Origin of the sequence: Acinetobacter sp. YH12145 (genome assembly GCF_013418335.1) — a bacterium.
In the GTDB taxonomy this organism is placed as follows: domain Bacteria; phylum Pseudomonadota; class Gammaproteobacteria; order Pseudomonadales; family Moraxellaceae; genus Acinetobacter; species Acinetobacter amyesii.
Genome location: NZ_VPCE01000007.1, coordinates 115,343 through 227,424, shown reverse-complemented (window position 1 = coordinate 227,424; position 112,082 = coordinate 115,343). Strand labels below are relative to the sequence as shown.

Annotated in this window: 136 protein-coding genes, 1 tRNA gene and 2 pseudogenes (2 of these 139 running past the window's edge); 45 read left to right on the top strand and 94 right to left on the bottom strand. The window is 40.2% G+C overall.

From position 1 onward, the window contains the following. Both kdsA and FTU80_RS09865 read right to left on the bottom strand, forming a co-directional pair. Window positions 1-792, bottom strand: partial view of a 3-deoxy-8-phosphooctulonate synthase gene (gene kdsA, locus FTU80_RS09870; RefSeq protein WP_078188522.1) — the 5' portion only. It extends 66 nt beyond the left edge of the window; only the first 792 of its 858 coding nucleotides appear in the window; the start codon lies at window positions 790-792; the stop codon falls past the left edge of the window. 31 nt (window positions 793-823) lie between these two features. Next, on the bottom strand, window positions 824-2,464 hold the full coding sequence (locus FTU80_RS09865) for a CTP synthase (protein ID WP_078188523.1): 1,641 nt from the start codon (window positions 2,462-2,464) through the stop codon (window positions 824-826). Window positions 2,465-2,694: 230 nt separating this feature from the next. On the opposite strand from FTU80_RS09865, the gene FTU80_RS09860 reads away from it, so the two are divergent. Then, on the top strand, window positions 2,695-3,108 hold the full coding sequence (locus FTU80_RS09860) for an internalin (protein WP_180084917.1): 414 nt from the start codon (window positions 2,695-2,697) through the stop codon (window positions 3,106-3,108). A 112-nt stretch (window positions 3,109-3,220) separates the two neighbouring features. Here FTU80_RS09860 and FTU80_RS09855 read toward each other — a convergent pair whose 3' ends face one another. Continuing rightward, window positions 3,221-4,105: a LysR family transcriptional regulator gene (locus FTU80_RS09855; RefSeq protein WP_180077060.1), complete on the bottom strand. Its 885-nt coding sequence runs from the start codon at window positions 4,103-4,105 to the stop codon at window positions 3,221-3,223. Window positions 4,106-4,213: 108 nt separating this feature from the next. Between FTU80_RS09855 and dkgB the strand changes: the two are divergent. Both dkgB and FTU80_RS09845 read left to right on the top strand, forming a co-directional pair. After that, a pseudogene (gene dkgB / locus FTU80_RS09850) lies at window positions 4,214-5,020 on the top strand (2,5-didehydrogluconate reductase DkgB). Window position 5,021: 1 nt separating this feature from the next. Continuing rightward, the gene (locus FTU80_RS09845; protein ID WP_180084916.1) at window positions 5,022-6,197 is read left to right on the top strand and encodes an MFS transporter; all 1,176 of its coding nucleotides are present in this window, start codon (window positions 5,022-5,024) and stop codon (window positions 6,195-6,197) included. A gap of 38 nt (window positions 6,198-6,235) precedes the next feature. Here FTU80_RS09845 and FTU80_RS09840 read toward each other — a convergent pair whose 3' ends face one another. From FTU80_RS09840 to FTU80_RS09830, 3 genes are all read right to left on the bottom strand, one after another. Further along, window positions 6,236-7,327: a YheT family hydrolase gene (locus tag FTU80_RS09840; protein ID WP_180084915.1), complete on the bottom strand. Its 1,092-nt coding sequence runs from the start codon at window positions 7,325-7,327 to the stop codon at window positions 6,236-6,238. A 203-nt stretch (window positions 7,328-7,530) separates the two neighbouring features. Further along, window positions 7,531-7,935: a nuclear transport factor 2 family protein gene (locus tag FTU80_RS09835; protein ID WP_078193923.1), complete on the bottom strand. Its 405-nt coding sequence runs from the start codon at window positions 7,933-7,935 to the stop codon at window positions 7,531-7,533. A 123-nt stretch (window positions 7,936-8,058) separates the two neighbouring features. Beyond that, a complete protein-coding gene (locus FTU80_RS09830) occupies window positions 8,059-10,083 on the bottom strand; it encodes an NADPH-dependent 2,4-dienoyl-CoA reductase (RefSeq protein ID WP_180084914.1) in 2,025 nt (674 codons plus the stop codon). 180 nt (window positions 10,084-10,263) lie between these two features. Here FTU80_RS09830 and FTU80_RS09825 point away from each other — a divergent pair, with 180 nt between their 5' ends. Further along, complete coding sequence (locus FTU80_RS09825) at window positions 10,264-10,803, top strand: PadR family transcriptional regulator (protein WP_180022122.1); 540 nt, start codon at window positions 10,264-10,266, stop codon at window positions 10,801-10,803. 25 nt (window positions 10,804-10,828) lie between these two features. Beyond that, window positions 10,829-11,740, top strand: coding sequence for an alpha/beta fold hydrolase (locus tag FTU80_RS09820; RefSeq protein ID WP_180084913.1), 912 nt, complete (start codon window positions 10,829-10,831; stop codon window positions 11,738-11,740). A gap of 128 nt (window positions 11,741-11,868) precedes the next feature. Here FTU80_RS09820 and FTU80_RS09815 read toward each other — a convergent pair whose 3' ends face one another. Next, a complete protein-coding gene (locus tag FTU80_RS09815) occupies window positions 11,869-12,780 on the bottom strand; it encodes a LysR family transcriptional regulator (RefSeq protein WP_078188530.1) in 912 nt (303 codons plus the stop codon). A 279-nt stretch (window positions 12,781-13,059) separates the two neighbouring features. On the opposite strand from FTU80_RS09815, the gene FTU80_RS09810 reads away from it, so the two are divergent. Next, complete coding sequence (locus FTU80_RS09810) at window positions 13,060-13,974, top strand: LysR substrate-binding domain-containing protein (RefSeq protein ID WP_180084912.1); 915 nt, start codon at window positions 13,060-13,062, stop codon at window positions 13,972-13,974. Window positions 13,975-14,296: 322 nt separating this feature from the next. On the opposite strand, the gene map is transcribed toward FTU80_RS09810, so the two are convergent. After that, the gene (gene map, locus FTU80_RS09805; protein ID WP_078193926.1) at window positions 14,297-15,091 is read right to left on the bottom strand and encodes a type I methionyl aminopeptidase; all 795 of its coding nucleotides are present in this window, start codon (window positions 15,089-15,091) and stop codon (window positions 14,297-14,299) included. A gap of 349 nt (window positions 15,092-15,440) precedes the next feature. Here map and brnQ point away from each other — a divergent pair, with 349 nt between their 5' ends. Both brnQ and FTU80_RS09795 read left to right on the top strand, forming a co-directional pair. Continuing rightward, complete coding sequence (brnQ, locus tag FTU80_RS09800) at window positions 15,441-16,733, top strand: branched-chain amino acid transport system II carrier protein (protein WP_180084911.1); 1,293 nt, start codon at window positions 15,441-15,443, stop codon at window positions 16,731-16,733. Window positions 16,734-17,291: 558 nt separating this feature from the next. Further along, the gene (locus FTU80_RS09795; RefSeq protein ID WP_078188534.1) at window positions 17,292-17,528 is read left to right on the top strand and encodes a hypothetical protein; all 237 of its coding nucleotides are present in this window, start codon (window positions 17,292-17,294) and stop codon (window positions 17,526-17,528) included. 274 nt (window positions 17,529-17,802) lie between these two features. On the opposite strand, the gene FTU80_RS09790 is transcribed toward FTU80_RS09795, so the two are convergent. Next, window positions 17,803-18,264 (bottom strand): hypothetical protein, encoded by a 462-nt coding sequence (locus tag FTU80_RS09790; protein ID WP_180084910.1) that lies wholly within the window; start codon window positions 18,262-18,264, stop codon window positions 17,803-17,805. 174 nt (window positions 18,265-18,438) lie between these two features. Here FTU80_RS09790 and FTU80_RS09785 point away from each other — a divergent pair, with 174 nt between their 5' ends. Then, complete coding sequence (locus tag FTU80_RS09785) at window positions 18,439-19,299, top strand: alpha/beta fold hydrolase (protein ID WP_180063817.1); 861 nt, start codon at window positions 18,439-18,441, stop codon at window positions 19,297-19,299. Window positions 19,300-19,515: 216 nt separating this feature from the next. Next, window positions 19,516-20,001 (top strand): Lrp/AsnC family transcriptional regulator, encoded by a 486-nt coding sequence (locus FTU80_RS09780; RefSeq protein ID WP_078188537.1) that lies wholly within the window; start codon window positions 19,516-19,518, stop codon window positions 19,999-20,001. An 84-nt stretch (window positions 20,002-20,085) separates the two neighbouring features. On the opposite strand, the gene FTU80_RS09775 is transcribed toward FTU80_RS09780, so the two are convergent. From FTU80_RS09775 to FTU80_RS09730, 10 genes are all read right to left on the bottom strand, one after another. Beyond that, a complete protein-coding gene (locus FTU80_RS09775) occupies window positions 20,086-20,298 on the bottom strand; it encodes a hypothetical protein (protein ID WP_180004964.1) in 213 nt (70 codons plus the stop codon). Further along, window positions 20,295-20,507, bottom strand: coding sequence for a DUF4177 domain-containing protein (locus tag FTU80_RS09770; RefSeq protein WP_078193931.1), 213 nt, complete (start codon window positions 20,505-20,507; stop codon window positions 20,295-20,297). Before FTU80_RS09770 ends, FTU80_RS09775 begins: the two co-directional genes overlap by 4 nt. Before the next feature lie 203 nt (window positions 20,508-20,710). Beyond that, window positions 20,711-21,460 carry a tetratricopeptide repeat protein gene (locus FTU80_RS09765; RefSeq protein WP_180084909.1) on the bottom strand — a complete coding sequence of 250 codons (750 nt, stop codon included), beginning with the start codon at window positions 21,458-21,460 and terminating at the stop codon, window positions 20,711-20,713. A gap of 95 nt (window positions 21,461-21,555) precedes the next feature. After that, window positions 21,556-22,779 carry a sodium/glutamate symporter gene (gene gltS, locus FTU80_RS09760; protein ID WP_180084908.1) on the bottom strand — a complete coding sequence of 408 codons (1,224 nt, stop codon included), beginning with the start codon at window positions 22,777-22,779 and terminating at the stop codon, window positions 21,556-21,558. A gap of 203 nt (window positions 22,780-22,982) precedes the next feature. After that, window positions 22,983-23,198 (bottom strand): hypothetical protein, encoded by a 216-nt coding sequence (locus FTU80_RS09755; RefSeq protein ID WP_180084907.1) that lies wholly within the window; start codon window positions 23,196-23,198, stop codon window positions 22,983-22,985. Window positions 23,199-23,337: 139 nt separating this feature from the next. After that, on the bottom strand, window positions 23,338-24,174 hold the full coding sequence (locus FTU80_RS09750; RefSeq protein WP_180035787.1) for a tetratricopeptide repeat protein: 837 nt from the start codon (window positions 24,172-24,174) through the stop codon (window positions 23,338-23,340). Between the two features lie 200 nt (window positions 24,175-24,374). Further along, window positions 24,375-27,014: a bifunctional aconitate hydratase 2/2-methylisocitrate dehydratase gene (locus FTU80_RS09745; protein WP_180084906.1), complete on the bottom strand. Its 2,640-nt coding sequence runs from the start codon at window positions 27,012-27,014 to the stop codon at window positions 24,375-24,377. 296 nt (window positions 27,015-27,310) lie between these two features. Then, window positions 27,311-27,580 carry a hypothetical protein gene (locus FTU80_RS09740; RefSeq protein ID WP_078193937.1) on the bottom strand — a complete coding sequence of 90 codons (270 nt, stop codon included), beginning with the start codon at window positions 27,578-27,580 and terminating at the stop codon, window positions 27,311-27,313. A 296-nt stretch (window positions 27,581-27,876) separates the two neighbouring features. After that, complete coding sequence (locus FTU80_RS09735) at window positions 27,877-28,236, bottom strand: hypothetical protein (RefSeq protein ID WP_078193938.1); 360 nt, start codon at window positions 28,234-28,236, stop codon at window positions 27,877-27,879. A gap of 112 nt (window positions 28,237-28,348) precedes the next feature. Continuing rightward, window positions 28,349-28,783, bottom strand: coding sequence for an I78 family peptidase inhibitor (locus FTU80_RS09730; protein ID WP_180084905.1), 435 nt, complete (start codon window positions 28,781-28,783; stop codon window positions 28,349-28,351). A 298-nt stretch (window positions 28,784-29,081) separates the two neighbouring features. Between FTU80_RS09730 and FTU80_RS09725 the strand changes: the two genes are divergently transcribed. From FTU80_RS09725 to FTU80_RS09705, 5 genes are all read left to right on the top strand, one after another. Continuing rightward, on the top strand, window positions 29,082-29,729 hold the full coding sequence (locus FTU80_RS09725) for a LexA family transcriptional regulator (protein ID WP_078193940.1): 648 nt from the start codon (window positions 29,082-29,084) through the stop codon (window positions 29,727-29,729). Window positions 29,730-29,744: 15 nt separating this feature from the next. Next, window positions 29,745-31,040: a Y-family DNA polymerase gene (locus FTU80_RS09720; protein WP_180084904.1), complete on the top strand. Its 1,296-nt coding sequence runs from the start codon at window positions 29,745-29,747 to the stop codon at window positions 31,038-31,040. 136 nt (window positions 31,041-31,176) lie between these two features. Next, on the top strand, window positions 31,177-32,457 hold the full coding sequence (xseA, locus tag FTU80_RS09715; RefSeq protein WP_180084903.1) for an exodeoxyribonuclease VII large subunit: 1,281 nt from the start codon (window positions 31,177-31,179) through the stop codon (window positions 32,455-32,457). Beyond that, window positions 32,447-32,641, top strand: coding sequence for an exodeoxyribonuclease VII small subunit (gene xseB / locus FTU80_RS09710; protein ID WP_078188551.1), 195 nt, complete (start codon window positions 32,447-32,449; stop codon window positions 32,639-32,641). Before xseA ends, xseB begins: the two co-directional genes overlap by 11 nt. Before the next feature lie 417 nt (window positions 32,642-33,058). Beyond that, a complete protein-coding gene (locus FTU80_RS09705; protein ID WP_180084902.1) occupies window positions 33,059-33,505 on the top strand; it encodes a right-handed parallel beta-helix repeat-containing protein in 447 nt (148 codons plus the stop codon). A gap of 85 nt (window positions 33,506-33,590) precedes the next feature. Here the strand turns inward: FTU80_RS09705 and FTU80_RS09700 are convergent, their stop codons facing one another. The 16 genes from FTU80_RS09700 to FTU80_RS09625 form a co-directional block, all read right to left on the bottom strand. After that, window positions 33,591-34,367, bottom strand: coding sequence for an N-acetylmuramoyl-L-alanine amidase (locus FTU80_RS09700; protein ID WP_180084901.1), 777 nt, complete (start codon window positions 34,365-34,367; stop codon window positions 33,591-33,593). Further along, entirely contained in the window at window positions 34,364-34,921 is a 558-nt protein-coding gene (locus FTU80_RS09695) for a hypothetical protein (protein WP_180084900.1), read from the bottom strand. The genes FTU80_RS09700 and FTU80_RS09695 overlap by 4 nt, the downstream gene beginning before the upstream one ends. Window positions 34,922-34,965: 44 nt before the next feature. Further along, complete coding sequence (locus tag FTU80_RS09690) at window positions 34,966-35,781, bottom strand: leucine-rich repeat protein (protein WP_180084899.1); 816 nt, start codon at window positions 35,779-35,781, stop codon at window positions 34,966-34,968. 2 nt (window positions 35,782-35,783) lie between these two features. Then, the gene (locus FTU80_RS09685; protein WP_180084898.1) at window positions 35,784-38,672 is read right to left on the bottom strand and encodes a phage tail protein; all 2,889 of its coding nucleotides are present in this window, start codon (window positions 38,670-38,672) and stop codon (window positions 35,784-35,786) included. Next, complete coding sequence (locus FTU80_RS09680) at window positions 38,656-38,844, bottom strand: hypothetical protein (RefSeq protein ID WP_180084897.1); 189 nt, start codon at window positions 38,842-38,844, stop codon at window positions 38,656-38,658. Before FTU80_RS09680 ends, FTU80_RS09685 begins: the two co-directional genes overlap by 17 nt. Beyond that, on the bottom strand, window positions 38,841-39,149 hold the full coding sequence (locus tag FTU80_RS09675) for a hypothetical protein (protein WP_228144728.1): 309 nt from the start codon (window positions 39,147-39,149) through the stop codon (window positions 38,841-38,843). Before FTU80_RS09675 ends, FTU80_RS09680 begins: the two co-directional genes overlap by 4 nt. An 8-nt stretch (window positions 39,150-39,157) precedes the next feature. After that, window positions 39,158-40,075: a phage BR0599 family protein gene (locus FTU80_RS09670; protein ID WP_180084896.1), complete on the bottom strand. Its 918-nt coding sequence runs from the start codon at window positions 40,073-40,075 to the stop codon at window positions 39,158-39,160. Next, entirely contained in the window at window positions 40,072-41,283 is a 1,212-nt protein-coding gene (locus FTU80_RS09665; RefSeq protein WP_180084895.1) for a hypothetical protein, read from the bottom strand. Before FTU80_RS09665 ends, FTU80_RS09670 begins: the two co-directional genes overlap by 4 nt. A gap of 80 nt (window positions 41,284-41,363) precedes the next feature. After that, entirely contained in the window at window positions 41,364-41,756 is a 393-nt protein-coding gene (locus FTU80_RS09660; protein ID WP_180084894.1) for a hypothetical protein, read from the bottom strand. 3 nt (window positions 41,757-41,759) lie between these two features. Further along, the gene (locus tag FTU80_RS09655; protein ID WP_180084893.1) at window positions 41,760-42,611 is read right to left on the bottom strand and encodes a M48 family metallopeptidase; all 852 of its coding nucleotides are present in this window, start codon (window positions 42,609-42,611) and stop codon (window positions 41,760-41,762) included. Window positions 42,612-42,708: 97 nt separating this feature from the next. Further along, the gene (locus FTU80_RS09650; protein WP_180084892.1) at window positions 42,709-42,894 is read right to left on the bottom strand and encodes a hypothetical protein; all 186 of its coding nucleotides are present in this window, start codon (window positions 42,892-42,894) and stop codon (window positions 42,709-42,711) included. Window positions 42,895-42,939: 45 nt separating this feature from the next. Further along, on the bottom strand, window positions 42,940-45,630 hold the full coding sequence (locus FTU80_RS09645; protein WP_180084891.1) for a phage tail tape measure protein: 2,691 nt from the start codon (window positions 45,628-45,630) through the stop codon (window positions 42,940-42,942). Window positions 45,631-45,697: 67 nt separating this feature from the next. Next, a complete protein-coding gene (locus FTU80_RS09640; protein ID WP_180084890.1) occupies window positions 45,698-46,186 on the bottom strand; it encodes a zinc ribbon domain-containing protein in 489 nt (162 codons plus the stop codon). Between the two features lie 81 nt (window positions 46,187-46,267). Then, a complete protein-coding gene (locus FTU80_RS09635; RefSeq protein WP_180084889.1) occupies window positions 46,268-46,933 on the bottom strand; it encodes a hypothetical protein in 666 nt (221 codons plus the stop codon). Between the two features lie 101 nt (window positions 46,934-47,034). Beyond that, the gene (locus FTU80_RS09630; protein WP_180084888.1) at window positions 47,035-47,958 is read right to left on the bottom strand and encodes a phage antirepressor N-terminal domain-containing protein; all 924 of its coding nucleotides are present in this window, start codon (window positions 47,956-47,958) and stop codon (window positions 47,035-47,037) included. A 78-nt stretch (window positions 47,959-48,036) separates the two neighbouring features. Further along, window positions 48,037-48,201 (bottom strand): Arc family DNA-binding protein, encoded by a 165-nt coding sequence (locus FTU80_RS09625; RefSeq protein WP_180035597.1) that lies wholly within the window; start codon window positions 48,199-48,201, stop codon window positions 48,037-48,039. Window positions 48,202-48,314: 113 nt separating this feature from the next. Here FTU80_RS09625 and FTU80_RS09620 point away from each other — a divergent pair, with 113 nt between their 5' ends. Both FTU80_RS09620 and FTU80_RS09615 read left to right on the top strand, forming a co-directional pair. After that, the gene (locus FTU80_RS09620) at window positions 48,315-48,650 is read left to right on the top strand and encodes an Arc family DNA-binding protein (protein ID WP_180035596.1); all 336 of its coding nucleotides are present in this window, start codon (window positions 48,315-48,317) and stop codon (window positions 48,648-48,650) included. A 107-nt stretch (window positions 48,651-48,757) separates the two neighbouring features. Continuing rightward, window positions 48,758-49,624, top strand: coding sequence for a hypothetical protein (locus FTU80_RS09615; protein ID WP_180084887.1), 867 nt, complete (start codon window positions 48,758-48,760; stop codon window positions 49,622-49,624). A 9-nt stretch (window positions 49,625-49,633) separates the two neighbouring features. Here FTU80_RS09615 and FTU80_RS16520 read toward each other — a convergent pair whose 3' ends face one another. From FTU80_RS16520 to FTU80_RS09395, 44 genes are all read right to left on the bottom strand, one after another. Beyond that, entirely contained in the window at window positions 49,634-49,759 is a 126-nt protein-coding gene (locus FTU80_RS16520; protein WP_180084886.1) for a YHYH domain-containing protein, read from the bottom strand. An 88-nt stretch (window positions 49,760-49,847) separates the two neighbouring features. Continuing rightward, a complete protein-coding gene (locus FTU80_RS09605) occupies window positions 49,848-50,294 on the bottom strand; it encodes a hypothetical protein (RefSeq protein WP_180084885.1) in 447 nt (148 codons plus the stop codon). Continuing rightward, the gene (locus tag FTU80_RS09600; protein ID WP_180084884.1) at window positions 50,261-50,440 is read right to left on the bottom strand and encodes a hypothetical protein; all 180 of its coding nucleotides are present in this window, start codon (window positions 50,438-50,440) and stop codon (window positions 50,261-50,263) included. The genes FTU80_RS09605 and FTU80_RS09600 overlap by 34 nt, the downstream gene beginning before the upstream one ends. Window positions 50,441-50,640: 200 nt before the next feature. Next, window positions 50,641-50,883 carry a hypothetical protein gene (locus FTU80_RS09595; RefSeq protein WP_180084883.1) on the bottom strand — a complete coding sequence of 81 codons (243 nt, stop codon included), beginning with the start codon at window positions 50,881-50,883 and terminating at the stop codon, window positions 50,641-50,643. A gap of 2 nt (window positions 50,884-50,885) precedes the next feature. Beyond that, on the bottom strand, window positions 50,886-51,389 hold the full coding sequence (locus tag FTU80_RS09590; protein ID WP_180084882.1) for a hypothetical protein: 504 nt from the start codon (window positions 51,387-51,389) through the stop codon (window positions 50,886-50,888). A 40-nt stretch (window positions 51,390-51,429) separates the two neighbouring features. Beyond that, window positions 51,430-52,371, bottom strand: coding sequence for a phage tail tube protein (locus FTU80_RS09585; RefSeq protein WP_180084881.1), 942 nt, complete (start codon window positions 52,369-52,371; stop codon window positions 51,430-51,432). 73 nt (window positions 52,372-52,444) lie between these two features. Continuing rightward, window positions 52,445-52,972 (bottom strand): Rha family transcriptional regulator, encoded by a 528-nt coding sequence (locus FTU80_RS09580; protein WP_180084880.1) that lies wholly within the window; start codon window positions 52,970-52,972, stop codon window positions 52,445-52,447. Window positions 52,973-53,129: 157 nt separating this feature from the next. Then, window positions 53,130-53,540 carry a hypothetical protein gene (locus FTU80_RS09575; protein WP_180084879.1) on the bottom strand — a complete coding sequence of 137 codons (411 nt, stop codon included), beginning with the start codon at window positions 53,538-53,540 and terminating at the stop codon, window positions 53,130-53,132. Then, complete coding sequence (locus FTU80_RS09570) at window positions 53,537-53,911, bottom strand: hypothetical protein (protein WP_180084878.1); 375 nt, start codon at window positions 53,909-53,911, stop codon at window positions 53,537-53,539. The genes FTU80_RS09575 and FTU80_RS09570 overlap by 4 nt, the downstream gene beginning before the upstream one ends. A 51-nt stretch (window positions 53,912-53,962) precedes the next feature. Continuing rightward, entirely contained in the window at window positions 53,963-54,412 is a 450-nt protein-coding gene (locus tag FTU80_RS09565) for a hypothetical protein (RefSeq protein ID WP_180084877.1), read from the bottom strand. Then, window positions 54,412-54,831 carry a hypothetical protein gene (locus FTU80_RS09560; protein ID WP_180084876.1) on the bottom strand — a complete coding sequence of 140 codons (420 nt, stop codon included), beginning with the start codon at window positions 54,829-54,831 and terminating at the stop codon, window positions 54,412-54,414. The genes FTU80_RS09565 and FTU80_RS09560 overlap by 1 nt, the downstream gene beginning before the upstream one ends. Window positions 54,832-54,897: 66 nt before the next feature. Continuing rightward, window positions 54,898-55,266, bottom strand: coding sequence for a glutamate 5-kinase (locus FTU80_RS09555; protein ID WP_218949026.1), 369 nt, complete (start codon window positions 55,264-55,266; stop codon window positions 54,898-54,900). Further along, window positions 55,241-55,639, bottom strand: a complete 399-nt coding sequence (locus tag FTU80_RS09550; protein WP_180084875.1) for a hypothetical protein — start codon at window positions 55,637-55,639, stop codon at window positions 55,241-55,243. The genes FTU80_RS09555 and FTU80_RS09550 overlap by 26 nt, the downstream gene beginning before the upstream one ends. Beyond that, the gene (locus FTU80_RS09545; RefSeq protein ID WP_180084874.1) at window positions 55,636-56,010 is read right to left on the bottom strand and encodes a hypothetical protein; all 375 of its coding nucleotides are present in this window, start codon (window positions 56,008-56,010) and stop codon (window positions 55,636-55,638) included. Before FTU80_RS09545 ends, FTU80_RS09550 begins: the two co-directional genes overlap by 4 nt. A gap of 3 nt (window positions 56,011-56,013) precedes the next feature. Beyond that, on the bottom strand, window positions 56,014-56,529 hold the full coding sequence (locus FTU80_RS09540) for a hypothetical protein (RefSeq protein WP_180084873.1): 516 nt from the start codon (window positions 56,527-56,529) through the stop codon (window positions 56,014-56,016). A gap of 50 nt (window positions 56,530-56,579) precedes the next feature. Next, a complete protein-coding gene (locus FTU80_RS09535) occupies window positions 56,580-57,536 on the bottom strand; it encodes a major capsid protein (protein WP_180020902.1) in 957 nt (318 codons plus the stop codon). Window positions 57,537-57,561: 25 nt separating this feature from the next. After that, window positions 57,562-58,314 (bottom strand): DUF6651 domain-containing protein, encoded by a 753-nt coding sequence (locus tag FTU80_RS09530; RefSeq protein WP_180084872.1) that lies wholly within the window; start codon window positions 58,312-58,314, stop codon window positions 57,562-57,564. Window positions 58,315-58,429: 115 nt separating this feature from the next. After that, window positions 58,430-59,011, bottom strand: coding sequence for a hypothetical protein (locus FTU80_RS09525; RefSeq protein WP_180084871.1), 582 nt, complete (start codon window positions 59,009-59,011; stop codon window positions 58,430-58,432). Window positions 59,012-59,080: 69 nt separating this feature from the next. After that, window positions 59,081-60,205: a minor capsid protein gene (locus FTU80_RS09520; protein WP_180084870.1), complete on the bottom strand. Its 1,125-nt coding sequence runs from the start codon at window positions 60,203-60,205 to the stop codon at window positions 59,081-59,083. Between the two features lie 2 nt (window positions 60,206-60,207). Beyond that, window positions 60,208-61,641 (bottom strand): DUF4055 domain-containing protein, encoded by a 1,434-nt coding sequence (locus tag FTU80_RS09515; RefSeq protein WP_180084869.1) that lies wholly within the window; start codon window positions 61,639-61,641, stop codon window positions 60,208-60,210. A gap of 1 nt (window position 61,642) precedes the next feature. Further along, complete coding sequence (locus FTU80_RS09510; RefSeq protein ID WP_180084868.1) at window positions 61,643-62,929, bottom strand: terminase large subunit domain-containing protein; 1,287 nt, start codon at window positions 62,927-62,929, stop codon at window positions 61,643-61,645. Continuing rightward, the gene (locus FTU80_RS09505; protein WP_180084867.1) at window positions 62,868-63,410 is read right to left on the bottom strand and encodes a DUF2280 domain-containing protein; all 543 of its coding nucleotides are present in this window, start codon (window positions 63,408-63,410) and stop codon (window positions 62,868-62,870) included. Before FTU80_RS09505 ends, FTU80_RS09510 begins: the two co-directional genes overlap by 62 nt. Before the next feature lie 46 nt (window positions 63,411-63,456). Beyond that, the gene (locus tag FTU80_RS09500; RefSeq protein WP_180084866.1) at window positions 63,457-64,080 is read right to left on the bottom strand and encodes a putative metallopeptidase; all 624 of its coding nucleotides are present in this window, start codon (window positions 64,078-64,080) and stop codon (window positions 63,457-63,459) included. A gap of 42 nt (window positions 64,081-64,122) precedes the next feature. Beyond that, on the bottom strand, window positions 64,123-64,389 hold the full coding sequence (locus FTU80_RS09495) for a hypothetical protein (protein ID WP_180084865.1): 267 nt from the start codon (window positions 64,387-64,389) through the stop codon (window positions 64,123-64,125). After that, window positions 64,379-64,606 (bottom strand): YodC family protein, encoded by a 228-nt coding sequence (locus FTU80_RS09490; RefSeq protein WP_180084864.1) that lies wholly within the window; start codon window positions 64,604-64,606, stop codon window positions 64,379-64,381. Before FTU80_RS09490 ends, FTU80_RS09495 begins: the two co-directional genes overlap by 11 nt. 61 nt (window positions 64,607-64,667) lie before the next feature. Then, window positions 64,668-65,156, bottom strand: coding sequence for a hypothetical protein (locus FTU80_RS09485; RefSeq protein WP_180084863.1), 489 nt, complete (start codon window positions 65,154-65,156; stop codon window positions 64,668-64,670). A gap of 13 nt (window positions 65,157-65,169) precedes the next feature. After that, window positions 65,170-65,397 (bottom strand): hypothetical protein, encoded by a 228-nt coding sequence (locus FTU80_RS09480; protein WP_180084862.1) that lies wholly within the window; start codon window positions 65,395-65,397, stop codon window positions 65,170-65,172. Then, entirely contained in the window at window positions 65,397-65,672 is a 276-nt protein-coding gene (locus FTU80_RS09475; RefSeq protein ID WP_180084861.1) for a DUF968 domain-containing protein, read from the bottom strand. Before FTU80_RS09475 ends, FTU80_RS09480 begins: the two co-directional genes overlap by 1 nt. Next, the gene (locus FTU80_RS09470; protein WP_180084860.1) at window positions 65,647-65,838 is read right to left on the bottom strand and encodes a hypothetical protein; all 192 of its coding nucleotides are present in this window, start codon (window positions 65,836-65,838) and stop codon (window positions 65,647-65,649) included. Before FTU80_RS09470 ends, FTU80_RS09475 begins: the two co-directional genes overlap by 26 nt. A gap of 574 nt (window positions 65,839-66,412) precedes the next feature. Next, a tRNA-Arg gene (locus tag FTU80_RS09465) sits at window positions 66,413-66,488 on the bottom strand. A gap of 499 nt (window positions 66,489-66,987) precedes the next feature. Further along, the gene (locus FTU80_RS09460; RefSeq protein ID WP_180084859.1) at window positions 66,988-67,542 is read right to left on the bottom strand and encodes a hypothetical protein; all 555 of its coding nucleotides are present in this window, start codon (window positions 67,540-67,542) and stop codon (window positions 66,988-66,990) included. An 11-nt stretch (window positions 67,543-67,553) separates the two neighbouring features. Continuing rightward, window positions 67,554-68,225 (bottom strand): metallophosphoesterase, encoded by a 672-nt coding sequence (locus FTU80_RS09455; protein WP_180084858.1) that lies wholly within the window; start codon window positions 68,223-68,225, stop codon window positions 67,554-67,556. A gap of 1 nt (window position 68,226) precedes the next feature. Continuing rightward, the gene (locus FTU80_RS09450) at window positions 68,227-68,652 is read right to left on the bottom strand and encodes a hypothetical protein (RefSeq protein ID WP_180084857.1); all 426 of its coding nucleotides are present in this window, start codon (window positions 68,650-68,652) and stop codon (window positions 68,227-68,229) included. Continuing rightward, complete coding sequence (locus tag FTU80_RS09445) at window positions 68,645-68,947, bottom strand: hypothetical protein (protein WP_180084856.1); 303 nt, start codon at window positions 68,945-68,947, stop codon at window positions 68,645-68,647. Before FTU80_RS09445 ends, FTU80_RS09450 begins: the two co-directional genes overlap by 8 nt. Then, window positions 68,940-69,338: an HNH endonuclease gene (locus FTU80_RS09440; protein WP_180084855.1), complete on the bottom strand. Its 399-nt coding sequence runs from the start codon at window positions 69,336-69,338 to the stop codon at window positions 68,940-68,942. Before FTU80_RS09440 ends, FTU80_RS09445 begins: the two co-directional genes overlap by 8 nt. Next, window positions 69,335-69,559, bottom strand: a complete 225-nt coding sequence (locus tag FTU80_RS09435; RefSeq protein WP_180084854.1) for a hypothetical protein — start codon at window positions 69,557-69,559, stop codon at window positions 69,335-69,337. The genes FTU80_RS09440 and FTU80_RS09435 overlap by 4 nt, the downstream gene beginning before the upstream one ends. Further along, window positions 69,556-70,041, bottom strand: a complete 486-nt coding sequence (locus FTU80_RS09430) for a hypothetical protein (protein WP_257221482.1) — start codon at window positions 70,039-70,041, stop codon at window positions 69,556-69,558. Before FTU80_RS09430 ends, FTU80_RS09435 begins: the two co-directional genes overlap by 4 nt. After that, window positions 70,038-70,211, bottom strand: a complete 174-nt coding sequence (locus FTU80_RS09425; RefSeq protein WP_180084853.1) for a hypothetical protein — start codon at window positions 70,209-70,211, stop codon at window positions 70,038-70,040. Before FTU80_RS09425 ends, FTU80_RS09430 begins: the two co-directional genes overlap by 4 nt. Beyond that, the gene (locus tag FTU80_RS09420) at window positions 70,212-70,547 is read right to left on the bottom strand and encodes a hypothetical protein (RefSeq protein ID WP_180084852.1); all 336 of its coding nucleotides are present in this window, start codon (window positions 70,545-70,547) and stop codon (window positions 70,212-70,214) included. Beyond that, a complete protein-coding gene (locus FTU80_RS09415) occupies window positions 70,544-71,287 on the bottom strand; it encodes an ATP-binding protein (protein ID WP_180084851.1) in 744 nt (247 codons plus the stop codon). The genes FTU80_RS09420 and FTU80_RS09415 overlap by 4 nt, the downstream gene beginning before the upstream one ends. Further along, window positions 71,284-72,120, bottom strand: a complete 837-nt coding sequence (locus FTU80_RS09410; RefSeq protein WP_180084850.1) for a YdaU family protein — start codon at window positions 72,118-72,120, stop codon at window positions 71,284-71,286. Before FTU80_RS09410 ends, FTU80_RS09415 begins: the two co-directional genes overlap by 4 nt. Next, on the bottom strand, window positions 72,120-72,764 hold the full coding sequence (locus tag FTU80_RS09405) for a hypothetical protein (RefSeq protein WP_180084849.1): 645 nt from the start codon (window positions 72,762-72,764) through the stop codon (window positions 72,120-72,122). Before FTU80_RS09405 ends, FTU80_RS09410 begins: the two co-directional genes overlap by 1 nt. Further along, the gene (locus FTU80_RS09400; RefSeq protein WP_180084848.1) at window positions 72,761-72,916 is read right to left on the bottom strand and encodes a hypothetical protein; all 156 of its coding nucleotides are present in this window, start codon (window positions 72,914-72,916) and stop codon (window positions 72,761-72,763) included. The genes FTU80_RS09405 and FTU80_RS09400 overlap by 4 nt, the downstream gene beginning before the upstream one ends. A 49-nt stretch (window positions 72,917-72,965) precedes the next feature. Then, window positions 72,966-73,457: a phage regulatory CII family protein gene (locus tag FTU80_RS09395; RefSeq protein ID WP_180084847.1), complete on the bottom strand. Its 492-nt coding sequence runs from the start codon at window positions 73,455-73,457 to the stop codon at window positions 72,966-72,968. 351 nt (window positions 73,458-73,808) lie between these two features. Here FTU80_RS09395 and FTU80_RS09390 point away from each other — a divergent pair, with 351 nt between their 5' ends. From FTU80_RS09390 to FTU80_RS09315, 16 genes are all read left to right on the top strand, one after another. Continuing rightward, window positions 73,809-74,462, top strand: coding sequence for a LexA family transcriptional regulator (locus FTU80_RS09390; protein ID WP_180084846.1), 654 nt, complete (start codon window positions 73,809-73,811; stop codon window positions 74,460-74,462). Between the two features lie 2 nt (window positions 74,463-74,464). After that, complete coding sequence (locus FTU80_RS09385; RefSeq protein WP_180084845.1) at window positions 74,465-74,845, top strand: hypothetical protein; 381 nt, start codon at window positions 74,465-74,467, stop codon at window positions 74,843-74,845. A gap of 202 nt (window positions 74,846-75,047) precedes the next feature. After that, window positions 75,048-75,296, top strand: coding sequence for a hypothetical protein (locus FTU80_RS09380; protein ID WP_180084844.1), 249 nt, complete (start codon window positions 75,048-75,050; stop codon window positions 75,294-75,296). Continuing rightward, a complete protein-coding gene (locus FTU80_RS09375) occupies window positions 75,296-75,568 on the top strand; it encodes a hypothetical protein (protein ID WP_180084843.1) in 273 nt (90 codons plus the stop codon). Before FTU80_RS09380 ends, FTU80_RS09375 begins: the two co-directional genes overlap by 1 nt. Continuing rightward, on the top strand, window positions 75,565-75,999 hold the full coding sequence (locus tag FTU80_RS09370) for a hypothetical protein (protein WP_180084842.1): 435 nt from the start codon (window positions 75,565-75,567) through the stop codon (window positions 75,997-75,999). Before FTU80_RS09375 ends, FTU80_RS09370 begins: the two co-directional genes overlap by 4 nt. After that, entirely contained in the window at window positions 75,996-77,012 is a 1,017-nt protein-coding gene (locus FTU80_RS09365) for a hypothetical protein (protein ID WP_180084841.1), read from the top strand. The genes FTU80_RS09370 and FTU80_RS09365 overlap by 4 nt, the downstream gene beginning before the upstream one ends. A gap of 11 nt (window positions 77,013-77,023) precedes the next feature. Further along, window positions 77,024-77,863 carry a RecT family recombinase gene (locus tag FTU80_RS09360; protein WP_180084840.1) on the top strand — a complete coding sequence of 280 codons (840 nt, stop codon included), beginning with the start codon at window positions 77,024-77,026 and terminating at the stop codon, window positions 77,861-77,863. After that, window positions 77,844-78,464 (top strand): lambda exonuclease family protein, encoded by a 621-nt coding sequence (locus FTU80_RS09355; RefSeq protein ID WP_180084839.1) that lies wholly within the window; start codon window positions 77,844-77,846, stop codon window positions 78,462-78,464. Before FTU80_RS09360 ends, FTU80_RS09355 begins: the two co-directional genes overlap by 20 nt. Next, complete coding sequence (locus FTU80_RS09350) at window positions 78,461-78,745, top strand: hypothetical protein (protein ID WP_257221479.1); 285 nt, start codon at window positions 78,461-78,463, stop codon at window positions 78,743-78,745. Before FTU80_RS09355 ends, FTU80_RS09350 begins: the two co-directional genes overlap by 4 nt. Then, entirely contained in the window at window positions 78,745-79,455 is a 711-nt protein-coding gene (locus FTU80_RS09345; protein WP_180084838.1) for a hypothetical protein, read from the top strand. Before FTU80_RS09350 ends, FTU80_RS09345 begins: the two co-directional genes overlap by 1 nt. Next, the gene (locus tag FTU80_RS16415; RefSeq protein WP_257221478.1) at window positions 79,455-79,898 is read left to right on the top strand and encodes a hypothetical protein; all 444 of its coding nucleotides are present in this window, start codon (window positions 79,455-79,457) and stop codon (window positions 79,896-79,898) included. Before FTU80_RS09345 ends, FTU80_RS16415 begins: the two co-directional genes overlap by 1 nt. Next, the gene (locus FTU80_RS09335; protein WP_180084837.1) at window positions 79,891-80,079 is read left to right on the top strand and encodes a hypothetical protein; all 189 of its coding nucleotides are present in this window, start codon (window positions 79,891-79,893) and stop codon (window positions 80,077-80,079) included. Before FTU80_RS16415 ends, FTU80_RS09335 begins: the two co-directional genes overlap by 8 nt. Then, window positions 80,072-80,272, top strand: a complete 201-nt coding sequence (locus FTU80_RS09330; protein ID WP_218949025.1) for a hypothetical protein — start codon at window positions 80,072-80,074, stop codon at window positions 80,270-80,272. Before FTU80_RS09335 ends, FTU80_RS09330 begins: the two co-directional genes overlap by 8 nt. After that, complete coding sequence (locus FTU80_RS09325; protein WP_180084836.1) at window positions 80,265-80,579, top strand: hypothetical protein; 315 nt, start codon at window positions 80,265-80,267, stop codon at window positions 80,577-80,579. Before FTU80_RS09330 ends, FTU80_RS09325 begins: the two co-directional genes overlap by 8 nt. Continuing rightward, the gene (locus tag FTU80_RS09320) at window positions 80,576-81,166 is read left to right on the top strand and encodes a DUF262 domain-containing protein (protein WP_180084835.1); all 591 of its coding nucleotides are present in this window, start codon (window positions 80,576-80,578) and stop codon (window positions 81,164-81,166) included. Before FTU80_RS09325 ends, FTU80_RS09320 begins: the two co-directional genes overlap by 4 nt. Further along, the gene (locus tag FTU80_RS09315; protein ID WP_233945241.1) at window positions 81,156-81,422 is read left to right on the top strand and encodes a helix-turn-helix domain-containing protein; all 267 of its coding nucleotides are present in this window, start codon (window positions 81,156-81,158) and stop codon (window positions 81,420-81,422) included. The genes FTU80_RS09320 and FTU80_RS09315 overlap by 11 nt, the downstream gene beginning before the upstream one ends. Here the strand turns inward: FTU80_RS09315 and FTU80_RS09310 are convergent. The 3 genes from FTU80_RS09310 to FTU80_RS09300 all read right to left on the bottom strand — a co-directional run bounded on the left by FTU80_RS09310 (window position 81,419) and on the right by FTU80_RS09300 (window position 90,061). Further along, window positions 81,419-82,624, bottom strand: a complete 1,206-nt coding sequence (locus tag FTU80_RS09310; RefSeq protein ID WP_180084834.1) for an integrase family protein — start codon at window positions 82,622-82,624, stop codon at window positions 81,419-81,421. The genes FTU80_RS09315 and FTU80_RS09310 overlap by 4 nt on opposite strands. Before the next feature lie 153 nt (window positions 82,625-82,777). Beyond that, complete coding sequence (locus FTU80_RS09305; protein WP_180084833.1) at window positions 82,778-87,298, bottom strand: translocation/assembly module TamB domain-containing protein; 4,521 nt, start codon at window positions 87,296-87,298, stop codon at window positions 82,778-82,780. 21 nt (window positions 87,299-87,319) lie between these two features. Continuing rightward, window positions 87,320-90,061, bottom strand: coding sequence for an autotransporter assembly complex family protein (locus FTU80_RS09300; protein WP_180084832.1), 2,742 nt, complete (start codon window positions 90,059-90,061; stop codon window positions 87,320-87,322). 177 nt (window positions 90,062-90,238) lie between these two features. Between FTU80_RS09300 and FTU80_RS09295 the strand changes: the two genes are divergently transcribed. Both FTU80_RS09295 and coq7 read left to right on the top strand, forming a co-directional pair. Then, window positions 90,239-91,558 carry an MFS transporter gene (locus FTU80_RS09295; protein WP_180084831.1) on the top strand — a complete coding sequence of 440 codons (1,320 nt, stop codon included), beginning with the start codon at window positions 90,239-90,241 and terminating at the stop codon, window positions 91,556-91,558. Window positions 91,559-91,561: 3 nt separating this feature from the next. Then, window positions 91,562-92,197, top strand: a complete 636-nt coding sequence (gene coq7, locus FTU80_RS09290; RefSeq protein ID WP_180004953.1) for a 2-polyprenyl-3-methyl-6-methoxy-1,4-benzoquinone monooxygenase — start codon at window positions 91,562-91,564, stop codon at window positions 92,195-92,197. A 69-nt stretch (window positions 92,198-92,266) separates the two neighbouring features. Here the strand turns inward: coq7 and FTU80_RS09285 are convergent, their stop codons facing one another. The 6 genes from FTU80_RS09285 to FTU80_RS09260 all read right to left on the bottom strand — a co-directional run bounded on the left by FTU80_RS09285 (window position 92,267) and on the right by FTU80_RS09260 (window position 96,730). Then, window positions 92,267-92,956, bottom strand: coding sequence for a hypothetical protein (locus FTU80_RS09285; RefSeq protein WP_180084830.1), 690 nt, complete (start codon window positions 92,954-92,956; stop codon window positions 92,267-92,269). A gap of 77 nt (window positions 92,957-93,033) precedes the next feature. Then, window positions 93,034-93,531 (bottom strand): DedA family protein, encoded by a 498-nt coding sequence (locus FTU80_RS09280; RefSeq protein WP_180084936.1) that lies wholly within the window; start codon window positions 93,529-93,531, stop codon window positions 93,034-93,036. 243 nt (window positions 93,532-93,774) lie between these two features. Further along, window positions 93,775-94,224, bottom strand: coding sequence for a 2-amino-4-hydroxy-6-hydroxymethyldihydropteridine diphosphokinase (locus FTU80_RS09275; protein WP_180084829.1), 450 nt, complete (start codon window positions 94,222-94,224; stop codon window positions 93,775-93,777). Further along, entirely contained in the window at window positions 94,181-94,561 is a 381-nt protein-coding gene (gene folB / locus FTU80_RS09270; protein ID WP_180004951.1) for a dihydroneopterin aldolase, read from the bottom strand. The genes FTU80_RS09275 and folB overlap by 44 nt, the downstream gene beginning before the upstream one ends. Window positions 94,562-94,644: 83 nt before the next feature. Beyond that, window positions 94,645-95,943, bottom strand: a complete 1,299-nt coding sequence (locus FTU80_RS09265; protein ID WP_078193949.1) for an AarF/ABC1/UbiB kinase family protein — start codon at window positions 95,941-95,943, stop codon at window positions 94,645-94,647. Between the two features lie 58 nt (window positions 95,944-96,001). Continuing rightward, a complete protein-coding gene (locus tag FTU80_RS09260) occupies window positions 96,002-96,730 on the bottom strand; it encodes a HesA/MoeB/ThiF family protein (RefSeq protein WP_180084935.1) in 729 nt (242 codons plus the stop codon). Window positions 96,731-97,392: 662 nt separating this feature from the next. Here FTU80_RS09260 and FTU80_RS09255 point away from each other — a divergent pair. Next, window positions 97,393-97,908: pseudogene (locus FTU80_RS09255) on the top strand (pyridoxamine 5'-phosphate oxidase family protein). A gap of 162 nt (window positions 97,909-98,070) precedes the next feature. On the opposite strand, the gene FTU80_RS09250 reads toward FTU80_RS09255, so the two are convergent. From FTU80_RS09250 to FTU80_RS09235, 4 genes are all read right to left on the bottom strand, one after another. Then, window positions 98,071-99,714 carry an AMP-binding protein gene (locus tag FTU80_RS09250; RefSeq protein ID WP_180023515.1) on the bottom strand — a complete coding sequence of 548 codons (1,644 nt, stop codon included), beginning with the start codon at window positions 99,712-99,714 and terminating at the stop codon, window positions 98,071-98,073. A 310-nt stretch (window positions 99,715-100,024) separates the two neighbouring features. Beyond that, window positions 100,025-101,161, bottom strand: a complete 1,137-nt coding sequence (locus FTU80_RS09245; RefSeq protein WP_168377726.1) for an acyl-CoA dehydrogenase family protein — start codon at window positions 101,159-101,161, stop codon at window positions 100,025-100,027. Window positions 101,162-101,200: 39 nt separating this feature from the next. Continuing rightward, complete coding sequence (locus tag FTU80_RS09240; protein WP_180004948.1) at window positions 101,201-101,422, bottom strand: hypothetical protein; 222 nt, start codon at window positions 101,420-101,422, stop codon at window positions 101,201-101,203. A 57-nt stretch (window positions 101,423-101,479) separates the two neighbouring features. Continuing rightward, window positions 101,480-102,250, bottom strand: a complete 771-nt coding sequence (locus tag FTU80_RS09235; RefSeq protein ID WP_078188564.1) for a 3-hydroxyacyl-CoA dehydrogenase — start codon at window positions 102,248-102,250, stop codon at window positions 101,480-101,482. 141 nt (window positions 102,251-102,391) lie between these two features. Here FTU80_RS09235 and FTU80_RS09230 point away from each other — a divergent pair, with 141 nt between their 5' ends. From FTU80_RS09230 to FTU80_RS09215, 4 genes are all read left to right on the top strand, one after another. After that, window positions 102,392-103,426 (top strand): AraC family transcriptional regulator, encoded by a 1,035-nt coding sequence (locus tag FTU80_RS09230; RefSeq protein ID WP_180084828.1) that lies wholly within the window; start codon window positions 102,392-102,394, stop codon window positions 103,424-103,426. 200 nt (window positions 103,427-103,626) lie between these two features. After that, window positions 103,627-103,980 carry a hypothetical protein gene (locus FTU80_RS09225; RefSeq protein WP_111884287.1) on the top strand — a complete coding sequence of 118 codons (354 nt, stop codon included), beginning with the start codon at window positions 103,627-103,629 and terminating at the stop codon, window positions 103,978-103,980. Between the two features lie 314 nt (window positions 103,981-104,294). After that, the gene (locus tag FTU80_RS09220; RefSeq protein WP_180084827.1) at window positions 104,295-105,263 is read left to right on the top strand and encodes an aliphatic sulfonate ABC transporter substrate-binding protein; all 969 of its coding nucleotides are present in this window, start codon (window positions 104,295-104,297) and stop codon (window positions 105,261-105,263) included. A 70-nt stretch (window positions 105,264-105,333) separates the two neighbouring features. Beyond that, window positions 105,334-106,095 (top strand): ABC transporter permease, encoded by a 762-nt coding sequence (locus tag FTU80_RS09215; RefSeq protein WP_373685204.1) that lies wholly within the window; start codon window positions 105,334-105,336, stop codon window positions 106,093-106,095. A 116-nt stretch (window positions 106,096-106,211) separates the two neighbouring features. Here the strand turns inward: FTU80_RS09215 and prmC are convergent, their stop codons facing one another. Both prmC and prfA read right to left on the bottom strand, forming a co-directional pair. Next, a complete protein-coding gene (gene prmC, locus FTU80_RS09210) occupies window positions 106,212-107,030 on the bottom strand; it encodes a peptide chain release factor N(5)-glutamine methyltransferase (RefSeq protein WP_180084825.1) in 819 nt (272 codons plus the stop codon). Further along, complete coding sequence (gene prfA / locus FTU80_RS09205; RefSeq protein ID WP_078188570.1) at window positions 107,030-108,118, bottom strand: peptide chain release factor 1; 1,089 nt, start codon at window positions 108,116-108,118, stop codon at window positions 107,030-107,032. The genes prmC and prfA overlap by 1 nt, the downstream gene beginning before the upstream one ends. 367 nt (window positions 108,119-108,485) lie before the next feature. Between prfA and FTU80_RS09200 the strand changes: the two genes are divergently transcribed. From FTU80_RS09200 to FTU80_RS09180, 5 genes are all read left to right on the top strand, one after another. Further along, window positions 108,486-108,914 (top strand): glycine zipper domain-containing protein, encoded by a 429-nt coding sequence (locus tag FTU80_RS09200; protein WP_078188571.1) that lies wholly within the window; start codon window positions 108,486-108,488, stop codon window positions 108,912-108,914. A 286-nt stretch (window positions 108,915-109,200) separates the two neighbouring features. Beyond that, window positions 109,201-109,728: a hypothetical protein gene (locus tag FTU80_RS09195; protein ID WP_168377731.1), complete on the top strand. Its 528-nt coding sequence runs from the start codon at window positions 109,201-109,203 to the stop codon at window positions 109,726-109,728. A 178-nt stretch (window positions 109,729-109,906) separates the two neighbouring features. Beyond that, on the top strand, window positions 109,907-110,914 hold the full coding sequence (locus FTU80_RS09190) for an LLM class flavin-dependent oxidoreductase (RefSeq protein WP_180084824.1): 1,008 nt from the start codon (window positions 109,907-109,909) through the stop codon (window positions 110,912-110,914). Between the two features lie 233 nt (window positions 110,915-111,147). Then, window positions 111,148-111,624, top strand: coding sequence for an inner membrane protein YiaA (yiaA, locus tag FTU80_RS09185; protein ID WP_180007913.1), 477 nt, complete (start codon window positions 111,148-111,150; stop codon window positions 111,622-111,624). Window positions 111,625-111,887: 263 nt separating this feature from the next. After that, window positions 111,888-112,082: the 5' end (the start) of a flavoprotein gene (locus FTU80_RS09180; RefSeq protein ID WP_180084823.1), read on the top strand. It continues 378 nt past the right edge of the window; only the first 195 of its 573 coding nucleotides appear in the window; it begins with the start codon at window positions 111,888-111,890; its stop codon lies beyond the right edge, outside the window.

Here is a 112,082-nt window from a genome sequence, read left to right as displayed (position 1 = left end):
AGGTTCCAACTGTGACATGCGTAGCGCACATGGACCGTCACATTTGGCATTTTCTGGATCTGGATGAGCTTCTAAGAACAAACCTGCTAAACCAGTCGCCATACCTGCACGTGCCAATGTCGTGATTTGTGCACGACGACCACCTGCAGAATCCGCACGACCACCCGGCGTTTGAAGCGCATGCGTAACATCAAAGAACACAGGGACATTCATTTCTTTCATGATGTCAAAGCCCAACATGTCTACAACTAAATTATTGTAACCAAATGCTGAACCACGTTCACAAAGAATCAGTTTGTCATTTCCTGCTTCCAAACACTTATGCAGAATATGACGCATTTCGTGTGGTGCGAGGAACTGTGCTTTTTTGATGTTAATGATGGCATCAGTTTTCGCCATCGCTTCAACAAGGTCAGTCTGACGGCTTAAAAATGCAGGAAGCTGGATAATATCCGCAACTTCAGCAACAGGCGCAGCTTGGTATGGTTCATGTACGTCGGTAATAATCGGCACATTAAAGTGTTTTTTAATGTCAGCTAACCACTCGATTCCTTTTTCCAGGCCTGGGCCACGGAAAGAGTTCAAGCTTGAACGATTGGCTTTATCAAAACTTGCTTTAAACACATATGGAATATCCAAGCGTTTGCAGATATCCACATAGGTTTCAGCAATTTCAAAAGCAAGGTCTTTTGACTCAAGTACGTTCATGCCGCCGAATAGTACAAATGGCAAATGATTTGCCATTTGTATATCGCCTAAACGTACAATTTCCTGTGGTTTTAATTGTGACATTTAAACTCTTCCTGGTTTAGTCAAAAACACATTATTTCGCTTTTTGGTACTGCTTTTTAGCAGCATCAATAAAGCCTGCGAATAATGGGTGTCCATCACGTGGTGAACTTGTAAATTCCGGATGGAATTGTACAGCAATAAACCAAGGATGTTCAGGAATTTCAACAGTTTCAACAAGACGCTGTACTGGAGAATAACCTGAAATCTTCATGCCTTTTTCTTCAAGCACTGGGATATAACGGTTGTTCATTTCATAACGGTGACGATGACGTTCAACGATCTCTTCAGAACCGTAAACTTGTGCAGTTTTTGTTCCTGCAACCAATTCAGATTTTTGAGCACCCAGACGCATTGTGCCGCCTAAGTCAGAATCTGCATTACGTTGTTGAACTTCGCCGCGCTCATCTAACCATTCAGTGATTAGACCAATCAATGGTGATTTTGTAGAACGGTTAAATTCAGTTGAAGTTGCATCGCTAATACCCGCAACGTTGCGCGCATATTCGATCACAGCCAACTGCATACCTAAACAGATGCCAAGGAATGGCACACCGTTTTCACGTGCAAAACGAATCGCTTTCATTTTGCCTTCTGTACCACGTTCACCGAAGCCACCCGGCACTAAGATTGCATCCGCGTCTTTTAATACGTCGTTTACGTCTTGGCTTTCTAACTCTTCAGCGTTTACGTAATCAATTTGAACTTTGACACGGTTTTGAATACCCGCATGTAAAAGTGCTTCGTTTACAGATTTGTAAGCATCTGGAAGTTCAACGTATTTACCAACCATTGCGACACGTACTGTGTATTCAGGGTTAAGTAATGCATCTACAACATTATCCCAATCTGTTAAATCAGCTTCAGGAAGATCGTTATAGCCAAAACGTTCACAGATTAAATCATCAACGTTTTGTTCATAGAAAGTACGTGGAATTTGGTAAATTGAACGCGCATCTTTACATACCACAACTGCACGTGCTTCAACGTTCGTAAATAACGCAATTTTACGTGTAGTGTCAGCATCAACATCATGCTCTGTACGGCAGATCAGGATGTCTGGTTGAATACCAATCGACAAAAGCTCTTTTACAGAGTGTTGAGTTGGTTTAGTTTTTAATTCCGCAGCTGACTTAATGTATGGGAGTAATGTTAAGTGCATTAACATTGTGCGCTTATGACCTAGTTCGACCATAAGTTGACGTACAGATTCCATGAATGGGAGAGATTCAATGTCACCTACTGTACCGCCGATCTCAACGATCGCAACGTCATAGCCTTCACCTGCGCGAAGAACACGTTCTTTAATATTGTCAGTAATATGTGGAATAACTTGAACTGTACCACCGAGGTAGTCACCACGACGTTCTTTATTCAAGACATCTTGGTACACTCGTCCTGAAGTAAAGTTGTTCAGTTTGGTCATTTTCGCACGACGCAAGAAACGTTCGTAATAACCCAAGTCTAAGTCAGTTTCAGCACCATCCTCTGTGACAAAAACTTCACCGTGTTGGAATGGACTCATAGTCCCTGGATCGACATTAATGTATGGATCCATTTTTACCATGGTTACTTTTAAACCACGGGCTTCTAAAAGCGCAGCCACTGATGCAGCTGAAATACCTTTACCTAGTGATGATACAACACCACCAGTAACGAAAATAAAATGGGTCATTAAGTTTCTCGTACAATGGAGCCTAAATTGGCCTACAATGTTGTGCGATTTTACTTTACTCTGTACCAAGAAAGCAAAGTCATTACGCATCAATTCATAGAACAATTAACAATTGGCTATTGTAACAGCAATTATCATAAAAATTTAGAGTAAGTTCTTATCATTTCTATATTCTTATTTGCTGTTATAATGCATTTATCCAATCCACACTTTTTTTGTTTTGTGTAATTATGAATAAGAAACTTTTAATCTGCGGTGCAATCGCAACAGGTCTACTTCTTACAGCATGTGTAAAAAAAGAAGCACCAAAAGAAGAAGAACAGGAACAGGTTGAAGTTGCAACATCTGAACCAACAGCATCTGTACCTACACAATTAGAACCAGTTGAAGAACAACCAGTTGTTGAAGAACCGACTCAACAGCAAGTTGAAGTGATTCGTGAAGAGACACCAAATACAACAACTGAAATTCGTCGTGAACCTACTCCTCCTGCAGAAGCTCCTGCTCCAAAAGCAGAAGCACCTAAAGCAGCAGAAAAACCTGCGCAAGCTACTCAACCTAAACAAAACTCTGGTTCTGCACAGTCAGAAGATGACGCCGTTGCCGCTGCCATTGCTGCTGCAACACCAGCTTTAGAGAACTAAGATCGAAGTTTTATCAAACCAATGATCAAAAAACCCGGCAATTGTCGGGTTTTTTTATTGTTTCTATGTAAATAAAAATCTGCATCCAACAATGCAATATTTTTTCTCACAACTATTCTTGTAATTTTTCAGCTAAATATTCAATAAATAAACGAACACGTTTCGGTAAATGCTCTTGTTGATAATAGACAGCATGAATAAGCTGTTCATGTGGCTCAATTTGATCGTCTAAAAGTTGTACCAATCGCCCTTCTGCAATATCTTTTTCTAACATAAAAATCGATAGACAAGCGATGCCCATCCCATGAATCGCAAGCTCACGAATGGTTTCACCATTTGATGCCTTAATATTTGGTCGGATCGTCAAAGGTTTCCCTGCGACTTGGATCGGCCAAGTATTCATATGGGTAATTTGACTAAATCCAAGTAAAGCATGTGCAGTTAGCTCATCAGCATTTTGCGGACGTCCATGCTGCTGAAGATATTCAGGACTCGCCACCAAACACAGTCGACTCTTATAGATAAGTTTTGCGTGCAAACTGGAGTCGTTTAATTTTCCAAAGCGAATTGCAACATCCGCTTTATGCTCTAATAAGTCAATCACTTGATCATGATTTACTAATTCAATCTGTATATGCGGATAACGCGCATTAAATTCTGGAATCAAGGGAACGATCATATGCAGAATAAAAGAAATTGCTGAATCGACTCGCACTAATCCCGAAGTATCTGCATCTAATTTCAGCAGAGAATCTTCCGCTTCGCTCAAATCATTCAATATCCGCCGTGTTTTTGCTAAAAACAATTGCCCCTCTTGCGTGAGCTTAATTTTGCGGGTAGTTCGTTCCAACAAGGTTACATTTAATTTAGATTCCAGACGCTGTAATGCGCGGCTTACACCAGATGCTGTTTGATCCAGTCTTTCTGCTGCTTTGATAATAGAGCCGCTATCTACAATAACAGTAAAAGCCTGCAGCTCCTCAATGGTCGATTTCATTGCTTATTCGATTCGTGATTTTTAATCAATAATATATTCCAAATTCATGCATTTTTCTTCATTAAAATTAGCAGCACAATAGTATCAATTCAAAAAAGAGAATTCCTGATGATTGTTCCCCAATTTGTTGTCGGTACCTTCCGTTTGACAGGTGATACTGTCATTCACTCAATTAAAACAGCCTTAGAGCTTGGATATCGTGCTGTAGACACCGCACAAATTTACGGTAATGAAGCATAAGTAGGCCAAGCAATCCACGAAAGTCAGGTCAATCGAGCTGATATTTTCTTAACCACGAAAATTTGGACTGAAAATTATGCTGCCGACAAACTGATACCCAGCCTAAAGGACAGCTTAATTAAATTAAGGACGGATGCAGTTAACCTCACACTTATTCATTGGCCTGCACCTGCACTTGGAGTCAATATTCCAGAATTAATGGGACATTTACTTGAGGCAAAAAAACAAGGTTTGACTGAACATATTGGTGTATCTAATTTTAATATTGAGCTCACTCAACAAGCCATTGATCACATCGGGCTGGAAAATATTGCAACCAATCAAATTGAACTGAGTCCTTATCTTCAAAATGAACGACTTGCGACTTACTTAAAACAGCAAAATATTGATGTCACCTCTTATATGACCTTGGCTTATGGCAAAGTGCTAAATGACCCAATACTTTCTGATATTGCAGCACAACACCAAGCTTCAGTTGCACAAGTGACACTCGCTTGGGCGCTGCAAAAGGGTTATGCCGTAATTCCATCTTCAACCCAACGTGAACATTTAATCAGTAATTTAAAAGCTCAAGAGATTCATTTAACACCACAACAGATGCAGGCCATTGCCACACTAGACAGAAATGCGCGTGAAGTGAACCCACCTGAACTTGCTCCAGTGTGGGATATTTAATATGAAATTCAATTTTCCATTAATTGCATTAGCCGTAGGTGCTTTTGCAATTGGCACAACAGAATTTTCACCGATGGGTTTTTTGCCTGAAATCGCAGCAGATTTATCGGTTTCTATTCCTCAAGCGGGCTTACTGATTAGTGCCTATGCCGTTGGCGTCATGATTGGTGCCCCATTAATGACCTTATGGTTAGCACGTTTTCCTAAACGTACTGCCCTTATTTTACTGATGGCAATCTTTACCATCGGTAATATTTTGGCAACGATTGCCCCCAATTATCTTGGTTTAATGGCTGCACGTTTGGTGACTAGTTTAAATCATGGTGCATTTTTTAGCTTAGGTTCTGTCGTTGCAGCGAGTGTTGTGCCGAAAGATAAACAAGCCAGTGCCGTTGCTATGATGTTTATGGGCTTGACCATTGCCAATATTGGCGGTGTTCCCCTCGCAACGTGGGTGGGTCAAAATATCGGTTGGCGTATGTCTTTTGCCGCCATTACCTTATTGGGCGTCATCACCATGTTGGCATTATGGAAAGCACTACCCCATCAGCAACAGACCGAAAAACCTGATGTACGAGCAGAGTTAAAAGTATTAACACGCATGCCTGTTGTTTTAGCACTGCTCACCACGGTCATGAGTGCTGGAGCTATGTTCGCGCCCTATACCTATATCGCACCATGCTTAAAAGTCTTTACTCTTGCAAGCCCCGAACTTATCACTTTCATGTTGGTTTTAATCGGGATCGGATTTTCAATTGGTAACCATTTCGGTGGTAAGTTTGCCGATCAATCCTTAGATAAGACCTTGATTGGCTTTTTAGTCTTACTGATGCTGATGATGCTATTATTTCCAATTTTAGCAACAACCACCATTGGCGCGGCGATTGCATTAATCATCTGGGGAGCAGCAGCCTTTGCCGTCGTACCACCTTTACAAATGCGTGTTATGACAGTAGCTCACGATGCACCAGGCCTCGCTTCTTCAGTGAATATTGGTGCATTTAATCTTGGAAATGCTTTGGGTGCTGTTGCAGGTGCCGCAGTGCTAAATCTCAACCTAAGCTATGCTGCAGTATCTTATACAGGAGCGACCTTGAGCGCTATAGCGTTGATTTTAGTATTGATACAGATGAAGCTTAAACCTCAAACAACCGCATGTTGCGAACAAGCTGAATAACACATACTTAAAATAGCCTACCCAAAGTAGGCTATTTTTTAGTTCACATATAACTTTAAAAAATCTGCCATTAATTTGGTTGCCCATGAATGGGTTTCCACTAAACCTTCATAATAACCACAGTGACTGCCTTTTTTAGTGGTCACCACCACTACATTCGGCAAAGAACGGATTAATTCTTTATAGGGTTCAAAGTTTTGAATGTGGCAAATAGGATCGTCTTCGGCATTTAAAATCATCAAAGGAATTTTAAGATTTTCAAATACATAAATTGGGTTGGTGGATTTGGCATAACTTTCATAATCAGTAAAACCCGCCATTTGAAAATATGTACGTTCAAACTGCGCCAGATCTTTACTTTTTAGGACTTCAATTATAGATGGAGTCGTTGACCATGTTGCCGAATAGGGTTCTACAAACTTCTGAAAGAGCTTCTTGGTCATCATTTTACTGTAAAAAGGATGAACATTTTTAAAGCCAAGCTCAGTGTCATAGCCCGGACATAAAGCAAAAGCCGCTTTAAGTGGTGTTTCCTCACCTTGCTCGCCTAAATAGCGGACCAATAGCCCCGTTCCGGCAGATGAACCGACGCCATACAAACTCGATGCGGGAAATTTCTGCTGAATAAAGGCAATCTGTTCACGTAAGTCATCGGTTGAACCAAATAAATTTATTTTGGCAACTGGCATAGGCAAATTGGCATGACCACGTCTTAAACACAGTGCAATGCGCCAACCTGTATATAGATGAAGATCCCGAACCACTTCCCGCATACTTTCAGGCGTTCCCGTAATTGTATGCATGAGCACCACAGTTGGCACATCTGCAGGTAAATCCAAACCCAACCATGCAATGGCTGTGATCCCTCCATCAACCATGGTCAGTTGCTCTATGGCATCATATTTAAGCTTCACTTGACGCTTTTTAATGACATCAAAATACAGTAAATGTGCATGAGTATTCGACAGCCAAGGCGTAGGACGATATTTTTCATGTAGTTGCTTTAACTTCGGCAGCACATGTTTCATTTGCCCTTCAGGATGATAATAAAGCTGTGGTAATTCTGCACCGATTGCATGATCTACAAAGTTTAAAAGAGCCTGACGCCCTTTATGCATCACATTATTCATTGACCTTACCTTCACCTCGCTTCGCATCACAGCAAATCATTTCAATCTTTTCACCTTGACTAACAATGCCCATTAAAAAAATGTATCTACAAAACCATATCTCGCTAGCAATATTTGTTTGCTTAAGCCTCAAAAGCAAAAAGCATGACAATATCCATCATGCTTTTTATCATTCTGTGATGAGCATTTAAAAATCAGCAGAGTTAAGGCTGATATTGCATAATGCGCTCACCCATTTTCGCCGCCAATGCTTCCAAGCCACTTTTTGGACGAAGCATGACTTCAAAATCAATCATCTGACCTTGTTCATTAAACTGAATCATGTCGATCCCTTTTAACTTTTTCTCGCCAACATTGGCAGAAAACTCAAGCACCACGTTTAAACCATCTTCTGAGTAAAACTCACGGTGATAGGTAAAATTTTCAAAAATTTGAATCACATTGGTCAAAATAAAAGTTACTACAGGCTTACCTGGATATGGGTTAAACGCGACAGGTGAACGAAACACCACATCCTCTGCCAAGAGTTCATTTAAAATATTCATATCCCGTGTGTTAAGCATTTCGTGCCAACGTGCAACAGATTTTTTTGTTGTTTCAATAGTCATGTTTATGTCCTTTTTTTTTGATGAATCATTTCCCTTTCCTCAAACTCCTCTCCCAAATGGAGAGGAAGCACGACAACTGCATATTAAATTGAATGAAGTTGTCGTGGTTTAGTATGAGGCTGATTAAATCACTGCAGCCAAATCTGCACCTTGACGAATCGCACGTTTAGCATCTAACTCACCAGCTTCTTTCGCACCACCAATCAAATGCACATTTTTCCCATCTGCTTGTAGCTGTTCATACATCGCGGTATAGGATTCCTGACCTGCACAAATCACCACATGATCAACATCTAAAATACGTGGTTGACCATCAACGGTAATATGCAAACCTTGATCATCAATTTTGTCGTAGCTTGCACCCGCAATCATTTTCACATCGCGGTGTTTCAAACCTGTACGGTGAATCCAACCCGTGGTTTTACCTAAGCCAGCACCAACCGATTTAGCCTTACGTTGCAATAAATACACTTCACGCGGCGACTCTTCGACGTCTGGATGTTTCAAGCCACCGACTTGTGTATACGTGGTATCAATTCCCCATTCATCATAAAATTTCTCAGGATTGAGGCTACCGCTTTCACCTTCATGCGTTAAATATTCAGCCGTATCGAAACCAATACCGCCTGCACCAATGATTGCTACACGTTTGCCAACAGGTTGACGTTCACGTAAAACTTGTAAATAACTCAATACTTTTGGATGATCAATACCATCTATATCTAACTGACGCGGTGTTACACCCGTCGCCACCACGATGTCATCAAAATCAGACTGAGCTAATTCTTCATACGTTGCTGTATGGTTCAATACCAATTTAATCTGAGGCAATAGTTCTATTTTACGTTTGAAATAACGCAACGTTTCATAAAACTCTTCTTTACCAGGAATCGTTTTCGCAATATTAAACTGTCCACCAATTTGGCTCGATGCTTCAAAAATAGTTATGTTATGACCACGCTCTGCAGCATAAGTTGCAAAGCTTAAACCTGCAGGTCCCGCACCAATCACAGCAATATTTTTCACCTGTGCAGATTCTTTAAAAATCAGTTCAGTTTCATAGCAAGCTTGAGGGTTAACCAAACATGTTGCAATTTTCATTGAGAAAATATGATCTAGGCAGGCTTGGTTACAACCAATACAGGTATTAATTTCATCACTACGACCTTGTTCTGCTTTTTCTACAAAACATGGGTCAGCCAGCATTGGACGTGCCATGGACACCATATCTGCATCACCTGATGCAAGAACATGTTCAGCCATTTCAGGAGTGTTAATACGGTTTGAGGTGATTAAAGGAACATTCACAAGACCTTTTAATTTCTTGGTCACCCATGTAAATGCAGCACGCGGCACTTTGGTTGCAATGGTCGGAATACGCGCTTCATGCCAACCAATACCGGTATTGATAATAGTTGCACCGGCTTTTTCAATGGCTTTTGCAAGTTGCACAACTTCTTCGAAAGTCGAACCACCTTCAACCAGATCCAGCATAGAAAGACGGTAAATAATAATAAAATTTTCACCAACTATTTCACGCGTACGACGCACGATCTCAATTGGAAAACGAATCCGGTTTTCATAACTGCCACCCCATTCATCATCACGGTGGTTGGTACGTGCAGCAATAAACTCATTAATTAAATAACCTTCTGACCCCATGACTTCTACACCGTCATAACCCGCTGTCTGTGCTAACTGAGCACATTTGGCAAAATCATTGATCGTGCGTTCGACGTCTGCTGTGCTTAAAGCTTGCGGTTTTACTGGGTTAATTGGCGCTTGAATTGATGAAGGTGCAACATTATTGGCTTGATACGAGTAGCGACCTGTATGCAAAATCTGCATCGCAATTTTACCGCCAGCATCATGTACCGCCTGCGTAATCACTTTATGTTTTTCTGCTTCTTCTAAAGAATCTAATTTTGAGCCACCAGCAAATGTCACACCATCATCATTGGGAGAAATACCACCAGTTACAATCAGACCTACACCACCTTTCGCACGCTCAGCGTAAAAAGCTGCCATGCGTTCATAGCCACCCGGTGCTTCTTCAAGGCCGATATGCATAGAACCCATCAATACACGGTTCTTTAGCGTTGTAAAACCTAAATCTAGTGGTGCCAATAAATTTGGATAATTTGACATTTTTTCTCCTTAGCGTGCTGAAAAGCTGGCTATTTTTATCTTTGCTTGTATACGAGCTTTCTATTTCCATCTACGCACACAAGCTTTTGCAACTTGTTGCACTAATTTATATGCGAGATTTGATTTTTATGCAACATGTTGCATAATAAAAAGTACAAAACTATTTTGACTGAGCCATATATGTCTTTAGCCCATGTTTTACTCACGAGCTTACTTGAAAAACCGAGCACAGGAATTGACCTTGCACGCCGTTTTGACCGCTCTATGGGCTTTTTTTGGAATGCAACACATCAGCAAATCTACCGTGAACTCAGTGGTATGCAGCAAAAAGGCTGGATCAGTACCATTGAAGATGAGCACAGCACAACCCGTAAAAAAACCTACCAAGTTGAACAGCTTGGACGTGTTGAATTAGCCAATTGGATGGTTGAGCAAAGCCCTCCTGCTCAATTACGTGAAGAGTTAATGGTCCGTTTACGTGCAGAAGCTCAGCTGGGTACAAATGGCGTATTACCCGAATTAGAGCGCCATCTTGAAATTCACAAAGAAAAACTAAAAGTGTACCAGTCTATTTTTGCAAAAGACTTTGCACATGCGCATGATGAAGACCGTACTTTGTACATTCATAAAATGATTTTACAGCTTGGGATAGATTTGGAAATCGGTTGGATCAAATGGCTCGAAACCATCATTCCACAGTTGCATAAATTTAATCGCTAAAACAAAAAAATAAATAGGAAGCCGCATGCCGCACTATACAATGCCAGATCAACAACAACTATATGTTCGTGAATATGGTCAAGGAGAACCCATCCTGGTTTTATCTGGGCTCGGCATGCAAAGTTGGCAATGGCACCCTTTTCTATATCAACACCGAAAGCATTTTAAATTTATCATTCCAGACTGGCGTGGATTTGGCGGCTCTAAACATTGTCAAATTCCTAATATGGATACCATTTCAAGCCATTGGCGAGATATTGACAGCTTAGTTTCCCAACTTGGTTACGATAAAATCACGGTCATTGCCTACTCCATGGGGGCAACGACCACCATGCACGGTTTAAAATACGGTCAGTTTGCTGAAAAAATTAAACGTTATTTGCACATCGATCAAACGCCTAAAATTCGAGTAGATGAAGATTGGCAATATGGTTTATATGGCAAACGCTACACTGAGTTTTTGAGTATTTTAGAAGACATATCGAAGGTACTTGCAACCAACCTCTCCGTGCCATTTGCACAGCAGATGAATAAACATGACCGTCAAGGTCTGGTCGACGCTTGGTTAAGGTTTATAGACTTACAAAATAGCAATCCTTATGCTTTATCCGCTTTCCGTTTTGCATACCAACAACCAACTTTACAGAAGCTGATGTTACCTTCACAAAGTGTGGCCTATTTATATTGGTATATTCAAAATTATTTAAACCATACTGAAGATTATCGTGAAGCCATTGCCGCACTCACCGCACCGACGACTTTTTTCACCGGTGCAAAATCGATCCTCTATCCTGCCCAAGGTCAAAAAATTATTGCTGACAGCCTAGTCAATGCTGAGCAGATTATTTTTAAAAAATCGGGACACACTCCATTAATCAGTGAACCGGTCAAATTTAGCCGTGAAATCACCAAGTTCTTAAAACAAGTAACCCTATAAGACTGAAAAAAATAGGCTCAAAACTTTCAAGATTGAGCCTGCTTTTTATATGCAGGATGATGTAAATTAACTGTTTGCTTCTAAATTGAATTTCGAAATTAACATCAATATTAATTTTAAAACAAATGTTAGAAAACTCGACGATCATATTCAATTGCTTCTAAGTCATACACTTGGTAAACACAGTCAAATAAAGGACGCGCCAATTCCCCTTCATCATCATTTCGCACAATCAAATAAATTTGGCTAATGGCCGCACTATCCGATAATTTCACATAATTCACATGCCTAAACTGCATAATTTGTACAGATTCAGGAACAATACAAATGCCTTCGCCCGCAGCGACCATACCCAGTGATTGCTGCAAATCTGCTTGAGTGTTAAAGCGTTTCGGCTCCATACCATATTCTAAAAACAACGACTTGATCAGCGTTGCATAACTTTGACCATCCGTTGCTGGATAGATAAAAATCTGCTCATCTTTGAGATTATTTAATGCAATCTGCTGCTGTGAAGATAAAGGATGACTCGAATGCACCGCAACAATTAGTGGCTCTTCACGCAATAGCACACGTTTAACCGCCTGATCCGACACCCGAACTCGGCTAAAGCATGCATCAACCCGACCTTCTTTTAATGCCTGAATCTGATCAACTGCACTCAGTTCAATTAAATTTACATTTAAGTGTGGATATTGCTGACGGAACAAATAAACAATTCGAGGTAATAAACCACAGAGTAGCGAACCGCCATAACCGATATTAATCGTGCGTTCAGTAGCACTGGCCCGCTGCGTAATGAGCTTAATTTCTTCTGCATTGGAAAGTAATTTCACGGCTTGCTGATAAAAGAAACGGCCAATGGTGGTGGTTCTCAAAGGACGACTGCCACGCTCAAAAAGCTGTGCACCCAACTCTTCTTCTAAATTTTGAATTTGACGACTTAAAGGAGGTTGAGCAATAAATAGCTTTTCAGCAGCCTTCGTAAAACTCTGTTCTTCTACAACGGCGACAAAGTAACGTAAATGTCTTAATTCCATGACATTGTCCTTTAATGTCGAATTTCTTTCATAATGGTCTTTTATTTGAATATATCAGGACGACACTCAAATCACATCCTTCAAATTCGGTTATTTAAAAGATGTATACACCACATTTATTGTTTGGTCATGCTAATGTGAAACGATTATAAGGTTAACCCGACTTTAGTCTTGGCAATTTTGCTCAACCTTCTCACATGAAAAACTACAAAACGTGATTGACTTCATGAAACAATTCAAGTTAATTAGCAAAATCGTTGCAAATATGGAATAAGAACAGTGCTGAGTGATCTAGATGATTTTTATTGTTTTGCCCAAGTGGTCGAACATGGTGGTTTTAGTGCAGCCGAACGTGCAACAGATATTCCAAAATCAAAACTGAGTCGTCGAGTCTATAACTTAGAAGAACGTTTAGGTGTCCGCCTGATTCAACGTAGCTCACGACATTTTGCTGTTACAGATATTGGTATGAATATCTATCGCCATGCACAAGTTATGATGAATGCCGCTCAAGCCGCACATGATTTGGTTGATCATCTCAGTACGCAGCCGCGCGGCTTAATTAAAGTCAGCTTACCTGTTTCCATCGCGCAAAATGAAATGACCAAAATATTGCCTGAATTTTTAAAGCAATATCCAGAAATCAAAGTGCAAATGATGGTGACCAATCGACGCGTAGATATCATTAATGAAGGCTTCGATCTTGCGCTACGTGTACGTTCAAATCTAGACGACGACCCCAATTTAGTCATTCGTAAATTTGAAACGATTGAGCAGCACTTATTTGCCAGTCAGGCGTATCTGAATAAATTTGGCGAACTCAAACAACCTGAAGATTTATCTCAGCATCAAATATTAAGTATGGCGGATGAGCATCTCGATCAACATATTATTGTGACCGATGCACAGCATCATCAGAAAAAAATCAAAGTTAACCCAACCGTGATGGGCTCTGACCTGTCTATGTTAGCTGCACTGGCCTGCCAAGATTGTGGCGTGGCGTTATTACCCGACAGTATTGTGTCCGATCACGTGAAATCAGGTGCTTTGGTTCGTGTACTACCTGAATGGAAAGCTGCACATGGTATTTTCCATGCAGTTTATCCATCTCGTCGTGGCTTACTACCTGCTGTACGTGTATTCATTGATTACTTAGTTGAAAAACTCAGCCAACATGAACACGCTAAATTTTAAGCAAAAAAAAAAGCTCACCCATGTGATGGGTAAGCGAAAACTTAAAAACTAAGTAAAATCAGAAACTACAGCAGAATCTGTAGGGCTATTGTATAAATAAAATACATCTTTATTAAATCGTTAATAGCTCTAACTGATTTTTTGAGCTATAGGCAAAGCCTTACAAATTAAGACTTAGAGAAATGTAGTTAGTCTTAAAAACGATAACGCCCATAACCACCACGAAATCCTAGACTAAAGTCAAAAAATATACAACTGTATAATTTTATTTAACTTCAATCATTTGGACACAGCAGATATGGCATTAACAACACTACAGAGCTTAGATCGCGGGATATTCGCCTGTACCCTCTGGCCATGGAGATAACAACTCAAAACCAGTATCGGTTACAACAACCATATGTTCCCACTGTGCCGATAAAGAACGGTCTGCAGTAATTACTGTCCAGCCGTCTTTTAACTCTTTAGTACGCGCTTTACCGCTATTAATCATCGGTTCAATGGTAAAGACCATGCCTTTTTTCAGAATGACACCTTGACCCGGTTGACCATAGTGTAAAACGCTTGGTTGCTCATGATAAACTTTACCAATCCCGTGACCACAGTATTCACGTACAATGCTGTAGCCTTCACGATGAGCAACTTGTTGAATGGCATAGCCTACATCCCCCAAAGTTGCTCCCGGTTTAACTGCATGAATCCCTGCAACCATGGCTTCGTAGGTAGTTTCCACTAACTTTTTAGCCGCAGGCGAAACCTCACCCACATAGTACATACGACTGGTATCACCAAAATAACCATCTTTAATGATGGCAACATCAATATTGATAATGTCACCATCTTTCAATACAGTTTCTTTCGAAGGAATACCATGACAAACCACTTCATTCGGTGAAATACAGGTGGTTTTGGTATAGCCATAGTAGCCAACGTTGGCAGGAATCACTTTAAGTGTGTTGACGATAAAATCATTACAGATATCGTCTAGATATTCAGTGGTCACGCCCGGCTTGACATACTCCCCGATCATCTCTAAAACCTGAGCAGCTAAACGACCTGAAATGCGTAATTTTTCAATATCTTGCTCGGTTTTAATCGTGATTTTGGAAGCTTTCATCTGAATATCCTCAAATTTGAATACACCGAATTATAGACCTTTTAGATTTTTTTTGTTTTATTCAGCCAATATTTCTGCATTTATTCGGCTTATAGCATCCTATTTAGTGCTGAAAATTAGAACAATTGATTTATATCTGATAAATCTTAATCGCTAAACATATTCCTATAAAAAATTTATATACAATAAATTTCTTTTATTTATCATAAACATAAATAAAACATTATTTTATCTGTCAATATATTCATAATTCGTATTATAAAAACTATCTATACGATTTATAAATTTTGCTCCAAAAACGAGCTTAATTGCACTAAAATTGCCTTTTTTCACAGTTCATCTCCCCTTTATGACAAGTCTTCGTACACGGGATATTGTTGCCTTAGGTTTTATGACCTTCGCACTGTTTATTGGTGCAGGTAACATTATTTTCCCACCAATTGTCGCACAGCAAGCGGGTGAACATGTTTGGTTAGCTGCATTTGGTTTCTTAATCACCGCAGTTGGTCTACCTGTCATCACGATTATTGCTTTGTCGCGTGTTGAAGGTTCTATTCAAGTTTTAAGTTCGCCTTTGGGTAAAGTAGCCAGCATTATCCTTACTGTCGCGTGTTACTTAGCTGTTGGACCTTTATTTGCAACACCTCGTACAGCTACCGTTTCATATGAAATTGGTTTCTCTTCTTATTTTGGTAACAGCGCAAACAGTCTGCTGATTTATAGCGTGATTTATTTTGCATTGGTGACGATTGTTTCACTTTACCCAAATAAAATTTTAGATACCGTAGGTTATTTCCTTTCACCACTCAAGATTTTAGGCCTCGTTATACTGGGTATCTCTGCGTTCTTTATCCCTGCCGGTGTGATTCCACCTGCAATTGATAACTACGTAACTGCACCAGTTTCTGAAGGTGTAGTAAATGGTTATTTAACCATGGATACCTTAGGCGCTTTAGTTTTTGGTATTGTGATCGTCAAAGCCATTACTTCACGCGGCGTAACGAATAGTAAGCTCGTCACCAAGTATGCTGTTATTGCCAGTATTATTTCAGGTATTGGTCTTACCCTGGTTTATATCAGTTTATTCAAACTCGGTATGGGCAGCCATGATATTGCTCCAAACGCAACAAATGGTGCAGTGATCCTGCATGCATATGTACAACATGCTTTTGGTGATATGGGCGCTTATTTCCTATCTGCAATGATCTTTGTTGCATGTATGGTGACCGCGATTGGCTTAACCTGCGCATGTGCTGAATATTTCTCAGAATTGACTAAAATTCCATACAAAGTTTTTGTGTTCATTTTAGTTGGTTTCTCACTACTGATTTCAAACTTAGGTTTAACCAAACTCATTGCAGTTTCAGTGCCTGTTTTAAGTGCGATTTATCCACCTGCGATTGCCGTTATCCTACTGAGCTTCTGCTCTAAATGGTTTATTTCACCATCAAGAGTTATTGCGCCTGTTACCGCATGTGCGTTTATTTTCGGTATTTTTGATGGTTTAAAAGTGGCTGGTTTCGAAGATGCACTTCCAAGCTTTATTGCCAATCTACCGCTTGCTCAACAAAATTTAGCATGGCTGATCCCTTCTGTGATTGTGCTGATTATTGCTGCTGTAATTGACAAAGTTAAAAAATAACCTTTTTTGACCTGTCTAAAATCGGAGTTTTACCCGAATGACGATTTTACCTGTGACCAATAATTGTCGAGTTTTACCCAAACTGACATTTATTTGTCCTACTACAGCGCAATAATCCTAAGTCATTGAACTTTTAAATAAAGTTTTATTTTCATGATGAGAAAAAAAGCCAGCCCTTTGGCTACAAAATATAATAATAGTTAAAATACAAATACTTTCTGCAAAATACACCGTACACAAAATCCATGATTAAGCCCGATTCAGACTGTAAGCTAGGCGGTTTCTTGTCATAAAGCCGATATACCCGTGTTGGTATATATATTGCTTATTCATACATAGATATTATGCATCGACCATTTTACTCACCAGTCAACACCTTTAGATTCATAATATTTAGTATATGAATAAAATGATTATTCTTATATGATGATCTAACATAGTTTTATGACAAAATAATGACATTTACTATTGAAATACTTCTAGTTTCGAAGTACAACAGTAGTTCAAACCTGACCAAAATCATGGGTTTTGGCTAAACAACAACACGGAGGGGTGGAGATGTTATCAGTACATTTCAAAAAGCAATTCTTCATTAACGCTCTGAAGGCAAATAAGAACATGGTGACCTATACAAGCACCACTATTGCTCTCATGCTGACACTACTTATTCAAGGCTTAATACAAGGAAATTTAAGACCTGAATATTTTGCTTATGCGCTTATTGTCTCTGTAGCCTTTTATTTATGGGCAGTCATTGACCACAAATATCGAAAGCAAAAATCAACAGAATTTTAAGTTAGAAGATGGATGAGGCATCATCCATCTTGAAAAAAGAAAAGATGCCAATCCCTACCTTCTCGATCATTTAATCCTTTTTAAATAACAATACAAATAATCCCTAAAATAACCAGAAAATCATCAGCCTTTTCTCATAAATTTTCAATTCTGCAGAACTTCAAATTTTGTTTTATAAATTCTTCTACATAGCCATCGTCTGCACTTTAAAAGCTTTTATCTCCTGATTAGCTTCCAATCTAATTGGTACTATTTATGATTGATACTACTTTGCTTAAAACCAAAATTTAACGATGACTCCAAAGAGCAATCCGAGTGTTGCAATTAACTCACCAATCACCAATCCAAGCATTGCCATACTCATCATCCATTTAGGTAAATGCCATTTGCCTAAGACGTGCGGGACTTTAAATTGATTGGTGGTATCGGCTAAATAGCCATGCAGTATATAGCTTAAAATCGAAAAGCTAAAAAAGAACAGATTGATGATTACAAAGAGTAAATTGAGCGCGTGAGGAAGTGCTGAAAAATAGGCCAATACCGCTAAAATAAGCGTCGCTGGGGCGTATAACAAACTGCTCCGATGTGCAATATCGACATAATAATGCGCACGTGCCAGTTCAGACTGTCTTATTTGTGCATATTTCCACACACCCGTGAGCATACCTACCCATAAATAAATCCCACTAAAGACTATCGCAATTTTTACTGCACCCGAAAGTTGAAGCATGTCCATTTTTAATTTACATCCATTGTTCAATTACACGCATTATTTTTATCTGTATTTATACTGCAATAGTAATTGCTTCAAACCTGTTATGACATGACTTTAGAGTCATACTCTTTTCAGGTTTCTTTTTGGAACTTGTGTAGATTAGAGTCATCGGAACACACCCATGAAGTTTGAATCATGTCATCATCTGAAAAACTCACGATTCATTGCCAAGACGGCTATTCACTGAGTGCGCGCTATTATCCACACCAGACAGAGCTCAAACAGGTTTTACCTGTGTTGATTTGTCCAGCCACAGGCATTACCAAGCAATTTTATAATAGTTATGCAACATGGTTGAGCCAACAAGGCTATGACGTTTTAGTTTTTGATTTTCGTGGTATTGGTGAGTCGCTACACAGCCCTCTAAAAGAATCGACAGCAAGTATTGTTCAATGGGGGCAGCTTGATATCCCGGCGGCAATCGACGCTTTAATCAGTAAAACGCAAGCGCCTAAAGTCATATTACTCGGTCATAGCGCAGGCGGACAATTATTAGGTATCGTGCCAAATTTTGACAAAGTTGCCAAAGTGGTTGCTGTTTCTGGCTCTACAGGTCATGTAAAAAAACTTAAAGGTCGTACCAAACTTTTAGCTCCAGTGATGTTTAATGTGATCTTCCCGATTGCACGCTATACCATTGGCTATGGCCCGACCAATGCAATTGGCATGGGTGAAAATTTGCCAAAAGATGTTGCTCGTGAATGGGCTGAATTTTGTAGCAAACCCGGTTATGTCATCAATGCCTTAGGCAAAACTGTTCAGCATGATTTTCATCAACAAGTGAGCTGCCCGATCACTGCCGTATGGAGCTCTGATGACGAAATCGCCACGGAAGCCAATGTCAAAGACTTGCTGCGCTTATACCCGAATGCTTCGACTCAAATGATTGAGTTAAAACCGAAAGAAACAGGTCATAAAGCCATCGGACATATGTTGATGTTTAAATCGTCACATCAAAACCTATGGCCGATCATTGAACAACAGTTACACGCTTAAGTTTTTGCCACTCAGTCAGTAATCCGGCTGAGTGGTCTTTTTATGGACTGCACAATATTTTCTATTTTTAGCTTCAATCACCCTGCCTAACACCTTACATATTTTATTTTTCTATCTTTAAAATCTGCACTGAACGTCCAAGTGTACTTATTTTCATCAGCCGACTATTGCAAAAAATGATATAACTATTTTTTCTCAATTATATTCTATTTTGGCATGAGTGAAGCACGACATAACCTCGACAGAATTGATCGCTTAATATTATCCGCATTAAGAGAAGATGGACGACTCACCATAGCCCAGCTGTCTGAACGTGTTGGTCTCTCCTCTTCGCCGTGTTGGACACGCTTAAAGCGTTTAGAAAATTTAAAAATTATAGACGGCTATACAGCCAACATTAATCCAAAATCGATTGGGATCAATGAATTATTCTTTATTGAAATCACATTAGAACGTCACGATGATGAAATTTTAGATCAATTTAGTGAAACTTTAGCCAATATGCCAGAAGTGGTAGAGGCCCATTTAGTCACTGGCGATTATGATTATTTGGTGAAAGTTGCAGTTAAAAATGCTGAACACTATGAGCGTTTTTTGCGTAAAAACTTATATTCTATGAAAGGTATACGCCACACCCGCTCCATTTTTGCGCTACGACAATTAAAATCTGCCAGCAGTGCTGACCTCATGATGATTGAGTAATGAGCCAATATAGATCTAATCTATAAGATGACTTTAAATTTTAAGGCAATTGAGTTCAGCACACAATTGCCCTATTTATGTGTTCTAATCTATATAGCCATCTTTTTTCAATTTTTTATCTGTCAAATACTCACGTATGACCAATGTTGCAATAATAATGATGGCTTCTAAGATCGCTACTGTGACGGTTAGTTTGGTAAATACTTCGACACTGAGCAACTCAAACCATAATTGAGCGATGGCTAATAAACCCCATAAAACTGAAATAATAAGTGCACTAAAGACACCGTATTTCATTTTTCTCTCTCCAAAACAACTACATAAGCTTCGCGCTTCCAAAAAAGCAGCATACGACGGATATCCTTTTCCATCGTAATCACCGCCCAACCTTGCTGTGCATTTTGATTTAAAAAATTGGTGAATTTAACAGGATCAACTTTTGAAGAGCCAAGCAGCAAAGATCCCAGCATACCTTCTTGATAGATAACAACTTTATATTCTTTCATCAATATAGTTCTTTATGGTTATAGTGAAATGAACAAATGTTCAGAGCAAAGTATAACGATCGGTTTTTCCTAAAACAACAAAGTTTTAACTGTCAATTTACTCAGCATTTTTTTCAATTTTATGCTTTAATATACACAGTATGAGATGAGCCTTATATGAGTATCACGCGAGTGATACGACTAGCCCCTAACCATGGGGCTTTTTATTGTTTTCTACTCAGCTCACATTGTTGTGTTTCATTGTTCAATTCTGACAAAACGAGACTGTGAATTTCACATGTTTTCACAGGGTCTTGCTCATAAGCCGAATTAAACCATGCAGCAGCTTTTTTATAATTTGGCTTTCCATCTGTACCTCTATAATAAATCATGCCTAACCGGTGCTGATACTTTGCCAATCCTTTTTCTGCTAAAAGTACTGTAGGTTTTTCTGCAAGTAGTAGATCATTCTTCGTATAGTAATAATAGTCGGCTAATTGTTCGATATCTTCCTGCTTACCTTTATTAGCAAATTCAATTAAAAGGCTTTCAAATTTTTTATCATTCCTTGGAATGAGTTCATATTTATTCATGATCAAAAGCATACGCTTTGAATCATCTAAGTTTCTTTCAGCACCGATCTCAAACCATTTTGCGGCTTCTGCATAATCTACTTTTACTCCTACACCTTTGTAATACATCAATCCCAAATTTTGATTTGCTGAGCGATGCCCTAAGGCAGAAGCACGCTTATACAGCGCTATGGCTTCAGGCAGATTAATCTCCACACCTTCTAGCCCTATATGTTTCAGTACAGCCAAATCATACAGCGCCTGTTTATCGTTATTTTTTGCTTGAACGATGGTCTTTCGGACATCAATTTCGGCTGAAAAGGTTATAGAAAATGGAAATGCTGTTAATACAAATAGCATGAACAATTTGATGTAAGGCAAATGATATTTTAAAACTTTCATTGTTTATTATTCTTGATCAATAAGATGGTGAAAAATGAAATGCTAAAGCACCCTCTCTAGATGCTTTAGCATTTTTTAAAGCTGTATATATAGTATTAACCAAAGAAGCCTATCGTTGCCTGAATGACCACAGCATTGACAATATCTACAAAGAATGCCCCTGTCAAAGGAATAATCAAAAAGGCTTTATGTGATGGCCCATAGGTATTGGTCACTGCCTGAATATTGGCAATCGCTGTAGGCGTCGCACCGAGGTTTACGCCGCACTGCCCTGCACAAAGTACTGCTGCATCATAGCTTTTTCCCATGATCCTAAAAGTTACAAAGTACAGATACAGTGCTAAAACGAGGGTTTGTACCATTAAAATAATCACCAGTGGGCCTGCAAGATCTGCCAATAACCAGAGCTGCAATGACATCAGCGCCATCGATAAAAACAGCGCCAATGATGCATTACCAAAGACATCGATACAGCGATCAAACATTTCAATTTTAAAGCCAAGTTCAAGGGTGTTTCTTAAAAATACACCACACGCTAAAGCCCAAACGAATGTAGGCAACTCAAACCACTGTCCACGAGCAAACTCTGTCATGAAATAAGCAAAGCTGATACAGATGGCAAACATCCCCATCGTTTTGACGGCATCATCTGCGGTAATTAAACGGGTTTTTTCAGGATATTCGAAAGGCGCCGTTTCAGATGCAGGCGGTGCTTCATTACGTCCTGTTGTCGGTACAAGTTCTTCTGCCAACTGAAAACGGCGGATGAGGAATTTCGCCACTGGCCCGCCCATCATGCCGCCAATGACTAAGCCGAAGGTTGCACTTGCCATACCGAGTACGACTGCGCCTTGTATACCATGATCTTGTTCAAACACTGTACCCCATGCGCCTGCTGTACCGTGACCACCTGTAAGTGTTACGGAGCCTGTAATTAAGCCGATAAGCGGGTCCAGTCCCAAAACTTTGGCCAAGCTGATACCGACGATGTTTTGCAGCATGACAAATACAATGACACAGCCTAAAAACAGCACCAGCGCCTTTCCGCCTTCTTTGAGTTTACCAAAACTTGCGCTCAAGCCTACAGAGGTAAAGAACATCAGCATGAATATTTGCTGAATTTTGGCATCAAAATTTACGGTGATATTAAAGTTTTTAAATAATATAAAAGTAATTACAGCTGCAACTAGACCACCTGCTACAGGTTCAGGAATGTTGTATTTTTTCAGGATGGAAATTTTGTGTACGAAGAAATAACCGATAAATAAAACCAAAACCGCCACGACAATTGTCAAAAAAGCATCTAGCTCATAATTCATAATTTAATCTTAAGTGCTCAATTTTATTTATCCTTTTACATAATTATTGGAGTTTTTCAGCTAGAAAAATGTAAATACGCTATTCACACCCTCATTTGTAGCACTTTTTTGAACTCTAATAATTGAAATAAATAAAAATGCTCAGCGCATGTGATGATCTGAGCATTGGCTATTTATGACTATAAAGAAAGATTTTTGAGATATTATTTGATGTCGAATACCCAGTTATGCGCTTCTTTATCACTGGTGGTTTCACAGACATAGTAATCTTGATCCCACGCATCTTGGTTAAAGATTTCTTTTTTGAAGTAATTCACCTGTTTGCCATTTTCGACACAGACAAAGCTGTCACCTTGGTCTTTGACTTGAGTTCCGTTAAGGAAACCACCTATGCAGAGAAAGCGGGATTGTTTGGGCATTTTCACATCATCACTTAAATCACTAATATTTTACCGAAATCTACACCCAATAGTAAATTCTTGATTGAAACTAGTATGAGCTAAATCATCTAGATTTTTAAATAAATTTTCACCCTATCGCTTCTAAAAAAATTTAAAGTCAAATATCACAATCATGGGTTTTTTTACATACTTTATCCCAGTATTCATAATCTTTTGAATTACTTAGTTTTTTATAATAAAGTCTTAAGTTATAAATAGCATCTGGATGGCCATCTATTGCTAATGGCTTTATTATATTAATAGCTGTATTAATATTAGCTTCCACACCATATCCTTTAAAATATAATGTTGCTAATTGGATTTTCGCTAGAGAATAATTTTGATTTGCTGACAAAGTATACCATTTGAAAGCCTCCTTAAAATCCTCATTACCGCCATTTCCTTTAAAATACATTTGGCCAATATTAAACTGCGCATCTGGATTACCTAGCAAAGCAGCCTTCTTATAATATTTCAGCGCATTTTCCAAATCTACATCATAATTATAGCCATAATTATACATCACACCTATTAAATTAAGAGCTGGTGCGAAATTATCATTTTCAATCGTCTTAAAAATTGATGCTGCTTCTGCATAATATCCTTGTTCTAATCGAACTCTTCCTACATTATAAATAGCTGGAATATAATTTTTATTACTAGCTTCAACGTAATATTTTAATGCTAATTCTAAATTTTTATCGACATAAATTCCATTCTCATAAAAATTGCCAATCTCATTTTTAGCATAGCTACTGATATTATTTACATTTTCTAAAATTAATAATTTTTTATATGCTTCTTCATACTTTTTCTTTTCCAGCATATCTTTATATTCATTCAAAGTATTTTTCTCTTGCTGTTCGGATAAAATTAATGGTTCAGATGAGCTTGAGGTACAAGAGTTTAAAAAAATTATAATAACTAAAGGTAAAAAATACATTCTAAAGTTCATAACTAATCCGTGAATTTAATATCATTTATTTCTTAATATTTTCTAAAAGTAATTTAAACCTAGTGACAGAAGTCAACTTACAATATTCTAATTAACTAAATTTAAACACGTATAAAGTTCGGAATATACTTTTAATAATAAAATAAGGGCTGATTACTCAGCCCTCATTTTTAACTCAATTTAATTTATTTTTCAACAAATTAGCTTAATTGAGCCGCAGCAATTTTCTTAGTATCAACATCTTTAGAAGCGTCAGTATAGTCGCTCATTTTGTCGAAGCTTAAGTATTGGTAGATGTCAGCAGACATGCTATCAATTTGAGCTGCGTATTCTTGGTACTCAGCTGGAGTTGGTAATTTACCAAGTACAGCAGCAACAGAAGCAAGCTCAGCAGAAGCTAAGTAAACGTTCGCACCTTGACCTAGACGGTTCGGGAAGTTACGAGTAGAAGTCGATACACAAGTAGTGTTCGGAGCTACACGTGCTTGGTTACCCATACATAATGAACAACCTGGCATTTCTGTACGAGCGCCAGCTTTACCATAGATGTTGTAGAAACCTTCTTCCATCAATTGACGTTCGTCCATACGAGTTGGAGGAGCCAACCATAGACGAGTAGATAAAGAACCACCAGGAACTTTGTCTAGAAGTTTACCAGCTGCACGGAAATGACCGATGTTAGTCATACATGAACCAACGAATACTTCGTCAATTTTTGTACCAGCAACGTCAGAAAGCAATTTAGCGTCATCTGGGTCGTTCGGGCAGCAAAGAACTGGTTCAGTGATTGTAGAAAGGTCAATTTCATACACTTTAGTGTATTCAGCATCTGGATCTGCTTTGATTAGGCTTGGGTTCGCTAACCATTTCTCCATGTTTTCTACACGGCGCGCCATAGTACGAGCATCGCCATAACCTTCAGAAATCATCCATTTCAACATAGTAATGTTTGATTTAAGGTATTCAGCAACTTTCTCTTCAGAAAGCGTGATAGAACAACCAGCAGCTGAACGTTCAGCAGATGCGTCAGAAAGTTCGAATGCTTGCTCAACAGTAAGGTCAGTTTCCATTTCTGTAAGGTCGATCTCAAGGATACGGCCAGAGAAGATGTTTTTCTTACCTTTTTTCTCTACAGTTAAGTCACCTTGTTGGATCGCAACGTAAGGAATCGCATGTACTAGGTCACGTAGAGTGATACCAGGTTGCATTTTACCTTTGAACTTAACAAGAACAGACTCAGGCATGTCTAGTGGCATAACGCCAGTTGCAGCAGCAAACGCTACAAGACCAGAACCCGCTGGGAAAGAAATACCAATTGGGAAACGAGTATGCGAGTCACCACCAGTACCAACTGTATCTGGAAGAAGCATACGGTTTAACCAAGAGTGGATAATACCGTCGCCTGGACGTAGAGAAACACCACCACGGTTCATAATGAAATCAGGAAGCGTGTGCTGCATTTGAACGTCAACTGGTTTTGGATACGCAGCTGTGTGACAGAAAGATTGCATAACGAGGTCAGCAGAGAAGCCTAGGCAAGCAAGATCTTTAAGTTCGTCACGAGTCATTGGACCTGTTGTATCTTGAGAACCAACAGTAGTCATCTTAGGTTCACAGTAAGTACCTGGAAGTACACCTTGACCTTCAGGAAGACCACAAGCGCGACCAACCATTTTTTGAGCTTGAGTGAAGCCTTTACCAGTAGCTGCAGGTTGAACTGGAGTACGGAATAAAGTTGAAGGTGCAAGACCAAGAGCTTCACGAGCTTTAGTTGTTAAACCACGACCAACGATAAGGTTGATACGGCCACCAGCACGTACTTCATCTAAAAGAACTGGAGTTTTAAGTTCAGATTCAGCGATTTGAACGCCGTCTTTGAACGCAGTTACTTTAGCAGCAGCGTGGTCGATTTTAAGCGTGATTTCGTCGCCCATGTTCATGTTTTGAACATCGATTTCTACTGGCAATGCACCAGCATCTTCCATAGTGTTGAAGAAAATCGGAGCGATTTTAGAACCTAAGCAATAACCACCGTCTTTTTTGTTCGGAATGTGAGCAATTTCGTCACCAAAGAACCAAAGTACAGAGTTAGTTGCTGACTTACGAGAAGAACCAGTACCAACAACGTCACCTACGTAAGCAACTTGGTTGCCTTTCGCGATAAGCTCTTTGATTTGGCTAAGTGGACCAACTTCGCCAGGAACTTCTGGATTGATACCGTCACGTACGTTTTTAAGCATTGCGTTAGCATGTAACGGAATGTCTGGACGGCTCCACGCGTCTTGTGCAGGTGACAAGTCGTCTGTGTTCGTTTCACCAGTTACTTTGAAAACTGTAAGTTTGATTTCTTCAGGAACGTCTTTACGGCTAGTGAACCATTCAGCATCTGCCCAAGATTGCATAACTGCTTGTGCATTCGCATTACCCGCTTTTGCTTTATCAGCAACGTCGTGGAAGGCATCAAATACAAGAAGAGTTTTCTTAAGTGCGTCAGCAGCTAATTCACCAAGCTCTGCATCATCAAGAAGTGCAACTAAAGGAGCAACGTTATAACCACCAAGCATAGTACCTAGTAGGTAAACCGCACGTTCTTTAGTTACTAGTGGAGAAGTCGCTTCACCTTTTGCCAAAGCAGCTAAGAAAGCAGCTTTAACGTATGCAGCTTGGTCAACACCCGCTGGAACACGGTTTTCTAGTAAATCAACTAAAAATGCTTCTTCGCCAGCTGGTGGGTTTTTTAATAATTCAACTAATGCAGCTGTTTGAGCATCGTCAAGTGGCTTCGGTGGGACTCCGAGTGCGGCACGTTCTTCAACGTGTTGGCGGTAAGCTTCTAGCACGGTGTTATTCCTCTTTTTTAAAAAATTATTTACGTATTCCTGCTTTAAATAAAGCTACGCAAATAATATGGACTGCTAAATTTTACTAAAATTCCAGTTAAAAGTTAATGCACTACAAGTGTTTCTTCGTGATGCCCGTTATTTTATAAATAAATGATCCTCATATCGTTTATACATTAAGCAAAATCAATACTTAGAACACGCTTTTCTTGCGCATATTAACTTTTGACTAAAATTAACCATCAAAAAAAGGCAACTAAATGTTGCCTGTTTTTATCAGTATTGGATATTCCACCTTAGTGTACAGTGGTTGCAGTGATATATTGCTGAAGTTCTGCTCGATCGCCTGTAAATCTGAGGCACCATTCGTCCTGACATGTGGTTTGATGTTGATTACTTGCAAAGCTGATATCGACCAAATAACGCTGAGAAAATTCATCTATTTTTTGGCGTAATGTGACTTTATCTCCAATGCTGAGCACGTAGTTCCCACCACCGATAATTGCTACGCCTTGTTCATCTTCTAGGAGTAGATCTGAGTGATGCATATAACCTATAACGTCCATATTCTGCTCCTCTACTGTTTTTTATTCTCCATTTCATTATTCATTAAAAAGATTTGCTTTTCTATATTTATGATTTAGCAAGTTGTCACAATTTGTGTTTCTCTCTGCTTAGGCTATTTAAAAATCTTTAAGCATCTCATATTCAAAGTAACCCGAAGATAAATATGCATTCGCAAAATAAGCATGAACTCCATCATATGGCTAAACAACGGATAGTTGCCCCGTTGTAACTACTCACTGCTGAATAGAGCCTTTAGGTTTTGCTTTACGCGCTTTCTCGCATAAAAAACCGTTCCTTAGAACGGTTTATAATCTGGCATTTCGGTATGCGGTGTTGCGATACATTTTTCAGTAAACTCAGCACGAATTTTTTCACGTGCTTTTTCAACATCAGTATTAATCTCAGCTTGCGGCAAGGCATAAACTTCATCAATGATGTTCAGGATAAATCCTTTGGTGGTTTCATCCTCAATTTTGTTGGCATGCTCAACTGCTTTGTCTTTTTCAATTGCATTTTGACGATCTAACATAATCGTACGTGCAGCATTACCTACACTGCGGCAGTAACCCTGCCACTGCTCTTCAGGGGTTAATGGTTTTTTTTCAGCACAGCCGACCAAAGCCACCATAACGGATAAAGCAAATAACTTTTTCATGAACTTCTCCTTACGAGGGGCAATATAAAAGATCGTAATGGATTTGTCATTTAAATTAGTCGCAACCGAACAAACAAAAAAAGCCCTTTCGGGCCTTTTTTATGCGTTTAAATTAACCACAAGTTGCTTGAATAATCTTTTGATTGATTGGATTTACAGTGACGGTGACGCGCTCTACACGATAATCCATTGTTACTGGCTGCCCAGGTTTTACTAAACGGACAATTTGAGCTTGGCTAATCGCCTTGATCTGATCTTCAGTCAATTTTGCTTGGCCAATCAGCGTCTTAGCCTTATCAGCTACACATTCAGTTTGGCTACTACGGAATAATGCCCACTCTTCAACCACTTGTCCGTTTGGCAGATGGCAATACCCGACCTGAGCATTTGCTTCATCACGAATTTCAAGTTTACCTTTTTGTTCTACACAATACTGGCTGGCTGGATTTGCCATACCAATTTTTTCTGATGTCGTTTCAGTTTGCTGTGTTGTGCTACAACCCGCCATAAATGCTGTCAGTGCAGCTAAAATCCATATATTTTTCATCAAGTCTATTTCTGAATAGAAAAATTTAACTTACCAAGTTTGTGCCAAATAAACGAGTTGTTTATTGAAATTTTTAGTTGTCATTCCACTTTCTGTAATTAGGCAGCAATGTGCCCTATGTTCAAAATACAGAACGTCATTTTCTTTGAACTGATGATGATTTTTACAATATTTAAAACGACTAAACTTGTCGCAGCTTTGATTTTAAAGGTTTTATAAATTTGAAAAATGACCTGCTCAACGCGTATGCTAAAAAAGTACTTTTCTTCAAACACGCCACGTTGCGTAGGAGCAAAATATGTCAAAAAAACTGCCGATTTATTTTTCGGACGAAGCTTGGTCGTCTTTGCAACAGCTCATGGGCGCAGATGGCAAACCCAGTCCCACCATCAATGCCCTGCTTGAAAGGCAATCTCAAGAACTATCTATGGATCCATTTTTGGATTCTTCGCTCAATGTTCAGCCTGTTCAGAAAAATACCCGTATTGAACTTCCCGTTGCCTTGGAACGTATTCCTGCTGGCCCAGCTTTCGCCAATAAAGATGTTTTTGAAAAAGTCTTAGACCTAAATGATTATTTGGTAATTAACCCGCTCGCTACATTTATTGCGCATGTCGATAGCGAGTCTTTACTCAATGCCGGTTTTGAAATTAATGATACTTTTTTAGTCGATCGTAGCTTAGAAGCCAAACATGGCGATATCGTGGTTGCACTGATTGATAATCGTGAAATCACCTTAAAGCGATTGATGATCACCGCAAAAATGTCAAAAGAAGAAATTGCCGACATTTTTGGTGACCCCAATAAAGTCTTACCCAAAATTTGGCTAAAAGCAGAAAATCCAGCCTATGCGCATATTATCCCTTCAGATAGCGAATCTATCGTTGTTCAGGGTGTTGTGACCTTTAATTTAAAGCAATTTTATAAGCGCTCATCACACACCTAAACACAAGAATTCACCATGAAAGCTGCAAATAAAATATTTGCGTTAGTTGACCTTAACAACTGCTACGTCAGTTGTGAGCGTGTCTTTAACCCAAAGCTCAATAATGTCCCTGTCGTCGTGCTGTCCAATAACGATGGCTGTGTTGTATCTCGAAGTCAGGAAGCCAAAGATCTCGGGATTAAAATGGCTGTGCCGGTCTATCAAATTCAGGATTTAATCCAACAGCATCATGTTCAGGTGTTGTCGAGTAACTATGCTCTCTACACCGAAATGTCGAATCGATTTATGAATATTTTAGGCCTGTATGTCGGCCCCGAAGACCGTGAAGTTTACTCGATCGATGAGTGTTTTTTAGATTTCACTGCCTATCAAGAACTGTTTGATTTGAGCCTATATGCCAAAGAAATACGAGATACGATCCTAAAATGGCTAGGTTTAACCTGCTGTGTCGGGATTGGTCGCTCTAAAACGGAAGCCAAAATGGCCAACCATTTTGCCAAAAAAAATGCTTATTTGAACGGTGTGTGCAATTTAGTTGAAATGGACCCTTGTTCCTCAGAACAACTCCTTGCGCAGACACCAGTCAATGAAGTTTGGGGCGTCGGTCGCAATCATACAAAAGCCCTGAATCAGCTTGGCATTCATTATGTTTTAGATCTGATCAATGCACAGCCTAAAGATATTCGAAAAAAATTTAGTGTGGTGATGGAAAAAACCGTCTTGGAACTGCAAGGTCTATCTTGTCTGTCTATTGAAGAAGAAGCACCGAGCAAACAGCAAATTATCAGTAGTCGTTCCTATGGTCAGCCAGTCTACGAACTGGAAGATATTAAGGCCTCTATTCGTGTATATATCGCGCGAGCCGTCACACGTTTAAGAGCAGATCATTCTCTATGTCGTATGGTGGGAGTTTTTATTCAAACGAGTCGCTTTAATTCTGCTGAAAAATACGCACCTTATCTGGCCATTACACTGAATGAGCATACCGATGACTTAATTAGTATCACCCAAGCAGCAACGCGTGCCGCCGAAAAAATCTTTAGAGCGGGATTTAAATATAAAAAAGCCGGTGTAGTGTTATTAGAAATCATTCCAAAACAAAATTTTACCCCAGATTTGTTTTGCGATATGGCGTTAAGACAAAGCCGTTTGAAACTGTCCGACACCATCGACGATATTCAAAAAAAATTTGGGCATCATTTTGTCTCGATCGGCTTAGCGCAGGACGATGCTGCAACATGGCGGATGAAGAAAAATCTGTGTTCCCCCGCTTATCTGAGTAATTGGAACGAACTGCTCCGTGTGAAATAAAACGTTTGATTGAAACGCTACGCTGTAGTGGCGCTGTTAATGTCTGCTGTGTTAACCGAAATGATCATTTGCAATTGCTGAATATTTATTTAGTATTTAAATGAATATTCATTTGTATATTCTCCTATTTTAAATTATGTCTGATGTTCAATTAACGCTGAGCGAATACCTATCTGCGGTCAAAGAAGTCATTCAATTGGCTTTTGATGATGCCGTGTGGGTCAAAGCCGAGATTCGAAATTTAAACATCAAAGGTGGACATTACTATCTAGAATTAGCTGAAAAAGAACAAGAAAGTGATAGAGTCATTGCCAGTTGTAAGGCCACAATTTGGAAATTTACTGCAAATAAAGTTGTCGGAAAATTTGAACGTGAAAGCGGCATTGAGCTCAGTCGTGACTTAAATGTCTTGGTTAAAGTGCGTGCCAAATTTGACCCGCAGTACGGCTTTTCAGTCAATATCGAAGAAATTGATTCGAGTTTTACTTTGGGTGATCTGGCTCGACGCTATCAACAAATTTTAGAAAAACTCACCAGCGAAGGTCTGATTCATAAAAATCGAAACTTGCCTGCGCCATTTGATATTCAGCATGTCTTGGTTATTGCGCCTGAAAATGCGGCTGGCTTAGGTGACTTTAAAAAAGATGCAGATGCACTACAACATGCTGGCGTGTGTGAATTTGTCTATCATGCTGCAACCTTTCAAGGAAATACCGCAGCACAAAGTATCCGAGATGCTTTAGCACTGGGTTTAAGACAATGGGCCAATGACTTTCAAACTGCGCCAGATTTGATCGTGATTATTCGTGGTGGCGGTGCTGTTAACGATCTTGCTTATCTGAATGATTATGATTTGGCTGCCCTTCTATCTAAGCGTAGCGTGCCGATTTGGGTCGGTATCGGCCATGAAAAAGACCGTACAATCTTAGATGAAATTGCACATCGCTCTTTCGATACCCCGAGTAAAGTGATTGGGGGAATTCGTAATCATATTGTTGAGCGAACTCAGGACGTTTTAGAGGCATTACAAAGCATTCAACTACACTCACAACATCAAATTGCTCTGTATCAAAGTCAAAATGATCAGTTGCTACAAGTCATAAAGACCTTGGCTCAGAGTCAAATCAATGACTCAACTCGGCTATTACAACAATACCAAGATAACACTGCTTATTTTGCTCAGTTACAACTTAAAACAGCTGCACAGAATATTGAAATACTCATGCGTGAGACTTTGCTGCAAAACCCTGCACATGTGCTCTCCAAAGGTTATGCCATCGTCCGGCAGCAAGGTCACGCCATTCGCGCAACGAAAAATCTTCAGCCTTCAACGCATTCACCGATTGAAATTGAAATGCAAGACGGCATCATCACGGCTGACATTCAACATATACAGGTAAAAAATCATGACGACTGATACTCTAAGTTTTAAAGAAGGCTATGAAGTTTTAAAACGTAATGCTGAATTACTCGAATCTCAGCAAGAACCCGATATTGATAATCTTATGAAAATCGTTGAAGAGTCGATGCAAGCCTATAAAGCCTGCAAGACCCGTGTTGAAGCAGTACAACAAGCTTTGAATGATACGTTTAAAGATTGATTTCTCAATTCATTATTTGCATAAAAAAACGCAGCCTAAGCTGCATTTTTTTATATTCAAATTTTGACTTCTCTTAGAAGCGCCAGTTCTGATAACATTGTTTTGCGTTTAATCTGATTGGTTGTAAATAACAGTAGATCATTGTTTTTAAATATATTGTATATATGCAACACTTAGCACTAACAACCACTAGTAGTCTACAAATATAATTCAACAGTCTACAAATCAGTCTACATTTTTTTAATGACTATATACAGGTATAATTTAGATGGGAAAAATAACTACAAGAGATGGATATGAAAACATGGACCTACTTTTATATAGAGCACACGATTAAGAATGGAGAGGTTTTTAGGATGGAGTCTGGGTGGGGTTTAAATAAAGAGTAAAATATGTTTTTAATAAAAGGAAAATCAGATGAGTAAGGGTCCTAGAATCTTTGGAAATACTATATCAAGTTGTGGAACAGGTATAAAAACTTCTGGCATATCGGATGCTCAAATATCTGAAAACACCATCGACAGAGTTAAAGTTGGGGTGGATGTTGATGAGGTTTTTGAGGGTGAAATCTCTCACAATCAAATAACTCAGGCAGAACTAGAAGCTATTCGGATAAAGGGGCAAAGTCCGTATGATTACTTTGGAATACCAAAAGGGATTGATTTAAGCGAGCTGCGTGATTTGTTTCAAAAGTTAGATGCCAATCCTGCTGAAAAACAGATAGAAATAATAAAGGAAAGTTCTTTAGCTAGAATTGATCAATTTACATCTATTGTTGAAAGAGTTATTCGTTTTTCAAAAGAATACGGACCTGTTTTAATGGCTACTTTCGGGCCGCATTTTAGCAGCATGGGTTTATCTTAAGTCACCATTCACACATATTCCTAAATTCACATTTGTTGTAATGGTGTGAGCTGTGCAACCTGACAGGAGGCACAGCAATAAAACCTTAATTGCGCTTTTCATATTCAATCAGAACTTTGGCTACAGCTTTTGCAGCCGACCAATAGCGCGCATTGAATTGGAATAATTCTTCTTCATTGGAAATAAAACCAAGCTCTACAATTAGGCCGCCATTGCTGATAAATCCGAGCCTCCCTCGTGCTGACTGAGATTGATCAATCCAACCATTATCACCACGTAATCGACTACCAAAAGCATATGCTACGGCTTTGGATAATTCCTGAGCCAGTTTCTTGTCTTTCGGCAATGCAATAGTTTCAACACCATTGGCTTGTTTTGAAGCTGCTGCATTCATATGGAATTCAACAGCAACACTTGAGCCTTTAATGAGTTTGATTGCTGCATTTAAGTTCTGGTTGGTTGCGCCTACACCATCGGTTTTATATTGAATGCCTGCTTCGCGTAAATAAAAAGCTACTGCATTACGGAAGTTGGCCACCAGATCAGCTTCTTTATATTTGCCATTTACTGCGCCAGGATCAGTATTGCTATGCCCTGCAGTGACTGTAACAAAGGGTTGAATATCAGTGTGCAATTCAGGTTGCTTTTTAAGTCGAGCAAGCACCATTGCTACACCGACAAATATGCCCACCCATTCAGCAACGTTTTCAGGGATCTTGTTTTTCAACTCTTGTGGAATCACCTCCCAGACACTTAAAAACTGTTCTGAGAATAAAATCAGGGCATAAAAAAAGGCGCTTAATGCGCCTACTTGTACCGACTTGAGTTTCCAAGCTTGTTGCCAATTTTCAATTAATTTCATTTTTCCTCTCTCATATTTCGTTCGTAAAGTTTGTTTCGGATTTCCTCAACCGTTCTTAAGAGTTGATCAGATTGTTTTTCAAGAACTTGGATGGACTGGCTATTTGCCATTGTCTGAGTGTTTACCGTGTCTGTCTTGCTCGTTTGAGTATTCCAAGCGACGACGAATAGACCGGCCAAGAAAATGCCACCAAAGCGTACAAGGTTGGTGATACTGTCGATCTTGGTTTTGCTCTCATGCAGCACCCTGATCTGTGAATCCACTTCCTTAAACTTTGGATCGACTTCATTTCTGAGTTGCTTAATCTCACTTTTGAAGTTTGACTTTGCTCGATCCAACTCGTCCTGAAGATTGTCACGTGTTTGCGACAAATCACTTCTGGTCTGCTGATGGTCTTTATTAAGCTGCTCCAACTGCATATTCATGCGGTCAAGTTTTTGAGGCATTTCAGCTAACTTATCCATATTTTTTGATATGTCGCTGATCTTGTCTGAGATAGCAAGCAACTGCCCTGCTGTTGCTATCGGTGGATCGGATGAGTAGTCATTCGACATTGCGCCCCCTAATTATTGGCAATAAAAAAGCACCTGAAGGCGCATTAAACTCCAACCATCTGACTTGCAAATGCAGACCATCCGGTTGCTGTTTGGTATGCGGATAGAGATCCAGATGGAACCTTGATTACACAGCTTGCTTTTAAATTAACAAGCACCCCATTTCCGTATACCGGTGGCACCAATGGAAGACAAATAATCTCATTACATGCCAATAACCCTGAAAAGCATTGAATATTTAGATTTTTTACAGAGCTTCCTATTGTTAACTTTGTTAATGCATTCCAGGATGCAAATGCTTGCGTGTCAATTGTTACAATATGATCTGGTATCACTAAATGACCTGTTACCGCTTTATTTCCAAAAAAGCACGAAATTGGGATAGTTGTAGCTGTTACACTAGCTAAAATAGTGTTAAATACGTCTACATTTGTTACTTTTTCCATGTAAGAAAATGACCACTGCCCTAAAGCTTTTACGACCGCATTAACTGTAAAAGTAAGTGTATTTCGCCATGAGCGAAAGGTGTAATTTCCGACATTAATATCACCACCGTTGATTGTTAGTGATGTCGCAAGCCTAGGGAAACCGCCATTCTCACCATCAAAAGCATAAGGATTGATTGCTCCCGATAAGTCTACTATTTCAACACTCCCAACGTTTGTTGGAAAATTTACCATTGTTCCGCTAAAGCGAATCTTTCCACCGCCGCTCACATCACTAGGAGCAAACAGCTCAATTGTTTTTGTTGCCCCCTCCTTTTCTGACGTGACCGTCACTTTTTGACCGCTTGTGTATGAAGCTAAAAAAGGGACTATAAAGTCCCCATTTGCATCTGCCACCCCTGTGTAAGTCGCCATTTTTACTCCTCAATTTCAATTGTAATAGTTGCACCGGGTTCAGCTTTACCACTAATGTTTGAGCCATCGAAGTGTATATTGGCTTTAAGTGATTCATCCACATTCACTAAAATGTTTGCAATCGGAACCGTTGACCCTGTGACTTTATCTTTCGCTGCTGTGGCTGTGAGAACTAAACTCACAGATTCAACAAAGAAGTTGTGTTCAAAGATTTGGTAACTTTCAAATCCATCACGCACAGACCAAAGTTTCAATTTGTGTGCTTTATTCTGCAAAAGCACTGACGAAAGGATTGCATGACTGTCTAAACCAATACCACTTGCGTTGTAAATAACACCATCTTGGGCGGTTGAAAGCTCAAGCGAATAAGTCACTCCATTTTCAACTGTTAAACCACCTTCATACCAACCGATAATTTCACCACCAGTTTGCTGAACGCGGTTTCGATGCGCCCAAGTCAACAAAATATCATTAGAAATAACGTGAGTTTCTGGAAAATAATTTCCATTAAATTTCACGTTTGCCGGTGGGTATGGTCTAAATGCACGTGCATTCATTTCAATAGCGATTGCACCTTCCTGTTCAAGCATGCCAGATGGCGTGGTTGTGAGTGCGGATACAAGAACCTCTTCGCCGGAAATATATTCAGTTGAATCGAAAGCCACATCATTCCCGCAGAAATAAAGTTTTGTGCCCATTCCCCAAGCCTGCGGCAATGTATCAAGCGCACCACGTTTTACACTCACAACACCGGTATACGGATTAATGCCTTGAAAAACCATCCATTCGCCCGGCGTTCCAATCCAATCACTGCCACATTTAATTAATGTGCCAATTAGCAAGCCTGAAATTGCAGCACTGTCTTTAACTGTAAAGCTTGTTGAGGTTCTTGAAATGATCTGATCAAGCTCAGCAGCAGGCTCATAGTTAATTGTCGCAGCGCGTACCCACTCCTCGCCTTCTGTGCCGTCATGCGTCATCATCACAGCATAAAGAGAATTGGATTGTGGTTGTTGAGCTACAACACCAGCTAAACCAAAGTTATTTTCATAACTTAACTCTTCATCAACTTGACGCTGACCAAGTGCCATGACAGCTAAGTAATACGGCATTTCAAAGGGCTCGTACTGACAAGCCAAAGGTGGCTGAACACCAACATCAATCGGCTCATCAATCATGATATCTGAAGATAAATTGCCTGAATACGGCACAACTTCAACAAAATCAATTGAAACATCAGCACCCGTACCGAGATTGATTTTCATAATCCGAACTGTAATTTCACCTTGCCACTTTCTTGGCCAAGCCAATTTTAGTAAGTCGTAACGGTTCCATTTCCGTGCGTTATACTCAGCAGTTGTGAAAGAGCCTTTCCACACTGGCGTAGACATTTGCTTTAGTTTCCATTGTGCTACAACCGCAGCATTCCGCTGTTTCATAAAATACGGAAAGTCAACTTCTTCAGCATTTACACGCCCAATTAAATTGCGAATAGAAGCATTTTCGGTAACAGAAAAAGATGAGTTTTTGATAGCTTCGCGATTGTAATAGCTGACGTTAAGCTGATTAATTGCCTCGTCAGCATTAGCAATTTCAAGAGACATGCTTTTAATTTTGTTAACTGCTAGCGAGTGAAGTTCATTTTCACCAAACCAATCATCACGAAATAAAACCATTTCATACAAACCGGTTTGACGATTTATGCGTATACCAGCTTCAATATGTCCGCATAATTCATTAATTGCTTCTAAGCATGATTTCTCAGTAATTGACCATGAAATACCAAGCCCCTCTGAATATATTCTTTCCGCCGCTTTTGCAAAGTTAATATTATTAACATCAGATTCAGGTTTATTCATCGCCGTGTCGTCGGTGAGAATTTCGCGAATTTTATGAATTGGATTGATATCCCCTTTTTTATAATAAAACCCAAATCTAGACGGAGATACATTAGGTACTGCTGAAACATTTACATGAAAAGAGCTTTGTGCTGGCGCTGTATATTCAATTTCAAATCCGAATTTCTCATCCCCAAATAACTTGTATACATTGCGTCGAGTTGGCACCCCACCTGAATTTAAATAATCAGTACTTGCTATGAGCGGTTGAGCTGTTGTTAAGGTTAGTTTAGCTCCATATTCCCTTGAGTAAGTAACGACAATCTCACCTTTTATAAATGCATCAAACTGATAGTCTACAATGACATTTGATTTTGAATTCGGTGGATTTTTAACTTCCTGAAAAGAAATACCATACCCTGTCACACTGTCACTACTTAGAGTCCTTATTTCGCCGTTGCCCTCTTTGCATTTCCATGTTGAATGCAGGTTGGGTGTGCTCCCACCCTCTGCGATACTTTTAATCTCAACATCTGGTATCTCTGCAAATTCAGGATTCCATTGTGGCTCACCATTATTTTTTACGTTAATGCGCTTAACGTGTAGCAACATTTCTTTCATGTAGCCAGAGTTGCCGAGGTAGAAAGCATTGTTGTAATAGCCATGTGCTGCACCAATTATATTTCCAATCAAACCTCCACTGAAATCAGGTGTTCCTAAGCCGGTAAATGCAAGATATGATTGATACGGATATGCAAGTGGCGGCAGATCATTTTTGGCTAAATAACTGCTATAAAAATCTACAGGATCAGGGTTTTCAGTGCCATAACGCGCATGAATTTTCCCCGCAACACCGCCTTCATTTTCGCCATATAGGTTTGGTAGTTTAACTTCGCCAATGCTTAATGGATTTTTTTGCTCATCAATGAGTGGAGTTTGCCACCCACGTTTATCAAAATTAATCCCGAGAACTTTTTCAATTGGATTGCCAATAAATAAAAGAAAATTGGCAAAATAGCGATACCCTGTTACTTGCTTACTGCTGCCGCCCATTTGCCACCTCTACAACCTGCATTGCCATTGCGTCATTCGTATTAATAAAGTCCTGAGCATCACGCCCATTCTTCAGAAAATCCTGCCAATCCCAACCTTGAGCCAAAAAAAATGCCCGCGATCCGCGAGCACACATTTTGGCTTTCCGTAAATCCGAGATATAAATTTTCATTTCTTCCCGCCTTTGCTTTTAATTGCAGTTGTTTTTTGACCCCAAATATGGGTAATGTTTCCATACATGTGTGGACTACCTGCAATGTCGCTAAATGAAGTACCTTCATCAGCGATTGTTCCATCAAGTTGATTTGGCTTTTGTTGGTTCTTTTTCTGCTGCTTTCGCATTTGCAAGAAGTTGTAAACTCCAACAGCAACAGAAATCACAGCCGAGATAATCATCCCGACAATTATGGGTGCAATGGCTTTTGTGTGCTGAATCTGAGAAACGTCGTAATGAGCTATGATGTGTTGTATATCCATGCTTTAACTCACTTAATTAACTGTGTTTCCAATGGGTTTTGACTCGGAATAAATGGATGCCCTGCAAAATTTAGACTGTTATTAAGTTTTTCATGGCAGGTTTTTAACGATTGATCACAACCAGGTGCAACACGAACCACATCACCAACTCTTAAACCAACATGCTGACGATAAAGGTTTAGAGAATTTCCACCGCCCGACGTGATTGTGGTGTAAACACCATCTTTCACTAACAGGCCTAAATTCAGCCATGCTGCTGGATATGACTTTGTTTCCATGATCGGCTCGCCATCTTCATAAGTCGGATTGCCTTGACCGTCTAAAACAGGTTGACCCAATTCATCTAAAACAGGGATTTGTTCAAACACTGGATTGCCTAGCTCGTCAATTACTTGTGTTGGAACCACAGTAAAACTAACATCTAAGCCCGATACCGTTGTGACCACCACTTCAAATGACAGCTTCTCAAAGTCAAGCCCACACCAACGGTCATAGATGGAATTCGGACAAGACGCTTGGAACTTCCGCGTCAGAATATTGCGGTTTAAGTACGATTCACCGGTTTCACATACCAATGTCAATGTGTCTGCATCTTCATCAAATTTCGGCTGCGTCACACGGCCTTTGTGCAGCACCAAGGTTTCGTTTTGATACAGCTCAAGGATTGTTACCGTTACGCCACCATAAAAGATTTTCCCTGCAAATACTGCAGCAAGGTTTTCACCTTCCGCATTTAATAAGCTCATTTGCGGAAGTGTTACTTCGGTATCGCACTTATCAATGCTTTCATCTTCAATCTCAGTGCGTGAAAGACCGCGAATTGGCAGATATTCAGTGCCTGCATGCATGATTACTTTGCGCTGATTGGTGAAATACCAGGTGCGGGTACCGTGCTTAAATTGATAGAGTTCCGCTCTCGTTTTCATGATGAAAGCTCCACGATTGGCACTGTGACTTGCGTTTTCTGTGCGCCTAAAAATTGAAATTCGATCTGATCTGCATCAAGGCGATACAGTCCTAAATAGCAAATCGTTTGAATGTTGCTGCGCTGTGCATTGATTGCTGGTGATACAGTTAAAGAACCACCCGTTTTGGCCGTAATTTCATGTGCAGTCCAAGTGCCGTCTTTGCGCCTCACAGCAATGTGTTTACGATCCGCTTCAAGCAGATACTTTGTATTTGTACTGAGTGAAGTTGTGATGTTTCCAGTATTGAGAATATTCAAATGCTTCTCATATAGTGGCATCCAAAATGCCTGAAAACGCCCAATTCGACGAAACAAAAACTTGCGATACTCCGTGTATTGGTTCCAGTCACGTAGTAACGACTTAAATGGTTTTAAATATCGTGGCTTGGCCCAATGGGTAAAATCCTGAAAGCCACCAACATCGCCATCGACAATGTTTTGATGTTGCGTCAGTGTCATTTCTAGCGAGTCGCCATCAAGCAGCAAAGGCTTGAAGTAAATATCATCACCAAGGAATTGCTCAGGCACATCAGCTTCAAATTCAGGCGAATCCTCTGCAATCACACGAAAAGCCACACTTGAGTTGGACCAAAAACCGCCAGTGTTGATTGAAGCATCACCATCAATGATGCAGATCCGTAGCGGCATGATTGCTGTATTGGTTGCTGTCACATTGGCTGCAAGTCGGAAGCCATCCTGATACTCAGTAATCAATTCTTGAATGATTTCTTGCGTTTCAGGATCTCGAATTTCTTCTTGCACAATGATGTAGCGACCTATGCTCACAATCTCAGCAACTTGAGCACCCTCAGAACTTTCAAGCAAAATAAAACCGACTCTAAGGTCGGCTTGGTGTGCTGTCGTGTTCATGATAATGAAGTCACTATCTTCTAGATCTGGAATGAGCTGTCGAAACTGTGGTAACGGAATACCCCACTGTTTACGCAAATTTGCATACAGCATGTGGAACATATCACCCATGGCTTTACGCATATTCACGTAGTTAAAGCTCAAGACCTGACGTGGTGCATCACGCTGAATGTATCGAATTTCGCTACCATCAAACGATTCATGCACCTCGGTTTTAAACTCAAGACGTTCAGTAGAATCAAGCAGAGGGCAATCTGTTAATACGTGTACTTCGCCATATTTGGTTTGTATTTTCATTTTGTCCTCAAATTTCAGACCTTAAAAAACCGCCAGTTAAGGCGGTGAAAATTAAATATTGAAAAATATCGCCAAGCTATTTAGCTTTTTGTCTCTAGCTCTCTAAGAAGTTCACAAACTCGCTCTTTTTCTTTCTTGATCATCGTTATTTGTCCTTCCAAGAATTCATCATCAAGATAATAGTCAGCATGAACTCTTATTCTGTGTAGCGTCTTAAGCTTTAAAGCTAACATGCCAAACTTCTTATCAGCGCAATCAATACAGAGCTGTTCCATGCAAAATTGCAGCTTTTCATGGCTGCTGCCGCCCATATTTTTAATTACTTCAGGGTGGTTTTTGGTCAGCCAATCCTTAACAGTATGATAGATAAAATAGTAATGCCTGCCTGAGCTGGTTCTTCGGCGACATTCTATTTCTTCATATCCAGACTTAGATATATGATCTGCAATCTCATCAAATAATTTACAATCCATTGATTAACTCTTTTTAATTCTTGAATCAGCTAAAAAATAGATAGAAATATTTCTGAAGCTTTTTAAAAGTGTTTCCGCATTTTCCTGCAATGAATAATGCATCATTAAATCGACAAATTTTTCCTGTAATGATTCATTCATTGCATAAATTACAGAATCTTTTTCCGCACTCATATTTCCAAATAACTCAGGTGGAATATATACAACTTCATCAAACTTTACATCATCACAATCCACATTGTAGTTTGATACATATGAGGAATTTATAGAGAACTTTGAGAAAAACTCTTGATTAGCTAAGACCTTCATAGTTCTTAATACGCTTAGGTCAATATCTGTAGATTTAATGAAGTCCATAACATCAAGAGTATCTTCCAATTCTTCAGCAGCAACCCTACAAAGAGAAGAATTATTTCGACCTTCGCCTTTAAGACGATCTATTTCATCAAAATAAAAGAACATAGATAAAACCTTAAGCGTAGTGCTGACAACCATTGGTTCATTTGGAAAGTCATTTAACGTGTTTAATAAAGTGTCAACACACTTATCCAAGTCCCCCTCAAGTAGCATACAGGTAGCAATATTTATTTTTGGGGATCGGGATGTTGGGTCCAGCCTTTGAGCAGCGTCAAAATACTTTAGAGCAAGATCATATTTATTCTCATAAGCACTAAGCACGCCTAAGCCTGTATATGCCTCATATGGATCAGACGACATAAGCTCATTCATATTTTTTCTATACTTACTTATAAGTCTAGATCCCTCACCAAACGGCTTGAGATCAAACTTGATTGATTCATTAGCAAAAATATTTGCTATCTCTTCAAGCTTTGATTTGGGCTGAATGGAACTCATAGAATAAACATCGGTAATTTTTTATACATTCTATGCTGCTTGAATGGTGAAAAACCAGATATTTCATTTATTGATCTTCAAAGTCGACAATAATAGTTTATAAATCCAGATTTTGGCCCTTATAAAACTTCTTAAATGCTTCTTTACCTTCATCACCAAAAATATGCTCACCAAAAGAATTGTGATCATCAACCACAACAATCTTTGACTCTTTAGCCTTCTCCGCCATCTTAAAGCAAAGCCCAAGAGCAATACCCACACCTAAAGCAATTAATGTTTTCATTTTAAATTCCTAAAATTGATAAAAATAAAACCCACCGAAGCAGGCCTATACCTTGCTGCGATTTCGTTTCATGTGATACAAGAAAGCTTTCTCACCATCTGCACTATAAAGCATATCTTTAGCCTCATTCTCATCTTTAACCATGATTACACGCAGATTGTTATCGATAGCCTGGGGTTTACTACCCTGCACCTTCGCATTTGCTTGTGCCTGCTTCTCGGCCTGAATAGTTCCACCGTTGTTGATGGCATTAAGAGTATTGATACCAACTCGTTTAGTAGCTTCAGCATTCAACACATACTCTTGACCATGAACCACGCCTGCTTCTTGATTTAAGCCAATGTTGCCAGTGTAGCCGCCTGATTTGAAGCCTGGCGTTACAGCAGAAATTGCCGCTTGAAGAACACCTGTCTCCATGGTTGCCATTGCTACCGCAGGCATATTATATGGGAATGGTGCTGATGCCCATGCTGCCGAAATAGCTGTGTAGCCGTTCATAACCGCTTGAGCAAAATTAAACCCTTTCTGAACTGCATATAGTGCCGCATATGCCGAACTAGACTCACTCACCAAGCCTTGTAAAGAGCCAGCCAAACTCGAAAAACTTGATAGCTGCATTTGATATTGCTGCATAACTAGTTCTTTTGATGATTCGTTATGTTCTACATCGAGCTGCTGCATACGAAGCATGTGAGCGCGTTTAGCCTCCTCAAGAAGTGCATATCGCTCACCTGCCAATTCAGGTGTATCGTAATCAGCATTAATGTCCTTAACATCATCATCATAGTTTTGACTTTCTGCCCGCTGCTTGTCATACAGATTGGTGCTAAGGCTCGCCATCTTGTACTTGAGGCTATCCTTGCCATAAACAGTACCAACATTCGATAAGCCAATTGCGCTTGTTGCTGAATAGGTCTTGTCAGCAAAATCACGCTGATATGATTCAAGCTTGTCTTTCTGCGCTGATCGATATGCTGCAAGCTCTTTTTCATATGTATCTTTAGCTTTTTTGAGATAAGCATCTCGATTGGTTGGATCGTTTATAAAGCCTTTTTCAATTTCTTTTTTAGACTCGTTGTAATCCATGAGCAGCCTTTCTTCTTTGCTCGCATACTCCTTGGTTACTCTTTCTTTAGCTCTTTCAATCTCAACCTGTAGTCTTTCAGCTTCGCGTCTTTGCTGATCAGCAAGACGTTTAGCATCAGTTACCGCTTTGGTTGCTGAACCGCCAGATTTCGCCTTGCCTGCTTTAGGTGTTTTTTGAGTTGGGAAAAGGTTCTTATTTTGCTCAGCTCCACCACCCAGCCCTTTGCCTTGCTGTTTATTCCACTCAAGCTGCGCCTTGCGGTTGTTGATAATAGATTTGGTTAAAGCGTCATATTGACCCGCTTGTGATGAGGCAATATTACTAATTGACGAGATGCCTTGCTTGGAATTGCTGTATATATTTTTCGCGGCTTTAGCACCATTGCCCCACACAAAGTCTTTAGCACCAGAAAGTAATGCGGAGCCTTTTGCCTTAATGCCATCAGCATTAGCAAAATTTACTGCAGTTGTGCCAATAGTTTTAAACTGATTGACAACTAAAGACATCAGCTCGACAAGGTTTTTCATGCCTGTTGCAAGGCCAACAATTAAGACGCCAACACCCTGAGCAGCAACCCCGATGCCCTGAATTACACCAGCAAAGCGGCCGCCCTCAGTTGATCCGTCCATAAAGTAGGAAAGTAGTGTGCTTAGAATCGGCATTACTTGCGAAGCTAGTTCACTTTTTAGTGCGCCAAATTGCATTTGAAGTGATTCAGTTTGAGCGGTCAATTCAATAGATTTCTGAATTGCTTCCTCACCAGTGATAACCCCCGCATCCTCTAGCGCTTGTTGGTAGTCTTTCCAGAGTTTACCGCCATCCATTAACAGCGGTGCTAGTGCGGTTAAATCTGAACCCATAGACTCAAGGTAGAATGACATCTCCTTTTGGTTTACGCCCGCTTCCTCCAATTTATCTACATAAGTTTGAAGTGCGTCAATGCCGTCCATTTTCGACATTTCTTCAGCAAGTTTTTTAGCTCCTTGTGCACCACCTTCTGTCTTGACTGCAATCTGTTCAAAGAAATCTACAGCACCGCCCGCACCAATCGCATTAAATTCACCGATTTTTTCATTGAAGTCCTTTAACATATCAGAGGTTTTTTCTTGCGATACGCCAAATGTTGCAGCAGCACCAGCCAAGCCTTGAAAGTTAGCAATAGATGTATTTGCAATCGCTGAAAATCGTGCGAGCTCTACATTGCTTTTTGCAACCTCTAAAGCCATGTTTGCAAGGTAGCCACTCGCTACAGCAACACCACCAACAAAAGCACCTGCAAGCGATGCACCCACAAGAAGCGCACCACCTTTTAAGCCAGATAGTTTTGTAGATAGCCCTTGCACATGTGAGCCAAACTTCCCATCGCTTGCAGCTTGAGCCATTGTGTTTCTTAACTCACTCATTCTCCCCGATGTGGTCTTCGCTTCATTTCCCGCAGTTGAGAGGCTTTTAGATAGGTCATCAACTTTTTTGGCAGATGATTTAGATTTATCGCCCGCATCTGAAATGACTTTAGCTGTATCTTTTACTGATCTTTCGGTCTTATCACCTTGAGTCTCCACATCCTTTAACGACTTGGTGACATCATCCGTGCCTTTTTTTGCCTTGGTTGTATCGATGATAATTTCAAGGCGTGATGTTTCAGTCATGAGAGACTCCTAAATTTAGGCAATAAAAAACCCCGCTTTCGCGAGGTCTGTTAATAAGTTCTAAACTTTACATAACGACTAAATCCACAACGCTACAACTAGATGATGTTGCTTGTGAGTGGATAAAACCCATATTAAAGTTGTTAATTTTTTTGGTTTCGCCAGCTTTAATGACTTCATAAACTTCACGTTTATTTCTATCCACTACAGTTCCGCTATTTGATGAGTGAACACATTCAACTGTAAGGTCTTTAATGTCTTTAGTCCCGTTGTTTTTGATTGTCATATTGATTTCCATGACGCTATCAAATCCTGCTTTACCCCACTCAAAATCAAAGTCTAGGTTTTGCAATGCTAATTCTTTTGGTGACGGCTCTGATACTGAAGAGCCATCCCCGCCATCAGCAATGGCGCCTATCACTAGCAACCCAACAAAGATAATAGCAATCCAAGCGAATATACCCATTTTCTTTGGCTGTTTCGCACCGCAGCTTGGACAGCTTTGCGCTTTATCACTAACCTGATTCCCGCATTCTTTACACTGCTTTAAAGCCATACACCCCCCAAATATTTATTATTCAGGATAAGATACTAATTTTTCGGGCAAAAAGAAACCGCCACTTGGGCGGTTCTACTTTTAGAAGTTATAACGTAATCCAGCTTTGTATGTCATGCCATCAATATCTAAGTCTGAGCTATTTCCAGAAACACACAACCCATCTATACATGCCTCAGAGTCGCGATTGAAAAACCATTTATAACCAAGGTTCCCAAATATCTCAAAGTTTGCATTAAGTTGATGCCCCACTTCCAAGTATAACGGAAGCGTCAAGTAATTAAGCTCAAGAGAAACATTCATGTCGTAATATGGGTCGTATGCTTTTTCATCTAGCCATGCATACCCAATACCACCTCCTACCGATGCATAATTTTTATCATTCTCAAGAAATTTATAATTTAAACCTAGGATTACTTCACTAAAATCCATTTCTGAAGCATCTTGGAATGCGTACTCCATATACAATGATGTTTTAGGCGCAACGTATGTTCCAGCATTCAAAAAGAATCCATTAAAACGCTCATCCCCACCAAATTCGCTTGAGCCAATTTTCGATCCCGCATAACCTGCAGAAACATAACCACCAGACGGCAAATAGCTATTATTTGTAGATGATCTATTTTGTACTGTATTTGCGGAAGCACCTAAAGGCAATGGCTCACCTGATTGAAGAACGATTGCATTTTCAGCCGTAGCCAAAGATGAAATTAAAGATAAAGTACCGATTGCTAATAACTTTTTCATATTACCCCCTAAATAAAGGTGATAAATTACTCAATTATTTGAAAAAAGTATATACAACTAAAAGAAAACCACTCCGAAGAGTGGTTTCTTTATGTCTAATCTTATTTAACTAATCGACCCATGGCGTTCTGCACTATTAGTGGCAATTGCTCCTTTGAGACCAAGTCTGCGCGGTTTACCAATTCTGGAATGTTGTTAGCATCCACCATTACAGCGTCTCGTGGAATTAAATCTAGAGAAAACCCACCTTGATAATTTAGTTTAATCATCATCTGCTTACCTTGAAGTATTCTTGACATCAAAGCTTGTGCAACTTGGTCAGGATTAAAAGATGGGTGTTCAGGCATCTTGCCGCCTAAACGCTTTACTTCCTTTTCAAGCTGACTGTGATACTCAATCAAGCGATATTGCAATACACCGTGACAATCCTGCACTGCATTAATATCTACTGGTGAATGTTGCTGAACTTTATCAAATGTCAAAATCAAGCCGTGAACGTATTCAACTGCATCGTCGAGAGTATCAAGTGGTATCTCTTCAATGCTTTTCACATTGAATCGCTGCAAAACCATGTTGTATGCATCTGAAAAATTGATCTTCACACGTGATACTAAGTTCGATACAGCGTGACGTAAATTTTCACGATCTTTCGGGGTGGTTTTGCGAGGATTTACAGCCTTGCCCTTTGTCCAGTAATCCCAAAGCACATCGTCACATTCTTCTTGATACTTAATAACCGTGTCTCGAAGTTCGGGTTTTACTTTGTTTGCATGAATTGAATAAAGCCATGCCGGTAGCTTTCGAAGCAATATACAAAGCATGGTTTGCAAACCACCTTTAGTAGGTATGGTGATTTCCACCATACCTTGTTCAAAGCGCTGTTTTAATTTCACAAACTGGCTTTTCCAATCCAACCCCATACCATCAACAATGGGTTTCATTGGTGTATATGGCTGCCCTTCAAATTCCACGATATACAATTCAGCATTGTGGAAAGGTACTGCGATTTGGGTTAAACTATTCATTGTTGATAATCCTGTAGTTTGTCGACATTTAAAGCCCCGAGTCCGCCAAGATGTAGGGGTTTTTTATTGCCTATAAGTTTATGCTTTTGCTTCATTCTCTTTTGCTCGCTTATCCAACCACTCCTCAATGATCATATTTAGCTGAGCTGTGATAGTTCTACGATCCTTATGAGTCTCCTCTTTGAATCGCTCCAATGTTTTTTCAGGTATACGCACGTTTACCTGTGGGTCTTGTCTTGCCATCCCTATCTCCAGATCAATGCTAGCATTAGCTAACAATTGCTAACATAGCAAACAAATAAAACTTATGTCAACATATTTTGCTAACAAGTGCTATCAAAATATTAGGACTAAAAATGTCTGAAGATGTTCAATTTAATTTACGCATACCATCTGAGCTAAAACAGCAGATAGTTGATGCCGCTAAACAAAACAGCAGATCTATTAATGCTGAGGCTCAATTGCGACTACAGAGAACATTTGAGCTTGATAATCTTCCTGAGCCAACCAACCCAAAGAACATCACTGATCCTGATAAATTGGAGGCTTGGGCTAAATCGATACTCAATGAACTCTTGAAGCTTAAAGACATGCCAGAACGCGTTGCAAAGATTGAAGATGAAGTTGCAGCACTGGAACAAGATCAGTTTGAGAATGACCGCAGACTAAATGGTCTTGAAGGTCGTTATTAAACCAAGAAAAGTAAGTCAGTACTGACTTAGCATCATATCTGGTGCCTTATTCCACACCCTCAATCCGATGTTGTGTAATTTCTAAAACCTAACTACTTAATAAAAATATGAAATTTTCTTTTAATATTGATCTTGCTTTAATTATCACCGTTTTTACCGCTTTTTTATTTTGGTGTGGTTATTGGTACAACTTTGGGTATGCAGAATACTTTGGCGTGCCCATAAGTTTCTTTGAGTTATCCTTATCCACAACATTAGTCGATGGCATTGTTGTTGCACCTGACAGATTTTTAACGCTTCTAACTGCAATTCTCGTAATCTCTTTTTTTGCGGGCTACTCTCGTAAAGATGCAGAGTTTATTATGGGTGTTATTTTCACCACCTTTTTGTTTTTATTATATTTAGTAAGATTTAAATTTTATGATCAACATAAAAAGTTAAAGTATTTTCCAATTACGAGTCTGCAACTCACACCCTACCAGGTGGAATATATATTTAAAAAAAGGAAACCTCGCCCACTGTTCTGTGATTGCGATGCAGTGAAATTTTCTATAAAAAAACTTACTAAAAATAAAATTACTTATCAGCAAATAGCTAATTCCGCATATGGAGATAGCAGTCAAATTAATGGGGAAACAACCATATTTCGAATTGCCATCCACTACTTTGTACTTCTAATATTTGTTTATGCTTTTATTGCAATATTTTCTGCTGGGCAAAACCTACAAGCCGAGGGATTTAAAATTGCTGAACACAACCATAAAACAAACTTTAGTACAAATATTCCTAAGGAAACCAACTACACTAAATTTCCCGCATTCATCGAAAAAGATCAAGAAAAGGTATCAGCTTACAAGCTTACAAATGTTTGTAATAAAAACTCTTGCTTTGCTGTCAATTCAAAACGAAATGTAAAACTCTTTGAAATTAAAGATATAGTTATTCAAAATGGCCCAATAAAAAAAGCACCCTAAGGTGCTTTTTTAGTGGCAGTGTCTTTCACCAGTCCTGCTCTCTTTATGGCAACCACTCTTATCGGTTCGTCCACCATGTGAATATGCTGCCGTTGCAAACGATGCAATTAATGCTAAAACTAAAATTCTCTTCACAGCTGCCCCCGATCAAAAAACAAACTAAAGATATATTTATACCTTAACCAGCTGTTTTATCAAGCATTAAAAAACCACCCGAGGGTGGTTATTCTTCATCTAGAATATTTTCTAGTGTTGGCAAATCTATTGGATTGTGTGTGCTGAGAGTTAATAATTTTATTTCAAAAGAGCCAATCTTTTGAAAATGCAAAACTTGATTAGATGTTTGAAATGGTACATTGGGATATGATTGCCACGTGGGTAAGCCAATATGGGCATGCCAAAGATTGTAGTGCTTTGCAAAAGCAGATCTACTCTCCCAATCTGAATAATGTTGAGGGACCTTCCATGAGCAAGAAATCTTCCCTTTCCAATTTCTCAATCCATTAATTTCATAATGATCTAAAAAATCATCAATTAAATCTAACTTTGTTCTAGTAAAAACATTTGAGTATAAATAATCAAATTCTTGACTAAAATCCACAAAATATATTGGAGATTCTATAATCTCATCTGTTTCTAGTTCTGGATTTTTTGGTTGTTCTTGGCCCATGCTCTTCTTTCTTCGCGAGTTAACCCTGAAGGCATTCTATATGATTTTTGTTGTGTAAGTGCAATAAGATGCTGAATATCAACACCTAAATGTTGATTCTTGTCTGCATGAAATGTTGCAGATTTTTCAACTGCATACTTAATCATACTATTCTCCTGAGACAAAAAGACCCTAACTATCAAATGACACTAGGGGTATACGCAACTATATTCGATTGCTATTTTTCGGTCAATGTTTTTCGGTTACCACATGTAAGTCTAAATGGGTACTCTTTTCTATAACAAGTGCGTTAAATATTGTCGCGGAGCATCATCAAACTGGCTATTTATCAACAAAAGAAACCAACTCACGCTGATTTCTTACTCAACCGCTTATGCGCCTTATCTAGGTGCTTGTTATCCAAGGCGAATACACACTCGACCAAAATATGTAATTCACAAGGCGCTTCATACAACTCAAGGTATGCACCAATATCGGTGGCACTCAAAGCTAATGGCACACCTTGCTCATACTTTCTAGCTCGTGCAATAGTGTTATAAGAACTCAGTATTGCATTTGCTGTGTAGCTGTATCGTGGTGGTTTTGGCACTTCTAAGCCGAGCGCTTGCCTTTGCTTTTTTTGGTGATTGGTAAGTCCTGCGTATCGCTCGCTGTATTCGTGGAGTTCGATGACTTTCCCAATACGGCATCTTTCTTTTGATTGGCACGAATCTGAATAAGACTGGCTTGATTTGTTACCCAGAGAGCTAATTTCATACCGTAGCTTTCATCATTAGCTGTTTTGCCATAAGCCATCAAATCAGCAGCATTCTTTTCTGAGTATTCAAGTTTAATTGGGGTATCACGCCAACCAAGCACTAAATACTTGCCAATCAAGCTACTGTATTCAATATTAGATTGATGCACAAAATCATCCGTGATTGGAATGCTGCTATTTCGGATCGCTTGTTCTTTTTGTTGATAATCGCTTTGCATATATTGAAAGCTTGGTCGATCAATACCAGCAATCAAGTATTCGCCGCCATCAGGATGAGGCACCCATTCCGAAGGGTGTTTTTCAGCAATTAAGGGGTTTTTTGAAATTGTAATTTGCATTTTTTGTATCCCAAAAAGAACCGCCCAAAGGCGGCTATTGTTATGCGTTTAGTGTGCGAGTAATCACTGGTGATGTTTTGATATGAGCAAATGACACATCAAGCATGATGTCATCATCGCCACCACCATCAGGATGTGAGGATTCAGACACTTCTAATTGAGGGAAGTTAAAAGCGTACTTATTGCCTGCTGGATCTTCAATTGCAAACTCAAGCGGCATGGTTGCGCGCGATTTCACAAAAGGAATATATGTTGCTGACTGGCTTGTAAACATGAATTGAGTGGCTAGAGTGATATCAACCATCTTGTCATTGTAACCCTGAGCTGACAGCTTGCCAGAGCCAATACAGCGATACGCTGACAAGTTATTTGTGATTGTTAGTTCAACCGATTGCACACATGCAGTGCCAACAGTATTTTGACCATTCACCGTCATTGTGTTGACGTTCAATGCTGATACTAAAACCGCATCGTCCGCAGGTAATGGGTCAGTCACAGGGTTTGAGACTGCTTTTTCGAAGTCTGTTCCAACCAAGCCAAATGTCGCTGTAATTTTGCCAGTGGTTGCAATGCTCAAGCCAAGCTCACCAATACGGATGCCCTTGTACACGTGAATCTGGTTGATGTCAGAGAACACTTTTACAAAAGTGAATGTTTTAGTTGTATCACCACCAAATTGAAGTGTATGTTTTTTGGTATCTGTGACATCAACCACCCAATCATTCATAGCTACTGCGCCAATGAAGTCGTCGAATGTGCCGATAGATAATTCAACCTCAAGTGAACCGGTAATCTCTGATTCATCTGCGGTTGAGCCTTGGCGGAATCGAGAATCCAAAACACTGTTTGAAGTCGATGTGGTGATGTTTTCAGTTAGGCCGTCAGTGACACGACGGACTGTTTTCCAGACTGGTGTTGTTGGTAAAACACCCGGTGTTTCTTCTGCTGCGTAATACAGTTTAATCGCGCTGCCCTTAGACATGGCTTGCTCCTAATTTTTAGGCATAAAAAACCACCTTTCGGTGGCATTGGTTTTGGTTAGATTTAAAATCTGATCAAGATGATTGGAAGAATGGCAATGACGGTTGCAACTCGCTTTCTAATTGCGCTATTTCATCATCAAGCGGATGCTTTTCATGTTTCCACACGTTCATGTCTCTAGCTGAGCAACTAACTTGCTGTTTGCGATTTTCGCGATACCCAATAATATGGTTATATCTAGCCCATTTAGATTGGAAGGTTTGGGTTATTTGGTTTGACATCCACTCAAATGCATCAATAAATGATTCTTTGATAGCATCGGCTTTTTCGCCACTAAAACCCATGACAAGAAACATGAAGCCACGTTCTGTCATTTGATAAAAACCAGTATTTCTTTTCGTATTACCTATCTGTTTGTTTTCTAAGGTAAACGCAAAATTGCGTTCACGGAATTTCTGTGAGCACTTCATATTTTTAATTGCTCGAAGCACATCAGAGTGTCTTTTTTTGAATGCTTCCGCTACTGCGTAACTGGTTGTCTTTGGTTCACCATTTTCATTTGAGACCATGGCGCGTAAATTCAATGTTGTCATCATGTTCATAAGATTTCCTCTTATATGTTCATGTTCAAAAAAAAGAAACTGGCAGGCACGCTGAACATGGAAGCGCGCTCTTTGAACCGTCGTTCTAGCCAGTGGTTTGCCTGAAAACAGGCATAAAAAAACCGCCCAATAAGGACGGTTTAATTAAGTGTTTAAGCTAGTTCACTCGGAACTCAGCTCTAATTATTTTTGCGTAAAAATCTTGGTCATCCATGCTTTGTGGTGCGTGGACTTTGTAGACTTCAAGATGAGACACACCAAAGGATTGCAGAAATGAGCGCCATGCGTCACACAGTGCGGTCATAGCAAGTGTTCCGCTGTTCTTTGGCGTGAAGCACTGGATTGAAATAATGCCGTAATCTCGGATACATGGACTATTGCCAATTGATGCAACCTGACTGTCTGCGTACTGTATAAAAACTTTACACCACGCTTTATTGGTTGGCGCTTTAAAGTGCTGACCTACGCTTAGTGGCTGGCTTTCAATACGGAGATTAGCTTTATCCACACCAGTGAATTGACCTATTTTTTTATAAATTTCAGTTTCAGCCTGAGTAAGTGTCATCATTTGTATTTACTCGCAACTGATTGATAGGACAACGCGTAGACACCATTGGGCGCTTGTTGACTCCAGCCATTTTCTAAACGTGTGCCGTATGGGCTCAATGTTTGGATATACACAAGGCCGCCTATTTTCGCTGTAGACGCTACTTTTAAGCCTTCTGATAGTGTTGCACCACCTGATAGGTCAAAGCCTTCCTCATACGTGCCTTGCGGTGAATCAAGCGTGACTTTATGTGATGCTCTGTATTCACCATCCATTACAGGAGATCGAGTGATTACCTGTTGAAGTGTTTCGCCTACAATCTTTTTGAGATGGTTGTCTGCATTCTTCACCACCTCAATCGCGAAATTGGTTGGTTTGTTTTTCCAGGCCATAAATTCCACCCATTAAAAAACCCACCGAGGTGGGTTGTATAAAACTAGTTTTTACCCCAGACCAATGAAAACTTCTGCCCCTTGGAATGTGTTTTTAGAAAAAGATGACCCACCAATATTCAAGCCATCTTGGTTTCCAGTGATATTTAAGCCGATTGGCCTTAAGTCTAGCGCTGAAATAACAGCAGAATCCAAGCCTGTTTTTTTTACTCTTAATATTTTTGTAGAGCCATTAAAAACTTCAATTACCCCTTCTTCAGGCTTATTGACTTCAATTCCTTTTACCGTAGGGACATTTCTATCCACCAACAGTATTAATTCTCTTGTGTCTGCATTTTTTACAGCTTGAAGCCAGATCACAGGGCCGGGGCCGTTTCCAACCAATAAGGGCAAGCCATCACCTAGAGAAAATGGGAAGCCACCACCTAAAACCTTATTGCTACAAACAGTTAGCGCCTGGAATGCCTTGTAGTCAGGTGGTATATTTTTAAGACTATACATTAGTTATCCTTTGCTCTAACAATTGATCTGGATGGCGGATTACTTGCGAAGTGTTCTTCTATTTTTTTGAACAATTCCTTCTTAGGGTTGGGTAGTATTGAGCCTATGGCATAACAAATAATTGCAATCCCTATTGCACCAAAGCCAGCAATCACTTCGTATGGCTCTATTTTGGTTGCATAACCCATCTGCTGTGCAATATAGCGCCCTACACTTGTAAACAACAAACCAATACCTATAAAAAAGACACTGCTTGAAAATAGATCAAATTTTCTGGCAGGGCTTTTTAAATTGTAAAAATCCATAACTGTCAAATGGAAGTCTGGCTGCGATGTCAAACTATAGCCCGTTCCCATCAAAGCGTTGTTAACCTTTAACGTGACCTCTACTGTCTGATTTTCTAATCCTTTATTTTCCACACTTGATTCACACAAATATGAGTTGACTTGATTATATGTATATTTATTAAATAATAAACTCTAAATTCATATCTTTCTCAATTGGCAAGTCCAGATACTGCCTGTTGGATCCTGGCTAATATTTTTAACTTCGAAACCACCTTTAGCGGTAACCCAAACATCACCAATCTGAGGTACTGCAGTAACTTCATTCTGCAGAACAATCGCTTTTGCATCTTCGGATTGATAGTCGGCAGGCTTCACCAAGTCTTTTAAATAATTACCGAGAACGCCACGCCCTGAATAAGATTCACTACCTACAACTGGATAAGTCTGCGTTTCAAAATCAAACTCGCCTGAGTAAATCGGTTTTTCACAGGTGAATGAGTCGACAGCATCAGCTAACTTTTTATTAAATGCCGCAGCCACTTTAGACTGAATTTTGTTTTTGATCATGACTTTCGCTCTCTTCATACATAGCAAATAAGTCTTGAGCTATTCGTTGTATTGAATACGCTTCAAATTCAATGCTTGGCTCTTTTTCACCCATTAGGTGTTTTGTACGCTGCCAAATATGCACAGCTTCATGCAACAGTAAACCATGAACAATAATCAGTGATTTATCTTGCGTTTCCCCGAGCTGAACAATGCAGTGCCTGCCGCCATCGTAATAATCGACTTGCGCAGGACAGCCAAGAGATAGAAATTCATCCGAATCATTCATGTCATCAAATAGAAGATCCATATGCATTTGATTACGAGCAAGCGTGTACTTCGAATGCTCAAAAGGCGTGATATACCATTCAGGCACATAGTCGGTGTTAGTCATGCTCGAAACACCTCAAATCCAAAACCTTTAGACTTTAAATTAAGTGAAGCAATGTAGGCCCGTGCAATTTGTTCAAACTCAGATATCTCAACACTGCCTTCAGCGTAACTCTCAGTGACTTGCACTGTGTCGGCCTTCACGCTCTCACTGGTAGTTTGACGAGCAATACCTGCGTAAATTACACCAGCTTGAATGCCTTTGATAATTTCGCATGCAGCATCAATTAAAACTGGATCTATAGTGTCTGGCACATATCCAACATCGTTGCGCATCCATGTATTCGCTAATTTGATAAGGCGAGCTTTATCACCAGCCGGCGCAAAGTCTGCACCTAGAATCTGCTCAGCCTGTTCTTGGGTAATAAAGCTCATAGGTTATTCCTTTGCTTCAGCAGTTTTGGCTGCCTTTGCTTCTGTAGCGGTTTGTTTTTTGAGCTTGGCTTCAAGGTCTTTGACTTGACCTGCTAAAGCATTACGCTCAACTAGCACACCATTCAGCTTTACTAACTCATCCGATAGGCGTGAATTTTCAGAGAGTAATTCCGAGTTTCGCAATTCAGTCTGCTGATAAGCTTCAATTTGCTTTTTTAGTTCGTCATTTTCAGCAACAACCTTTTTACATTCGGCTTTCGCCTGATCAATCGTGGCTTGTAATTCCGGTGTAATGCCAACTTTAGCTTCAATGGTGACGATATTGGAATTATTGCGTTTAATCAGATCTAGATAAGCCTTAGGAACATCACCAGCCACTTCTGAGCATGGTTCCAAAGTATCAGCTTCGTGATAAGCACTGGCTTTACGGAGGATATAACCCTCGCCTTGAATTTTTGCTACATTTTCAGGAGAAAAGTCATCAGTGAAATATAGGCGTTTATTAGATTCTTGTTTCATGTTTTCTATTTCCAATCAGGCAAAGAAAAGCCCCTTTCGGGGCACTTCATTTATGCAGACTTAATTAGGACACCAGCTGTATCTTTCACGCTTGATGCAATTAGATCCCAGTTGGTTGGGGTGCCAATTGCTGCATCAGTTGGAGATTTGCCACCAGTAGCGGTATCCCATGCGTAACCTTTCACACCTGCACCGAATGTCCACTCAGCTTGGTAGGTGTACTTGATATTCTCACCACCAGTGCCAGGCACCAATTCAGCATTAAAGTCATTGTTGTCATTCACAACCACAGCGCCTTCAACAAGGCCTAGCGAGTTGTAGAATGCGGTACCTGCGTTATCACCTACCAATGCTGGGGCATCAGTCACCACAAACACACGACCAAACGGATCACGAACCACATTCACACCATCATAACGGAACAGGTTTTCTGAGTTGGCCAGAGCATTATCAAACAGGTTGTGCATTGTTGTGGAGTGAACAATCCAAGCACGAATTGCGCTTGAACGATCACCAAGTTTCGCAGCACCTTTGTTAAGCAAGCGGAATGATGCAGCATCAGTACCGTCACCATGCACGGCATTGGTATTTCCTGAAATTGCTGTAGATGCACCCAAAATTCCCGCATTCAGCATGTCAGCTAAACGCGCTTTTGCCAACTGCTCACCAATTGTTAAGGCTGCAAGTTCAGGGTTTTGAAGAATCCAAGAATACTGCTGTTTTTCATACTCAATCGGCGGAGTGCCTGCAGCAACCTTTACAGCCACATCAAGTAATTGTTCTAAACGTTTTGCGGTAACTGTACCTGTACCATATGCATTACGACGACGCACAATCCCAGCAATTGCCTTGAACGATGCTTCAATGTTGAAATCACCACCGAAAGGCTCATTGATCAATTGGATTGCGCCCTGTGATGCTTCGTTGAATTTATCAATGTCCTGTGCCACTGTTTCTGTCATTGCGGCATAGGTTTGCTTGTTAAATACCTGTAAATCAAAAGGCATATGCCTCTCCTTAAATTAAATTAATTTATGTTTGTTCGCCCACTTGCTTCATATAAGCAATTTTCTCTTCTTTGGTTTTGCATTCAGCCAATGATTTAGGGCCCGATTTGTTTCCACTTCCGCCCTGAAAGCCTGCACCACCAGCTTGAGAACCTTTTAAAATTGAATCCTTATGTTGGTATCCGCCAACCAAAGTTTCTAAAGCTTCATCAAAGTTTGCGACTTCACCAGGGCGTGCACGTGAATAGATTTTTTGACCGTCTGCACCTACCGCCACAACCTTGCCATTTTCAATCTGGAAGTTCTTCCCAAACGTGGCTTGAATCATGTCTACCGGCACAGCGATATTTTCTTGTATGTACTTAGAACGAGCGAAACCGCCGCCAATAAGCTCGTTATGCAGTTGAGTTTGAAATGCATCACGCTCTTGAACAATTGGTGCATATTTATCTTCAACAGCTTTAATTGCTTCGAGTTTGATTTTTTCGACTTCACCAGCATCCACCAGTTTTTTATCGTCGAAGTTTTTCAAAGTTTCTAAAGCTTTTTTAGCAGCTGCTGGATCTTCAATGCCTTCAAATGCTTTAAGCGTGGATTCAGCCTTTTCATAGCGTTCACGGTTTGTTTTAGCTTCACCATTCAAACGTGAAATGGTAGCTACGGTTTGGGCTGCATCATGTGCTACTTCTTTGCCATCATCGTGAATATACAAAGGCAAGCCTTGCTCATTTACTTCCGCATATGTCTTACCGTCGATTGTTTGTGTTTTAAGTTTCATAAGTCATCCGACCCTATTTCTAAAATGAGCATCCGCTCGTTACGCTGTCCGCATCAGCTTTCAGCAGGCATAAAAAAGCACCCGGTTGGGTGCTTAAGTTAAAATTTCTAAATTGTTATGACTGCATCAATCTATTTAGTAAATTTAGTTTTGTGGCTTGATCAAGGGTTGGGCTAAAAACACATGCTACCGCACCTCCATATACCTCGCCGAAATCGTTCTCGTACTCATGTGTAATAAAATTACAACTATGATTATGAAAAAGTTCGCTATGCAGAAAATCTAAAAGATAAATAAAATTGATAGGGCAGTAACATTCTGAAAGATTTTTAGACTCATAGTGTCTTAGCCGTAAAGAGTTACCCTGCAAATCTATAAATGTTTGATCAAACTTATGGAGCAATTGCTTCTCAACAATCCTCATCTGCTCTTGTGTTACATTGTGTTTAAATTGAAATGCGCAAAAAATATAATAGTTAGGGTTAGCAGAGCTATACGATCTCGAACTTAGATCCCCAGAGGTGATACCTATTTTTGCCCAATATGCATTCGTAATATCAGCACCCAGATATAACCACTTATCAGTACTTGTTATATCTTGCATCGTATTATGCATCATTAATTTGATTTCATGGTCATCCTCATAAGACCATGAATTAAGTTCTGACAAATCATATAAGGATGTTGGCTTTCTCACATTTGACCTCTAAGGAATAATGAAATCAACTCAATTTACACCAATATTCGGTGCAAGCAAGTTGGTTAATCACAACCCCACCACCTCAAATGTCTTCCGATCCAAAGCTTTAAGTTCTGCCAGTGTATAACCCCGTTTATTCAAAGGATCAGCAAACTTATCAATGCTGTACTCACCTTTCTTGTAAAGTTCATACTTCGATTTACCCAGCCAAGTGCGCTGAAAGAACTCATCCGACTGCTCAAAGAATTCTTTAAAAGAGGTATTTGCATCGAGCTGGCCAATCAAATGCTTACGCTCATCTTTCGGAATATCCTTCACTTTGCGTTCATCCATCACAAATGGCCGTAATCCAGCTATCTCACCATCTTTATTACACGGCACATAGGTTGTACGGTTATTTGGATGCACTGGGAAGTGCGGTCTAGTCGGATCATCAATGGCATAAACCTTTTGGTCTTGATCTGCGCAGTAATAACAAGTTCTACCATCCAAAGTAGCCACAACTTTGACATACTCATACCCAAGGGCTTTATAAGTATCAATGTAAGTCGATGTACTGATATGGCTGCGAGCTGTTCTGACTTGGCGCTCAATTGATTCACGTGACGACTTAAGCAATCCATCCTTATAATCATTAGCCTTGCGACCTTTGATTCGTTGCACAATCTGCTGATTCGTCTGGCCTTGCGAAATACCATCACGAATGACGTGTTCCACCTTTTTGCGCAATGATGCAGCAATATCGGCAAACAGATAATCAACCAGCTGCCCGCCGGCATACGGCACTTTTTTGGCTGCCTTATAAATCTTCTCAGCATTGACAACCGCAGCCGCTCCCGCAACCAACTGAGCAGAATATGAAGCCTCATAAACCGCAAGTTGCAATGCTGATTTATCGAACTGCTCAAACAACTCCACATCAACTGATTTGAACCACTCATTTAGAATGGTCTTAATTTCTTCAATGTTTTTGCTAGATTTAGCCCTGCTTGAGAAGTTTAGGCTTTTAAGTGCATTTCGTTCTGAATCACTCAGCTCACTTAGGATTTCTGCTAAACGATTTAGCTGACTATTGGAAAGCTTATTAAACTGAGCTGTTAGTTCATTTACAGCTTGAGATGATGCGCGATAGAGATAAGCTGAATGTTGGCTCAGCGCATCAACTAAGGCTTTCTGCGCTGAAATGTTCATGTTTAATCCTTATCATCTGGTGAATCAATTCCACCATCTTCACGCTTTTCAATTTTCTTCACGATGTCTTCCCATTTATCTTCAGGGAAGGTGCCGGTCTGCTCATAGTGATACCAAACATACATCGGCAATTCACCTGCAAGACAAGCTTCGTAAATCAATTTAGAGCGAGTTGCATCGTATTTAGGTTTATTAAAGTCTTGAGCAATCGTGAAACTAAGTTCATCCACCTTCATATCATGTTCAGGCATCACAAACTTGGCACACCAACGTAGCGCATTGGTAAAGGCTTCAGATACATTGGCCACAACGAGTGACAAAACCGAATGCTGGATTGAGCTGTCATTGTCTGCCTGGGTCGCTGTCTTATTAGCTGAACCAACTTCAATGAGTCGAGCGCCAAGCTCTTTCATTTGGTTCCACTTATCATTCATACGCTCATAAGCCAGTCCATTCTTTTCCGCTTGGACCATCTTGGCATCTGTAGGTATGCCTGATCGACTACCGACACTAGCACCTGACTCTTTCACCATTGCGTACTGTTCTGGTGTGATGCTTGGGAAGCACAAAGTCGGCTGACCAACAATGAATGCCGATTCCTCTACATCAGCAGTACTGGTGTAATAAGACAACTCCATAGTTGCCAGCTCATACAGTGGTGCTGTACCAATTTCATCTGAGTTATCTACTGCGCCGCAGAAAGTGAAAGGAATATAATCCCAAGGCTGACCATGGTAATCAGTTGGAATGTACTTCTCTCCTTCTACCCATTCGCCTTTATCGTTCTTCGTATAAATTTGAACTGTGTAAACAAAGCTGCTACCACCTTCTTCAAGCGCCAAAATTCGATACTGATCTTTAGTTTCAACCTTAAATCCATTGCGGGTTTTTACCGTCTCAAGCAGCTTCACAAAACTCAGCTTTTTCTGGTTGCCGACAATGATGTAATCCCAATCAATAATTGAACTAGCCTTAAGAATATGGATCATCGGAAAAGCACATTTAGACTTTTCCTCTGCCTTACTTCGACTTGGCGCAACATTTGGAAAATCAACATAAACACCACAGCGGTAGTTTCGGTTAATTAAACGTGTTGCACGTTGAGCACTCTGATAAATAGATCGGCCTGCACCATCAGCATTGCGCTCTAAATATTCCAATTCATCTGGTTTATTGAATACTGGTGATTTGCCATAAGCCAAGCCAATATGACTTGCCAAAGTACGGCTTGTCACACCGGGGAAGATTGCACGCATCAAGTATTCTTTATAGCGATTTGAGCCATCTGGATCATTCTTTGAATTAAACAGAGATGGCTTAGGCAGGTACTTCTCTTTTGCTACCTTAATAACTTCCTGACCACCACAAACATCATCCAACTTATTCCAAGTCGCAATGTGCTTATCATAGTCGGCATGTGTTGCTGTAATGCTCATATTAGAATCCAAACATTGGCATATCGATGCGTGTGACAGGTTTAATAATTGGGAACCGTTTAACTAAAGGGTAACCACCAGCATCACCCACATGATCTAGTCCTGACTTTTTATCAGGCATCCCAAAATCGTCATAAACTTGTTGCTCTAGAGTTTCGGTAAATCTAGGGCACTTATTGGTGTTTACCTTTAACGTACGCTCACCATCACCATTTAAGATCAAGGCATTAACCGAGTTGATTCGGTCCTTAATTGCAGGGTTGGTACCATTAACCTCAACCCTAAAGCCCTTGTCTCTTAAGATTTGATGATCCGATTCACTACTATTTTTAGATGATGTTGATTGCCCTGCAGCATCTGGAATCACTGTCATTTCATGAAATGGAAAACGCTCGATAAGCAATGTGGCCATAGTCGGTGTATCACGCACCCCAACCATTTCATCCAGTGCCAATGGCTTTCCATCTCGAATTACATAAACCACAGCTGCCATCTTCAGGACGTTAAAGTCCATCCCAATGATTAAATGCTCATTAGGTTGAATTTCCTCATCTGTGTGATTTAGTTTTCGATCAAAGTCAGGGTAAACCGCACCACTGGTTAGATTGACGAATTGTCCCTTCAAATAGGCTGAAATCAATGCAGGTGGATACGACTCGTAAAGCGATGAGATATAATCATCTGGTAGATTCTTTTCATTATCATAAGTTGAAGCTTGAATCATTCCATACAATGCACGTTTGGCGGGTGTTGAATTGGCTTCTTTTACAAACTGCTCATAAGTGAACTTAAAACCCTCTGGCGTGGTTGCAACATCAATGCCATTCATCAAACCTGCTTGTTTATAACGCATACGAGCAATGATTTTTCTCCAAGCCTGTTGCGCCTTATCCTTATTCATCACATCAAGCTCATCAATCAGAGCGTGACCAATTTTAAAACCTACAATCGTTTGTGGCTTTTCCATTGAGCGGCAAATAATTGTGGTTCTATATTGCCGACCATAATAAATATCAACTTCTTTATTTGTTTCGTAGATCTTGGTTTTTAAGCCCCAATCAAACGCCACCTCATCAATGGTAGGAAAGAAAATGTCTCGGATCTGTGGATACGTTGGTGCAAAGTAACCTAATGGCACCTTAGGAAATTCCCAAGATTTGTCACAAAGGCTTGAACAACCTACCCAAGTTTTTCCACTACCAAAACCAGCAACAAAGGCCCTGAATTTATTCTTCAGCTGAAGGAAGTTCGCCTGCGGAACATTCAGTGTCGGATTGATGTTCGGCATTTGATTTACTCGCATCTACAACTTGGATTGTGACTTTTACAGGAGTTGGATCATCTGCACCCTCACCATCACCGTTTTTAATTTTGTCAATTTCGAGCTGCTTTAATTGAATATCTAAAAGTTGAGCATCATGACCATGCATTTCATCTTTAATTTGCTTAATGATGCCCTGCTTCATGAATTTATTCTCACCCCAGCCGTAATACATCTTCTGAAGTTCATTTAAACGGACAGCTTTATTGGCTAATGGAATGTCATAAACATTTGACCTAAATTCAGCCCTTGTTTTTTCAAAAAGCTCTTTAAGTTTTTTACTTAAATTTCGACCAACGTGCTTTGTTGGGTCATATAAAGCCACCTGTTGGCGGCTAATTTCAATTTTAAATTCCTGCTTTACAGTGTCCGCTACTTGTTGAGGGGTTTCAAAGCAAGCAAGAGACTGAACTATAAAGATTTTTACAGGCTCTTTAAGTGCTGCCACAGCCACCTCTCCGTCAAGCTACGTAAAGCAAAGCAGGCAAAAAAATTTAAGCCAACTTCAATAAACACGTACCACATGCATGAGCAATATTTGCTTTTGATATTGTTGGGCCATTATTCACGTGCTGCGCCATTCGCTGCACATCAACATTCCCACCATAACGCTCCACCACACCAAAGAACTCTTCCACATCATGCCCACGCATTTGCAATATCGCATGCCCTGTATGGCTGTCGTAACTAGGCGCACCATTTGGAGCAATCTTGTGTTTTAAGTGATAAAGCTCATGTTCAACCAATGCCATGAATGAAGCATCCGAGCAGTCTGAGCAGTAACGCGCATCTAGTGTGATTAATGCTTTTGGTAGATACCCAAACCATCTAATCAATTGAGCTTCTTGTCTGTATTTCTTCCATCCACTCGCTTGAAATTGAACAATCTCCGCCTGTCCCAAAACCACACGACCTTGTTTTTCAAATGCACTCTCAGCCCACAAAAAACCAATACCCGTGTGCCCAATCAAATGCATGTGGTCTTTGTTGTATAAATCACTATTAGGATTAAGGATTGTCTCTTGAAGCCAATCATGCATATCTGTAGCCGGTTCAAATAAAAACTCTTCTGACCAGTCTTTATCAATTAGGCTCTCAGGCGGGTATGGTCTTTTCATAATTAGCGCCCATTAAAAAAGCCACCTTGCGGCAGCTCTATTTTACCCCCTAGCCTCTCGACCAGGTTCATCTTCAGGAACCCTATAACGCCAATAGCGGTCAGGCTTAACCCAAACAACAGTTTCTTCAGTCTTCTTTTTAAATGCACTATTAACACTTAACTTTAAAACTAAATTTCCATCTTGATTTTCTTTCAAGAAGTCCATTTGATTTTGCTTAACTAAGTAATCAACCACATCCTCCTGATATAGGCACTCATCCTTTTCAAGAGCAGTTAACATCCACTGGATAACTTGATCAAGATTCACTTTCACTATCCTGCTTGCGCACCAAGACTAAGTTTTCTTCTGGGAATACACCACTATCTAGCTTTTTCCCTGCAAACCACTGGCAACCATATGTGCCTCTAAAAATACTTGATTTCAAATAATCTGGATCAAACTTATGAATAGCCATTTCTGGTCCACCCGCATTCAACTTTACAATATCACCAATCTGGTATTTAGGTTTGCGTTCTTCGCTCATATTATTCTCATGAAGTGTTAATGAAATTAATATGTTGGGATGAAGATTATTTATTCAAGAGTTATTCCTGATTACACCACATCAAATCATCTGGTGTCTGCAACCAACACCCATGTTTATTACAAAACGCATGAATGTCATTCAAATACTCAGTGAACTGATCGACCGTTGCATCCGTTGTGCTAATTAGCTCATTTAGCCCATCTGCCACTTGTTGATACATCGGATGATTTTGTTCTCGCAGCACCGTCACAGCGGCAAATGTGGCTCTGTATTGTCCAACATCATCACGCGCATAAATCCGAGCAAGCATGCGTTTCTTAAAATACAAGTGCTCGTATTCTTTATCTGTGCCTTGATGTTTGGCAAATTGCGAGAGCCATAACCAATACAAGCGATTCTGTGCTTTGCTGCGATCATCTTCTTTCTGATTGATCCGAACAACTAAAGGCTTACCCTCATTAATCGCCTGAGTGTAATTGGTATGCATGAAGTTAATGGCTTTGGTGATGTCGGCATGCGACTGGATAGGAAACACGGCTTTTTGCATTTCCTATCTCCATTTATCTTTTTGTCATTTTATCTAGGTCGCCAGACCAATATTCATGTTTGCACTTCTTACAAATCCAAATACTACGAGTCCAGCCTCTAGCGATAATTTCATCACCATGTACTGTTCTTATTTTCTCGTAATCATGCTTACAAGTTAAACGCTGATAAATAGCCACCACTATACCAATCGGCAGCAATGGAATAATCAAGATGTTCACAATTAATTTTCTTAAGTCCATCAAAACACCTCTTTATCCTCCATCACCAACATCCGATTCACTCTCATCAACCACTTCTCAAACATGGCTTCACTCTCTGCCCGATTGCCTAACTTGAACTGATCAAATTGACTGTGGCATGAGTGGCACAAGGGAATGGCGAACTGGTCGGATGCTTTAATCCCTCTACCCTTACCATGCTTTGCTGAATTGGAATGAGCAGCCTGGCTATTGGGATTACCGCACCGAATACACGGCAGCTTTCTAATATCAGCGAGTCGTTTTAGGCTTCTCATTTAACTGCCACTTGATATTTTCAATCTGTTCACGAATCTCATTCATTCGACGGTGACAGTCTTGTTTAAATGATTCACGGCTATTTAAGTGATTTAGATGAGCCAAGTGATAATGGTCATCTTCTAGTTTTTTCAGATTCTTCTGAGCTTCTACTCGATCAACCATACTCACCCCACAATAGAAAAGAAAAAGCCCCATCAAATGACAGGGCTTTTGTGTGCCGTAATACGTTCGGCGATGGAGAAACTACTTTGAAATTCTGTATTTCAATAAAGAGATCTTTCCTATATCGTGCTGCACCCATGCTTCAAACTTAAAACCACTTCTAAGCACCGCTGCGCTAACCATGCTTAGTGATTCAACTTTATCTCGTGGCAATTCATTCATAAGCATTTCATCGCTAAACACATCTTGACCCAAATTAAAAAAACTGCAATTAATTTGCCTAAGAATCCTGCTGGCTAAACGCTCTATGTGATTCTCAACCATTTATAGACCTCATACATTTAACAATAAGATTAAATTATAACCGATCTAAAAAGTGTTTTGGAAAAGTCAAATCGCGTAAGATATTGATATTAATGCATTCATCTATAGCTAAAACCCACTTAACCAACTTCTTTCAAACAACTACGACAAACCTTTATCTCATCACCATCAACCGTGTGGTCAATTTCAACCGCACCATGAAAGCCGAATAAGCATTTTAAAAATTGGAGCATGTGGATCTCCTGAATATTGGCGCGCCCAGTAGGATTCGAACCCACATAAGTCGGAATAGAAGTCCGATGCATAATCCTTTCTGCCATAAGCGCTTGATCACCACGGTAGATCTATGCCGTGGTCCATAGCTACTCCCTACTTTGATTGCCAGTGAATAGGCACACTAATAATCAATTTTCGGTTTCGTACTGATTTTTCGGCGGGGCATCACTCCCAATTCTGTTTTTACTTTCCTGCATATCCTATTCATGCTCGATGAACTGCATGGGTTGTACCCTCTTTCGCGGGGTCTAAGCGTAGCTTAATAGCTGGTTAGGCAAATGCTGGCATGACCGCTCTCCCGTTAAATCACTTGTGCATGTCACAAGCACCTTTATAAATTTCAGGCAACAAAAAAGCCCGATCCCATGACCGAGCTTTAATGTATGTAAATATCTAGGTGGCGACATTAATTTAAACCACTACGAATAAAGGAAGCCGCCATAACGCAAAAAGCCCACCATTTGGCGAGCTTTAATGACTTGGTCTCGGATAACCGTAATACGACCAGTATAGTAAAACTATACCCTAGTCTTCGCTAAAACGAAATACCTACGCTTTTAATTCTTTGTAAGTATTTTTCTTATACTTTTTAATCGCATTCGATGCTTCATCAATTGCAGATTCAAGCGCCAAACTCATTAAATTTTCGTACTTCTTCCAAGTCATACGGTAACCATCTGCACCCATCTGCATCGAATTAATACCCGCATAATACAATCGACCTTGCGCTGTAAAATTCCCTTCAAGCTCAGGATTCAAGGCAAAATCAATTACCATACGTGCAACCAAGTATGCCAAATGATTCATGGTGATATGCTCAGGCTCACGCTTCTTATCATCCTTGGCATTGACCAACATAATTTTAACTAAGTGATTACGCACATACTCATAATCACTTTCGCACTTCCCATCAAAGACAATAAGCGCTGTAACTGACTTTGCAAGCTGCGTCTCCATACTCGCAATCGCACCCAAGCGATCTTCATAATTCAATGGCTTCTCCCCAGTGCCATGCGCTTGTGGCTCAAAGTTTGGTGACTTCGCTGTAATACCCTTAGTCAACCATTCAAACGGTTCAAATTTTTCTGCTGCTACTACACTCATCTTCATCACCCTTAAATTGCTGCCAAGTCTAAAATCGTCATCGTGCCCCAATGAACCGCACCTGTATCAATCCAATAACAGTTGTCGCGCTTACATGGTTTCTGGGTGACTGTATGCCCCATGATTACCGCATGCACACCAAAAACATGGGTATATTGGTTTTTATCTTCGTCTAATCGATCACGGCCCCACATTGCCAGTTGATCCGCATCACGAATAGATTCTTTTTCAAAACTAAGCTTGAACTCATCCCAGTCATTCTCCTCGATGTGACCATGAACAAATCCAAACTTCTTGCCGCCATGGTTCACTTCAAGCACTACTGGCAGTTCAGCAAAGGTTTTCGCAATGTTGCGCATCTCTTGCTCATCAAGCACGTAAAACCACTCGCCACCATTTTCAACATGGCATTGCATTGCAGCTCTATTGCTTAAACCCCAAATACATAAATCTTCATGATTACCACGCACTGATGTAAACCACGACTTAGACAATAGCTCGATACACTCAATATTCTGAGTACCACGATCCACCAGATCACCAACCGCAACCAATAAATCATTCTCAAAATCAAAACCAATTTCATTCAAGCGATTCATAAGCAGGTTGTAGCAGCCATGAATATCCCCAACAGCCCACAATTTCCCTTTAATTTCTTTATCCCAAATTTTTACTAAAGCCATCTCACCCTCGCTTAATTTCTGAAATTAGCAACATCGCAGCATCTCGTTGCTCTTGATTCGTTCTGCCCTGCCAACCTGTAATTCGATTAAAATCTTCTGCCTTCAACTTTGTGCGTGTCGGCTTTACCAGTACCACCGCTAAACCGCATTCTTTTGCCATTTCAGCCAGTAATTTACCTGTCGCATGGTTTTCCCCTACATTCTTGGCAATCTTCTCTCCTGCGGTCTTAGAATGTCCAAAACGGAAGTTTGATTTTTTATTCAACCAACCCGCCTCAATGACGACTTTCTTGATTTCATCTTGATGGTTTCGGAATAGCCCTACAGTTTCAGGAAAGGTTAAGTTTTTAAGTTCCAGTGACTGCCCTAAGACAGCCACTCCTGATTTCTCCAAGTCTGGATCGATACCGATAATCAGGTCAGTCATTGTCACCTCGCTTGTTATGCAAACAGGTCATGCGATCCATACACTCCTGAACAGCCTTTTTTCTTTTTTCCTCAGCATCGCGCTCCCACTTCAAACGCAACCATGTAGCCAGTGGCAAAATGCAGATCAAAGCAAGACCGAATAACCAAACAACAAACACAAAAACCACAAAACCAATTTTCTTGAATGCACTTAAAAGTTCATCCCATGCATCCCAAAGATCATAAAAACAATCTTTAAAAATCTTCTTGGTTCCATTTTTAAAGCCAACCAATGTTTGAAAGTGCTTATTCATGCTCACCCCGCCAAGTCTCAAAAAAGAACACCACTGGATCTTGTTTGATTTCAATCAATCCAAAGCGATGCAGATGCCGCGCATGTGTGCTATCACGAAGCAATTGAACGTCGCGGTAATGAGTCAAAAGGTTGCGCCAATGGTTAAGCGACATTGATGATTTATTGGAATTACAAGGCACACATGCTGGATTCATGTTGTCGATAGTGTCCAAGTGTGGGCGAGTCATTTCACCTGAAATAAGTTTTCCACCACCAATGTGAATGATGTCACGCTTAACAGCCTCAATATGATCCGCATGCCACTTCTCACCCAACTCACAGCCACAATAAGCACAATGACCACCAAATTTCATCTTGAGTTCTGCACGTTGTTTTTTGTTTAAAGTCATCCCTCAATCACCCTCGTCGTCGGCGCTATATGATTGCGAATGTCACTTACATAGTCGGTTCGGTCGTGGTCTGCGATGGCTGCACGTAGATCTGCAATCAAGACATCACCTTTGCACGGAATACCACCACAACCATAGGCCGTAAGATACACATTGAAGCTTTCTGCCCACTCAGGCGCACCAGCCACAATTTCCCGCATTTGTTCAATTGTTAAGTTCATGCCGCCTGCTCCCGTTGTTCAATCGTTTTCATTGCTAACTTAATTTGCTCATAACGCTCTTTTGAGCATGGTCTAACCTGATTTGTAATCTGTGAGATAAAGCCATGCGCCACACCTATGTGCTTGCATAACTCGCCACCACGGCCCTTGCGTTCTTTGCACCACTGATCCAAAGCCTTAATCTCTGCAAGCGTTGCCTGATCCTCTTTTTGACGAGCACGCTTTTTATCTGTCTGCGCAACAGAATTCGCCATCACTTCACGCATAGTCTTTTGAGATTTTGGTTTTGAGCCATTCCGTCCTTTGCTGCATTCACCTGAAAAGCCTTGAGGTAATTGCTCAACAGCTCCACCATTTTTTAAGAAAGCCTCAAGATCACTATCAAGCTGCTCACGTAGACTGCGTTTAGCTTCAGGCTGAGCATGAGTTGTATTTCGACCTGCTTGCACGGATTCAATTCTTTGTTGTAGTAATTCGTTCATGCCAAAACTCCAAATAAATCCAAAGTCCACTCATCACGCACTGGTTTTGCTTTCGCTTCGGCCTGCTTTATAGGCTTTGGCTTAACCACTGGCTCCATAGGTGGCGCATATTCAAGTTCTAGCGACTTAGTTGCTGGGAATGCCTTGTTGAATTCCTCTTGAGTTGGCACTCAATCAACCAGCTGCCAAAATTCACATCCATGTCTCAAGCCCGCACATACTCGACCCGCCTCAGCATGAAGAAACCAAAAGCTAATGTGAGAGGCTTTTTGAGCTGGGTTCCAGTGCTGACAGCGATCTTCTTTTTGCTCTTTGAAAGCTTTAACAAAGTAGGTTTCTAACTTTTGATCGGCTGCAACCTCAATTTCATTTTCACCAATCAAGCCAAGCCAGATTTTGAAGTCGATATTTTCTTGCTCATTCAATCCAGCAAACGCATGATCAGTAAATGGCGTTGGATAAGTCGTAAGACCGCTTGAGTCTTTGTATTCAGAAATTACGTTCACACCCCACCTCCTACACGTTGATCCGCCCAATTACATTCAACAATCACCAGGCCATCATGCTGAAAACGTGACCATAAGCGGTCGCCCAAATCCTTTTGCAACTCCACCATCGTCATGTTCGAGATCAACATCGTTGGCTTTGCTGCGTCATAACGCGCATACAAAACTTTGTGCACAAGCTGCAACCGGTTTTCATGACGGTCATGCAAGCCGTACTCATCAAGAATTAACAGGTCATATTCAGTGAATCGGTGAATTGCGTTTGTTTCTGTGTCATCAGGCTTTTTCCACGCATTTGCAATCTCATTACCCATATCTTCTGAAGTGATGTAACGAGCATATTTGCGTGATTCCAAGACGTTTCGAGCTACAGCGCATGCCAGATGTGTTTTGCCTGTGCCTGTACGACCAACCACAATCAAATTACGGTTAACGCCTTGCTTGAAATCTTTTGTGAATGCAGTGCAGTGTTGCTTTGCATTTTGCTGACCAATGTTTTTTACGATGTAATCTTTGAAACCGCTATTCGCATGACGAGCTGGTAACTTAGCCCCCTCAAAATGCTTTTCACGAACCATGCGATTTACTTCAACCTCGTGATCCTTGTGAGCTTTGTTTAAAATCTCTGAAGCGCATTGCTTGCAAATTGCTGTTTGTCCTACTTGAACTTTTTGAACCTTGTGAGCTTCACAGAACTCAGCACTCATTTGGATTTTTGTATTCAGGATTGATGCGTTCATACCAAATCCTCCAATTCAATGTTGTCACTTGCAGGTGCGTAGTGCTGAACTTCACCCCACGCATCGTTTACGTTTCGTGAGTTTTGTTTTTCAGGAATACGACCTGTAGAGTTTTTAGCTTCACGCTCAGTCTTAGCCAGTTGTTTTTCAAACTCCTGAAAAATCCACTGTGCAAACTTTCGAAGTCTTTGGTTATCAGTGAGCTGGTGATTGTTTTCATGGTGAGTATTAAAATTCCCAAGATGGAATTGAAAATCTTCCATGCTTAGGATTTCAGAAACTCGTTGAGAATATTTTGTGGTTCTCAAGGCAATCGCCAGTTGTTCAAGATCTGGTTTCCAATGATCGCTTTCTGAAAAATCTGCTTGCGCGTTTGTGTGTGTATTCTCTTGGTTTATGGTTAATGGTTCTTGGTTCTTGGTTAAGGTTTCTTGTGGGATGCCAGAATCAACCGACTGGGTTTTTTCTTGGTTGCCTGCTTGGAAACCACTTGGGTTTTCTTTGGATTGCTTTTTGGGTCTGCCACCATTCCCACCATTCTTGCGGTTGGTTTCTGCTTTAGCGTGATACGCTTTAACTTCGCTTTCACAACGGTTATGAACCCAACCGTTTTCGGTTTCCACAAAAAACTCAGTAAGAATGTCGCGCACTGCATTCTTTTCATCTTCAGTACGTGCTAACGCCATGCGAAAAAGCTCACGCTCATTAAGCGGCAAAGGTTTTTCGTTCAAGTAATACGTATCTAAAAGCCAATTGTAGACACCATGCTCGAGCAAACTTAAATGAGCTGTAGCTGAGCGATAGTCACCAATGTTCTTTTTATAGTAGTGCATTAGGCAACACTCCCGTGATGACAACAGTGATTGCAGACCTCAAAGTCGTATGGATTGTGTTGCCAGTTGATTTTTCCGCATTCTGGGCAATTGAAACGCGTCATTGGATTGCTGACTCTTCGGCGTTGTTTTTTTATACGCTCTGGAGTTTTTAGGCCTGCAGCGGTAATCATTTTTCGCTTATTGAATAGTGCAAAATTAAACGTACTTCTTTTTCTTGCGTCAGCTAACTCAAAAGGCACTACAACATAATCAGTATGGTTGAAGCACTCTACCGCTGTTCTCCCGAAAATTTTAGCGTGTAGAAAGTTGGTTGTTCTCGTACCATTTAAATCAATCCAATAAACATCATTTCCATCCCATATGCCTTTCACAAAAGCAACGTATCGATCGCTCGGGCTTAAATCTGAGCTCAAAGGCAGGTGTTGATGATCTACTTTCTGTGTAGCTAGAGCGTCCACATGATCAGCAGAAATTGGGTACTCATTATCTCTTGCAAGCTCATATTCTCTTTGAGCTTCTTCCAAGGAATAAATGTGAGCTAGGGCGAGATTTGTTGTGTATCCCTGACCATCTGCAGCATGGAAGACCATAATTGATCCGGTATTTCCGTGTGGTGAACGTAAATAAAATCTATTTTTCACTCCCCATCCTCCCCAAATACTTCCATAAACGCCTCATCTATCACTTGACCGATGGTTAATTCAGGTTGCTGCACTAAGCAGTTTTTGCACTGCTCTTCTTTAAATTCCGTGCACTTGTCGGCGCATGGGTGTTGTGTTAAATTTGTTTGCATATTCAATTCCCTATAAAGTTTTGAATTACTAAAAGCCTGATCCACGAAATCAGGCTTTTTCTCTTTGTAATGCTGATAAATACTTTGCACACTCACCCTTCATCGCTTTACGCAAAGATTGAATTTTGTGTTCCATTTCCTCGAGTATGCGATCTGTTTCATCCATTTCAGCAGGTGTTACAACTCCATCTTCGAGTGAAGATAAAACTTGCTTATTGGCAGCACCATTTCCAACGTTCATACCTAGTAATGACTCAAGAACACTTAATTCATGCTCCTTGCCTTCGGCTTGATCTATAGGCACCAACATAAATCCCAATTTATGCGCCCATACCTTTAATGGAGCTGGGTTTTGTGTATATGTCAGCATCGCCTCAAAGGCTTTTAAACTGGGTAAGTGGTTTTCCATATTTGGGTTCGCATAATTGCAAATAGTGTTATGAGAAACCCCGACAACATCAGCTAGTTCTTTTGCTGTGATTCCTTTGGTTTGATGAACCAGTTTGTGTAGTGCAGCTTTGCTTTCCTTGGATATATCCATGTGAACACCTTGTTAACTTTCACGTTTATTTAATTTCATAAGCCGCTGATAATTGCCTTATGCACTTATGGTTGTGAGATTTGCTTTAAGCTTTCCCTTGGTTTGAACTTCAAACAAAGCTTGCGTTCTAGGGGGAATTTCGTTTTTTTCCCACTTCCATAACGTCACTTCGGAGTAACCAGTTTTTTGAGAAAGCTCTCGTCGTGTCTTACAACAAAAGTGATTCATTAAATCCTGTGTTTTCATAATAAAATACTTAACTGTAGTTAATCAACTAAAGTTAACACAGGTTAACCACTGTTACAACTCTATGTATTAACATTAGTTAATAATTAACATTCGGATTTGCTTATGTCTTTCCACTTACGCCTTCAACAAAAATTAGATGAAAATGGGCTTAAGCCAGCAGACCTAGCTCGAGCTGCTGGCGTCTCAAACGTTGCCGCAGGTAAATGGGTTCATGGAGAAAGTGAACCTAAGGCTGCAAAACTAAAATTGATTGCAGATTTTTTAGGTGTTACGGATGATTGGTTGCTTACAGGTAAAGGTGCTGCTAACAAACTTGACAACAATGTAGATGTTTCCCAAAAGCTTTTAATTGATGGCCGTCCTATTCCTGTGATTTCTTGGGTGGCTGCTGGCTCTTTCACATCTATAAATACAGTTGTTCAAGATACTGAAATAGATGAATACCTTCCGCCCAACAAAGATTGTGGGAAAAACGGATATGGCTTAATTGTTGTTGGTAACTCTATGAAACCTGACTTTAAGCCAGGGGATCGCATTTACGTTAACCCCGATATTCAATCTTTCGATTTGCAAACTGATGATTTAGTTATTGTTGCTTGCAATGGAGATACCGAGGCTACTTTTAAGAAGCTAATTATTGAAGGTGGGGAGCGATATCTTCAGCCCTTAAACCCTAATTGGCCAGAACAAATCATTAAACTATCCGAGGGGTGTAGCTTGGTTGGTAAAGTGGTTGGACTATACAGGAAGATTTAAATATGAAAGAAAGCCCTATTGATATTCATAAATATGATTATTTGGTCAAACACCTATCCAATAGATTCATGATTATTTTAATATCCATAGTTGCCATATTAATGGGTATGGGGTTTTCTATTCAACTGCATGAGCCTGGGTATATGAATAGATTTGGTGGTGTGGTTGCTATCTTAGGGCTGCTACTTACAATGTCTCCATTTTTTCTCAACGGAATTTACAAATCACAGTCTGCGTGTGGGCGATGGGCAGGTATTGACTCATCTGGAAACTTATTGACAACTACGCAAGCTGAGAGATTGATCGGAGATAATGTTTTCTTTGGCGTAGTAATTTCAATTATTGGAACTCTCATAAATTGCTTTGGCGACCTAATATTTTAAAAAGACATGCTAAAAGCTAGCCCGCCATGTGCGGGTTTTTTCATATTCAAAACCGTAGTTAATTCATCAGTTAATAATAATATGAACTTTTGTTAATTTTTCTGTTGACCTTTTTATTAACTAAGGTTAATCTTTTTCTCGTAAACACAAAAAAGCCCCGAACAATCTTGGCGGATGCGGGGCATGTACTACGGGGAACATTATGGAACAACAATTTTCACATAGCAATACACCAGAGTTTGCTTCTAACAAAAGCCAAACATCTGCGCGTCTTTACCAGCACCCTACAGCTGAAGAAATGAAGCCTTCTAAAGTTAAAAAACGTATTGGTGATTTCTTCGCTATCGCCCTGCTCATTTCAATCTTCTTTGGATTGGTACTAATGGCTTTCTATAAACATGCGGAACAAATGGATCGTCAGACTGTTGTGGCGATTAAGGGGGGTGTGTGATGAGTATTTCATTGCGAGATCAATTTGCTGCAGCAGCATTACAGGGTTATTGCTCCCAGCCTGATGCTGGTGCTTGGTCACATGGATACACAGCTACAGCAGCATACCAACAAGCAGATGCAATGCTTGCTGAGCGAGACAAGGCATCAGGGGAATTAAAACGAGTTCGTCTAGCAGCTCAAAATATGGTGAATAAACCAGAAGGCATTTCAGTTGAAAAAGCTGGTGAGCTAATCCTTGGTTTGCTTGATAACTACGGAGCCGACTCATGAACATCGAAGCTAATACTTTAATCCTCGCCCCTGTCTTCCCTGATTTTGAAGTAGCTGAAGACATTGTTATTCAAGATGGAAAGGTTGAATTCACGCTTCAGTATCGCTTCGATTTTATCAGTGATGCGTCTATCGAATGCAGCATGCCAGTACTTGAATGCACACAAGGTTTTGCAGTTGGTGATTCAGATCCACAAAACTGCCATGAAATTGATATCCCTGCTTTTAAAGCAATTGAAAACACGCTGGTAACTGTAATGAAGACTGATGCTGTGGCAACCAAAGAAGGCGATGAGTTTGTCTTACTTCCTGAGCAGTTACGTGCGTTGAATGTGTTGATTTTTGCGTGGTGCGAAGAACAGTTTTTAAAGGATTCTGAACAGCAAGCTACTTACGTTGCAGAAGATATTGCAGAGGAGATTTACGGATGAATGCGAAATTTGAAATCGTTGCGGTTGAGCAGCCTGAAATTATCGAAGCCTTTAAGGTTGAAGGTGGTACAAAAGCTTTATTTGATCGTGTCTCTGAAAATGCTCGCTCTGTTGTATTTGATATGGGTGTTAAGAAAGATCGTGAATCACTTAAGTCGTTCGCTTATAGCCTTGCTCGAATTAAAACCACAGTAGACAACCATGGTAAGGAGCTTGTTTCAGGTATTAAGCAACAAGCTGCAGTTATTGATGCGGATCGTAAATTTTGGCGTGACAACATGGAGTTGTTGCAAGACGAAATCCGCAAGCCATTGACAGATTTTGAGCAAGCTGAAAAAGATCGTGTAGCGAAGCATGAAAATGCGATTAATGAAATTCGACTTCATGCAACTGATGGATTCTTAGCACTAGTAACTGCCGAATTACTACGTGGTGCAATTGATTTGGTTGAAGAAATATCAATCGACTCATCATTCGAAGAGTACGAAGAACAAGCCAAGCTTGCCAAATTTGAAACACTTGAAGCTCTGCGCAAAGCACTAGCTGACCGTGAAAAGTTTGAAGCTGAACAGGCTGAATTAGAGCGTTTACGTCAAGCAGAAATACTTCACCAACAACAAGAGCGCGAAGCTCAAATTGCCCGTGAAGCTGCTGAAAAAGCTACTCGCGAAGCGGAGGAAAAAGCACGTTTTGAAGCTGAACGTGTACAGCGTGAAAAGGCTGAGGCAGAACAGCGTGAAGCTCGATTAAAAGCTGAAAAAGAGGCTGCTGAATTGCGTGCTGTGCAAGCTGCTGAGAATGAGCGTAAGCGCATTGAGGCTGAACAGTTTGCTCAGGCTGAGGCTGCACGTAAGGCAGAAGAAGCACGTTTGGCTGATGTTGAGCACAGAAAGCAAATCTGTGGCGAAGCACTTAAAGGCTTGACTGATCTTGGTGTGAGTGCTGATCAAGGTAAAGCCATTCTGAACGCAATCAATAAAGGCTTAGTTCCTCACGTATCGATCAAATTTTAAGGAATAAGAATATGAATGCAGTAGCTCAAACAAATCCAGTATTGCCAGTAAATTCACAAACTTCAAACCTTGTGCTTGATCCAGTGGCGATGCAAAACATGGTGTCTTTTGCGGACTTTATGAGTAAAGCAACTATCACTGTGCCAAAACATTTACAGGGACAACCTGGTGATTGTCTAGCGGTAACCATGCAAGCTATGCAGTGGGATATGAATCCTTTTGCAGTGGCTCAAAAAACCCATATTGTGAACGGAAATCTCGGTTATGAAGCTCAGTTAATTAATGCGGTCATTATCTCTAAGGGGCCTATTGTTGGCCGTCCTGATTACGAGTGGTATGGCGACTGGTCAAAGGTAGATGGTAAGACTTGCAAAGCTCATGATATTGGCGTCCGCACTTGGGTAACTATTAAAGGCGATTCAAATCCACGCGTGCTTGATGTGTCATTTGCTCAGGTTGGCACTGTTCGTAATTCGCCATTATGGGTGAATGATCCCAAGCAGCAAATTGCATATTTAGCAACTAAAAAGTTGGCACGCCTTCACTTCCCTGATGTGATTTTGGGTGTTTATTCAGAGGATGAACTGCTAGATCACGCACCAATGATGGATGTAAATCCTACTGAAAGTAATGCTGAATATTTGAAATTTGAAGCAGACCACTTGCCGCATTTTCAAAATGAAGCTCAGTATGGATCGGATCGATTGAGCTCTGCGTATGCAAACCTGCCTAAAGGTGAACACAAACGTATTTTTTGGACCACTCATTCAGTAAATCTTAAACAAATAGCTGAACTAGCTGATCAAGCTTTAGCACGCCAAGGAGAAACTTATGACCATTCTCCAGCGTAGTGAAGGTTGGTTTGCAGATCGCTGCGGCAAAGTGACTGCAAGCCGCATTAAAGATATCGGTGCTAAACCAGTTAAAGGCAAGAAATACAACGCCCTAACATTAACAATTCTTTCTGAGCGCATTACTGGTGTTCAGGAGGAAACTAAAACCAATAGTCTGATGCAATGGGGTATTGATCAGGAAGAAAATGCGATTGCCGCTTATGAAAATGAGACGGGTAATTTTGTTAAAGGTACAGGGTTGGTTGATCACCCGGTCATTAAATTAAGCGGTGCATCGCCTGATGGATTAATCAATTTAGATGGTCAAATTGAGGTTAAGTGCCCTGCTACAACAACTCATTTGAACACGTTACTCACTAAAGAAGTGCCTGCGGAATACATCCCGCAGATCACTTGGCAATTAGCGTGTACTCGTCGCAAATGGTGTGACTTTATTAGCTTTGACCCTCGCCTGCCTGAGCATCTGCAAATTGTGATTATTCGGGTATTTGCGAAAGATTTGGACATTGCAGGTGTTGAGCAAGCAGTCATTAATTTCAACATTGTCGTTGATAAAGCAATGGCTGAGCTCAACGCAGAATATGAGGTGGCAGCATGATCTTCCGAATCAAAAATAAACATGCCGACGGCTTCAAAATTTGGTTAGAAAAGCTCGGTTATGTGAAGAAAGTCCTTGCAGATGGTAGCTGCACTTTTAGTGGTAAAGGCACCCGTAAGGCTTTGAGCTATGTGTTTGTAAAGAGTGATTTAACGGGTAATTCGGCGTGCCAAGCGTTGTTTGATGAATATGAAATGCACTTGCGCAGCCCTGCTATATCAGATGAAACGAATGAAAATTTAGCGCGTGTCGTGGCTAATCAAATAATGAAGGTGGCGTGATGGAATTAACTCAAGAAAAATTAAAAGATTTGGAAATTAAGTTTGAGAAATTCAAAGAAAACTTGGTGAACACTCAAAACCAGTCACTCAAAGAAAGAGTGGCATTTTTGAGTAAATATATGCCAAACCCTGCTTTTCAATATTGGGCTTTGATGTATTTAGATCGTGAAAACAATCTGTCTCACACTCAAAATCTCGCTTCCGAAATTTGGGATTTGAAAGATCAAATCAATGAATTGCTTGGTCGTGGCAATGAAGTTATTCAAGAGCGCGATGAGCTTCAAGCGCATGTAAAAGAGAACTGCCCTGAATTTAAATCACAGTTGAAGTGGTGCTATAGCATTCCTGAAGAGCCTGATTCACCGCCAAACTATTTTCCTTGCGAAAGCAAAGAAATTGCATATCGAGCTAAGGCGCGCTTTAAAAAAATGTTCGAGCGTGAGTTTGCTGGAAGTCCTGAAATTGCCGAAATGATCATTCGTCAAATGGATGTGACTATTTGGCATGGAACGGATGAAGAATTTGAGGAACTTAAAAAAGAAAGTTTCTACGACGAAGCATGGTTTAAAGAGCCGATGTATCAATGCAAGAACATCGAGCAAATGGAGAAAGTCTTTAATTATGACGAAATTGTTCATTGTTATAACGGTGATCAAGAACTAATTACTTCTGATTTTGAAGAAGCCAAGCGCTTCTATAAGGTGGCGTGATGGATATTCAGAAACAAGTAGCTTTTGAAAAGTTTCATGCCCGCGATTGTAATTGCGACTATGAGGACTTAAAACGCCGACTTGATAGACATGAACTCTTAACTGGGCATCGCTATCCTCCTACAAGTCCAAGGCATGAGGCTTGGTTGACGTGGTGTGCTGCATGGGATGCTAAAGCCCAAGCGGTGCCGGAAGAAAAAGGTCGATCAGATTTTGAAATTATCGCTCAAACAATTGAATTGGTTGATTTGATTGCTAGTTCAAATCGCTTCCAACGCGACAAATCCACGCCGTTTCCATTTGAGTCCAATAACCCTAGAAATATCGAATGGTGGAGATTGGCTTGTAAAATTCAGGAATTGTTGACTGATACGGATCCAGATAATTGTGACTTTGAGGAATACAAAGCCATGATCGAAGCACAGGAGCCAGCCAATGACTAGTACCCACAAAATTGGCGATACCATTACTGCTAAATTTACCCCTGCTTTTCAGGATGAAGTTGTTGTTACTGGTGTGATACGTGAATTCAAAGGCAGTATGATTTGCTGCAATCAAGTTGACACAAATGCGCCTTTCTTCTGTCTTGTTGAAGAGATTGTTAAGGAGCCAGCCAATGACTGAAATTCAACGTATCGAAATTCATGAAATTCGCAAGCTGCTTGACGCTGTTCAGGTGCTTGCAGTACGCCCTGCCCACGCTGATGAAAACACACTTGGTCAAGCTATTGGGTATTTCAAGAAATTAATTAATGACAGAACCAATGGTCAGATTCAAATTGCATTGGTTGTAGATGGGGTGGTTTTAAATGACTGAAATTCAATTAACAAAACCCCAATTCGCCCAGCTCCAAATTGACAACTTAACTTCTAAAGATATGCCCTACTTTGAAAATTGGGATGCGCAGGAAGTTGAGCTGTTTAATGCGATTGTGAACGCAGTCGACTACGACAATGAGTTTACTTTCAATATGCGTGGTTGGTCACGTCAGCGTGTAGTGAATGGCACAGGCGGCACGATCGAAGTAAATGAAATGAATGCGGATGAGCTATACCACTTGTTTAGTTGTTATTTGAGTGGGTTGCCTAGAAATGTCGTTGTAGCTTTGGGAGAGATTGCATGAGTAGAATTTCTTATGATGATTTTTTGGCAGCAGTTAATCCAGTGGAGCGCCCAATTCGAGCCTTTCATTGTGGTTTTAGCTACTTGGAAGCGTGGCTGGCAAATGAAGGTGAAGCGGTTGAACATGGTGTTGATATAAACCCGGACTTCCAACGTGGCCATATTTGGACTGAATCGCAACAGGTAGCTTATATAGAAAACGTGTTACGCAGAATTGTGGATGAAAGTGGGCTAACAATTCGTTTCAACTGCCCGACATGGCGTGAGGCAAAACTATCTGGCGACCTTCCTGATCAGGTGGTTTGTATTGATGGCCTTCAAAGGCTAACAGCTATTAGAAAATTTATTAATAAAGAGTTGCCAATATTTGGCCTTGAATATGAATTGCTGCCAATGCGAGTAATTTTGCGTGACCTGCAGCTTATTATAAAGATGTATGACTTTCAGGATCGCAAAGATCTTCTGAAATTTTACTTAGACATTAATGGCGGTGGAACTCCGCACTCTAAAGAAGAGTTGGATCGAGTTCGGCAGCTAATGAATAAAGCAGATGTAGAAAGTTGTATGGAGGTGAAGAGTGAAAATTAAGCTAAATGAAATGTCGCAGCAAGATAAAGATATGCGTTTAGATCGCTTCCTTGCTGCATCGGATCAGCAGTTGTTTCCGCAAGAAGATGTGGCAATTTACCTCTCCTGCTCTATCCACACCTTGCAGCGCTTGCGTTGTGTGGGTGGCGGAATCCCTTACACTAAGGTTGGTCGATGTGTTACCTACAAGAAGTCAGACGTACTAGCCTACCAAGAGCGACAGACAGTAATGAATACAGCTCAACTTGCCTCCTAATCGAAGCAGTTGAGCTTGCCCTGATACACGGCTTCAATATCATTCATTGCAAGCCGTAATTTTTTGAGTGATACCTGCACATATCCACCAGTCACATCATTTTTAGCGCCAGATCTATGGTTGAGTAATCGCTTAATCGTATATGGGCCATAGTCTAAATTATTGCAGATGGTGGCAAAAGTTCGACGCAAATCATGTAATGAAATTTGGATACCGGTCTGCTCACCTATTGTTTTTAACAGGCCCTGAGCACCTGCAATATGCTTTGCATTTGATGTCATATTGGAGCCCGGAAAAACATAATCATTTCTTCGCAGTTCGTAACGCTGTTTGATAATTTCAAATAAATGGTCGCCCATTGGCAACAAGTGGTCATCACCGTTCTTTGGATCCTTGAATAAAAATAAGCCCTTCTCAATGTCTACGTTTTCCCACTTCAAGGTTTGAGCCTCATTTCTACGGCACCCGGTATACATGATAAATAACACCAGATCGCGCGTGGCATTCTTGGAGGCATCTTCATATAAAGAACGCTCAGTAAAGTAATTCAGGACTGCATTGTAAAAAGTATGGATATTACTTTCATCTAGGTGACGTGTACGAGCCTTGGTTTTATTCCAGCCACGTTTTGCAGGAATCACATCAACCGGGTTTTGTTTAAGAATTGGATTTTCATCAGTTGAACAGTGGATTTGAGCAAAGCGCCAGATGGACCCGAACATTTTTAAAGTAAGATTGGCTTGAGTGGGACTGTATTCTGTCAGTTTAATGAACCGGTCAAATACATCCTTTTTATTGATTTCAAATATAGGCCGTTCCTTCCAGTCTGAAAGGAAGGTATTGATGCAGTGATTGTAGGTATTCACAGAAAGCGGTTTTAATTTTCTTTGTTTAAGGTATAGATCGAATGCTTGGCTTAATGTCATTTCGCCATTTAAGGCATCTTTCTTTTTCTCAAAAATACCGTTGGCTATATCAGCCAAAATGGACTGAGCCTTTTTTCTAGCTTCCGCAGGTGTAATCTCATTGGTCTTACCCAGCGTCACACGGAATAACTTTCCAGCGTGCCGACGCTCGACAATATAAGATTTACTTTTGGTAGTGGCTCGGACTGCAAAACCAATCAGGTCTGAGTCACGATAGATGGCTTGCCCTTTTTCAGTCAATGCAATAGCATCAACATTAGATTTGTTGAGTTTCATTTCAAGCTTAATCTACAAATTCGACACTTGCATTTTAAGCCTGAAATTACTCAACAGTCTACATATAGTCTACACGTTATTTTTTAATGTAGACCCAATCAATAATAAGAAATTAAATAACAATAACTTATAAAACTTCCTATTTTCAACTCATCAGAAGCGCCAGTTATAGAATAAGTCAATTGCACGCTCTAAAGACTGACTCGCTTCCAAGTACAAACGTTGATTCATTTGATAACGCAAGGTCAGTTTATTCACTGGTGTAAATACCCCGACACCATAACGAATGAATAAGTCAGGTGTGATATAACCCGTCACAGAAACCTGAGTATCATCTCCTGTTCCTTGAGCATCCAATGCCAAACCACTCAAACCAAATGTACGACCAATTTGATTGGTCAATGCACGTGTACCACCCAAGCCCATACTAATACCGGCTGCAGCAATCGTGTTGTTCACATCAGAACGGAAACCTTCCGCCTGACTTAAACCTGAACTTCCTTCATTAATACGACCTGTAATTAAGGCATTTAAGGCTTCTTGTTCAGACAGACCTGCATCGTTATACACCTGAATTACAGGACTTGATGCTGTACCCGTCACACGAACACCAACGGTACTGCCTTGTACGGCTTTATTGGCATCAATATCTAAAGTTGGGTTCGCCAATGGTCCATTGAAACGGGCAATCGCACGGTTCAAGTCCAGACTTTGACCATAAGCTTCGATTTTCACACGCTGGGAAACACCGATTGCACCATTGGCACGCATTGCTGTTTCTAAACCACGTTGTGTCAAATTCAAACGACCAATCAACGGAATTCGGCTATCAAAACCTTGGAAAATCACTTGATTACCAATATTCACCTGTACGTCAGCGCGAATATCCCAAGGACGTGCCGATTTTAAGATCTCAAGTTGGTTATCACCTTCATGTACCACACGTACATCTGAAGATACCCCAACCACTGTTGCAGAAGATTCCGGCATCGAAATCAATGCGCGCGGCACATCAATTTTACCTTTTAAGGTTAATTTCTTACTGAAAGGCAGCACATCTAAAGATAAATCAGGCGTTACAACAGCGGTGATCAATGGCGCTTGACGGACCAACATTTCATTACCCGTTAAATTCAACTGGATACGTGGATCATTTTTCCAGTCAATATTTCCGGTTAATTTGCCTACACCACGCCCACTGTTAAATGCACCATCAATCGTCGCGTGGTTTTGACGTACAGCAGAATACAACTGAATATTGGTCAAGTTCACAGGCAATGAAATCATGCTAATCGAGCCATTTTTCACTCGAATCTCACCATCCATTAAAGGCTGAGACAATGTTCCGCTAATTTTTGCCGCATAAGACAACGTACCGCCCATTGAACGGACATCTTGTATAAATGGTTTTAAGATTTTCAGTTGAACTTGGTTAAAGGCCACTTCACCGCGGATCGGTTTATTGGCTTTATATGGATCAATAATAATATTGGCATAACCTGTACCAATATCTGGAGCTTTGGTATCGAGTCGAATTTGTAGCCCTTCAGCGACACTTTTCGCAATCAAACCTACTTCGTCATATTTTAAAGTGGATGCTAAATACTGTGGGTCTTCAGCTGCTAAACCGAGTAAACCGTCACGAGTCACTAAACGTGCATCAATTTTAGGTTTTGCACCTTTCGCCCAAGACGCTTTCGCATAACCATTCACTTTACCTGTAATCGCCAGGCCTTCAGGCATAAATGCTGCGAAGTCATTTAAGTCTAGGTTCTTTGTCACAAAAGATACATTGCCGCGGTTTTTATTCACACGAATCGGCTGATCAAAACATAATTCACTTTGCTGACTCATCCAACAATGCGCGCCAACAAATAAGTCAGACTGTGCAGTGTTGTAAATAATCGATGCATTTTGACGCTGCACAAGACGTGTACGCAAGGAGTCAAAATCGCCTTTTTGAATCTGACCAAGCCAATTATTTTGTGCGTTAAAACCACCTGCTAACTGCACATAAAATTTTGATAATTTATTTTCAGCACTGACTTTTAATAAATGCGCATTACGTGTTCCTGCTAGTGAAATTTGACCTTTCACAATCTCACGGTTATTACTGCGTAAATTATCCATCGTTGCCGTTAATAAACTTGGTGAAGTCGCAGAAGTTGGCAACTCGCCTTGCACCCGTATTTTTTTCACACTGAATAAATTATTAAAAGCAAAATCATCTATTGCGATATTGGCAGATGCTTGCAGTCGTGGCTGTGCTTGAACATTTAAGTAGCCATAAGCACGTCCACGTAGGCCTGCATAAATTTCATATAACGCTGGTGCATTAATTTTCAATTGTAAATTTTGTGCATTACCAGTGGCTTGAATTTGGTTATTGGCATAAGCCAACAGCAAATTATTCGCTTCAAACTGTTTTGGCATAAAGCCGGATTGATTTGAATTAATCACCATCGCCAAGTTACCTTGACCACGGACAGGTTTGTTATTGATCATACCTGCCAAATTCAGACGTTCAATTTGAATTCGTTTTAGCGCATCTGACCACACACCATTGGTTTTTAAATTTCCAGATAATTCACCCCGTACATTTGAGGCAAAATAATGCGGCTTAAAATGCACCAGTGATGCATTAATATCCCAACCAATGGCTTTTTGTAGTAAAACTTGTCCATTGGCAGAAATTTTACCTGCCACGCCATCATGACGCAGCTCGGCTATTTTAATTAATTCAGGTGTGCCCGATACTTTGAAAATCAAACTGCCTTTACTTGCGGCAACTTGGCTTGCATTGAGGCCACCATCATAATTCACAGCAAAAGCTTTAAAGCCTCCCCCTTGTTTCTCATCATGGAAAGTCAGCGCAGCAGTAGATTGACCTGTTAAGTGAACCGTTTCATTTTGCTGTGCTAGTCGGCCTAACAAATCAATATTATTCAGCTGAATAATCTGTTGATTTGGTTTTGCATAACCATTGGCTTTTAATGACCCTGTAATTTGATCGACAGGCGCAGCAGCCACGATGGTTTGTGGATTGAACTGCTGTGCTTGTACATTGGCTTGCCATTTCAGCATACGTTTTTGATCAGGCAATTCTACAACTGCGTTACCTTTGAGCTGACCTTTGTCGGCCACATAACTAAAGGCAGGGACATTGAGATTGTTATTTTTCAGATTCAATTTGGCTTGATATTGTCCAGCAGGCAGAGCACCTTTTTCATGTCGTGACACTGTGGTCGCCACATTAATGTTCTGCTGACCTTCTGTAAGCGCCAATTGCACATTGCCCGAATCACTACTCAACCATCCAACATATGGCACTGCACGGTCTATATTTTTCCAAGACACATCCATCAGCATCGGCTGAGCTTTATTATTTTTGGCAGGCGCTTGATCGAGTTTTAAATTCCAAGTTTCATATTGATCAAAATCCACCAACGCCGTCAGGTGCATGCCTTTTTCAAGGGTGCCTTTAGACGCAATCTTACTGTTTAAATTTACAGGTAGAAAATCTTGAACCACCTGCGGAATCAACTTATGTTTTGGATTAATTTTATCTAAACGACCGCTTACATCCCAAGTAACCTGATCTTTCCAACTCACCACGCCGCCCAAATTGACAGCGCCGCCCATCACTTGACCATTTAGGTTAGTAATATCAAGTTGGTTGACCAAGTCCGTACTCATGAGCGCAGTATATTTACCCTCAGGAATATTGGCCCCGCTCAGGTCCGTATCTAAATCTAAATTGAGACGCTGAATATCCCCTTTGAATTTTGCCAGACCATTTTTAGCAAAAAGCTTTTGCTCAGTCAGCAACGGTAAATGATAGTTTTTAAATTTGAGTGCACCAAACATTGGAACATGTGGACGCATCGGATGGACCACAGCCCAACCAGTTAAAAGATCTGGGGTATGTGTTGCCACACCGGCTTGAATTGTATCCAACGATCCTTTAGCCACCACTTGAATATCATGAATATTCAAGCTTTCACGTAGTGAAGGTAAATTGACAATCCCCACAGCATTTAGCGGATATTTACCTTCAAACTTCATATTCCCAGACGCTTGGCGCACAGACAAATACCCCATATCCATACGGGTATCTTCGAATTTTAATTCCGTCCCTGACCAAAGCGCTTCATTTAATTCAATATCATAGAAATCCACACCTGAACTATGGGTTTTAATCAGCATATGATCTAAATCTGCATGATCGACACGTAGTACGAAAGGCAAACGGATTTCACTAAATGCAAAAGGTTTATCGCTAGGTGGGGTCTTGGTAATAATTTGCAGATTTTTAACATCTGCTTTATTTAAATGAATTTCTTTATTAATAATGGCGCGCCAGCCGAGTGTAATATCGGCACGATCAATCTTTACATCGACAGGTTTTAGCGTAACAAGGACATTTCGTAGAATAATGCCCCGCCATAGGTTACCACCTTCATATTCATAGTGAATGATTTGCTGACGTTCCAGAACACGGTCAAGTAAAAACTTACTGCCTTTGTCTGTAGAGAACATAACTGCTAATGCAGCCACCAAAAAGATAAGCACGAACACGAAGGTCAAAATGACACTTCGAAGAATACGACGCTTCTTCGGCAGTTGCTCTACCGGCGTTTCGTTTTCTGGTTCTTGCTGTTCTTGTTCAGTCATAAAAAACACATCACCTAAAAATTATAATTGTGAACCAATAAAGAAATGTAAACGAATTGGTTTGCTGTCTTCAGAAAGTCCAGTAGCGACATCTAAACGAATTGGGCCAATTGGAGAAGCCCAGCGTATCCCCACACCTGCGCTATATGCAGTCGGTGTATTAAAGTCTTTATCGTACGCATTACCAAAGTCACTAAAGACCGCCGCACGCCAGCCTTCTTTAAATTGGTAGTTATATTCTAATGAACCCGTTGCCAAGACTTGACCACCAATTTTATAGCCATTTTCTTCGGCAGCTAAACTCTTATAGTCAAAGCCGCGAATGGTTTGGTCACCACCGGTAAAGTAGCGTAAGTTATAAGGAACTTTATCAAAGTTCTCTGTCAGAATATAACCTAAATCACTGCGCCCCACGAACTGGTGATTATCATTTTCACCCAATGAATAAATAAAGCGCCAGCCCGCATTCAAGATCGCCATGTCAGCATCTGAAAGTAAGCTTTCACTTCCGACTTCAACTTTATAGGTTTGCTTGATCCCTTTACTCGGATTCACACGTTTATCAGAGTCGGTTCGAGAAATTTCATAGCCAAACATCAAGGACTGTTGTTCATTGTTGGTATTCACCAAGAATGCATCTGGAATGTCATCACTAGGACTTAGGCCGTCATCGGTAATACGGTCCAAACGGTAACGTAAACCAAAGGTATGCTGCCAACTACCACGTGGGTTTTTAATAATCCGGTCAACCCCAGCTACAGCAGACTCAATCGAAAGATTAACACCCTGACCGACATCGTCACGTTCTTCACGCTCATAACCACCAACCAAACTGACATAGTCATTTAGTGGATGGTTATATGGGATGTTATAGCGACCATCAATCGATTGACGGATTTTGGATACTTCCATGTTGGCGTCAAAAGAATGACCACGTTTGTTTACAATGGCACGACGATACTGGCCACGAACACGTGTACCGGTGTCGGTACCAAAACCAGCACCAATTTCTGCACTATTCAACTTATCTGCATTTAGTGTCACGATCACAGGGACTTTTTTATCTTCACGTGCTTGCGCTTTTAAACGTTCTTGTTCTGCTTGTTTAGCATCTTGCGTATCTTGCAAACTGCGTAATTTAGAGGATTGCTCTGCATCATTCATCCCCGCAAATTGGTCTTCATCAACCACTTTTTGCGTGACTTCCTTATTCGACATCACTTCCGTTTTGTCTTTCACTACTTGTGAACTTTCAGACAACTGATTTTGATCGACCAAGGTCTGAATATCTGGTGGCAGTTCAAGCGGCTTTTCAATTGGGTCTGGTCGAATCGCATCAACTAAGGTGTAGTTAAAATAGCGAGAGTTAGTTAGGTTGTTAGCCAAACCATTCACACGCCAGAAAGTATAGTCAGCACCGTCTTTCCACGTCACCAAACTTTCTAAAATATCGCGATCCAATGGAAACTCTGCATTAGGATCACTCATTCGAAATTCGACTTCGCCAAGCTTATAACGCTCACCCGTTTCAAATCGCAAATTGATATCGGCTGTATTTTGCGGTTGAGCCACTCTTACATCATGCAAACGCCAGTACGAGTCGAAATAACCGTTATTAGTTGCTGCATCATTAATTCGGCCTTTCGTCGTTTCGTATTCACCATGATTAAGAATGTCACCTTCTTCCTGATCTGGTAAAACACCAATCACCTGAAACTGAGCTTGATTTGCTCCAGCCCCTGAAAATTCAATATTTTGCTTTTGAATTTGCACAGGCGTATTTGGTGTAACCAATACACGAACTTTACTATCAGACACTTTTTCAAATTTGAATTCTGACTGATAAAAACCTACAGCTTGTGCAGCTTGATTGGACAAGCTGCGTAATTGAGGCAAAGCCGATGGAAAATCGCTAAAAGACTCTTGAGAAAAACTTGAAAGCTTGCCTTTAATATTGGCTTTGAGATCTTCCAGCGCCGCACCGTAAGCCTTACTCGAAGTCTGACTGGTATTATGTGCTGAGGTAATTTCAACATCCGCACTAATTCGTGGCACTTTTGCCGTATTCATCTGACGTGGCGGACGCACTTTATATAATAAGCGCTTGAAAATACCCGGCTCTGCATCATCTTCCACAGTTGGATTATTCAGCTCTTGCAGCGTACTGGCATTTTCATTTTGTGTTGCAATAATTTCATTATCAGAGCGAATTTCACTCATGAGCTGATCAATATTGACTGGCGCTTGGTTAATTTCCGTTAACTCTTTGTGGGTAATGTCCGCAACAGCAACTGCTGTTTGTTGTGTCGCACGGTACTCCTGCGCCTGACGTTTGGCTTCTTCAGCAACTTGGAAGATTTCATCCGCCATGTTTTGATCAACAGGTGTCACGGGTAAGTTTTCTAAATCTTCAAACTCAATGGCTTTAAATTCTTGTAGTTGTGTTCCTGCTTGCTGCTGTTCTTGCAGCATTTTCATACTATCAACAGATTCTTTCGGCTCATTTATATTTTCAATTTTTTCAATTGCTTCAGGCGTCGACAGCCCTTGCTTTACAGCCTCATCCTTGATTTCAGCAACAATCTCTGCTTTTGTATCTGCAGAGGTTGGAACAGTTTCCGCGGGAGTTTGGGCGAAACTATGCTGAGCACACAAGGTCAAAAAGATGCTCATATATAGACTTTTATTGCTATGATGCTGTCGTATGCAGTGAGCCATACTGTGATGAAGCATTGTTTTTTTAAACTTGATTTTTGCAGGCATAGCAAACTCTAACAAATTTCATTATGTAATGGACTTAGTCAATCAGATGTAGAGCTAAAGATCTTATATCTATTGGTTTTTCGCCATCCCCAAACTCAAAAACATATTACATGATTTTTTTAGAGATTTTACCAATCACTCACATTTCTTAATAAAACTTAATGTAGCAAGACGCTTATGAATAACAACGAACATCTGCTAGGTACACGCCGTTTCCTGCCTATGTTTTTGACCCAATTTTTTGGGGCGCTCAATGACAATGTCTATAAACAGGCTTTATTGTTGGTCATCACCTATGGATTAATCCAACAACAGGCATTACCCATCAGCACGCTAAACAATCTAGCTGCATTATTGTTTATTTTACCCTACTTTATTTTTTCAGCGACAGCGGGACAGATCGCAGATAAGTTTGAACGTTCACAACTTGTCCGTGGTATCAAAATTTTAGAAATTATCATCATGATCATCGGCAGTATTGGCTTTCTGACCGGTCATTTATGGTTATTATTGGTGGCTCTATTTTTGATGGGAACCCATTCGACATTTTTTGGTCCAATCAAATATGCGATTTTGCCTGAAATTTTAAAACCCAATGAGCTGATGTCAGGCAATGCGCTGTTCCAATCTGCGACATCCATGGCGATTTTATTCGGGATGATTTTGGGCGGTGCAGTGATTGCTTCCTCACAAGGCAATTTAATATGGATCAGCCTGACAGTTATGACCATCGCCATTTCAGGTTATATCACCAGTCGTTTTATTCTTAAGCAAAATGTCACTACACCAGATTTAAAAATCGATTGGAACTTTTTCCGAACTAGTTACCAAACGATGAAATATGCCAAAAGTTTGCCGCTAATTTTTACTATTTTATTGGGGAACTCGTGGTATTGGTTTTATGGTGCAACCTACCTCACCCAAATTCCACAAATGACTCAGCAAAATCTACATGCCTCTGAAAATGTCGTTAGCTTGCTATTGACCTTTTTCTCTGTCGGTGTGGGCGTAGGTTCATTGCTTTGTCGTAAATTGGGCGGCACTCAAGTCAATATTAAGATGGTTCCCATCGGTGCTGTCGGTTTAACGGTATTTGCACTGTATTTAGCATTTAGTTTAACGCTTGTCCCGACTCAAACTGGCCCACTTATTACCCTTTCAGAAGTTTTTCATCAAGGTTGGGGCTATTACCATGTCATGATTGCCGTGACTTTATTGGGTATTAGTGGTGGTTTTTACATCGTTCCGCTCTATGCAATGATGCAAGCTTATTCTCCACGCTCACATCGTGCGCGAGTGGTTGCCGCAAACAACATTTTAAATGCGGTATTTATGGTATCTTCTGCTATATTTTCAATTATCATTCTGAGTGTTTTAAAGATTGATATTAAAATACTTTTTTGTATAACCGCAGTGCTCAGTGCAATCTTTTGTATTTGGCTGCTATTACGCATCAAACCTTTGCTTAAAACTACGCAAGTCTCTCTGGAGGATTAATCCATGCGTCAATTTACAGGTGTCGACAAACTTATTCACTCATTTGATCAGGCCTTACGTAGTTTAGTTCCCGGAGCAACGGCTGCACATCGTGAAAATCCGTCTGTTGCTGAAAAGACTCAACTTGCAGTCAGTGAAGCACGTCATGTTGCAGGTCTAATGCGGGTCAACCATAGTGGTGAAGTGTGTGCTCAAGCGCTTTATCATGGCCAAGCCCTCACCGCGAAACTACCGAACGTACGCCGTGAAATGGAACACGCTGCGATTGAAGAACAAGATCATTTGGCTTGGTGTGAAGACCGCTTAAAAGAATTAGACAGCCATACTAGCCTGCTCAACCCTGTTTGGTACGGCCTTTCTTTTGGAATGGGCGCATTGGCGGGTATTGCCGGTGATAAATACAGCCTAGGTTTTGTCGCTGAAACTGAGCGTCAGGTGAGTCTGCATTTAGAAGACCACATCCGCCAACTTCCTGAACAAGACGAACGTTCACGAAAAATCTTAGTGCAAATGAATGAAGATGAGCTGCATCACCGTGATACAGCACTCAATGCAGGTGGTGTAGACCTTCCTGTTCCAGTTCGTATTGCCATGACTGGTATTTCAAAGCTGATGACCAAAACCAGTTATTACATTTAATGCTTTTCTAATGATTGTCGCTAAGTTTTATAAATAGTGAACAAAAAGCCTGCAATGATGCAGGCTTTTTCATAAGTAATGTTTTGACTCTAATACAATAATTCCTTCGCCATCAAAACAGTTTATAGGCTGCCATCGACTTGGTGTAAACCAATCAAAATTCAAACTATAAAGTTGCTCAGTGGACGGATAACCTGATCCACCTAATTCAAGCAGCCATCCTGCCGGACAAATTTCCTTTTGGTTATTAATCACAACAGTATGATCATGTGCCAATTCCAGCAATAAATGACGATCCAGCTCAAATGCAATAACATCAAATCCAGCTATTTGAATAAGCTCTGGAAAACGAGCCGAAGTCAGACCTTGACGAATATCAGTCATCTGTTCAAGAGAATAGTTGGTTTCAAATGATCGGTTGATCCATGTCCCCTGAGGCAATATCACCTCACCATAAACTAAAGGTTGTTTAAGCTGAATAATAATTTGTGCCATATACTCTTGATAAGCACGATCTGAATGATGATTTGAAAAAGCAATCTCTGCATAACTCAAGAGAACAAAAATTGGAAAAATGAGTAAAGTCGATAGCCCCCATTTTACAGTTTTATCTAGTTTAGGATGATACTTGCTTAATTTCTGTTGTTTTTTCTGCCATGCATTCCAATACAACCAAGCAGGAATCACGAATATGACCAGCAACACCGAAAAACACATAATGATAAAGGCAATCGCACCCGCACCATAACCTAAACCCATATTGCTCTCACTGAATATCCTTTTAAATCTTTTGATTATGTTTTGACGATTTTATCAGATCAGCCACGTTCACTTTATCAATGTTGATGATGCTTACGCCACCACTTCAACACCGTATAGAGCACACGGAAGAATACGATACATAAAATAACGGCAATAACGATGTAAATATCTTGATGATAAGGCAGCATTTTCGCCCAAAATAGATGTAAATAATGACTGATTTGGAAGCCAATCGTTGCGACCAACATCGCCCAAATAAAACAGGCAACTAGATTAATCAGCACATATTTCCAAACAGGATAAGCACGCACACCGACTGCAATAGGTAAAATAGTTCTAAAACCCCAAGCAAAGCGCATAAATAAAATGGTCAAAATAGGATAACAGTCAATAAACTGGCTCGCACGATCGAATTTTTGTGCAAATTCTGCATTCGACTGGATAAGTTTTTGCCCATAGCGAGCGCCCATTTGATAATAAAACTGATCACCAATAAAACTGCCTAACATCGCCACTGCAATCAACATTGGAAAATGAAGTATGTGTTGATGTACGGCATAGGCGCCAATCATCAGCACTGTTTCTCCCTCAAACTATGTGCCAATAAAAATCGCAATATAGCCATAGTGCTGAATCAGATCCGTCCAGTTCATATCAGTATTTTGAAGCTAAAAAGATAATGTAATCCTGCGACAGCCTATACGCTAGCTCATACCATGACAGGATTTGAATATTTTTGTTATTGTTTATCTAGCGTATTTAAGGTCAGTTTGAAATATCACTCATGTTCATTGAAAACATTTCGTTTCATTCGCTCAATCCACTAAAACTTTTTGGCAACTCACCATAGGAAATTGATGTGCTGGATGTTCAAACATTTCATTTTTCCAAATGTCGAACATTGGTATTTTAACATCGAGTGCTAAAGGCAGTTTTTTCGGATTAAATTGCATGTGCGCTAAGCTTTCGCCCCACGCGATCAGATCCAGATCCAAAGCGATATTATGAGATGGACGAACACGACCTGAGTCTGCTTCCATTTTTTTCAGTAAGGTGCTGATTTCATCTACACATAAACTGCTTTTCACCAAACAAGCTGCATTCCAATAATCCGCCCCAATGCCATCACGACAAGGAATCACATAAATTTTGGAAAATTCAGCATGACCCAAAGCCTGAATTTGACGTAAAGCCAGTTGAAAATGCGGTTTGGGATTGAAATTACTCGCCAGAGCTAGGGCGAAAATCGTTTCGGTGGCGTTCAAGACGAATTCCTACAGAATTGGCTTGCGCGATAATGGCAGGCTTCCGGATGCTAATCATAATAGATTCAATGCTGTCATAGGTAGCAAAAAGTGCATCAATCACCAGTTTTGCTGCATGTTCGATCAATTTAGGTTGAGCAGTTTGAATGACTTTGGCTGATATTTCGCAAATTTCAGCATAATTCAAGGTATCTTCAAGCTCATCTGACTGAGCCGCCTGCGCTAAACTGGTTTGAATATTGAGGTCGAGCATCAAAGGCTGAATAATCTGACGCTCCCAATTGAAACAGCCGACTACAGTTTCAACTTTCAAACCTTCAATGATAATTGCGTCCATTCTTACACTCAAAATAAAATCTTAAACATCGATAAAATCCTCCTGTTTAAGCAAGAGGATTTTATTTATATCTTGCGACTAAATTATTGCTTCAACAATAAATTAGGGTCCATAGTCTGCACCATTTGAATACGCTGGTCTGCATAAATATCAGTATATGGCGCAAGGATGCGCATAAAGCGATCGAAGTACAACATTTGTTTGAATAATAAAGCGAAGTCACGTGGGAAGCGAATACCATGACGCTCTCCGACTTGTACCATATCCATCATGATGTCATTCAAATCGGCAGGATTTGAAGTTAATAACTCTTGCGGATCGGCCAAAAGCACACCGCTAAATAAGCGCTCTAAGTCGGCAGCTAAGACTTGTGTATCAATTTTGACAGCCGTCATGCCCATTTTCAGCATATTTTCAGCCATCAAATTGTAGTCAGTTTTTTGTAAGGCATCCATAAACGCAATACATGCTGTCCACACTTCAGGTTTCAACTGGCCCACGATACCAAAATCGATGAAGCCAACTCGACCATCTTCAAGCAGCATCAGGTTGCCTGCATGTAAGTCTGCATGGAAACTATTACATAACATCAAGCTGCCAAACCATGTATTCATCGCTGTCACCAAAACTTGCGATGGATCTTTAGCGACTTTCTTGACCACATCAAAATCGGTCAATGGCACGCCGTATAAACGTTCCATCGTTAAGACTCGACGCGTTGAATATTGGTGATAAACTTTTGGTGCCGTTGCGGCTTTGTTTTGAGTCACATTCAGATAATTCACAAAGTCGTCAAGATTTTGTGCTTCTTCAATAAAGTCCACTTCACGTACCATGCGAACTTTAATTTCTTCAACAATATCTGCAAGTGAAGCAAATTTGACTTTAGGTACAGCTTTTTCAACCAGTTTAGTAGCCCAATGTAAAACGTTTAAATCTGTATAGAGAATCGTCTCGACACCCGGTTTTTGCACTTTAATAACGACATTTTCACCACTGACCAATTTAGCGGCATGCACCTGTGCAATCGATGCAGAAGCTAAAGGCTTTTCATCAATTGAAGCAAATATTTCATCTAAATTACGACCAGCAAATTCTGAAGCCAATACCTGCTGCACATAACTAAACGGCAGTGACGGTGTCTGATCTAAACAACCTTGAAACTCTTCTACATATTCACGTGGAAATAAAGAAGGTGTACTGGCAATAAATTGACCTAATTTAATATAGGTTGAACCCAGTGATTCAAAAGTTTCACGCATGAGTTTTGCGTTACTTGGTTTTTCTGTCGCGTATTTAAAACCGGCTTTAGCCGCGACCACTGCGGTCTCACCCATTCGGGCAACCGAGCGAATTCCATCTAACCAGATATTGTTTTTCATAATGTCTTAGAAAAAAATAATTAACATGAGTGTAGCAAAAAAATAAGGGCTTGCTGCTTTATCTTGCCTGACAGATTGGACAATCGGGATCTATTTCAAAAGCGAGAATTTTTTGTTTCATTGACAGACCATCCCACAACAAAAGTTTTTGTTTCAATACTGTCTTTCCTAAACCCAAATAAAGCAAAGCATGATGAGCTTGCAAACTTGCCATAACATTTGGGGTGGTTGCAAGTACACCAGAGTCTGCACAGCGTAAACTTTCATTGGCATGTTGTTCTTTGGGAAATAGACATTCATAACAGGCAGCATCGGCTTCAACCATAAATAACTGCCCTTGAAATCCAATTGCAGAAGCACTAATCAGCGCCACATTATTTTCTACGCAGCTTGCATTGACCAAATAACGCGTGCTGAAGTTATCACAACCATCGAGAACCAAATCTTGTTGTGAAATCAATGTCTTTGCGTTGCTTTCATCTAATTTTGTGGTATAGCTTTGCACTCGGATATGAGGGTTAATCGCTTGTAAGCGTTTAGCCAAAATTTCTGATTTATAAAAACCTACGTCATTTTTGGTATACGCGATTTGTCGTTGCAAATTACTGATTTCAATTCGATCTGCATCGATTAAAGTAATTTGTCCGACGCCTGCACGTGCCAATAATTCGGCTGTGGTACACCCAATTCCACCACACCCTACGATGAGTACATTGGCAAGTTTTAGCTTCTCTTGTGCATCGATGTCCCATCCATCAAGCAATATTTGACGGCTGTATAAATGCATTTCATCATCACTTAATTCAAATTCAGATGTTGATTCATTCGATTTAAACGTAGACAAAGTATTTCCTTATTAAAATTCGTCAAGCATGAAAAATGGGCGAGTTTATACCGCAGGCAAAAGATTAAAAAAACCGATATCCATCAAATGTTATTCGGCTACAAACCCGAAACAGTGTAAAAACACCCGGCTATTTGAGCAAGACAATATACAGCTTAAAGTTAGAATAAATGCTCTGTAGACATGACATTTTTCTCAGTTAGCGTATCTTCAATTACACTATTTAAAAAACAGTATCTCAAACACCTTAGTATGTAGGAACATCATCGAGGTATAGCCTATACATGTTTTAAAAATAATAAATAAAAAATATAGTTATATTTTTAAACATATTTAGTTGCACTAGAGCTGCTTATATTAGGTTAATTTTAATGATTCTTTTCTACCTTAGCCTCAGAAAATAAAACTTAATCCAAGATATTTTAAGCGTTTATGTATGCAAAGAGATTTAATCCGTAGGTATATGTATGAATTCAGTGAGAATTAAATTGCTGACACAATATGTTCGATAAACTTATGACCTAACACACATTATTCAAATACTTTGTGCTCAGTCATATTTACCCCTTTACCCCAAAGTGATTACTTAAAAGTGGAGAATAAAAATGTCACAAGAATACGTTGAACAAGATCAGCGACAAAAATTATGGGAACTCATTAAAGACGTGCGTTTCACCATGATTAGCCATGTCACTGACAAGCAAGAAATTCATTCTCAACCTATGACTATGCTTAATTCTGATAAGATGAATGAGCATGAAAATATCTATTTTCTTATGAAAGAAAACAATGACCTTGTAGAGGCAGTCAATGCAGGTCGTAATCATCTTGGATTAGCATTCGCTAAACCTTCAGACGATATTTATGTATCAATTAGTGCTCATGGAGAAATCAGTACAGATGCGGCCCTAATCGATAAATTATGGAATCCTTGGGCTGAAAACTAGTTCGATGGCAAGACTGATCCTACTGTTCGCGTTTTGATAGCTAATACTATTAGTGCAGAATTCTGGAATGTCAAAGACAATAAAGTCACCCATTTATTCAAAGTTTTGAAGGGCAATTTAACGGGTAAAACTCAAGAACTTGATACTGAACATAATACCCTGAACTTAAAATAAATGATTTTATTGATTCGAATTAATGCTTTAATTTTAGGTTAATTTGGATTGTCCCATAGTTAGTCAAATACATATATGATCTCGAATGAATGGTTTCACCAGCTCAAATATCAATTTCAAAAAGGCTGCATCAAGCAGCCTTTTTTGCGTATATAAATTGACTCAACTGACCTTTTGAATTAATTGCGTTTTGGCCACTTCTTGTTGCTTCAATAAATTACGTTGGATTTTTCCACTCGATGTTTTAGGCAATCCATCTACAAATTCAATTTCTTTTGGATAAGCATGTTTGGATAAACGAGATCGTACATAGGCTTGTAGTTTATCCATGAGTTCAGAACTTGCTTGATATTGTGGTTTCAATACCACAAAAGCTTTGACTAATTCAGTTCGCTCAGGATCAGGCTTACCGACAACTGCTGATTCTAAAACCTCTTCACATTCTAATAATGTGCTTTCCACATCGAAAGGCCCAACACGATAGCCTGACGTTGTAATGACATCGTCTGCACGACCTACAAAATCAATGCCGCCTTCTTCGTTTAAACGAACGGTATCACCGGTTAAATAGTAGTTCCCGACAAAGGCTTTACGGTTATTGCCACCATAGCCTGTGAACCACATGAGTGGAGATTGCGACCAGTCTAATGCCAATGTTCCAATGCCACCACGTTCAATTTCTTGATAGTCTTTATTAAGCACCGCGAAACGATGGCCCGGTATAGCAAAACCGGCTGAACCCACTTTTTTGTAGTGTTCTAAAGCATGATGATTTGCAATCACCATACCGAGTTCTGTTTGCCCATATTGGTCATAAATATTGACGTTTAAATCGTGATTAAACCATTGAATCACTTCGGGCGTTAGTGGCTCTCCTGCACTACTCACAACCCGTAAATGTGATTTTAGGGATTCATCAAATTTTTCTTTAAAACCAAAGAACATACGAAATGCCGTTGGTGAACCGGTCAAATTACTGACTTTATATTTTTTGATGACTTGAAGTGCATGATCAACACTAAAAGCACGTTCATCCATAATAATGCTGTGTCCTAAACTTAATGGCCCTGCAATTCCATAGTACAAACCATAAGCCCAACCCGGATCTGCCAAATTCCAAAATGAATCTTCATCACGCAAATCAACCGCATGTGTCATATACCCTTTAAATGCCAATAACGCTTTGTGTGGCACAGGTACAGACTTGGCTAAACCGGTCGTTCCCGATGTAAACATCATTAAAAATTCATCGTCAAATGAACGGGGAACTGAGTTAAATGTGGCGTCATGCAATTGCAACTCTGACCAAAAGTCAGGATCTGTTTGAATTGCTTGATCGGCATGTACGTTTAAAATATGCGGTAAATCAATGTGATTAAGTTTTGATCGTTGCTCAGTGTTGGTTACAATCAGCTTTGTTCCCGCAGTTTGCACCCGATGCTCAATCGCTTTGGACTCAAATGCCGTAAACAAAGGCTGATAAATTGCCCCTATACGCCATGTTGCCAAAATAGTAATCAATAACTCTGCAGTACGGGGTAATAGACCTGCAATGCAATCACCTGCTTTTAGCCCAATGCGCTGATAATAATTCGCCAATTGTGCAGAAGCTAAATCTAATTGCTCAAAAGTCCATTGTTCAGATTCACCATTTTTACCTTCCCAGATCAGTGCAGTTCGATTTTGCCCAACATAGCGCCCACAACATTCATCATAAGCATTGATTGAACTTGGCGTACCGACCAATTGTTCTGCAACCATTTTTTCAAAATTAAAATCACGATATGCTTGTTCTAGTGTCTTCATGACGACAATTCCTATCCTGTTCTCTATGATTCAAAGTGCAAGACTTTGAGGTTTATTGATCTTGTTGTTGTACCGCTGCGTACTAGTGACGATTCCTTTGCCACATCTGCTTTTACTGCTTTTCTATACACCGATTGCAATGTCGGTTTTTTAGTTTTGAAACTTATACTCTTCGACAATCTATTCGTAAATTACCTATTCTTAGACTGTCTATACCTAGATAACCATGTTTGGATGTGCCCTGCAATTTCCATAACCATCAACGCCATTGCAGGGTTTGAACATCGACTAAAGTCTATTTTTTAACCTTTCACCCTTTGGTGACTTCACGTGCAATCACCAGCCGCTGAATGTCCGATGCACCTTCATAGATTTGACTGACACGCACATCACGATAAATGCGTTCAACTGGGAAATCAGATACATAACCGTAGCCTCCATGGATTTGAATGGCATCTGAACACACCCGTTCAGCCATCGTCGATGCAAAAAGTTTCGCCATCGAGGCTTCTTTTAAGCATGGAAAACCTGCATCTTTTAACGTCGCTGCATGGAAAATTAACTGGCGTGCTGCCTCAATTTGGGTGGCCATATCCGCGAGGCGAAATGCCACGGCTTGATGCTGAACAATCTCCACCCCAAATGCCTTTCGTTCATTAGCATATTCAACGGCTGCATCTAATGCCGCACGGGCCATACCCACAGACTGCGCTGCAATACCAATTCGACCTGACTCTAAGTTCGATAAGGCAATTTTATAGCCTTCACCCTCTTGCCCTAAAAGACTATCCGCAGGAATACGACAGTCATCTAAAACAATAGTTGCTGTATCGGAACAATGCTGACCCATTTTGTCTTCTAATCGCGATACGATATAACCCGGTGCATCCGTTGGTACTAAAAAGCACGAAATCCCTTTTTTACCTGCAGACTTATCCGTTACCGCAAAAACCAAGGCTACTTGGGCATGTTTTCCTGTAGTAATAAATTGCTTGGTGCCATTTAACACCCACTCATCACCATCACGCTCCGCTTTACATTCCAATGCACTCGCATCTGAACCCACTTGTGGTTCTGTTAGGCAAAAACAACCTAACCATTCGCCAGTGGCTAATTTTTTTAAGTATTTTTCTTTTTGTGCTTCTGTACCATAACGTTGCGTAATGCCACATGGCAGTGAGTTTTGTACGCTGACAATCGTCGAAATCGCACCATCGCCAGCAGCAATTTCTTCTAAGGCAACAACCAAAGACACATAGTCTAAACCTGCACCACCCCATTCATCCGAAACCGTCATGCCTAAAGCACCTAGCTCACCCAGTTCCTTAAGTTCTTGTTCAGGAAATGCTGCCGTTTTGTCACGCTCAGCTGCCGTTGGTTTCAGTTTTTCTTGCGAATAGCTTCGCATCATGTCCTGAACCATTTTTTGTTCATCATTTAAAATCATGAGACTTCCTTTTCTAAATCTTTTATAGCGCGTATAGCTTTAAATTTTGGATAACTGCGGAATTAAAAATACTTTGGCTGTATAAAGCAAAGTTGGATACACGACGACGTCATTTGCAACTGTCTGAGGCAAGACGCCATTAATCTCTAATGTTTCTGCGACCTGTAAATCAATAAATATTTGATGACGAGTTTTGCAAATGACAATGGTTTTGGTTACTTTTGCCGAAACAAAAGTAACGAGATGAACTACTGTCAACAAAGTTATTCTCGATCAGACTCCTTCGTAGAAGCCAGAATAAGCAGTTTTAATAAATAACTATTTAGGCTGCATACGAATCGCGCCATCAAGACGAATCACTTCGCCATTGAGATAGGCATTTTCAAAAATATGTGTCACTAATTTTGCAAACTCTTGTGGTTTTGCTAAACGTGGTGGGAAAGGCACCATTTGCCCCAAAGCATCTTGTACATTTTGTGCTAAGCCTTTGAGCATCGGCGTTTCCATAATACCCGGAGCAATGGTCATCACACGGATTGATTCACGTGCAAGCTCACGTGCAAGAGGTAATGTCATTGCAACCACTGCCCCTTTGGATGCTGCATAAGCCGACTGACCAATTTGACCATCGAAAGCCGCAACCGACGCCGTATTCACAATCACCCCACGCTCTTCTTCACCCGCTTTTAATTCATATTTAGCAATCAGTTGTGCCGCATAGCGCAGCATATTGAATGTACCTGAAACATTTATATTTAATACTTTTTGGAACATCGCCAAATCATGTAATCCGTCACGACCTAAAACTTTTGCAGAGGGTGCGATACCTGCGCAGTTCACTAAGCCATTAAGTTGACCAAATTCCGCTTCAACTTGTGCAAAGAAAGCGCCGACCGCTTGTTCATCGGTAACATCCAATTGAACAAATTTGGCATGATCACCCAGTTGACGTTGCATCGCTTCGCCATGCTCATGATTCATATCCACAATAATCACTTTGGCACCCAAGCCAATCAGATGTGTTGCTGTCGCAGCGCCTAGTCCTGATGCACCACCTGTCACAACAAAAACTTTTCCTTTAATGTCCATAGCATTTCCCTATTTACGATATCTTGTTTTAAATTCGACTTAAGATGCAGAGTAAACAGAGAATTTATTCAGTACAATTTCCAAATGTTGCATCTTTTCTGATGTATTTGGACAATTCTGAACAAGGACCTATCCGCACATATGCCGAAGCATGGACTCGAATACAGTAAAGGGACGATTTCTATCGACTTGGTGCATGAAGCATTACACGATGCGCAAAAAAAGCACTTTGATATTTCTGCTATTTTACAAAAGGCGGGTATACCCTCAGAGTTACTGCTATCGCGTAAAACCAGAGTTTCTGTATCACAATATGCGGCTTTATGGACTCATCTTGCAGATGTGATGGATGATGAATTTTTTGGCATGGATCGGCATGCCATGCGACGTGGCAGTTTTAAGCTACTGTCGAAAATGGTCATGCATAACAGCACCTTGGGTGATGCACTCAAGCAAATCCTACAATTTTTAAATCTGGTTTTAGATGACTTGCATAGTGATTTAACTATTGAAGATCACTTTGCTTATATCGTGATCTATGACCAACATGCGCCTAAACGCATGTTCAGCTATGCCACATATTTAATGCTCATCCATACGCTACTGTGCTGGCTAAGTGGTCAACGGATTTTATTAAACCAAATCCAATTTAAATGTGATGCACCACTTGATGATCACGACTATAAAGTCCGCTTCTGTGAAAATATTCATTACCAAGCCAGTCAAAACTATATACAGCTCGATGCCAGTTATTTAAGCCTGCCAATCAAACAAGATACACGTTCGTGGTATCAATTCTTACAACAAACACCTGAAAACCTCTTGGTGCGCTTTAAAAACCCGTATGCACTTAGCAGCCAAATTCGTAAACAACTGTTAGACGTTCCTCCTGCTGAATGGTTAGAGTTTTATGAGTTGGCGGTCAAAATGAATATGTCGGAAGCCACGATGCATCGCCGTCTTAAAAGTGAAGGTGTGAGTTATCAACAACTCAAAAATGATATCCGACGAGATACCGCCATCGATTTTTTAACCCATACCGATAAAAGCTTGCAAGATATCAGTGAAGAACTGAATTTTCATGATCCGAGTGCTTTCCATCGGGCTTTTAAAAAATGGACAGGCGTCAGTCCCGGTGCGTATCGACAAAATAATGCGCCTGAATTCAAGGCCTAAAATTTGATATTCACTATTTATAAATTCAATATTCATCTAATTAATAGAAAATCAATAACTTAAAAACATTCAATAAATAGACTGACCATTCATCCTTGAGTGATTGCTACTTTAGTCTAATTAGGTTATTTTTCACTCAATTTAAAGCGCTTTGCTTATTTATTTTCCAATTCTCCTGCATCTCCTTGAAAGGCTTTCCTATGCTTAAGATGATTGATGTTCTTGAACAACAACTTGTTCAAAACTTTTCAGATTCTCTTTTCACTCAGATTGACGCAATTGATGACCTGTTTCATGAACAGCTTAAAACTGTCGCAGATATCGATTTGCAAAATTTAATCTCACAATTTTTTAGCACTGAAAATGCAGTTGAAGTTGCTCATGCGCTGGATATTCAAGCGGATGACATTGAAGCAATTCAAGCGGGTGCAAATCTAAAAGATGAAAATTTAGTGAGTGCAACTGCAAAAATTATTGCTTACTGTCTTGCAGTAGAAACAGCAGCTTTAGAACAAGTTGAAGTTTTCGATAGCTTACAAGATTACCCAATGTAAGTATTGATCACATATAAAAAGCAGCGAAAGCTGCTTTTTTATTGGAAAAGTTATTTTAAGTCTGTAATTCACTATAATTTTTGAATATTCTTTACACTAAAATATCTAAGCATTTTTCATGCAAGTTTACACATTAATTTATATAACGAAATTTCATCACAATTAAATCCAATAAAGTATTTTAAATCAAATACCTATATTTGATTTATACGCTTATCTCGATTTCTATTATTCTTAGCATTTATTCTGTTTTGTTTCTGAAATATTTCCGTCGTATCTATGTGCTCATAATTCAACACTTGATTGTGAACGATATGACTTCCCTATTTAAAAGCTCAAAACTAATTTTTTCTACGCTGACATTCAGCCTATTCAGTAGCTCTATCTTTGCTGCTATTCCTTCGACACTTAAACTGGATTATGCCTACTATGCACCGACCAGTTTAGTGGTGAAGGAACAAAAACTCTTAGAAAAAGCATTACCCAAAACACAAATTAAATGGGTCTTTAGCCAAGGTAGTAATCGCTCACTCGAATATCTGAATAGTGGCAGTGTGGATTTTGCCTCAACGGCAGGACTCGCAGCCGTTTTGAGTCGTGCCAATGGCAGTCCGATTAAAACCGTATATATCCAGTCACAGCCTGAATGGACGGCATTGCTTGTGGCAAAAAACTCTCCGATTAAAAGTCTGAAAGACCTCAAAGGCAAAAAAATTGCAGCGACCAAAGGAACCGATCCATTCATGTTTACTTTGCAGTCGTTGGAAACAGTCGGCCTCAATAAACGTGATGTGCAATTGGTACATTTACAACATCCTGATGGAAAAACAGCTTTAGAAAGTGGTCAAGTCGATGCATGGGCGGGATTAGATCCACTCATGGCATCGGCACAGGTACAATCAGGCGCGCGTTTGCTTTATCGAAATGTGGGTTTTAACAGCTATAGCGTTTTAAGTACCAAACAACAATTTAGCCAGCAAAGTCCTGAAGCTGTTGAAGCTGTGATTAAAGCCTATGAACAAGCACGACAATGGGCCAAAGCCAATCCAGATAAATTAGCCCAATTATTGGCACGTGAGTCCAAGCTTCCATTGGCTGTTGCCAAGCTCCAGTTGAGTCGTACCAACTTTAATCAAAATATCCCAACAGCTAAACATATTGCTGCTTTAAAGAAATCTGGCACGATTTTGACTGAGGAAGATTTAGTTCGTAAAGGAACCAATGTCAATCAAGTCATTGACCAACTTTTTGATGCACGTTATGCGAAAAAGGTTGTGAAATAACATGTCATCATCACTAACTCAACCCAAAATCGATACAGCGGTTTCGACCGCTTCCGATTCATCAAACCATATAAAACCCAAGTTGATCTTGATTTTAAAAGGTCTTGCTCTACCTGTGGTTTTATTGCTGCTATGTGAAATCTTGGTCAAAAATGGTGTTATCGAACCGTATCTACTCCCCGCTCCGAGTAGTCTTTGGCAGTCATTTATAGAGTTATCTGAAGGTGAACTTTGGCAGCATATCTGGACTAGTACTTGGCGGGTATTTTTAGGCTTTTTTATTGGTAGCGGACTTGCTCTGATTTTTGCACTCTTGGTCGGTTTGAACAAACAAGCCGAAGCATTTTTGGAACCTACATTTTCAGCAATTAAATCTATCCCTAGTTTGGCATGGATTCCCTTACTGCTCTTATGGTTAGGTATTGATGAATCATCAAAAATCACCCTCATTGCCATAGGTGCTTTTTTCCCGACCTATACAAATACCGTTGCAGCAATTCAAGGTGTAGACCGAAAACTCATTGAAGTTGCTCAAGTTTATCGTTTGAAATATTTCAGGCAGATTCGTGAGATTATTTTACCTGCAGCATCACCGGGTATACTTACAGGCTTACGCAATAGTTTAAGTTTGGCGTGGATGTTTATGATTGCAGCAGAGCTGATTGCAGCCACGCAAGGTATTGGCTATTTGCTCAGTGATGGTCGTGAAACCTCACGTCCAGATATCGTAATTATTGCCATTATTCTATTGGCGCTCTTAGGGAAAATCACCGATAGCCTGATGAAATATCTAGAACAATATGTATTGCGTTGGCGTGATGTGGTGAAGTAACGTATTTTTCCACACTTGCAAATGCACACATGCAAATATTCACATGTGAATTGAAAAAAAAATAAAATAAAGCGCATTCAATGCGCTTTATTTTTGACTATTTCTCTAACACCAAATCAGTGTTGCCACTGGCCTAAACTGACACGGTCATTGCCACCATAATCTTTTACAGTCCGAACATTTCGATACCCAGCTTGTAAGAACAAATGTCTGACCGCTTCCCCTTGGTCATAACCATGTTCGAGCACCACCCAACCATTCACGGTTAAATGTTTTTTGGCTTGAAGAATGATTTGCTCAAGATCTGCAAGCCCATGATTATCTGCAACCAAAGCACGTTCAGGCTCTGTTGCCAAATCCTTCATGTGTACATCATCAGCATCGATATACGGCGGATTTGACACAATTACATCAAAGAAAGCACGACCAAAGGGTTTCAACCAAGAACCTAAGACAAACTGCACATGTTCAAGATCATGCTTTTTGGCATTAAATTCAGCAACTTCCAATGTAGGTTCGTAAATATCCGAAGCCACAATTGACCAATCTGGACGTTCACTGGCTAATGACAAGGCTACAGCACCAGTTCCTGTTCCTAAATCCACCACACGAGCATCTTCAGGAAGTTCTAAACGCAGTACAGTTTCAACGAGTACTTCCGTATCAGGACGTGGCACCAAAGTGTCTTTAGTCACTTTTAAGTCTAGCGTCCAAAATGGCTGAGAACCTGTGACATAAGCCAAAGGCTCACCTGCTGCAATACGTGCAAGTGATGCGACATATTGTTGTTCTTGCTCAGCTGTTAATTCTTGATCCTTTTTCATGATTAAATCAAAAGAATCAATCTTGGTGATATGCTCTAACAACCACGCATTTTCCTGACGTTCATAACTTTCAGGTTCCCCACGATAGGCCAAAGCCTCTGCAATATTCATTAGCCACCATTCTGCTGTGCTAATAACGCCAACTGATCGGCTTGATATTCACGATGCAAACTATCTAGCAGTTCAGTCAAATCACCTTCCATCACAGCATCTAACTTATACAAAGTTAAATTAATACGATGATCAGTCATACGGCCTTGTGGATAGTTATAGGTACGAATACGCTCAGAACGGTCACCAGAACCCACCAAGTCACGTCGCATTTCAGATGTCGCTGCATCTGCCGCCGCACGTTTGGCATTTTCTAAACGAGAAACTAATAACGCCATCGCTTTGGCTTTGTTTTTATGTTGTGAACGTTCATCCTGACATTCTACAACTGTACCCGTTGGTATATGGGTAATACGCACCGCAGAGTCAGTTTTGTTAATGTGCTGACCACCCGCACCAGATGCACGATAGGTATCGATACGTAATTCTGAAGGATTAATTTCAACACTTGTGTCTACATCAATTTCCGGCAAAATCGCAACAGTACATGCCGAAGTATGAACACGACCTTGTGACTCTGTTGCAGGAACACGCTGTACACGATGTGCACCACTTTCAAATTTCAAACGACCATATACGCCTTCACCATTGATGAGGCAAATCACTTCTTTATAACCGCCATGTTCGCCGTCATTTTCAGACAACACTTCAATACGCCAACCTTGTGATTCAGCATATTTACTGTACATTCGATACAAGTCACCAGAGAAAATTGCAGCTTCGTCACCACCTGTTCCGGCACGAATTTCTAAATAAGCAGAGTTCGCATCATTCGGATCTTTTGGAATCATCAGAATGTTTAAGTCTGCTTCAAGCTGACCGATCAAAGCTTTATTTTCTTTGATTTCCTCAACGGCCATTTCTTTAAAATCTGGATCCGTCATCATTACTTCAGCAGTCTCAATATCTTCTTCTGCTTGACGGTATTTTTTCCAAACTTCAGTGATTTCAGATAAATCACTATGCTCACGTGACAACTGACGGAAACGTTTGTTGTCTGAAATGACTTCTACATCTGCGAGTAATGCATTTAATTCTTCGTGACGGTCAGAGAGCTGATCTAATCGTAAACGTAACGATTCTTTCATTTTTCAAAAAATCTCAATACACAGGCTCTACCGCTAAACTTTCACGGATATGCCAAAATTCAAAATAATGGGGCTAGTGTACCGATAATGGGTCTGAAATGACATATATATTGTTTTTTGGCCTATCAATGACCCTAAATATCAAAGTGTGAACTTCATCACTCCTACCTTTCTCCACAAAGTCGTACAGATTTTCTGCATTCGACCATTTTTTTCACAATATTAATAAAACTTATACAAACTAGACACTCAAATCACCAAATAAAGAGAAAGCTCTCCATATTTATAGCGAATAGTTTTGTTACATTTACTGCCATCGACATGATTAAGAAAAGTCCTCGCGTTTATGAAGGACATGGAGTGAACTATGAAACTGAATACTCTTTTAATGACAGCCACTCTAGCAACTGCTTCTATGTTCACTGTATCTGCAAATGCAGATAGTACAACTCGCGTTGCTGCAGCTAGTGCATTAGGTAGTGTTGCAGGTACTGCAATTGGTAAAAACATGGGCGGTAATACCGGCGCTACAATTGGTGCCGCTCTTGGTGGTGCTGGTGGTGCTGCAGTAGCAAGTAATAAACGTAACCGTACAGAATCTGCTATCGGCGGTGCTTTAGGTGGTGGTACAGGTTATACCGTTGGTAAAAGCATGGGCGGTACAAACGGTGGTTACATCGGCTCTGCACTAGGTGCTGCTGGTGGTGCTGCTCTAGGTAATAAAATCTCTAAAGACAAAGCTTACGACAAACAGCAAGAACGTAAATACAAAAAACGTTACCGTCGTCGTCACTAATTCAAAATTAGTGAGTCCTTATTGAATAGTGAAAATAGCACCTTCGGGTGCTTTTTTTATGTATCGCCTTTTTGCAAATGATAAATACAACTTTATTTATTGCACCTCAAATATGTAGAGTTGATCCACTCTATCCATGTAATCAATCATGTAGAAATAAAGTGCAAAATTTACATTGCAGCAACGGAATACGTATTTTATTTCACATTACGCTCCAAATATTCGCTATGTGTTTTCATATATTGATATCAACAGATAAACATCATGCTTCGTAAGGAGTTTAAAAATGAAAATTAATAAAATTCTATTCAGTGCAGCAATTGCCGCTTCAGCACTTACTATGACTGCAACACATGCAGGTAATAGCACCAATACTGCATTAACATCTGCTTTAGGTGGTGTTGTTGGTGCAGCAATCGGTAACCAAGTTGGCGGCCAAACTGGCGCAATGATTGGTTCAGCAATTGGTGGCGGTGCAGGTGCAGCAGCATCGGCAAACAAACGTGACCGTAATGGTGCCATCATCGGTGGTGCACTTGGTGGCGCAGGTGGTTATACCGTAGGTAAAAACATGGGCGGCACAAACGGTGGTTATATCGGTGCTGCACTTGGTTCAGCTGGTGGTTCTGCACTAGGTAAAAAAGTGTCTGAAGACCGTCGCTATGATGACCGTTATAATGGTCGTTATGATGATCGCTATGACCGTCGTTATAACAACCGTGGCTATCGTACCAATAATTATAGCTACAACGACCGAGGCTACCGTGGAGACAATGGTCGTCACTTAGGTTGGTACAAAAACGGTAAACGTTAATCGATATATTTCAATGGAAAAAAATCAGCACCTTCGGGTGCTTTTTTTGTATATAAAAAAAGTTTAGATATATCTAAAGTTGTCTTTTTACACCGCCCCACACCATATCGAATTTATTCGATATACATTCAGCTTTTTATATCGTATTATTTCGATATAAAGATCTCTGAGAGAAAACATGCGTACTCTAGCCGATACAAAATTTTCAATACTTGAACTCGCACCTGTTCGAGATGATAAAACCATCGAATTTTCACTCAAACATGCACTCCAGTTAGCACAGAAAGCAGAACAACTTGGCTATGAGCGTCTATGGTTAGCCGAACACCACAATATGGACGGCATCGCAAGTTCTGCAACTGCGGTTTTACTCGGTTATCTCCTAGCAAATACACAATCTATCAAGCTCGGTTCAGGCGGGATTATGTTGCCTAACCATGCGCCGTTGGTTGTCGCTGAACAATTTGGCACGCTTGAAACGCTATATCCTGGCCGCATTGAACTCGGCTTAGGTCGGGCACCAGGTACCGACCAAACCACCATGCGCGCTTTACGCCGTGGCCGTCAGGAAACCGAAGATCAATTTCCACAAGATGTCCTTGAGATATTGCAATACTTTAAAGCACCTGAGCCACAGCAGCGCATCATTGCTACACCGGGACAAAATACACATGTTCCTGTATGGCTTTTAGGTTCAAGTCTGTTCAGTGCACAACTCGCTGCACGTTTAGGTCTACCCTATTCTTTTGCTTCACATTTCGCACCACGCATGCTTGGACAAGCAATTCAGCTATATCGTGAGAATTTCCAAGCATCCGAATATTTAGATCAACCTTATGTCTCTATGGGCGTACCAACGGTTGTTGCTGAAACAGATGAAGAAGCAGAATATCTGGCAACAAGTGCTTACCAACGGGTTTTAGGTTTAATGCGCGGTCAAAGTTTAAAACTCAAAGCTCCAGTCGACAGTATGCAAGGCTTATGGTCTGCTGCAGAGAAAATGTCTGTTGATAATTTCTACGCTATGGGACAAGTCGGTTCAAATGCAACCATTCGAGCAGGTTTAGAAAACCTACTCACCAAATATGACGTTGATGAATTTATTTTCACCTGCGACATTTACGATACCGATAAGCGCATTGAAAACTTCGAGCGTTTAATGCAAATCAAAAATGATCTCGCTTAAGACTCTAAACTTAATGATCTAATCCAAGCGTTTAATCCGTCTAAAGGTAGAATTGTGATTGCGTCTTTTGTGGCTCTTTAGACGGATAGCAGTCAACAGATAATATGGTTTCGGCTAACAACGACCAAACCTGTACTTAAAAACCATCATTGCCTCAACGAAATAATTGCTTTACTCATTTTTATTGCTGTATAAATATTAAACATAAGCAAAACAAAGAGAAAAATAAGCAGATGAGCCAATATATTAATAAACCCACACCCGCATTTATCGCAGCAAGTTGGTGTGCACTGATCTTAGGCGCTGTGGTGTTTTGCATAGGTTTATTCAATGCAAATATGATGTTGAATGAAAAAGGCTTTTATCTCATTTTATTGCTTTATGGATTATTTTCATCGGTTTCACTACAAAAAATCATTCGTGACCGTTTAGAAGGAATGCATGTCACTGCAATCTACTTTGGACTGTGCTGGGCATCCGTCATTATTTGCCTCGTACTTCTTGCCATTGGTCTATGGAATGCTGAACTGGCATTAAGTGAAAAAGGTTTTTACATGATGGCTTTCCTAATGAGTCTGTTTGGTGCAGTTGCTGTACAAAAAAATATTCGTGATATGGACTATTTACGTACACATACCGACCAACCCGAACTTAAACATTCAACCACGAGTCAGCTTGACTATAACTCATCAGATGATGAACCACTTTAAAACTCACAAAATTTATAGATCTCAAAAGCTGTTCATGCAGGTCGCTCATTGTTTTATCGATCTGCTTGAGCGGTTAATGAACTACAACGCATAAAAAAATCAGTTCACTCCTAGAAATGTATAAATGACAAGGGCCAAGCAAATCAATTCTACACAAATTGCATGACTCTTCAGACTGAAATAACGCTTTACGCCAAGTGGCTCATCACAGAATATATTCTTATCTAAGACTCAACTAAAAAAACAAAAGATAAGGAATAAATATGGCCAACAAGCAGGATGCAACCCACCATATTTTTAATAATCATCTAGAGGATTTTGAACACTTTCGTGGAACGATCATCGGTTCAGAACAGATCAAAGATTATGATTTTAAGAATCAAAAAATCGCCATTATTGGGATAGATCAGCATGTGGTCTCTGAACTACATCATCTATGTCAGGTTGCAGATAACATC

What these genes read in the sequence shown, in the direction of transcription:
- FTU80_RS09750 (WP_180035787.1), bottom strand. Translation starts at nt 24,174, where the DNA reads ATGAACTTTAGAATGTATTTTTTACCTTTAGTTATTATAATTTTTTTA.
- FTU80_RS09330 (WP_218949025.1), top strand. Translation starts at nt 80,072, where the DNA reads ATGACTGAAATTCAACGTATCGAAATTCATGAAATTCGCAAGCTGCTT.
- FTU80_RS09345 (WP_180084838.1), top strand. Translation starts at nt 78,745, where the DNA reads ATGGAATTAACTCAAGAAAAATTAAAAGATTTGGAAATTAAGTTTGAG.
- FTU80_RS09400 (WP_180084848.1), bottom strand. Translation starts at nt 72,916, where the DNA reads ATGCAAACAAATTTAACACAACACCCATGCGCCGACAAGTGCACGGAA.
- FTU80_RS09820 (WP_180084913.1), top strand. Translation starts at nt 10,829, where the DNA reads ATGCCGCACTATACAATGCCAGATCAACAACAACTATATGTTCGTGAA.
- FTU80_RS09690 (WP_180084899.1), bottom strand. Translation starts at nt 35,781, where the DNA reads ATGGCGACTTACACAGGGGTGGCAGATGCAAATGGGGACTTTATAGTC.
- FTU80_RS09500 (WP_180084866.1), bottom strand. Translation starts at nt 64,080, where the DNA reads ATGAAAAGACCATACCCGCCTGAGAGCCTAATTGATAAAGACTGGTCA.
- FTU80_RS09655 (WP_180084893.1), bottom strand. Translation starts at nt 42,611, where the DNA reads ATGAGTTCCATTCAGCCCAAATCAAAGCTTGAAGAGATAGCAAATATT.
- FTU80_RS09630 (WP_180084888.1), bottom strand. Translation starts at nt 47,958, where the DNA reads ATGAATAGTTTAACCCAAATCGCAGTACCTTTCCACAATGCTGAATTG.
- FTU80_RS09295 (WP_180084831.1), top strand. Translation starts at nt 90,239, where the DNA reads ATGAATAACAACGAACATCTGCTAGGTACACGCCGTTTCCTGCCTATG.
- FTU80_RS09650 (WP_180084892.1), bottom strand. Translation starts at nt 42,894, where the DNA reads ATGAAAACATTAATTGCTTTAGGTGTGGGTATTGCTCTTGGGCTTTGC.
- FTU80_RS09415 (WP_180084851.1), bottom strand. Translation starts at nt 71,287, where the DNA reads ATGAACGCATCAATCCTGAATACAAAAATCCAAATGAGTGCTGAGTTC.
- prfA (WP_078188570.1), bottom strand. Translation starts at nt 108,118, where the DNA reads ATGAAAGAATCGTTACGTTTACGATTAGATCAGCTCTCTGACCGTCAC.
- FTU80_RS09575 (WP_180084879.1), bottom strand. Translation starts at nt 53,540, where the DNA reads ATGATGACACTTACTCAGGCTGAAACTGAAATTTATAAAAAAATAGGT.
- FTU80_RS09515 (WP_180084869.1), bottom strand. Translation starts at nt 61,641, where the DNA reads ATGAGCATTACAGCAACACATGCCGACTATGATAAGCACATTGCGACT.
- FTU80_RS09385 (WP_180084845.1), top strand. Translation starts at nt 74,465, where the DNA reads ATGAAAGAAAGCCCTATTGATATTCATAAATATGATTATTTGGTCAAA.
- FTU80_RS09660 (WP_180084894.1), bottom strand. Translation starts at nt 41,756, where the DNA reads ATGGATTGTAAATTATTTGATGAGATTGCAGATCATATATCTAAGTCT.
- brnQ (WP_180084911.1), top strand. Translation starts at nt 15,441, where the DNA reads ATGACAAGTCTTCGTACACGGGATATTGTTGCCTTAGGTTTTATGACC.
- FTU80_RS09735 (WP_078193938.1), bottom strand. Translation starts at nt 28,236, where the DNA reads ATGAAAAAGTTATTTGCTTTATCCGTTATGGTGGCTTTGGTCGGCTGT.
- FTU80_RS09235 (WP_078188564.1), bottom strand. Translation starts at nt 102,250, where the DNA reads ATGGACATTAAAGGAAAAGTTTTTGTTGTGACAGGTGGTGCATCAGGA.
- FTU80_RS09605 (WP_180084885.1), bottom strand. Translation starts at nt 50,294, where the DNA reads ATGGGCCAAGAACAACCAAAAAATCCAGAACTAGAAACAGATGAGATT.
- FTU80_RS09195 (WP_168377731.1), top strand. Translation starts at nt 109,201, where the DNA reads ATGAAAATTAATAAAATTCTATTCAGTGCAGCAATTGCCGCTTCAGCA.
- FTU80_RS09590 (WP_180084882.1), bottom strand. Translation starts at nt 51,389, where the DNA reads ATGCAAATTACAATTTCAAAAAACCCCTTAATTGCTGAAAAACACCCT.
- FTU80_RS09585 (WP_180084881.1), bottom strand. Translation starts at nt 52,371, where the DNA reads ATGTCTAAGGGCAGCGCGATTAAACTGTATTACGCAGCAGAAGAAACA.
- FTU80_RS09855 (WP_180077060.1), bottom strand. Translation starts at nt 4,105, where the DNA reads ATGAAATCGACCATTGAGGAGCTGCAGGCTTTTACTGTTATTGTAGAT.
- FTU80_RS09685 (WP_180084898.1), bottom strand. Translation starts at nt 38,672, where the DNA reads ATGGGCGGCAGCAGTAAGCAAGTAACAGGGTATCGCTATTTTGCCAAT.
- FTU80_RS09670 (WP_180084896.1), bottom strand. Translation starts at nt 40,075, where the DNA reads ATGAAAACGAGAGCGGAACTCTATCAATTTAAGCACGGTACCCGCACC.
- FTU80_RS09755 (WP_180084907.1), bottom strand. Translation starts at nt 23,198, where the DNA reads ATGCCCAAACAATCCCGCTTTCTCTGCATAGGTGGTTTCCTTAACGGA.
- FTU80_RS09200 (WP_078188571.1), top strand. Translation starts at nt 108,486, where the DNA reads ATGAAACTGAATACTCTTTTAATGACAGCCACTCTAGCAACTGCTTCT.
- FTU80_RS09550 (WP_180084875.1), bottom strand. Translation starts at nt 55,639, where the DNA reads ATGACTAACACCGACTATGTGCCTGAATGGTATATCACGCCTTTTGAG.
- FTU80_RS09860 (WP_180084917.1), top strand. Translation starts at nt 2,695, where the DNA reads ATGAATAAGAAACTTTTAATCTGCGGTGCAATCGCAACAGGTCTACTT.
- FTU80_RS09580 (WP_180084880.1), bottom strand. Translation starts at nt 52,972, where the DNA reads ATGAACATGATGACAACATTGAATTTACGCGCCATGGTCTCAAATGAA.
- FTU80_RS09300 (WP_180084832.1), bottom strand. Translation starts at nt 90,061, where the DNA reads ATGCCTGCAAAAATCAAGTTTAAAAAAACAATGCTTCATCACAGTATG.
- FTU80_RS09360 (WP_180084840.1), top strand. Translation starts at nt 77,024, where the DNA reads ATGAATGCAGTAGCTCAAACAAATCCAGTATTGCCAGTAAATTCACAA.
- FTU80_RS09795 (WP_078188534.1), top strand. Translation starts at nt 17,292, where the DNA reads ATGTTATCAGTACATTTCAAAAAGCAATTCTTCATTAACGCTCTGAAG.
- FTU80_RS09845 (WP_180084916.1), top strand. Translation starts at nt 5,022, where the DNA reads ATGAAATTCAATTTTCCATTAATTGCATTAGCCGTAGGTGCTTTTGCA.
- FTU80_RS09835 (WP_078193923.1), bottom strand. Translation starts at nt 7,935, where the DNA reads ATGACTATTGAAACAACAAAAAAATCTGTTGCACGTTGGCACGAAATG.
- FTU80_RS09640 (WP_180084890.1), bottom strand. Translation starts at nt 46,186, where the DNA reads ATGGCTTTAAAGCAGTGTAAAGAATGCGGGAATCAGGTTAGTGATAAA.
- FTU80_RS09680 (WP_180084897.1), bottom strand. Translation starts at nt 38,844, where the DNA reads ATGAAAATTTATATCTCGGATTTACGGAAAGCCAAAATGTGTGCTCGC.
- FTU80_RS09700 (WP_180084901.1), bottom strand. Translation starts at nt 34,367, where the DNA reads ATGAAATTAATTGAAAATTGGCAACAAGCTTGGAAACTCAAGTCGGTA.
- FTU80_RS09780 (WP_078188537.1), top strand. Translation starts at nt 19,516, where the DNA reads ATGAGTGAAGCACGACATAACCTCGACAGAATTGATCGCTTAATATTA.
- map (WP_078193926.1), bottom strand. Translation starts at nt 15,091, where the DNA reads ATGAAAGCTTCCAAAATCACGATTAAAACCGAGCAAGATATTGAAAAA.
- FTU80_RS09775 (WP_180004964.1), bottom strand. Translation starts at nt 20,298, where the DNA reads ATGAAATACGGTGTCTTTAGTGCACTTATTATTTCAGTTTTATGGGGT.
- FTU80_RS09370 (WP_180084842.1), top strand. Translation starts at nt 75,565, where the DNA reads ATGAACATCGAAGCTAATACTTTAATCCTCGCCCCTGTCTTCCCTGAT.
- FTU80_RS09765 (WP_180084909.1), bottom strand. Translation starts at nt 21,460, where the DNA reads ATGAAAGTTTTAAAATATCATTTGCCTTACATCAAATTGTTCATGCTA.
- FTU80_RS09785 (WP_180063817.1), top strand. Translation starts at nt 18,439, where the DNA reads ATGTCATCATCTGAAAAACTCACGATTCATTGCCAAGACGGCTATTCA.
- FTU80_RS09365 (WP_180084841.1), top strand. Translation starts at nt 75,996, where the DNA reads ATGAATGCGAAATTTGAAATCGTTGCGGTTGAGCAGCCTGAAATTATC.
- FTU80_RS09355 (WP_180084839.1), top strand. Translation starts at nt 77,844, where the DNA reads ATGACCATTCTCCAGCGTAGTGAAGGTTGGTTTGCAGATCGCTGCGGC.
- gltS (WP_180084908.1), bottom strand. Translation starts at nt 22,779, where the DNA reads ATGAATTATGAGCTAGATGCTTTTTTGACAATTGTCGTGGCGGTTTTG.
- xseB (WP_078188551.1), top strand. Translation starts at nt 32,447, where the DNA reads ATGACGACTGATACTCTAAGTTTTAAAGAAGGCTATGAAGTTTTAAAA.
- FTU80_RS09725 (WP_078193940.1), top strand. Translation starts at nt 29,082, where the DNA reads ATGTCAAAAAAACTGCCGATTTATTTTTCGGACGAAGCTTGGTCGTCT.
- FTU80_RS09695 (WP_180084900.1), bottom strand. Translation starts at nt 34,921, where the DNA reads ATGTCGAATGACTACTCATCCGATCCACCGATAGCAACAGCAGGGCAG.
- FTU80_RS09445 (WP_180084856.1), bottom strand. Translation starts at nt 68,947, where the DNA reads ATGAATAAGCACTTTCAAACATTGGTTGGCTTTAAAAATGGAACCAAG.
- FTU80_RS09840 (WP_180084915.1), bottom strand. Translation starts at nt 7,327, where the DNA reads ATGAATAATGTGATGCATAAAGGGCGTCAGGCTCTTTTAAACTTTGTA.
- FTU80_RS09675 (WP_228144728.1), bottom strand. Translation starts at nt 39,149, where the DNA reads ATGGATATACAACACATCATAGCTCATTACGACGTTTCTCAGATTCAG.
- FTU80_RS09625 (WP_180035597.1), bottom strand. Translation starts at nt 48,201, where the DNA reads ATGGCAAGACAAGACCCACAGGTAAACGTGCGTATACCTGAAAAAACA.
- FTU80_RS09790 (WP_180084910.1), bottom strand. Translation starts at nt 18,264, where the DNA reads ATGGACATGCTTCAACTTTCGGGTGCAGTAAAAATTGCGATAGTCTTT.
- FTU80_RS09245 (WP_168377726.1), bottom strand. Translation starts at nt 101,161, where the DNA reads ATGATTTTAAATGATGAACAAAAAATGGTTCAGGACATGATGCGAAGC.
- FTU80_RS09435 (WP_180084854.1), bottom strand. Translation starts at nt 69,559, where the DNA reads ATGAACTTAACAATTGAACAAATGCGGGAAATTGTGGCTGGTGCGCCT.
- FTU80_RS09815 (WP_078188530.1), bottom strand. Translation starts at nt 12,780, where the DNA reads ATGGAATTAAGACATTTACGTTACTTTGTCGCCGTTGTAGAAGAACAG.
- FTU80_RS09285 (WP_180084830.1), bottom strand. Translation starts at nt 92,956, where the DNA reads ATGGGTTTAGGTTATGGTGCGGGTGCGATTGCCTTTATCATTATGTGT.
- FTU80_RS09645 (WP_180084891.1), bottom strand. Translation starts at nt 45,630, where the DNA reads ATGACTGAAACATCACGCCTTGAAATTATCATCGATACAACCAAGGCA.
- FTU80_RS09220 (WP_180084827.1), top strand. Translation starts at nt 104,295, where the DNA reads ATGACTTCCCTATTTAAAAGCTCAAAACTAATTTTTTCTACGCTGACA.
- FTU80_RS09470 (WP_180084860.1), bottom strand. Translation starts at nt 65,838, where the DNA reads ATGGTTGATCGAGTAGAAGCTCAGAAGAATCTGAAAAAACTAGAAGAT.
- FTU80_RS09310 (WP_180084834.1), bottom strand. Translation starts at nt 82,624, where the DNA reads ATGAAACTCAACAAATCTAATGTTGATGCTATTGCATTGACTGAAAAA.
- FTU80_RS09510 (WP_180084868.1), bottom strand. Translation starts at nt 62,929, where the DNA reads ATGCCGAACATCAATCCGACACTGAATGTTCCGCAGGCGAACTTCCTT.
- FTU80_RS16415 (WP_257221478.1), top strand. Translation starts at nt 79,455, where the DNA reads ATGGATATTCAGAAACAAGTAGCTTTTGAAAAGTTTCATGCCCGCGAT.
- FTU80_RS09535 (WP_180020902.1), bottom strand. Translation starts at nt 57,536, where the DNA reads ATGCCTTTTGATTTACAGGTATTTAACAAGCAAACCTATGCCGCAATG.
- FTU80_RS09865 (WP_078188523.1), bottom strand. Translation starts at nt 2,464, where the DNA reads ATGACCCATTTTATTTTCGTTACTGGTGGTGTTGTATCATCACTAGGT.
- FTU80_RS09350 (WP_257221479.1), top strand. Translation starts at nt 78,461, where the DNA reads ATGATCTTCCGAATCAAAAATAAACATGCCGACGGCTTCAAAATTTGG.
- FTU80_RS09635 (WP_180084889.1), bottom strand. Translation starts at nt 46,933, where the DNA reads ATGAAAAAGTTATTAGCAATCGGTACTTTATCTTTAATTTCATCTTTG.
- yiaA (WP_180007913.1), top strand. Translation starts at nt 111,148, where the DNA reads ATGAGCCAATATATTAATAAACCCACACCCGCATTTATCGCAGCAAGT.
- FTU80_RS09475 (WP_180084861.1), bottom strand. Translation starts at nt 65,672, where the DNA reads ATGAGAAGCCTAAAACGACTCGCTGATATTAGAAAGCTGCCGTGTATT.
- FTU80_RS09410 (WP_180084850.1), bottom strand. Translation starts at nt 72,120, where the DNA reads ATGCACTACTATAAAAAGAACATTGGTGACTATCGCTCAGCTACAGCT.
- FTU80_RS09540 (WP_180084873.1), bottom strand. Translation starts at nt 56,529, where the DNA reads ATGAAACAAGAATCTAATAAACGCCTATATTTCACTGATGACTTTTCT.
- FTU80_RS09615 (WP_180084887.1), top strand. Translation starts at nt 48,758, where the DNA reads ATGAAATTTTCTTTTAATATTGATCTTGCTTTAATTATCACCGTTTTT.
- FTU80_RS09620 (WP_180035596.1), top strand. Translation starts at nt 48,315, where the DNA reads ATGTCTGAAGATGTTCAATTTAATTTACGCATACCATCTGAGCTAAAA.
- FTU80_RS09430 (WP_257221482.1), bottom strand. Translation starts at nt 70,041, where the DNA reads ATGAACGAATTACTACAACAAAGAATTGAATCCGTGCAAGCAGGTCGA.
- FTU80_RS09555 (WP_218949026.1), bottom strand. Translation starts at nt 55,266, where the DNA reads ATGATCAAAAACAAAATTCAGTCTAAAGTGGCTGCGGCATTTAATAAA.
- FTU80_RS09545 (WP_180084874.1), bottom strand. Translation starts at nt 56,010, where the DNA reads ATGAGCTTTATTACCCAAGAACAGGCTGAGCAGATTCTAGGTGCAGAC.
- FTU80_RS09600 (WP_180084884.1), bottom strand. Translation starts at nt 50,440, where the DNA reads ATGATTAAGTATGCAGTTGAAAAATCTGCAACATTTCATGCAGACAAG.
- FTU80_RS09335 (WP_180084837.1), top strand. Translation starts at nt 79,891, where the DNA reads ATGACTAGTACCCACAAAATTGGCGATACCATTACTGCTAAATTTACC.
- FTU80_RS09450 (WP_180084857.1), bottom strand. Translation starts at nt 68,652, where the DNA reads ATGACTGACCTGATTATCGGTATCGATCCAGACTTGGAGAAATCAGGA.
- FTU80_RS09390 (WP_180084846.1), top strand. Translation starts at nt 73,809, where the DNA reads ATGTCTTTCCACTTACGCCTTCAACAAAAATTAGATGAAAATGGGCTT.
- FTU80_RS09460 (WP_180084859.1), bottom strand. Translation starts at nt 67,542, where the DNA reads ATGAGTGTAGTAGCAGCAGAAAAATTTGAACCGTTTGAATGGTTGACT.
- FTU80_RS09190 (WP_180084824.1), top strand. Translation starts at nt 109,907, where the DNA reads ATGCGTACTCTAGCCGATACAAAATTTTCAATACTTGAACTCGCACCT.
- FTU80_RS09490 (WP_180084864.1), bottom strand. Translation starts at nt 64,606, where the DNA reads ATGAGCGAAGAACGCAAACCTAAATACCAGATTGGTGATATTGTAAAG.
- FTU80_RS09225 (WP_111884287.1), top strand. Translation starts at nt 103,627, where the DNA reads ATGCTTAAGATGATTGATGTTCTTGAACAACAACTTGTTCAAAACTTT.
- prmC (WP_180084825.1), bottom strand. Translation starts at nt 107,030, where the DNA reads ATGAATATTGCAGAGGCTTTGGCCTATCGTGGGGAACCTGAAAGTTAT.
- FTU80_RS09665 (WP_180084895.1), bottom strand. Translation starts at nt 41,283, where the DNA reads ATGAAAATACAAACCAAATATGGCGAAGTACACGTATTAACAGATTGC.
- FTU80_RS09705 (WP_180084902.1), top strand. Translation starts at nt 33,059, where the DNA reads ATGAGTAAGGGTCCTAGAATCTTTGGAAATACTATATCAAGTTGTGGA.
- FTU80_RS09720 (WP_180084904.1), top strand. Translation starts at nt 29,745, where the DNA reads ATGAAAGCTGCAAATAAAATATTTGCGTTAGTTGACCTTAACAACTGC.
- FTU80_RS09320 (WP_180084835.1), top strand. Translation starts at nt 80,576, where the DNA reads ATGAGTAGAATTTCTTATGATGATTTTTTGGCAGCAGTTAATCCAGTG.
- FTU80_RS09570 (WP_180084878.1), bottom strand. Translation starts at nt 53,911, where the DNA reads ATGGCCTGGAAAAACAAACCAACCAATTTCGCGATTGAGGTGGTGAAG.
- FTU80_RS09375 (WP_180084843.1), top strand. Translation starts at nt 75,296, where the DNA reads ATGAGTATTTCATTGCGAGATCAATTTGCTGCAGCAGCATTACAGGGT.
- FTU80_RS09770 (WP_078193931.1), bottom strand. Translation starts at nt 20,507, where the DNA reads ATGAAAGAATATAAAGTTGTTATCTATCAAGAAGGTATGCTGGGATCT.
- FTU80_RS09305 (WP_180084833.1), bottom strand. Translation starts at nt 87,298, where the DNA reads ATGACTGAACAAGAACAGCAAGAACCAGAAAACGAAACGCCGGTAGAG.
- FTU80_RS09395 (WP_180084847.1), bottom strand. Translation starts at nt 73,457, where the DNA reads ATGGATATATCCAAGGAAAGCAAAGCTGCACTACACAAACTGGTTCAT.
- FTU80_RS09455 (WP_180084858.1), bottom strand. Translation starts at nt 68,225, where the DNA reads ATGGCTTTAGTAAAAATTTGGGATAAAGAAATTAAAGGGAAATTGTGG.
- FTU80_RS09250 (WP_180023515.1), bottom strand. Translation starts at nt 99,714, where the DNA reads ATGAAGACACTAGAACAAGCATATCGTGATTTTAATTTTGAAAAAATG.
- coq7 (WP_180004953.1), top strand. Translation starts at nt 91,562, where the DNA reads ATGCGTCAATTTACAGGTGTCGACAAACTTATTCACTCATTTGATCAG.
- FTU80_RS09520 (WP_180084870.1), bottom strand. Translation starts at nt 60,205, where the DNA reads ATGAACATTTCAGCGCAGAAAGCCTTAGTTGATGCGCTGAGCCAACAT.
- FTU80_RS09325 (WP_180084836.1), top strand. Translation starts at nt 80,265, where the DNA reads ATGACTGAAATTCAATTAACAAAACCCCAATTCGCCCAGCTCCAAATT.
- FTU80_RS09825 (WP_180022122.1), top strand. Translation starts at nt 10,264, where the DNA reads ATGTCTTTAGCCCATGTTTTACTCACGAGCTTACTTGAAAAACCGAGC.
- xseA (WP_180084903.1), top strand. Translation starts at nt 31,177, where the DNA reads ATGTCTGATGTTCAATTAACGCTGAGCGAATACCTATCTGCGGTCAAA.
- FTU80_RS09730 (WP_180084905.1), bottom strand. Translation starts at nt 28,783, where the DNA reads ATGAAAAATATATGGATTTTAGCTGCACTGACAGCATTTATGGCGGGT.
- FTU80_RS09740 (WP_078193937.1), bottom strand. Translation starts at nt 27,580, where the DNA reads ATGGACGTTATAGGTTATATGCATCACTCAGATCTACTCCTAGAAGAT.
- FTU80_RS09280 (WP_180084936.1), bottom strand. Translation starts at nt 93,531, where the DNA reads ATGATTGGCGCCTATGCCGTACATCAACACATACTTCATTTTCCAATG.
- FTU80_RS09230 (WP_180084828.1), top strand. Translation starts at nt 102,392, where the DNA reads ATGCCGAAGCATGGACTCGAATACAGTAAAGGGACGATTTCTATCGAC.
- FTU80_RS09830 (WP_180084914.1), bottom strand. Translation starts at nt 10,083, where the DNA reads ATGTCAAATTATCCAAATTTATTGGCACCACTAGATTTAGGTTTTACA.
- FTU80_RS09565 (WP_180084877.1), bottom strand. Translation starts at nt 54,412, where the DNA reads ATGTATAGTCTTAAAAATATACCACCTGACTACAAGGCATTCCAGGCG.
- FTU80_RS09260 (WP_180084935.1), bottom strand. Translation starts at nt 96,730, where the DNA reads ATGCATTTATACAGCCGTCAAATATTGCTTGATGGATGGGACATCGAT.
- FTU80_RS09440 (WP_180084855.1), bottom strand. Translation starts at nt 69,338, where the DNA reads ATGACTTTAAACAAAAAACAACGTGCAGAACTCAAGATGAAATTTGGT.
- FTU80_RS09265 (WP_078193949.1), bottom strand. Translation starts at nt 95,943, where the DNA reads ATGAAAAACAATATCTGGTTAGATGGAATTCGCTCGGTTGCCCGAATG.
- FTU80_RS09380 (WP_180084844.1), top strand. Translation starts at nt 75,048, where the DNA reads ATGGAACAACAATTTTCACATAGCAATACACCAGAGTTTGCTTCTAAC.
- FTU80_RS09480 (WP_180084862.1), bottom strand. Translation starts at nt 65,397, where the DNA reads ATGGACTTAAGAAAATTAATTGTGAACATCTTGATTATTCCATTGCTG.
- folB (WP_180004951.1), bottom strand. Translation starts at nt 94,561, where the DNA reads ATGGACGCAATTATCATTGAAGGTTTGAAAGTTGAAACTGTAGTCGGC.
- FTU80_RS09485 (WP_180084863.1), bottom strand. Translation starts at nt 65,156, where the DNA reads ATGCAAAAAGCCGTGTTTCCTATCCAGTCGCATGCCGACATCACCAAA.
- FTU80_RS09530 (WP_180084872.1), bottom strand. Translation starts at nt 58,314, where the DNA reads ATGAAACTTAAAACACAAACAATCGACGGTAAGACATATGCGGAAGTA.